The sequence below is a fragment of the Nocardia sp. NBC_01329 genome (assembly GCF_035956715.1).
Classification (GTDB): Bacteria; Actinomycetota; Actinomycetes; order Mycobacteriales; family Mycobacteriaceae; genus Nocardia.
In genome coordinates this window covers 1,321,202-1,436,544 of the sequence record NZ_CP108381.1, presented here as the reverse complement: position 1 = coordinate 1,436,544, position 115,343 = coordinate 1,321,202, and the positions used below count along the sequence as shown (strand labels likewise).

Here is a 115,343-nt window from a genome sequence, read left to right as displayed (position 1 = left end):
CGCCGTTCGACAATATTCCGCTTGTTCCGGCACAGGCTTTCGACGCCGTGCCGGTATTGCTCACCCTGGCGGTGGCGCTGCTGCTGCACGGGGCGGGGACGTTCGGTTTCCGCCGCCGCGATCTGCAAACCAATTGAATCGTGCGCCGGACCGGGGCCGACGCACGATCCGGCGCACCGGCGGGTCAGCGCCCGTTCAGGTACACCGGCAAGCGGTGATGGCCGTTGGAAATGAAGCTGGGTACCACGCCGAGTTCCCCCGGTGCGGCCGCCAGTTCCATATCCGGGAACCGGTGGAAGATCGCGGGCAACGCCACCAGCGCTTCCAGCCGGGCCAGCGGTGCGCCGAGGCAGTGATGGGCGCCGTACCCGAACGCCAGATGGTCTTTCACAGCGCGGGTCGGGTCGAACTCGTCGGCCGTTTCGCCGTGGACCTTCGGATCCCGGCTCGCCCCCGCGTAACCGGCGAGGATCGCATCACCCTGAGCTATCTCGACATCACCGAGGACGAGATCCTCGACCGCGTAGCGCAACGGAACATGTGCGACCGGGGCTTCGAAGCGCAGCGCCTCTTCGACCAGATCCGCCCAGGAGATCCGCTCGGCCGCCAGGTCGGCCCGGTGCTGCGGCCGCGTCAGCAGCAGATATATCGCTTGGTCGAGCAGGTTGACGGTCGTCTCGTGCCCCGCGCTGATCACCAGCAGCAGAGTGTCGACCAGTTCTTGTTCGGTGAACGGGGTTTCGACATCGTCACTATCGGCGATGAGCAGACTCGTCATATCCTCGCCCGGATTCTCCCGGCGGTAGGCCACGAGCCGGAAGAGCAGCGCCGACATTTCCGCGTAATTGGCCTGGGTCTCTTCCGCGGTGAGAGTCGTATCGAAGAACCCGTCCACACCTTTACGCAGCTTCGGATTCAGTTCCGCCGGAACGCCCATCAGTTCGCTGATGACGCGGATGGGCAGTGGATAGGCGAATCCTTCGCGCAGATCGACGATCTCACCGTCGGAGCCGGCGGCGATTGCGTCGAGCAGATCCTGGGTGATCACCTCGATCCGGGGCTTCAACGCCATGGTCCGCCGGTGGGTGAACGCCGGGGCCACGATTCTGCGCAACCGCCGGTGTTCGGGACCGTAAGCAGTGAACATGCTGGTCACCGTCACCCAGGGCAGGAGCGGCCAGTCCGCGGAGATCTCGCCCTTCTGGAAAGCCGGCCAGTGTTGCCGGGGATCTTTGGAGACCTGCGGTCCCGACAGGATCTCTTTCAGCAGGGTCGCGTCGGTCACCGACCAGGCGCGCACACCACCGGGTAATTCCACCTGCGAGACCGGGCCCTGCCGGCGGATACGGGCGATTTCGCCCTGGATATCGGAACCACCGGGATCGAGGACGAACGGGGCGGTGCGGTTCTGCATCGGAAACTCCTGACTGAACTACCGAACTATCGAATACCGGCCAGGCTGATCGGGGGGCTCTTGGGAAAGGTCACCGGGAGCGCGGCCAGGGCTCGGTGGAACGGTCCGGGCCGCCACCGCAGTTCCGAGACCGGCACAGCCAGCTCCAGTTCGGGTATGGCATCCAGCAGCTGATCGATCGCGTCCTGCACGATGAGCACCGCCACCGGACGGGCCGGGCAGCCGTGCGGACCGGTACCGAATGCCAGATGGGATCGATTGTCGGTCACATCGCCGGTACGGATCGCCGGATCGTTGTTGCAGGCGGCCATGCTGATCATCACCGGCTGGTGTGCCGGCAACCAGACATCGTCGATCAGAATCGGCTGGCGCGGATAGCTGATGCAGTAGTTGGCCATGGGCGGATCGTTGAACAGCACCTCGTCCAGCGCGTCTCGGGTCGACAGACTTCCGTCCAGCACGTTCGCCGCGAACCGGTCGTCGGTCAGCATCAGCAGCAGGGTGTTCGCGACGAGGTTCTGCACCGGTTCGATTCCCGCCCCGTACAGCGTCACGAGCTGGTGCAGCATCTCTTCGTCGTCCAACCGCACCGGATGTTCCACCAGCCAGCTGGTGACATCGTCGCTCGGCTCGGCGCGCTTGATCCGGGTCAGTTCGAGTAACGCCTCGGACAGCATCCGACTACCGGCCTCGGCGTCCACCGTATCGAACATCGCTGCCATCCCGGTGGCCGCCCGCCGGCTGATATCGGGCGAGCAGCCGAGCGTGGCGTTCAAAGTGGAGAACATGACGGGTAACGCGTACTGGCTGACCACATCGCAGTGCCCGACCTCGCAGAACGAGTTGATCAGTGGAACCGCGACCTGCTCGACGGTGGCGTGCAGCCGGTGCAGATCGATCTTGCCGAGCGCCGCGGCGGCCGCCGAACGATAGCGCTTGTGGTCACTGCCCGCGCTGCGAATCGGGTTGGGACGCCATTCCATCATCGGCCGAATCGGGCAATCAGCGGGAATGTTGCGCTCCCATACGCGCGGATCGGCCGGAAAATGTTCCGGATCGTGCAGGATCCGTAGCGCGGCGTGATAACCGATCACCAGGGTGGCCGGTACCCCCGGCGCCAGCTCCACCGGAGCCAGTGATCCGAAGCGCTGCCGCATTTCCCGATAGGTCCGGTGCGGATCGGCCGCGTATTCATCCGAGTACAGGGAAACGCGCGGACCGGCGAAGTCTCGGGGCGCTGCGGGTGATACGGAAAGACTGTCGATATTCAAACGCCTGCCGGTTCCTGCGCGGTGGGTCTCGCGGCCGGAGATCCGACCGCAGAGCTGAGCTGGCGACTCTACCTGGAACCTAGCGGGCCGGATCGGATTTCGCAGTACGACCGGATCTCTTGCACATGAATGCCCACCGGATGAGTCGGCCCGGCCCGCGCCCGTGGTGACTATGCCCAAGCTCCCGGACCCGACCCACTCCGGCCGAAGCACTTTCGCAGTTCAGTGCCCGGTCGTCCGAATCGGCGGACACTCGGGAAAGGTGACCGGCAGCGATACCAGCGCCCGATGGAACGGGCCCGGCCGCCACCGCAGCTCAGCGGCCGGCACCGCCAACTCCATCTCGGGTATCACGTCCAGCAGCTGGTCGATGGCGTCCTGCACGACCAGCAGCGCTACCGACCGGGCCGGACAACTGTGCTGGCCCACGCTGAAGGCCAGATGTGAGCGGTTGTCGGTGAGCCCACCGGATTTGATGGCCGGGTCGTTGTTGCACGCGGTCATACTGATGAGCACCGGTTGATGAGCCGGCAACCAGATACCGTCGATCAGCATCGGCTGCCGGGGATAGCTGATGCAGTAATTGGCCATCGGTGGATCGTTGAACAGCACCTCGTCCAGCGCATCCCGGGTCGACAGACTCCCGTCCAGCACATTCGCCGCGAACCGCTCGTCGGTCAACATCAGCAGCAGCGTGTTCACGATCAGGTTCTGCGGTGGTTCGGTACCCGCGCCGTACAGTAGCGCCAGCTGCTGCCGCGTCTCCTCATCGCTCAGCTGCACCGCATGCTGCACCAGCCGGGTGGTGATGTCGTCGCCGGGCTGAACCCGTTTGAGGCGCGCCAATTCCAGCAGCGCGTCGGCCTGGGTGGCATTGCCCTCGGCCGCATGAACCGTATCGAACATCGCGGCCAGGCCGCGGGCCGCGCGATGCCCGAGTTCCGGCGGACAGCCCAGCATGGCGTTCAAGGTGGCGAAGATCAGAGGCGAGGCGTACTGGCCGACCACATCGCAGTAGCCGTCGCGACAGAACGAATTGATCAGTGTGACCGCGATCTTCTCGATGGTGGAATGCAACTCGTGCATATCCACCTCGCCTATCGCCGATACCGCGGCCGAGCGGTAGCGGATCCGGTCGTTGCCGACCGTGCGCAGCGGATTGGGCCGGTACTCCATCATCGGTAGCACCGGGCAGTCCTCGGGTACTCCGCGCTGCCATACCCGCGGGTCTGCGGGAAAGTGCTCCGGATCGTTGAGGATTCGCAAAGCGGTGTGATACCCGATCACCAGGGTGGCCGGTACCCCAGGCGCCAGCTCCACCGGAGCCAGCGATCCGAAGCGCTGCCGCATCTCCCGGTACATCTTGTGCGGGTCGGCGGCGAACTCCTCCGAATACATAGGCATGTAGGGACCGATGGGGTCCATCGGAGAACCGTGGATCACCGGACGCGGATCGGAAACGCGGTACTGATCGTGTTGCGCTGTGGTCAAGACGTCACACTCCGAGGTTCGTATGAATCGGTGAATAGTGCGGTTTCGCAGACCTATCCGCCGACCCATACATCCCGCTCAGCGACGTCCGCGACGAGCCATCAGCATTAAGTTGTAGTAACCGGAACCTTTTACGCTACCGGCTTCGGCCCAGGTACACCGGCAATTCCTGGTGACCGTTTGAAACGAAGCTGACCACCGGACGCAGTTCGCTCACATCCACCGCCAGACGAATGTCCGGGAAGCGCCGGAACAGCGCGGGCAGGGCCAGTTCACCTTCCATCCGCGCCAGCGGCGCCCCGATGCAATGGTGCGCCCCGTGCCCGAACGACACATGATCCTTCACCGCCCGAGTCACGTCGAAGAACTCGGCGGTGGCGCCGTGGACCTTCGGGTCGCGGCCGGCCGCAGCGTAGGAGGCGAGGATCGCCTCGCCCTTGCCGATCCGCAGGTTGTCGATCTCGATATCCTCCACGGCATACCGCAGCGGCAGATGCGCGACCGGGGCTTCGTAGCGCAGCGTCTCCTCCACCACCTCCGACCAGCTCACCTCACCGGCCAGGGCCGCCGCCCGCTGCTGCGGATGGGCGAGCAGCGCGACAATGGCCTGATCGAGCAGGTTGACCGTCGTCTCGTGGCCGGCGTTGATGACCAGCATCAGGGTCTCGACGATCTGCTTCTCGGTGAGCTGCGAACCGTCCTCGTCCCGGCTGGTGATCATCACACTGGTGATGTCGTCGCCGGGAGTATCGCGCCGATAGGCGACCAGTTCGGTGACCAGACCGTACATCTCGACGAAATTCGCCTGCGCCCCGGCCTGATCGATCGTGGTGTCGAAATATCGGTCGACGCAGACCCGCAGACCCGCTTCCAGTGTCTCGGGGACCCCGAGCAGTTCGGTGATCACCTGGATCGGGACCGGATAAGCGTAGCTTTCACGCAGGTCGACGACCTGACCGGCCGGCACGGCGGCCAACTTGTCGAGCAGTTCGCCGATGAGCGCTTCCACACGCGGCCGTAGCGCCGTGGTCCGCCGGTGGGTGAACGCCGGAGAGACCAGCTTGCGCAGCCGGCGATGGTCGGCACCGTAGGCGGTGAACATGTTCTCCACCGCGATCCACGGCAGCAGCGGCCAATCCTGGGTGATCTCGCCGTTCACGAACGCCGTCCAGTGGCGGCGCGGATCCTTGGACACACGTGGGTCGGCCAGCAGACTCTTCAGGACCGCCGCGTCCGTGATCGACCACGCCGGGACGTTACCCGGCAGTTCGATCAGCGCGGCAGGACCCTGGACACGCAACCGTGCGGATTCTCCCTGGGTATCCGCACCGGCCATGTCCAGGACGATGAGTTCGCGTTCCAACGACGGGCTCCTTATACGAGATTCAGCGGCGGAGAAGGCGGAAAGACGACCGGCAGGGCCGCCAGCGCCCGGTGGAAGGGGCCGGGACGCCAGACGAGTTCTTCCGGCGCCACCGCCAGTTCCAGTTCGGGCAACGCATCGAGCAGGAGGTCGATCGCCTCCTGGACCACCACGAACGCCGGGGACTGCGCGGGGCAGGCGTGCGGACCGATACTCCAGGCCAGATGGGACCGGTTGCCCGTATGGTCGGCACCCCGGATGGCCGGATCGTTGTTGCACGCGGACAGGCTGATCACCACCGGCTGGTGGGCCGGCAGCCAGGTGTTCTCCACGAGAATCGGCTGCCGCGGGTAGGTGGTGCAGAAGTTGGCCATCGGGGGGTCGTTGAAAAGCACCTCGTCCAGCGCGTCGCGGGTCGACAACGCACCGCCGAGCATGTTCCCGCCGAACCGGTCGTCGGTCATCATCAGCAGCAGCGTGTTGTTGATCAGGTTCTGCTGGGGTTCCACCCCGGCGCCGTAGAAGCTGATCAGATTGGACAGCATCTCCTCGTCGTCGAGTTTCGCCGAGTGGTGCACCAGCCGGGAGGTCACATCGTTGCCCGGATCGGAACGTTTCTGGAAGATGAGTTCCATCAACGCTTCGCTGAGGTGGGCCATCCCCCATTCGGCGTTGACCGTGTCGAAGAGCGCGGCCATACCGTTGGCGACCCGCTCGCCCAATTCGAGCGAGCAACCGACCATCCGGTTGACCACTTCGAATACGAGCGGGAAAGCGTACTGCGTGACGAGATCGGCTCTACCGGTCTCACAGAAGGAGTTGATCAGCGGAACCGCGATCGTCTCCACCGTCTGATGCAATTCGTGCAGATCGATCCCGTCGATCGCGTGCACGTAGGCCTGGCGGTAGCGCTGGTGCAGATCGCCGCTGTTGCGCAGGGCATTCGGGTACCACTCCATCATCGGCTTGACCGGTGAATCGGGCGGAATACTCGTCTGCCAGGTCCGTGGATCAGCCGGGAACCGGTCGGAATCGTTGAGGATCCGGACAGCCGCGTCGTAACCGATCACCAAGGTGGCGGGGACATCCGGCGCCAGATCGATGGGGACCAGAGATCCGTACCGGCTCCGCATGGCGGCGTAGGCACGATGCGGATCACCGGCGAATTCCTCGGAGAACAGGCTGAATCGGTCGCCGCCGCCTCCGGTGGGGTCTCCATGTACTACCGGACATCCGGCAAATGGAGGTTGTTGCTGTGGAACCGGAGAGAACTGCGTGGTCAAAGACGAGACTCCAATCGGCGGAACAGAAACTCGACGAGCGTGATCAGCGACTTTATGCAGGTTCGCCGATCACGGGCGTCGAGGGCGATCAGCGGAGTGTCGGCAGTCAGATCGAGCGCCTCGCGCACTTCCGACAGCGGGAACCGATTCGAACCCTCGAACTCGTTCACGCCGACCGCGTACGGCACACCGCGTTCCTCGAGTACGGCCAGTACCTCGTCGGCCTTCTCGATGCGCCGGGTGTCCACCAGTACCAGGGCACCGAGCGCGCCCTTGGCCAGTTCCTCCCACAGCGGGATGAACCGCTGCTGGCCCGGTGTACCGAAGAGGTACAGGGCCAATTCGGGGTTGAGCGTGATACGGCCGAAGTCCATGGCGACCGTAGTCTGTGTTTTCGATCCCAGCCCGCCCAGATCGTCGATCCCGACGCTGGCCTCGGTGATGGTCTCCTCGGTACGCAGCGGCTTGATCTCGGAGACACTGCTCACGAAGGTGGTCTTGCCGACGCCGAAATTACCGGCAACCAGCAATTTCACCGATCGGGTCACCGTCTCCGGCACATAGTCGACCGCGCGGCCGTAGTCCGCGGGCCGATCAGGCCGGGAGAGCACGGAGCCCATTGAGTACCTCCTCGAGCAGGGCGATCTCCGGCATTATCTCCGCCGGGGTCGGGATATTGAGATGTCCGCTGTCCAGCAGATCGGACACCACGATGGTCACCACCGACGGCGGGAGGTCGAGATAGGCGGCGACCTCAGCGATCGACAGGGCACCGCGTGCACAGACATCGACCACCCGGCGTGCGTCCGGCGTGGAGCCCGGCGCTGGATCCCCGACGGCGAGGACCAGGGTCACCAGGCCGAGTTCGCGGGTCGGACGGGAGCGTCCGCCGGTCCGCACATAGGCACGGACCAGGTCTGGATCACGCCGCGACCGGCTCATTGCAGATCGCCGCCGTGTGCGCCTCTGCGAGGTTCGCTACCGAGCTCGTGACCCACGCGGCCGGCCAGCTCGTTCATTCGGTGGGCGATCAGGCCCACATCGATATCGGTCATGGTCGCCACACCCAGGAGCGCGCCCTCGCCCGCCGCGGTGATCATGATCATGCCCTGGTCGTATTCGGTCATGTTCTGCCGCACGTCGTTTCCGTTGCTGCCGCAGAACTCGCCGAGCGCCTTACCCAGCGACCGCAGGCCGGAGGCCGCGGCCGCGAATCGCTCGGCATCGTCTTTCGCGATACCCGCCGAATGGGCGATGCGCAGCCCGTCCTCGGACAGCAGAACGGCGAATCGGACGCCGGGAACCTCGAGATCGTCCAGTAACCAGCCCAATTTATTGGTGCTGTCGGATACCACTGTCCTCGGTGAACCCATCAGGATGTCATCCCTTCGGTGTGTTCGGTTGCGGCGGCACGGCCGCTCTTGGAGCCGCTCTGCCAGGCGGCGGCGATATCGGGGCGGGGCTGCCCCGCTTCGGTCCGGTCGTCCTGTCCGGACGCACGATCGTTGATATCGGCGGGGACGGCCGCGGCCCGACGTCGGCGTCGGGGCAGACCGCCGCTGGTGATGTCGTGGACTGTCGTACGCTGCTCGCTCTCGGTCTCGTCGGTCTCGCCTGCCGACGGGGTCCGTTGGGCAGGGCGGGAGATCTCCGGCGTCACCGGTAACGCGGCATGCGCTCCGGTACTCGTCGCCGAATGTGCTCCACCACCGGACGATACGGCGTTACCGACCAAGGCGTTACCCGAGCTTCCCGATACCGACGAGGCCTGCCCTCCGGGCACCGCCGCGAGTTCACGCGGGGCCGGAGCGCTGACGGGCAGCGCGGCGTCGTTGTCCTGGTTGGTCTTCGGTGCGACCAGCAGTGCCTCCGGAATGTAGACCATGGCGCGCATACCGCCGTAGGCATTGGGGCCATCGATGTAGACGGTGAACCCGTAACGGCGAGCAAGTGCGGCGATACCGGGGAAACCGACCTTGGGGGCCGGGCCCAGCTGGTGGATATCGATCGAGCGTTCGTTGGCCAGGACCTGCCGAGCCTCTTCCATCTGCTCGGCGTTCATCCGCACGCCGGCGTCGTCGACGATCACGGTGACACCGTGATGACCTTCCTGGAAGGTCACGTCCACGAAAGAGGTCGGCGGCGAGTAGCGCAGCGCGTTGTCGATGAGCGAGGCCAGGGTGTGCACCAGCGGTTCGACCGCACGACTGATGACGATGCGATCCAGCTGGGAGGGGCGCACCCGCAGGTAGTCACGGACACGACCGGTCGCACCACCGACGACATCGGTGAGCGACTGGGCGGGCCAGCGGCGACCGGGCAGACCACCGCAGACGATCACGTAGGACTGCGCCTGGCGGATCATCTGCTGCACTGTGTGGTCGATGCGGATCAGCGTCTCGTACACGCGGTCGTCGCGGTGTTCACGCAGTGCGGAACTCACGACCTGGGAGACGTCGGCACCCAAGCTCACCACGGAGGTGCCGAACGAGCGGACCGCGGCGCTGGTCGCTTCACGCGCAAGGGTTTCCGCGCGTTCGCGGCCGGCGTCGGCCTCGGTGCGGACATTGCGTTCCGCGGTGGAGACGGAGGTACGGACCTGCTCCTCCATCTCACGGGTGACGGCTTCGCGGGTCTCGGTCTGCACGGTGCGCAGTTCCTCGGAGACGCGGTCGATGATCCAGCGCAAGCATTGCGCGAAGCGCGAATTCTCCAGTCCCGGAGGTACTTCGGGTGCGACAGCAGTCTGGTCGAACCGGCGGTGGGACTCCGAGAGGGCGGGCAAGGTACTGGCCGCGAGATGCTCGAGCGCGTCCTCGCGCACAGCCAGCTCCCGCTCGAGCACATCGAGTCGTTTCTGTTGTTCTCGCACGGCCCGAACGGCGTACCACGCCACGCCGAGCACCAATATGGGGGCGAGTATCCAGGGAAGCAGCACGGCGGTATTCAGATTCATCAGCTTTCTCGTCGTTGACGGGGCTCGAGGTGCGCCACGAGGTGCCGTGGCAGGCCACGGCGCTTCGTCTCGCCTTCCTCGCGACGCCGACCGTGTTCGCCCCTGGCCGGATGAGGTCCGTGCCGGGCACCGCGGTAACGGTCGGTGACATATCCCTTAGTTACTTTCGGCTACTCGAAAGTAACTAAGGGACAAGTCATTCGGCCGATCGCTCACCATCGGAGCACAGCTCCGATGGCCCGGAACCCGACGACTCGCTCACAGTAGCAGCATTGTGGTGAACTCTCTCAATAACGGCCGATAATCGATTGTCACCTTTCCGTGATAGGGCCGCGACCTCGTGGAATGCGGAAGGTATTGCGACGGTGAAGATCACGGCCGCGGACACCGCCGGGCCGGGACGCGCAGCCGGGGCACCCGGGGGCACACCGCGACCGGATCCTCTATCACCAGCGGCGGAGCACCAAAAGCGGACCGACCGGTCGGCGATTGGCGGCAGGCTCGGAAAATTGATATCAAGACAGATCGAATACTGCACCGGGCCGGTCGAATCGAGCCCGGGTCTCCGGCGAAATCCGCTATGCGAACACTCGATCGACCACACGGCGGGAACGTGAAATAGCCGCATTCCAGTGAAAGCACACCATTAGCGGGCGAAATGCAGTCGACCTACCGGAAGGGCCGACCGGGCCGTACCAGCAGCCCGCTCCCCGTCTCCTGTCCGAACCAATTCGGGTACAGACCAGAACGCGACGGCGACCGGTACGGTCGCCGTCGCGAATTATCCGTGTGGGTGAGGGGCCGGTCTCAGACCGTGAAGCCGAGCGCCCGCAACTGTTCGCGGCCGTCCTCGGTGATCTTGTCCGGACCCCACGGCGGTATCCAGACCCAATTGATCTTCAGATCGTCGACCAGGCCACTGCGCACCAGGGCGTTGCGGGACTGATCCTCGATCACATCGGTGAGTGGGCAGGCTGCCGAGGTCAGCGTCATATCCAGGACCGCGGTGGTCTCCTCGACCCGCAACCCGTAGACCAGTCCCAGATCCACGACATTGATGCCCAGTTCGGGATCGACCACATCGCGCATCGCCTCTTCGAGATCGGCGAGCTGCGCCAGATCCTCGGCCGACAGTTCGACTTCGGGAGCGGCCGCGCTCTCCGGCGCGGTCGCCTCGGTGGCAGGAGTGTCGGTCATGCTGTTTCCCCGTTCCGTGATGGGTCGGTATCTGATGCGGCCGCGGCGGAATCGGCCGCGCCGTCGACTCGCAACACAGCGTCCTTGAACGCCATCCAGCCCAGCAGCGCGCATTTCACCCGGGCCGGATATTTCGAGACGCCGACGAAGGCTATTCCGTCGCCGATGACGTCCTCGTCGCCTTCGACAGTCCCCCGGCTGCCGATCATCTCATTGAACGAGTCGACGACCCCCAGCGCCTCGACAACCGGCAGCCCGATCACCTGATCGGTGAGCACCGAGACCGAAGCCTGGCTGATCGAGCACCCCTGGCCGTCGTAGGACACGTCCTCGACAGCACCGTCGGCACCGAGCCGTACCCGCAGCGTCACCTCGTCGCCGCAGGTGGGGTTCACGTGATGCACTTCGGCACCGAACGGCTCCCGCAGTCCGCGATTGTGCGGATGCTTGTAATGATCCAGGATCACTTCCTGGTACATCTGCTCCATACGCATGTTCTAGGCAACCCCGAAGAAGCTCTGAGCCTTCCGCACCGCAGCGACCAGCTTGTCCACCTCGTCCACGGTGTTGTACAGCGCGAACGAGGCGCGGGCGGTCGCGGCGATACCGAAACGACGGTGCAGCGGCCAGGCACAGTGGTGGCCCACCCGGATGGCCACGCCCTCGTCGTCCAGGATCTGCCCCAGATCGTGGGCGTGGATCCCCTCGGCGAGGAAAGCGACCGCGCCACCACGATCGACGTTCTCGGTCGGGCCGATGATCCGCACACCCGGTACGGAACCCAGCCCGGTGAGCGCGGCATCGACGAGAGTGTGCTCGTGGGCGGCCACCGCGTCCATCCCGATCTCGTCCAGATACCGCACCGCGGCACCCAGCCCGATGACCTGCGAGGTCATCGGTACTCCGGCCTCGAATCGCTGCGGCGGCGGCGCATAGGTGGTCTTCTCCATGGTCACTGTTTCGATCATGGAACCACCGGTGATGAAGGGCGGGGTCTCCGCGAGCAGCGCGCGTTTCCCGTAGAGCACACCGACTCCGGACGGCCCGAGCATCTTGTGCCCGGAGAACGCCGCGTAGTCCACATCCAGCGCGTGGAAGTCGACCGGCGCGTGCGGTACCGACTGGCAGGCGTCGAGCACCACCAGCGCACCGACGGCCCGGGCCCGGCGGACGAGTTCCGCGACCGGCGCCACCGCACCGGTGACATTGGACTGGTGGGAGAAGGCGACGACCTTGGTGGCCGGCGACAGCTCGAGCGAATCCAGGTCGATCCGGCCGTCCTCGGTCACGCCGTACCAGCGCAGGGTGGCACCGGTACGACGGGCCAGCTCCTGCCACGGCACCAGGTTCGCGTGATGCTCCAGTTCGGTGATCACGATCTCGTCGCCCGGACCGACGTGATACGGGAACCGGTCGTCGGCGAACGAGTAGGTCACCAGGTTCAGCGATTCGGTCGCGTTCTTGGTGAACACGATCTCATCGGCCGCGGCGCCCACGAACCGCGCGATCTGCGCGCGGGCGTCCTCGTAGGCGTCGGTGGCCTCCTCCGAGAGCTGGTGCGCACCGCGATGGACCGCGGAATTGCTCTCCAGGAGAAAGGCACGTTCGGCGTCCAGTACCGCCAGCGGCCGCTGCGCGGTAGCCCCGGAATCCAGGTACACCAGCGGCTTCCCGTCCCGGACCGTACGGTTCAGAATCGGGAAGTCGGCCCGGATCCGGGCGACGTCGAAGGCGGGAAGGGTCGCGGTCATCTCAGGCTCCGGCTCCTGCGGTCTGGGTGAACTTCACATAGCCGTTCGCATCGAGTTCCTCGGCCAGTTCCGCACCGCCCTCGGCGACGATGCGCCCGCCCACGAACACGTGCACGAACTGCGGCTGGATATAGCGCAGAATGCGGGTGTAGTGGGTGATCAGCAGCACCCCGCCGCTCTCCCGCTCCCGGTAGCGGTTCACGCCCTCGGAGACGATACGCAGTGCGTCCACGTCGAGACCGGAGTCGGTTTCGTCGAGAATGGCGATCTTCGGCTTGAGCAGGCCCAGCTGCAGGATCTCGTGGCGCTTCTTCTCACCACCGGAGAAACCCTCGTTCACACTGCGATCGGCGAAGGCGGCGTCGATATCGAGTTCGTTCATCGACTCCTTCACCTCCTTGACCCAGTGCCGCAGCTTGGGCGCCTCACCGCGCACCGCGGTCGCGGCCGTGCGCAGGAAGTTCGACATCGAGACACCGGGAACCTCGACCGGGTACTGCATGGCCAGGAACAGTCCGGCCCGCGCCCGCTCGTCCACCGACATCTCCAGGACGTCCTCACCGTCGAGGGTGATCGAACCTGAGGTGACGGTGTACTTGGGATGCCCGGCGATGGCATAGGACAGCGTCGACTTACCGGAGCCGTTGGGGCCCATGATGGCGTGTGTCTCGCCGGATTTCACGGTGAGGTTCACACCGTTGAGGATCTTGACGGTGTCCCCGTCCGGGGTGGCGACCTCGGCGTGCAGGTCCTTGATTTCCAGGGTGGTCATAAGGTGTCGAATTCCTTCGGTGGCTGTGGGCTGGGTGGTCAGACGCCGACCGCGGCGAGTTCGGCCTCGATGGCCGCCTCGAGCCGCTCGGCGACCTCGCCGACCCCGATCTTGTGGATGATCTCGTGGAAGAAACCACGCACCACCAGGCGGCGGGCGGCGTCTTCCGGAATACCGCGGGCACGCAGATAGAACAGCTGCTCGTCGTCGAACCGGCCGGTCGCCGACGCGTGGCCCGCGCCGACGATCTCACCGGTCTCGATCTCGAGGTTCGGCACCGAATCGGCGCGGGCACCGTCGGTGAGGACCAGGTTGCGGTTGATCTCGAACGTGTCGGTTCCCTCGGCGGCGGCCCGGATCAGCACATCCCCGACCCAGACCGTGCGAGCGTCGCCCTTGGGCGAATCGGGATCACCCTGGAGCGCGCCCTTGTACAGCACGTTCGATTTGCAGTGCGGCACCGCGTGATCGATCAGCAGACGCTGTTCGAAATGCTGGCCGGCGTCGGCGAAGTACAGGCCGAGCAGTTCGGCGTCACCGCCCGGGCCCGCGTAGCGGACATTGCCGGTGAGCCGGACCAGTTCGCCACCGAGGGTGACCGCGATATGCCGCAGTACCGCGTCGCGACCCACCAGGGCGTGGTGTGCGGTGGCGTGCACGACATCGTCGGCCCAGTCCTGCACCGCCACCACGGTCAGCTTGGCGCTGTCGCCGAGCACGAATTCGATGTTCTCGGCGTAGGTTCCACTACCGCGCTGGTCGATCACTACGGTGGCGACGGCGAATTCGGCCAACCGCACCTGCAGGTGACCGTAGGCGGTCTTCCCTTCACCCGGTCCGGTGATCCGCACGACGACGGGTTCGGCGACCTCGATCTCCGTACCCACCGAGATGACCGTCGCCTGTGCGAAGCCGGAGTACGCCTGGGCGGCGACCCGGTCGGACGGGGTACCGCCCTGCCCCAGGCGGGAATCGTCGCGACCCACGGTCTCCACGGTGACACCGGTGACCTGCCCGATCTCGACGCCGGCTTGCCCATCGGCGGTAGCGGTGCCGTTGTGCAGGCCGCGCAGCCGGCGCAGCGGAGTGAACCGCCACGCCTCGTCCTTACCGGAGGGGATCTCGAAGGCATTCACATCGAAGGAGGTGAACACCTCCCCCTTGTTGATCGCCGGCCGGCGAGCCTCGGCGGCCTCGGAAAGATTCGAAGGCCCACTGGTTGTGTTGATCGGATCGCTCACAAGCTCGCTCATCAGCCGACGGCCCCTTCCATCTGCAGTTCGATCAGCCGGTTGAGTTCCAGGGCGTACTCCATCGGGAGCTCCTTGGCGATGGGCTCGACGAAGCCGCGCACCACCATGGCCATTGCCTCGTCCTCGGTCATCCCGCGGCTCATGAGGTAGAACAGCTGCTCCTCGGACACCTTCGACACCGTCGCCTCGTGCCCCATGGTCACGTCGTCCTCGCGGATATCGACGTAGGGGTAGGTGTCGGAGCGGCTGATCGTGTCGACCAGCAGCGCATCGCATTTCACCGTCGACTTGGATCCGTGCGCGCCCTTGTTGACCTGTACCAGACCGCGGTAGGAGGCGCGGCCACCGCCGCGGGCCACCGATTTGGACACGATGGTCGAGGAGGTGTGCGGGGCCAGGTGCAACATCTTGGCGCCGGTGTCCTGGTGCTGCCCCTCACCGGCGAAGGCGACCGAGAGCACCTCGCCCTTGGCGTGCTCACCGGTCATCCAGACGGCCGGGTACTTCATGGTGACCTTGGAGCCGATATTGCCGTCGATCCATTCCATGGTCGCGCCCGCCTCGGCCTTGGCCCGCTTGGTGACCAGGTTGTAGACGTTGTTCGACCAGTTCTGGATGGTCGTGTAGCGGCAGCGGCCGCCCTTCTTCACGATGATCTCGACGACCGCCGAGTGCAGCGAATCGGATTTGTAGATCGGCGCGGTGCAGCCCTCGACGTAGTGCACGTAGGCATCCTCGTCGACGATGATCAGAGTGCGCTCGAACTGGCCCATGTTCTCGGTGTTGATCCGGAAGTAGGCCTGCAGCGGAATGTCCACGTGCACGCCCGGCGGCACATAGATGAACGAGCCACCCGACCACACCGAGGTGTTCAGCGCGGAGAACTTGTTGTCCCCGGCCGGGATGACCGAGCCGAAGTACTCGCGGAAGATCTCCGGGTGCTCCTTCAGCGCGGTATCGGTGTCGAGGAAGATGACGCCCTGCTGCTCCAGGTCCTCGCGGATCTGGTGGTAGACGACTTCGCTCTCGTACTGAGCGGCGACACCCGAGACCAGCCGCTGCTTCTCCGCCTCCGGGATACCCAGCTTGTCGTAGGTGTTGCGGATGTCCTCGGGCAGGTCCTCCCAGCTCTCGGCCTGCTTCTCGGTCGAGCGCACGAAGTACTTGATGTTGTCGAAGTCGATACCGTCGAGGTTGGAACCCCAGTTCGGCATGGGCTTCCGGTCGAAGATGCGCAGCGCCTTGAGCCGGTTCTCCAGCATCCAGGCCGGCTCGTCCTTCTTGGCCGAGATATCGCGAACGACCTCCTCGGACAGACCACGCTGCGCGCTGGCTCCCGCCGCGTCCGAATCGGCCCAGCCGTACCCGTAATTGCCCAGTGAGGCGATGGCCTCCTCCTGGGTGAGCGGTGGCACCTGGTCGGTGGTGGTCGTCATTCGGCGCTCCTTCCGGAGTCGTTCGGTGCGTCCGTTGCGGGCTGTGCAACGGTTGAGGATGAAGTGTTGTTCGGTCGGTCGGCGACTGCGGTCGGCAGCACCGTCAGCGGCACATGGGTGGTGCAGGCGCAATCACCGTTGGCGATGGTGGCCAGCCGCTGGACGTGCGTGCCCAGAACCTCCCGGAAAGCCTCGAGTTCGGCCTCGCACAACTCCGGGAACTCTTCGGCGACGTGGGCGACCGGGCAGTGGTGCTGGCAGATCTGCACGCCCGCGCCTACCCGGCGGGTACTGGCGGCGAAGCCCGCGTCCGACAGCGCGGTGGCGATCTCCGCGGCCTTCTCTACGGTGCCGGACTGCACCGTAGCGCCCTGGGCGCCGGAGCTGTTCGCGGCGGATTCCGGGAGATGCGCGGGCAGCGGTTCGATCCCGTCGACGAGGGTGCGCGCGCGTTTACGAGCGAACGCGGTGACGGCCTCCCCGCCTCCGATCTCGCGCAGCTGGCGGATGGCCGCACCGGCCAGATCGTCGTAGGCGTGGCCGAGCATGCCACGCCCGGCGGCGGTGAGCTGATATTGCTTGGCCGGGCGGCCGCGACCCTTCTGCTGCCAGGGTGCCGAACGCCCGGCGCGGGCCTGGCCCGATTCGATGAGCGCGTCCAGGTGCCTGCGCACTCCCGCCGGAGCAAGGCCCAGGGCACTACCTATCGCGGTGGCGGTGATCGGCCCTTCCTCCAGCAGCAACCGGACGATAGCGGCGCGGGTATGTCCCTCACCACCGGACGCGGGCACGCCGACGGACCCGGTACCGGCGCGGTGACCAGCCCTTTCGTCCGCATTCGGCAAACCCATAGTTTTCACAACATCAGTGTGGCGGAATTCGTTCCCGAAATCTAATAAGGGTGCCCTGAACAGGAGGGTCGCCCCAGGGCGCCGCATCGGGCCGAAATTCGCGAAATCGCCTGCTCGGGCGAGAAACACCCGCTCGTGACGCTCCCACCGGATCAATGGAGTGATGTGCTTCACTGCACCGGGGATTCACCGCGCTTCCCGGTTCGGCGCCGGTTGATTTGCTGCCCGGACGCACTGCCACGATCTACCCGTCGGCGTCGGCAAGGCCATCGCATACTCACCCGCGAACCCGAGGGGACGTTCACGGAACCCCGGGGCGTCCGGCATCGGATCGCCCACCGACCGTCACGGTAGCTGAAAGGTGTCCGACCCCGTATCCGGCGAGCACGGCCGGGCGAACGTGCGGTGATTCCGCCGGCCTCCCCGACAAGATGCTCCGGGCCGGGGGCGAACAGCGCCTCCGGCGAACTAGTCTCGGTGACCGTGGCAGGACAGGCAGGCGCCCCGGGCGCAGTAGCGTCGCGCGGGCAACGCGCGCCGAACGGGCAGCGCGCGCTGAAACTGGTGCGGCGCGCACTCGGGCTGGATGTACCGCCCCCGGACCACACCATCGCGATTCTGCACAGCGACGAAACCGAGGTCCCGGGCCTCGATCGCCGGGAGCGGGCACAGCTGGACCGGATCCGGTTGATGGGCGCCACCGGCACCGTACTCATGGCGATCAGCGCCCTCGGTATCGGCGCTCAACCGGTCCACCAGAACCCGACCTCGGGAATGCGGGTCCTCGGCATCTTCGCGCGGGCGCATACCGGGTCGCTGGCCATGTGCATGGTCGGCACGGTGACCGTCGTGCTGGCGTGGCTGCTGCTGGGGCGGTTCGCCGTCGGCGGATTCGGCGGGTCGCCATTGCACCGGCTCACCCGGCGCCAGTTCGATCGCACGTTGCTGCTCTGGATCATTCCGCTGTGCGTGGCACCGCCGATGTTCAGCAACGATGTCTACTCCTATCTCGCGCAGAGCGAGATCGCCGCCCGCGGCATCGACCCCTATCAGGAAGGTCCCGTCGCGGGCCTGGGCATCGACAATGTCCTCACCAACAACGTCCCCAATATCTGGCGCGAGACGCCGGCACCGTACGGGCCGTTGTTCCTGTGGATAGGCCACGGGATCGCCGAGCTCACCGGGGAGAACATCCTCGCCGGAGTCTGGGTACACCGGCTGCTGGCGCTGGTGGGGGTGGCGCTCATCGTCTGGGCGCTGCCGCGCCTGTCCGTGCGCTGCGGGGTGGCCCCGGTGAGCGCGCTGTGGCTGGGGGTGGCCAATCCCCTGGTGCTGTTCCATCTCATCGGGGGCGTGCACAACGACGCGCTGATGCTGGGTCTGATGCTGGCCGGTCTCGAATTCGTGCTGCGCGCGATCCACGGGGTCCCCGGCAACGGCGGACCACCACCGCTGGACGGCCGCGGCTGGGCCCTGCTGATCGGCGGGGCGGTCGTCATCAGCCTGTCTTCGTCGGTCAAGGTCACCTCGATCATCGCGCTGGGATTCGCCGGAATGGCCCTGGCCCGCCGGTGGGGCCCGGGGCTGCGGCCGATCCTGGCCGCAGCCGGGTTGCTCGGACTGATCGCGGTGATGGTGACGATGGTGATCAGCACCGTGAGCGGGCTCGGCTTCGGCTGGCTCAATACGTTGAACACGGCCAGTGCGGTGCGCAGCTGGATGTCGCTACCCACGGCGCTGGGTATCGTCACCGGATTCGGCGGCGTACTGCTCGGCTTGGGCGATCACACCACCGCGCTGCTGAGCATCACCCGGCCCATCGCCGCCGTAGTAGCGGGCTTCATCACCGTGCGCATGCTGGTCGCCACCTGGACCGGACGGCTGCATCCGGTCGGCGCGCTGGGGGTTTCGCTGGGCGCGATCGTGCTGCTGTTCCCGGTGGTCCAGCCCTGGTATCTACTCTGGGCCATCGTGCCGATGGCGGCCTGGGCCACCCGTCCGGTCTTCCGGGCGCCGGCGATCGGTATCTCCGCGGTGGTCAGCGTGATCCTGATGCCCCGTGGTGCCGATCTCGAGGTGTTCCAGATCGTGGGGTCGGCCGTGGCTACCGTGATCGTGTCGCTGCTGTTCATCGTGGTCACCCGGAATGCGCTGCCCTGGCGGACGCAGCAGGGGGTGTCGGCCCCGTCACAGCCGGCCGGGGCCTACGGTGGGACCTCGTGACCGCTTCCCTGGTACCCGCCGTTCAGGTGGACCACGTCGCCAAACGCTACGGCGAGACGATCGCGGTGGACGGTATCGGTTTCACCATCGAGCCCGCGCAGGTGTTCGCCCTTCTCGGGCCGAACGGCGCCGGTAAGACCACCACGGTGGAGATGTGCGAGGGCTTCGTCCGCCCGGATTCGGGGCAGGTGCGGGTACTCGGCCTCGACCCGATCGCCGATTCCGAACAGTTGCGGCCCCGGATCGGGGTGATGCTGCAGGGCGGCGGTGCCTATCCCGGCGCGCGGGCCGGGGAAATGCTGGATCTGGTCGCGTCCTATTCGGCGAAACCGCTGGACCCCGACTGGCTGCTCGGCGTCCTGGGCCTGGCCGACCATCGCCGGACTCCGTATCGCCGGTTGTCCGGCGGACAGCAGCAGCGGTTGTCGCTGGCCTGCGCGCTGGTGGGTCGCCCGGAGATCGTCTTCCTGGACGAGCCCACGGCCGGTATGGACGCGCAGGCGCGGATCATGGTGTGGGAGTTGATCGATGCGTTGCGGCGCGACGGTGTGAGCGTGTTGCTCACCACCCATCTCATGGACGAGGCCGAGGAGCTGGCCGATCATCTGGTGATCGTCGATCACGGGCGGATCGTCGCCTCCGGCACTCCGGCCGAGGTCACCGCGCACGGCGCGGCCGGTCAGTTACGTTTCGCGGCCCCACCGAAACTCGACCTCGAACTGTTGCGGATGGCACTCCCGGAGGGATTCGCCCCCAAAGAGACCAGTCCAGGGTCGTATCTGGTGGAGGGCGAAATCAATCCGCAGGTACTGGCCACGGTGACCGCGTGGTGTGCTCGGGTGAACGTGCTGGCCACCGATATCCGGATCGATCAGCGCCGCCTCGAGGACGTCTTCCTGGAATTGACCGGACGGGATCTGCGCGCGTGATTCGATACTGCGACACCTCCGCCGTCGCTACGGCCTGCGCGGACCGCATCCGACAGCTTCGAAACAGGCCGAGTGATGCGATCCTGCGCGGACCGCATCTGTCAGCTACTAGGAGTGCCGGTGACGACGCCTGATCGGACGACCAACCGCTTCGAACCGGGCACCTTCGCCCCGAGCCCGCGACCGGCGCCGCGACTGGCCATGTTGCTGGCGCAGACCCGGCTCGATCTGGTGTTGCTGCTGCGCAACGGCGAGCAGCTGCTGCTCACCATGTTCATTCCGATCACCCTCCTGATCGGGCTGGCGCTGCTCCCGTTCGGCGATATGGGTCCGGACAAGATCGACAAGATCGTGCCGGCGGTGATGATGGTGGCGGTGATGTCGACCGCGTTCACCGGACAGGCCATCGCCATCGGTTTCGACCGGCGTTACGGCGCACTGAAACGACTCGGCGCCACACCGCTGCCGCGCTGGGGGATCGTCGCGGGTAAGAGCGGCGCGGTCCTGCTCGTGGTGATCCTGCAGGCGGTCCTGCTCGGGTCGATCGGGGTGGCGCTGGGCTGGCGACCGACTCCGCTGGGCCTGTTGCTGGGCGCGGTCCTCATCGCGCTGGGCACCGCTACGTTCGCGGCGATGGGGCTGCTGCTGGGTGGCACGCTCAAGGCCGAAGTGGTGCTGGCGCTGGCCAATATCCTCTGGTTCGTCATGCTCGGTATCGCCAGTGTGGTCTTCGCCTCCAACGAACTACCCGCGGCGGTGCACACGCTGGTCCGGCTGGTGCCCTCGGGCGCGCTCGCGGTGGCGCTGGAACTCGCGCTCGCCGGCGGTGTCGACTGGCTGGGTGTCGGGGCGCTGATCGTCTGGGGCACCGTCGCCGGCCTGCTGGCAGCCCGCTGGTTCCGCTTCGAATAGCCGACCACGACAAGTTGTAGTAGTCCGCTCGTCGGCGGCCGCCGGCCGCCCGCTACCATCGTGACGTGCTGTATCGCGCATTCCTGCGACTCGTCGACCGGCTGCCGCTGCCATCGCGGCGCACCCAACTGCTGATCGCGCTCGCCGTCATCGCCTCCCAGGCCGGCATCGCCGTGACCGGGGCGGTCGTGCGGGTCACCGCCTCCGGTCTGGGCTGCCCCACCTGGCCACAGTGCTTCCCGGGAAGTTTCACCCCCGTCGGGGTCTCCGAAGTGGCCGTGATCCATCAGGCGGTGGAGTTCGGCAACCGCATGCTGGTCTTCGCGGTGACGCTGTGCGCCGCCCTCATCGTCCTCGCCGTCACCCGGGCCCGGCGCCGGCGCGAAGTGCTGGTGTATGCCTGGCTGATGCCCGCGGGAACCGTACTGCAGGCGGTCCTGGGCGGGATCACCGTACTGTCCGGCCTGCTGTGGTGGACGGTCGCCTTGCATCTGCTGGTCTCGATGCTGATGGTGTGGGTGGCCGCGGTGATGTACGCGAAGGTCGCCGCCCCCGACGACGGTGTCGAGACCGTGCGCGCACCGGAACCGCTGCGCTGGCTCACCGCACTGAGCGGGGTCGCCCTGGCCGGGGTGCTTGTCGCGGGCACGCTCGTGACCGGCGCCGGCCCCCATGCGGGTGATAAGAGCATCGATCGTCCGGTGGCCCGGCTCGAGGTGGAGATCGTCACGCTGGTGCATCTGCATTCGCAGCTGCTGGTCGGCTACCTCGCCCTGCTCGTCGGCCTCGCGTTCGGCCTCTTCGCGACCGGTATCACCACACCCGTTCGCGACCGCCTGTTCGTCCTGATCGGGCTGGTTCTCGCACAGTCGCTGGTGGGTGTCGTCCAGTACTTCACCGATGTCCCGCCGGCGCTGGTCGCGATCCATGTCGGCGGCGCGGCCCTGTGCACCGCGGCCACCGCCGCGCTGTGGGCTTCCCTGCGAACCCGCGAGCCCCTTCCCGCCGAGGTCACGGAAACGAGCGCCCAACCGGTCTGACACGGGCGTATCGGGAGACCGGCCGCCGCCGTGCCGCGGGCGACGGCCGTTCTCAGGTCGGGCTCGGCCCGTTCTGATAGCTGCGGGCGACCAGTGCGGAAGTGAGATACCACAGCCCGGTGGGGACAGCCGGATCGAATCCGGTCAGCATCCGGACCCTCTTGAGCCGGTAGTCGAGCGTATTGGTGTGCATATGCATGAGGCGGGCCGTGCGCTGTCGGTTGAAATTGTTCGCGATGTGCTGGCGCAGCGTCTCCAGCAGCTCGGGATGGTCGTCCAGCGGGTCGAGGATGGCGCTGAGATGTTCGCGCGCGGGCCCGGGCCGGGTGATCTGGAATTCCAATGCCAGATCGGTGAAGCGGTACAGGCCGCCCCCGTCGGCGATCCGCTGCACGGTGTCGAGGAGTTCGTGGGCGCGGTCGGTGGCGTCGGGAATTTCGGCGGTGGCCGCGGTGACCACGGTGGCGGTGACCGGCACCTGCGCGGCCTGCGCGAGACGCGCGATCAGTTCGTCGAGTGCCGCGTCGGGGAAACCGTCGGCCGGGAGCAGGACCGTGCCGCCGTCGATGCTGAGCAGCGAGAGCGCCTTCTCCCCGCAGCTGCGGGCCAGTTCGGCCTGAACCCGGCGTAGTTTGCGACGCGCCACGATACGGCCGTCGACCTGCTGCGCGGATTCGTCCGGATGTGGCGGCAGGGCCAGGGCCAGCACCTGGTAGGAGCCGGCGATCTCGATCCCGCATTCGCGGGCCATGGTGGCGGTACTGTGTCCGCCGAGCAGTGCCGAGGTGAGCGTATGCACAGCGGTGTGATGCTCGGAGACCACGCCCCGGTATTCGCCGACGTACGCCAGCGCCACTTCCGAGGTGATCGTGTCCAGGATCTCCAGCATCCGGCGGGCGGTGGCGACCAATGTCGCCGAATCCGAAGGTCCCGCGGTGGACATGATGCGGTCGAAACCGAGTTTGAAGCCCTCGTGGATAGCGTGATTGATGGTGTCGATCGGGATACCCTCGCGCGCCCATTCGGCGGCGGCCTCCCGGACCTGTTCGATCTTCTCCGGCAACTCCCGGCCGTCGAGCCGGCTCAGGGTGAGTTCCAGGCAGAGCCGCGTCACCGCGGTGACATCACCCTGGAGCGCGTCACCCGGCAGCGTGCCGCACGGTGCGACGTGCTCGACGAAATGACCGACCATCTGACGTGACAGGGCCGATACATCCCGTAGATGGTTCGAGATCGGACGGCCGGACACCGTGAGTCTGGACCGGGTCGGACTGCTGACCGTCATATCGGCTCCTTCTACCCCGGGGCTGACGCTCGAGGCCCTAACGGTAGCGCGAACCGGTTACTCGTCAGTAGTTTTTGCTCGGGAAACTGTTCGACCTACCTGATGCCCGTCGATGGACCTGTGAGCACCCACAGGTGTCACTTCTCGTTACGAGCCTTCGGAAACCGAGTCTGACCTGCCACCCAGCCGGCCATCTTCGCCCAGTGGCCCGTCCGCGGGGTGGTACGCGAGACCAATTCCCGATCCCAGCCCTCGGCGGCAGTGAGCCCGTCCACCGCGTCGACCACGGCCTGCGCGGTGGCCGCATCGGCGACCATCCGATCCCCGAGCACTCCGTCGGAACCGACCAGCGTTACCCGGACACCGCGGCGGCCGACCGGCTGCGCAACGGCCTCGGCCGAACCCCCGTGCTCGGCGATGAACTTGCGCACCGATTCGACGATCTCCCTCGGAGCGTCGACGGTGGTGGTGGAATCTGCACTCATACAGTGGAGTTTACCGACGAGTAGGACTGCGGCCGGGGCCCGGTCCGGACCACCTGGTCATCTTTCCCGGCAGCGGCCGTGGGCGCAGTTGCCGACCCCTGCATCCGACCCGGGCACACCCGTGTGTAGAACTGGATCCATGCGCGCGATCCAGGTAGACCGGCACGGCGGTCCGGAAGTGCTGACCCTCGCCGAGGTTCCCGATCCGGAGCCCGGACCGAATCAGCTACTGGTCGATATCGATGCCGTCGGTGTGAATTTCATCGACACTTATTTCCGCACCGGTACCTATCCGCGGCCCGTGCCCTACATTCCGGGTTCCGAGGGTACCGGAGTGGTGGCCGAAACAGGTTCCGAGGTCACCGGATTCGCCGTCGGCGACCGGGTGGCCTGGGCGGCCGGTCCGAACAGCTACGCCCCGCGCGGGGTGGTGGACGAAGCGGTCGCGGTGGCGGTGCCCGGCGATATCGATCCGGCAGTGGCGGCCTCGGCCTTGCTGCAGGGTATGACAGCGCACTATCTGATCGAATCGGTCTACCGTCCCGAACCGGGCGAGACGATCCTGGTTCATGCGGGTGCGGGCGGCGTGGGACTGCTGCTCACCCAACTTGCTGTTGCCCGGGATATCCGGGTGATCAGCACGGTGTCCTCCGACGAGAAGGAAGACCTGTCGCGCGGCGCGGGCGCCGGTGAGGTACTGCGCTACGGCGACGACCTCGCCGACCGGGTTCGCGAACTGACCGGCGGCGAGGGCGTCGCGGCGGTCTACGACGGCGTGGGCGCGGCCACCTTCGATGCCAGTCTCGCCTCGTTGCGGGTGCGCGGCACACTCGCGCTGTTCGGTGCGGCCAGCGGCCCGGTGCCGCCGGTGGATCTGCAACGCCTCAACGCGGCGGGTTCGGTGTTCGTGACCCGGCCCAATATCGCCCATTACACCCGCGATCGCGCCGAATTGGACTGGCGGGCCGGCGATATCTTCGAGGCCGTCGCCGACGGCTCGCTCACCGTCCGGATCGGCGCGACCTATCCGCTGGCCGAAGCCGAACAGGCGCACCGCGATCTGGAGAGCCGCCGGACCACCGGCTCGATCGTCCTGCTGCCCTGACTCGGGATATCGCGCTGCCGCCACGGCCGGACGGGTGCCGGTCGTAGTGGGTGCCCGACACGATTACCCCGCCGAGGCCCGGAAGCTCAGCCGAAGAAGACGTCGCCGAGGGTGGTCCAGCCGAGCACCGAGTCGACGGCCAGACCGCAGAACACCACCGCGAGGTAGTTGTTGGACTGCAGGAACAGGCGCAGCGGTTTGACCGATTCGCCCCGCCGGACCCCGGCGTAGAGCTGATGCGCCATCAGCAGGAACCAGGCACCGGCGACCAGCGCGACCGCTGCGTAGATCACCCCGGTAGCAGGTACCAGCGCCAGCGTCGTCAGCACGGTCAGCCAGGTGTAGACGACGATCTGTTTGGTCACGGTCTCTTCGGTGGCCACCACCGGCAGCATCGGCACTCCGGCCGCCCGGTAGTCCTCCTTGTAGCGCATGGCCAGCGCCCAGGTATGCGGCGGGGTCCAGAAGAAGATCACACCGAACAGCGCCAGGGCGGGCCAGCCGATCGTGCCGGTGACCGCCGACCAGCCGACGAGGGCGGGCATACAACCGGCCGCGCCGCCCCACACCACGTTCTGCGAGGTACGCCGCTTGAGACCGAGGGTATAGACGAAGACGTAGAACAGGATGGTCGCGACGACCAGCACACCGCTGAGCAGGTTTGCCTGCCACCACAGCCACGCGAACGAGCCGATACCCAGCACAACACCGAAAACGAAGGCGTGCGAGGTCGGTACCGCGTCACGGGCCAGTGGCCGCTTGGCGGTCCGCTTCATCACCTTGTCGATATCGGCGTCGGCCACGCAGTTGAGGGTGTTGGCGCTGGCCGCGCCCATCCAGCCGCCGAACAGGGTGGCCAGGATCAGCCGGATGTCGACCTGCCCGCGGTCGGCCAGCAGCATCGTGGGAATGGTGGCCACCAGCAACAGTTCGATGACACGTGGTTTGGTGAGCGCGACATAGGCGAGTGGGCGCCGCGCGACGCGGGCGAGCTTCGCACTGCCGAGGACGCGGTCCGCGGGTGCCGGGGCGGAATCGTGGGCGCCGCCGACCCCCGCGTCATGACCGATCCGCACTATCTCTCCTCGCACGCTGTGCTTCGCATCCGGTTTGGGAAGGAGCAGCGCGCGGCTGCGACGCGGCTACTACTACGCACGATGGTAGACCCACACTCGGTGTGCGCTGCCGCTCGCCCCTGTGCGCCCACCCGCGCGCCGGGTTGCCGGGTGCGCCCGTGCCGGCCGGCCACCGGGGCCATGCGGGCGATGACCGGCTCGCGGGACTAGCCGGGGGGCCTGCACGGGGGCGGCCGGGCGCAATTAGGGTATGGGGTGTATGCGGCGCCACAGTCACCGCGCCGTACCGGTTCGCCGCCCTGCCCGCCCCCAATTTCGACGCCTCGAAATGTCAGGAGAAACACGGTCGTGTCAGTGACAGACGACATCCGCGCCCTCACCCAGCCGAACCTTCCGGACGACTGGACGGATCTGGACACCAAAGCTGTCGACACCGTCCGGGTCCTCGCCGCCGACGCGGTGCAGACCGCGGGCAACGGCCACCCGGGTACCGCGATGAGTCTCGCGCCGCTGGCCTACACATTGTTCCAGCGCACCATGCGCCACGACCCAGCCGATCCCGAATGGGTCGGTCGCGACCGGTTCGTGCTGTCGTGCGGACACTCCAGCCTGACCCTCTACATCCAGCTCTATCTGGCGGGTTTCGGTCTGGAACTCGACGATCTGCGCAACCTGCGCAAGTGGGGTTCGCTGACCCCGGGCCACCCGGAGTACCGGCACACCAAGGGCGTGGAGATCACCACCGGGCCGCTGGGCCAGGGCCTGGCCTCCGCGGTGGGTATGGCGATGGCCGCCCGCCGCGAGCGCGGGCTGTTCGATCCCGAGGCCGAGACGGGTGCCAGCCCGTTCGATCACCACATCTACGTGATCGCCTCCGACGGCGATATGGAAGAGGGCGTCACCTCCGAGGCGTCCTCCCTCGCGGGCACCCAGCAGCTGGGCAACCTGGTGGTGATCTACGACGACAACAAGATCTCCATCGAGGACGACACCACCATCGCCTTCACCGAGGACGTGGCAGCCCGCTACGCGGCCTACGGCTGGCATGTCGAGGTGGTGGAGGGCGGCGAGGACGTCGTCGCGATCGAAGCCGCCTTGGCCGCGGCCAAGGCCGAGACCGGCAAACCGTCGATGATCCTGCTGCGCACCATCATCGGCTATCCGGCCCCCAACAAGATGAACACCGGTGCCTCGCACGGCGCCGCACTCGGGGCCGACGAAGTGGCCGGCACCAAACGCGCGCTCGGTTTCGATCCCGAGCAGAGCTTCGAGGTCACCGACGAGGTCATCGCGCACACCCGTAAGGCCGCCGAGCGTGGTGCGAAGGCGCACGCCGACTGGACTGTCGAATTCGACGCCTGGGCCCAGCGCGCGCCGGAGGCCAAGAAGCTGTTCGACCGGCTGTTCAACGGTCAGCTCCCCGCCGGCTGGGCCGACGGCCTGCCCACCTGGGAGCCCGATGCCAAGGGCCTGGCCACCCGTAAGGCCTCCGCCAAGGTGCTGGCCGCCCTGGGACCGGTGCTGCCGGAACTGTGGGGCGGTTCGGCCGACCTCGCCGAATCGAACAACACCACCATCCCGGATTCGCTGAGCTTCGGACCGGAATCCATCTCGACCGGGATGTGGAAGGCGAGCCCCTACGGCCGCACCCTGCATTTCGGGGTCCGTGAGCACGCGATGGGTTCGATCCTCAACGGCATCGCCCTGCACGGTCCCACCCGTCCCTACGGTGGCACCTTCCTGGTGTTCAGCGATTACATGCGTCCGGCCGTGCGGCTGGCCGCGCTCATGCGGGTACCGGTCACCTATGTCTGGACCCACGATTCGATCGGTCTCGGCGAGGACGGCCCGACCCACCAGCCGATCGAGCATCTAGCCGCCCTGCGCGCCATCCCGGGCCTGTCGGTGGTGCGCCCCGGCGATGCCAACGAGACCGCGTACGCCTGGCGCACGGTGATCGAGAAGCACAGCGGCAAACACAACTCGCCGTTCGTCTCGAGCGACGCCGTGGGCACCGGGGGCCCGGCAGCGCTGGCGCTGACCCGTCAGGACCTGCCGGTTCAGGAAGGCACCAGCCTCGAGGGTGTCGCCAAGGGCGGTTACATCCTGGCTGAGGCCTCCACCGGAGTACCGCGGGTGATCATCATCGCCACGGGCTCCGAGCTCCAACTCGCCGTGGCCGCGCGCACTACGCTGGAGGAGCAGGGCATCGGTACCCGGGTGGTCTCGATGCCCTGCGTGGAGTGGTTCGACGCGCAGGACAAGGCGTATCGCGACGAGGTGCTGCCCCCGGCGGTCGCCGCTCGAGTCGTCGTCGAGGCAGGTATCGCGATGCCGTGGTACCGGTTCACCGGCGACGCGGGCGAGATCGTTTCGATCGAGCATTTCGGCGCCTCGGCCGATTACAAGACCTTGTTCCGCGAGTTCGGCTTCACGCCGGAGGCTGTTGTGGCCGCTGCGCAGCGCACGCTCGACAATGTGAAGGGATAAGGGCCCATGGCACAGAACGAGAACATCGCCGCCTTGGCCGCGGCCGGGGTGTCGGTGTGGCTGGACGATCTGTCCCGCGATCGGATCGACTCCGGCAACCTCGCCGAACTGATCGCCACCCGCGGGATCGTCGGAATCACCACCAACCCGACCATCTTCCAGGGCGCCCTCAGCAAGGGGCACGCCTACGACGACCAGGTCCGTGAGCTCGCCGCCCGCGGCGCCGATGTCGACGCCGCGATCCGCACCATCACCACCGATGACGTCCGCGCGGCCTGCGATGTGCTGGCCCCGGTGTTCGAACAGACCGGCGGGGTCGACGGCCGGGTCTCCATCGAGGTCGACCCGCGCCTGGCCTTCGACGCCGACAAGACGGTCGCCCAGGCGGTCGAACTGTGGAAAATCGTCGACCGGCCGAACCTGTTCATCAAGATCCCGGCCACTGAGGCGGGCCTGCCCGCCATCACCGCGGTGATCGAGGAGGGCATCAGCGTGAACGTCACGCTGATCTTCTCGGTGGAGCGATACCGCTCGGTCATGGGCGCCTACCTCGACGGGCTGCGCAAAGCGCGGGTCGGCGGACACGATCTGGCCAAGATCCATTCGGTGGCGTCGTTCTTCGTATCACGGGTGGATACCGAAATCGACAAACGTCTCGAGGCCATCGGCACACCGGAAGCGCTGGCGCTGCGCGGTAAGGCCGGGGTGGCCAATGCCCGCCTGGCCTATGCCGAGTACGAAGACGTCTTCGCACCGGGTGGCGGTCACGTTTCCACCTATGATCACCTGGCCTCGGCCGGCGCCAACCGGCAGCGGCCGCTGTGGGCGTCGACCGGTGTCAAGAACCCCGACTACTCGGACACCCTCTACGTGACCGAACTGGTCGCGGCGAACACCGTGAACACGCTGCCGGAGAAGACGCTCGAGGCCGTCGCCGATCACGGCGAGGTCCGCGGGGACACCGTCTCCGGCACCGGCGCGGAAGCGGCCGAGGTCTTCGAGCAGTTGCGCGCGGCCGGTATCGATCTCGACGATGTGTTCGCGGTCCTCGAACGTGAGGGCGTGGAAAAGTTCGAGAAGTCCTGGGAGGAACTGCTGGAGGCCACCACGGGTGAACTCCGGTCCGCTGCATCGACGGCGTCCTCCGCGGGCCCCTCCGTGGCCACGCAGGCTACCTCCTCCGGGTCCGACGCGGCGGACGCGGGAGGTAACTGACTCAGATGGCCGGCGCTCCGGAGAGCACACAGACGGCATCCGGCACCCCGTGGCGTAATCCGCTGCGGGACAGCCGGGACAAACGGATTCCGCGGATCGCGGGCCCGTGCAGCATGGTGATCTTCGGGGTCACCGGAGATCTGTCCCGGCGCAAGCTCATGCCGGCCATCTACGATCTGGCGAACCGGGGGCTGCTGCCCCCGGGTTTCGCCCTCGTCGGCTTCGCCCGCCGGGAGATGTCGGACCGGGATTTCGGCGAGATCGTGCACGAGGCCGTCCGCGAACACGCGCGCACCCCGTTCCGCCAGGAGGTCTGGGACCACCTGGCCGAGGGGTTCCGTTTCGTCCAAGGCACTTTCGAGGACGGCGACGCGTTCGGCCGGCTCGCCGATACCCTGGCCCGGCTGGACGACGAGCGGGGCACCGGCGGCAATCACGCCTTCTACCTGTCGATTCCGCCGAACACCTTCCCGGTGGTGCTGGACCAACTACACCGCCACCAGTTGACCAGTTCGGCGGCCGCGCTCGGGCGCGCACCCTGGCGGCGGGTCGTGATCGAGAAACCGTTCGGGCACGATCTCGACAGCGCGCGTGAACTGAACGCACTGGTGAACCGGGTGTTCCCCGAGGAGACGGTGTTCCGGATCGACCATTATCTCGGCAAGGAGACGGTGCAGAACATTCTGGCGCTGCGTTTCGCCAACCAGTTGTTCGACCCGATCTGGAACGCCAACTACGTCGACCACGTCCAGATCACCATGGCCGAGGATATCGGCCTGGGCGGCCGAGCCGGCTACTACGACGGTATCGGCGCCGCCCGCGACGTGATCCAGAACCATCTGCTGCAGCTGCTCGCGCTCACCGCCATGGAGGAGCCGATCAGCTTCGAACCGCGGCAGTTGCAGAACGAGAAGATCAAGGTCCTCTCCGCCACCAAACTCGTCGAGCCGCTCGACGAGACCACCGCCCGCGGCCAGTACGCGGCCGGCTGGCAGGGCGGTCGGGAAGTGGTCGGTCTGCTGGACGAGGAAGGTTTCGATCCGCAGTCGCGCACCGAAACGTATGCCGCGCTGACCCTCGAGGTCGATACCCGGCGCTGGGCAGGCGTGCCGTTCTACCTGCGCACCGGTAAACGTCTGGGCCGCCGGGTCACCGAGATCGCGGTGGTGTTCAAACGCGCCCCGCATCTGCCCTTCGATCAGACCATGACGGCGGATCTCGGCGAGAACGCGCTGGTCATCCGGGTGCAGCCGGATGAGGGAATCACCATGCGGTTCGGGTCGAAGGTGCCCGGATCGTCGATGGAAGTGCGCGATGTGAATATGGACTTCAGTTACGGCGAGGCGTTCACCGAATCGTCTCCGGAGGCCTATGAGCGGCTGATCCTGGATGTACTGCTCGGCGAACCCTCGTTGTTCCCGGTCAATGCGGAGGTCGAATTGTCCTGGCGCATCCTGGATCCGGTACTCGCCCACTGGGCCGCCGACGGCAAACCCGAACAGTACGAGGCCGGCACCTGGGGCCCGGACTCCGCCGACGCGATGCTGGCCCGCACCGGCCGGGAATGGCGGCGGCCGTGATCATCGATATTCCCGACACCACCACCGGCGCCGTCACCAAACGACTGGTGCAGCTGCGCGAGAGCAACGGTGTGATCACCATGGGCCGGGTGCTGACCCTGGTGGTGTGCACGCTGGACAGTTCCGAGGCCGAGGAGGCCATCGACGCCGCCAACGATGCCAGTCGCGAACATCCCTGCCGGGTAGTGGTTCTCGCGCGCGGCGATCGGGAGGCGGCGACGCGGCTGGACGCGCAGATCCGCGTCGGCGGCGACGCGGGTGCCGCCGAGGTGATCGTGCTGCGGTTGCAGGGGCAGCTGGCGAACCACGAGAACAGTGTCGTCATCCCGTTTCTGCTGCCGGATACCCCGGTGGTGGCATGGTGGCCGCGCGGCGCCCCTGATTTCCCGTCGAAGGATTCGGTCGGCCGGCTGGCGACTCGGCGTATCACCGACGCGACCTTCGCCCCGGACCCGCAGGCGACCATCAAGAAGCGGCGCGATTCCTACGCGGCCGGGGATTCCGATCTGGCGTGGAGCCGGATCACCTACTGGCGGGCCCTGCTGGCCGCCGCGATGGACGAGCCCCCGTTCGAGCCCGTGCAGTCGGTCTCGGTGTCGGGGCTGCGTGACGAGCCGGCTCTGGACATCCTCGCGGGCTGGCTGGCCCGGCGGCTCGGTTGCCCGGTGTACCGGCGGACCGGAGATCTACGAGTCGAGCTGCGCCGGAAGTCGGTGACCATCGCCATCGCCCGCCCACAGACCGGTGTCACCGCCACCCTGACCCGCACCGGCGATCCCGTGCAGCGGATAGCGCTGCCGCGCCGCGAAACCCGTGACTGCCTGGCCGAGGAACTGCGCCGGCTGGACGCGGACGAGATCTATGCCGAGGCCCTGGCCGGAATCGAAGGGGTGACCTATGACCACTAGCTCCGAAGCAGCCGTCGAAGTGCATGCCGATGGCGACGCACTGACCACGGCCGCTGCCCGCCGGTTCGTCGAGATCCTGGTCGCCGCGCAGGCCGAACGCGGTTCGGCGTCGGTCGTGGTGACCGGCGGCGGCACCGGCATCACGCTGCTGGAGAAGGTCCGGAACGACCCGGGCGGTCTCGACTGGTCGAAACTCGAGGTGTTCTGGGGCGACGAACGTTTCGTCCCGGCCGGTGATCCGGAACGTAACGAACTCCAGGCCCATCAGGCCCTGCTCGACCATGTGCCCGTGGATCCGGCGCGGATCCACACGGTGGCCGCCTCCGACGGCGAGTACCCCGATCCGGTCGAGGCCGCCGCCGAATACGCCACCGCCGTACGCGCTCATCTCGCCGCCCACGGCGCGTTCGACCTGCATCTGCTCGGGATGGGACCGGACGGGCATATCAATTCGTTGTTCCCCGGTCACACCGATGCGATCGGCGAGGAGCGCGAATACGCCGTCGCAGTGACCGATTCCCCCAAACCACCGCCGGTGCGGGTCACGCTGACCTATCCCGCGATCCGCCGCTCCCGGCATGTGCTGCTGGTGGTCTCCGGCTCCGGGAAAGCCGATCCGGTGGCCGCGGCCGTAAAAGGCGCCGACCCACTCGAGATTCCGGCTGCCGGGGCACACGGGCAGGAATCCACCACGTGGCTGCTCGATAAGGACGCCGCCGCCGGTCTACGCTGACTGCCGCTGCAGGATCGACGATCTACGCACCCTGGCCCGGAGCATGGTCGGATGGATCACCGGCTCGGCACGATCGGGCTCATGCCACCGCTACCACCACACACGCGGCGACGAAGAGCACCTGAACCAGGGTGCGCAGCGGTAGCGGCATCGTTTCGATACCGAGATCCGCCCGGGCTGCTCGCATATCGGCCGGGAACATGGCGAGCAGCAGGCCCGCACTCGCCTATATCCGGTTCGCCCTGCGGTATCCGGGCCATTTCGATGTCATGTTTCCGCAGCCGGCTCCTCCGCACCGATGACGCGGATCTCACCGCCGCCCGCGCCCGGTCCGCCACCGCGCTGAACAGATACGCGCGCGACACGATGCGGGCCCGGTACGCCACCGGATCGCCGGGTCCGCGCATAGGCTGGTCGCGGTGAGGACCCGATGAACGTCCAGGACCCCGACCAGCGGTTCCGCGCGGAGGTCGCGTCGTTGCCGACCCCCGCGCCGGTATCACCCGAACATGTTGGGCCACCCGGACTCACCGGACCGGACCTTCTGGAGATGTTCGAAGCGCAGGTGCTGAGCAGGCAGGCCGATCTCGCCGCTCGCCGGCTGGGCGCGAGCGGGCGGGGCTTCTACAGCATCGGGTCGTCCGGACACGAGGGGAACGTAGCACTGTCGGTCGCGACCCGGATCACCGATCCCGTCCTGCCGCACTACCGTTCGGGCGCTTTCTTCGTCCATCGGGCCCGCCGGGCCGGAATCGCGGATCCGGTACGCGACCTCCTGCTCGGTGTGGTGGCCGCCGCGACCGACCCCATCTCCGGCGGCCGGCACAAGGTATTCGGTAGCGCACCGGCGAATATCGTCCCGCAGACCTCCACCATCGCCTCGCAGCTACCGCGCGCGGTGGGTCTCGCGTTCGCCCTCGACCGAGCCGACCGGCTCGGGGTCGACTGTCCGTGGCCGGCGGACGCGGTGGTGCTCTGTAGTTTCGGCGATGCCTCGGCCAATCATTCGACCGCGATCGGCGCGATCAACACAGCCGTCCACACCGCACATCTGGGTGTGCCGCTCCCGGCGCTGTTCGTCTGTGAGGACAACGGGATCGGGATCAGCGTGCCCACCCCACCCGACTGGATCGAACACGCCTACGGCCACCGGCCGGGCCTGCGCTGGTTCGCGGCCGACGGCTGCGACCTGTGCGATGCGGTCACCACCGCGACGGCGGCGGTCGATTGGGTGCGCGCCCACCGCCGGCCGGCCTTCCTGCATCTGCGCACAGTGCGGTTGTTCGGGCATGCCGGTTCCGATGTGGAGAATGCCTACCGCGACACCGCCGCGATCGAGGCCGATCTGGCCCGCGATCCGGTCGCCGCGACAGCGCGGCTCCTGGTCGCCGCCGGTATCCGGACCCCGGGAGAGCTCCTGGACCACTACGACCGACTCGCCGAGCGGGTCGCCGCGACCGCCGAGGAGGTGTGCGGGGAACCGAAACTCACCACCGCCGATTCGGTACTCGCTCCCTTGGCCTCGGCACACCCGGACCGAGTGCGAGACGATACGCCGAGCCACCGGACGCCGGTAGCCACAAGCCGCTCCTCGGAGCCCCCCTCGAAAGCGGCCGGGCCCGGCACTGTCACGCGGAACGAGTCCGGGAGCGGGCCGGACTCGGACTCGGACTCGGACTCGGACTCGGACTCGGAAACGCTGGCGCAGGCGATCAATCGCACGCTCGCCGAATTGCTCGCGCGGGATCCCGATGTCCTGGTCTTCGGCGAGGACGTCGCCCGCAAAGGTGGTGTCTACGGGGTGACCAAAGGACTGCGGAAGCGGTTCGGTGCGCGCCGGGTGTTCGACACCCTGCTCGACGAACAGAGCATCCTCGGTACCGCGCTGGGCACCGGCCTCGCGGGATTCGTACCGATTCCGGAGATCCAGTATCTGGCCTATGTGCACAACGCACTCGACCAGTTGCGGGGCGAGGCGGCGACCCTCTCGTTCTTCTCGGCCGGCCGCTACCGCAACCCGATGGTGGTCCGGATTGCCGGCTACGCCTACCAGCGTGGTTTCGGCGGGCACTTCCACAACGACAACTCCGTTGCCGCACTGCGCGATATTCCCGGCGTGGTCGTGGCGTCGCCGTCACGGCCCGGCGACGCGGCAGCCCTGCTGCGCACCTGTGTCTCCGCGGCCCGTACGGATGGTCGGGTCTGTGTATTCCTCGAGCCCATCGCCCTTTACCACACCCGTGACCTCTACGAACCCGGCGACGGGCGGTGGGCGGCAGTCACCGGGGACCCCGGCCGGGTTCCGATCGGCCGGGCCCGCGTGTACGGCGACGGAACCGATCTGACGATCGTCGCCTTCGCGAATTCCGTACCGATGAGTCTGCGGGTGGCCCGCCGCCTCGGACACCGCGGGTTCGGCGTCCGTGTGCTCGACCTGTGCTGGCTCTCCCCGCTTCCGCGCGCCGACCTCGTCCGGCACGCCGAGGCCACCGGACGGGTCCTGATCGCCGACGAGACCCGGCGCAGCGGGGGCGTTTCCGAATCCGTCTGCGCGGCACTGGTGGACGTCGGCTTCACCGGCGCCCTGGTCCGGGTCACCAGCACGGACTGTTTCGTGCCCCTGGGGCCCGCCGCCACGACCGTCCTGCTGAGCGAGGCCGATATCGAGGCGGCCGCCCGCGAACTGCTCGCCCGGGGCCGGGCGTGATCGGTCGCCGCCGGGTGGGTATCGGCGGTGCGCATCCTGCCCGGCCGGGCAACCGGGACGAGCGAACCCCAGGCGGGGAGTCACCGCGCGCTCACGGAGATCAGAACCGGCTCGCTCCCGGCGCGGGCGCGGGGAAAGCCACGACCCGGCCGGTCGGTCCGGCCGAGTCGCCGCCGTAGTCCTGGCCCACCACGAAGAGCCGGGGCCGCTCCACATCGCTGTCGAGCACGCACGCGAAAGCTCCGCGATCCGATTCGGCGGTGGCCAGTACCGCACCGCCTTCGGCTACCCGCACGCAATGCCGATTGCCGACATCCGCGTACCAGACCGCCCCTTCCGCATCGAGGCAGATACCGTCGGGGTGGTCGCCGGAGGTCGGTGCCCAGACACGGCGACCGGCGAGATCACCTGTGGGAGTGATGTCGTAGGCGGTGAGTTGCTCGGCATAGGATTCGGCGACGATCAACGTGGTGCCGTCCGCGGTGATCGCCATCCCGTTCGGGAATGCGAGATCTTCCGCGACCCGGCGCACCGTACCGTCCGAGGTCACCACCACGATGAAACCGGGCGCGAAATCGCCTCCGGGAAAATCGAATCCGATGCTGTTGACATAGGCGTTACCCCGGGCGTCGACGACGATATCGTTCCACGGTTCATCGCTTTCCACGGCAAGGTCGGCGTGGAGTACCAGGTTTTCGCCGGGTTCACGGCGCAACAGGCGCTGCCTGGCCGAATCGACGATCAGCAGCCGCCCGTCGGGCAGGAAGTCGATGCACATGGGGAACGAGGACACCGATGCGATCACCTCGCTGCGTCCCGGGCCGTCGACGGCGATCACCTGGCCGGCACCCCAATCGGAGAACCACAATCGCCCATCGTGCCAGCGCGGCGATTCACCGAAGACGACTCCTTCGAGCAGTACCTCTGGTGTGTCCACGTGCCCGTTCCCTTCGTTCGACGGTGGTAATGCGGACGGGGCGAACGCGCGGAACTCATCGGCGGGGCGGCCCGTGGCCGACAACTCCGCGAACGAGGACCTTCTGGTCAGCCGATACCGTATGCGGCCGGGCGTCGAGCAGGGCACGCCGACGCTGGGCCACGAACTGGCGGTTGGTGAGCCGGAAGGCCGGAAGCTCCCCTTTCCCGATATGTTCAGTGCTCAATATGCCGGAAGGAGAGATGGATGAGCCGGATAGTCGTCGTCACCGGAGGGACCGCCGGGATCGGCCGCCGGGTCGCGCGGAAATTCGCCGAATCGGGCGACGCCGTGGTGATCACCGGGCGTTCCACCGAGCGGGTCCAGCAGGCGGCCGAGGACCTCGGCGTGCGCGGCATCGTCTGCGACGCCGGGGTGCCGACCGCGGTGGAGCGCTTCGCCGAGCTGCTGGGGCCCGAGTTGGACGTGCTGGTGAACATGGCCGGCGGCAATACCGATCTCACCGCCGGCGAACCCGGCGGGGCAGCACTGGAAGAACTGACCGAGCGCTGGCAGTCGAACCTGACCGCGAACCTGCTGAGCGCGGTACTCACCACCACCGCGCTGCGCGGTCGGTTGCGCGCGGGCGGGTCGGTGATCAATATCGGCTCGATCGGCGCCGAATACGCCGCATCGTCCTACGGGGCCGCGAAAGCTGCGCTCGAAGCATGGTCGGCGGGCCTCTCGGCGCAGCTGGCGCCTACCGGGATCACGGTGAACACGGTCGCGCCGGGCTATATCGAGGACACCGAATTCTTCCAGGGGACGATGACCGAGCAGCGGCGCGCCCAGCTCATCGGGTCCACCCACAACAATCGGGCCGGCACCCCGGACGATGTGGCCGGCGTCATCGAATTCCTGGCCTCGCCGCACGCCCGCCACATCACCGGACAGACCATCCACGTCAACGGCGGCGCTCACACGACGCGCTGAGGCGACCACCGGCACGTACCGCGCCGTGGACGATTCTGCGCCGGACCCCGTGATCAGTCGCGAGCCGAGGTCCGCGAGCGGCCGGATGCGGGACGCAGACGAGACAGGGTTCCGGGAGTCAATCGGCGCGCGAGTGTCTCCAACGAGGCGACGACTCCGGCGACATCATCGGGATCGTCGGTGCCGAGCGCCGCCGCGAGCGCTGGATCGATCGTGGTGGATCGGACGAGATCGACCCGATCCGATGCGTCGGGCGCTTGCCGGATGAGGACGCGACGCCGATCGGCCGGATCAGGTTCACTCGCGATCGCGCCCGCCTCACGTAACCGGGCGACGCAGCCGGAAACTCGGCTCTGCGGGAGACCCGTTCGTGTCGCGATCTCCCCCACCGCACTGCCGGGGTTCTCGACGATATCGCTGGCCACGATCAATACCGAACGCACGCTGGTCGAGTACTCGCGCAGTCCTTCGGTCGGCATCGCCTCCTCACCGATTTTCATCAGGGTGCGCCCCAACAGGAAAAGTTCCACTCCGTTCATTCCCGGCACGCTACCCGAGAAGCATCATCTCAGATGCATCTTTCTTGATGTATCTAAAAAGATGCATTACGGTTCTCGGTATGAGCGACTTCCGAACCGGCCGCCTCCCCGTCCCCGGCGCGTCCCTGCACTACGAGATCCACGGCTCCGGCCCCCTGCTACTGCTGATGCAAGGCGGCGACGGCAATGCCGCCCGCGGCGCCGACCTGGCCGAACGACTCGCGACCGGCGGCTACACGGTGGTCGTCGCCGACCGCCGCGGCCTGTCCGGCAGCACCCTCGACGATCCGGCCGCGCCGGTCACCGTGGCCACCCACGCCGACGACACCCACCGCCTGCTCGCCTCCCTCACCGACGAACCAGCCCGGATCTTCGGTTCCAGCTACGGTGCGCTCATCGCACTCACCCTGGCCGGGGATCATCCGGAGCAGGTGAGCACCCTCGTCGCCCACGACCCGGCCACGATCTGCCTGCTACCCGCTTCGGCCCGCGCCCGCGCCCACGCTGATCTCGCCGCCCTCGCCGAGGTCTACCGTGGCGAGGGCGCGCTCCCCGCGCTCCGAAAACTCGCCGAGCTGATCCATGCTGATTTCTCCGACAGAGAACCCGGCGTCGTCCCGCCCGCACCACGCGGACCGGACGATCTGGACGACCTGCACTTCTTCCTGTCCCGGGATCTGCCGGAGATCCGCTCGTCGGGTCTGGACGCCGAGCGCATCGCCGCACTCGCCGCCACCCCCGTGCACATCGTGCCCGCCGCCGGTCGCGGGTCCCGGGAGATCTGGAACTACGACTGCGCCCGCGCCTTGGCTGCCCTACTGGACAGAGAAGTCACCGAATTCCCGGGCGGTCACAGCCTTTCCACCCATCCGGCCGCTTTCGCCGCCCGGCTGCGCGAGGTCCTCGAACAGTCGCCCGCAGCCGCCGCACACAACGGCTGAACGGCGATCTGGACACCAGTCCGAGCGACCCTCGGGTTCGACGCGCGGGCCGACACCCCCGCACACCGAAATTACCCGGCGCATACCCCGAGGGCTACTACTGCGGGGTCGTGAGCTCGCCGAGCGCCTCCAGCAGGAACCCGTTCACCGCCTCCGTCGCTTCCAACTGCACCAGGTGACCGGCGCCCGGTACTCGCTGTACGGCGCGCAGATCCGGCAACAGGGCGCGCATCGTATCGAGCGGATCGCGGCCGCTGAACCCCTCCATATCGGGATCGTTCTCGCCGTAGACGAAATACACCGGCACGCTGGGGGCAGCCTCGGCGTAATCGGCGGTCAGTTCCCAGTTGCGGTCGATCGCCCGATACCAGTTGAGACCGCCGGTGAAACCGGAGTTCTCGAAATCGGTTGCCAGGATGTCGAACTCGGCCGCAGACAGCCAGCGCCAGGGCAGGTCCGGCGCGTCGGGAAGGGCGTCGATGTACCGAGTTCCCGGTGGGTTCTTCCATACATCGAGATAGTGGAAATCCCCACTCAGTGCGTAATAGACGCGGGAGAGGAACTCCCGCGGCCGCTCGGCCAGATGCGCGTCGGCCACGCCGGGTTCCTGAAAGTACTGCAGGTGCAGGAAATGCCGTTCGGCCATCTTCCCCCAGTAGTACCCCGGTCGCTTCGGGGCCCGCGGCGCGAAGGGATTGTTCAGGATCACCAGCCCCCGCACCCGCTCCGGTGCGCGCAGGGCGAGCTCCCACAGCAGGGCCGCACCGAAATCGACGCCCACGAAAACCGCTCGGTCGGCGTCGATATCGTCGAGTAGCGCGAGCAGATCACCCACCACGGCCTCGTTGGTGTAGTCGTCGATCGACTCCGGCGCTCCGGTTCGGCCGGCGCCACGCAGATCGGGGGCGATCGCCCGGTACCCGGCGGCCCCGGCAGCGGCGAGCTGGCGATGCCAGACGTACCAGGTGTGCGGGAATCCGTGGCAGAAGATCACCGGATGCCCCCGGCCCTGTTCGGCGACATGCATCCGCACCCCGCCGGTGTCGACGAACCGGTGTGTCGGCTCCACCGCACCTCCCGAATACTAGAACGCGTTACAGTTTAACGGTAACGTTCCGGAACTGTGAACGGAACACCACACCCCCTGAAGCACCGGATCGCGGTGGTCACCGGCGCGAGTCGCGGGATCGGCAAAGGTATCGCCCTGGAACTGGGCGCCGCCGGCGCGACCGTCTATGTAACCGGCCGGTCGGACCGGCCGGGCACCCTCCCGGGCACCGTGGCCGAAACCGCCGCCCGGATCGACGAACTCGGCGGCACCGGCGTACCGATCGTCTGCGATCACCGCGACGACGACGCCACCGCCGCACTCCTCGAACGGATCGGCGCCGACCACGACCGGCTCGACATCCTGGTGAACAATGTCTACAACTCCCCCGCCGCGGCCCGCTGGCTCGGCCGAAAGTTCTGGGAGGTTCCGCCGAAGGCCTGGGACGAAACCTTCCAGGTCGGTGTGCGCTCGCACTACACGGCCGCCGTCTACGCCGCGCCACTGTTGTTGAAGGGCGACGGGCTGATCGTCAATATCTCCTCACCCGGCTCCCAGCGGTATATGCACAATGCGGTCTACGGGGTCGCCAAAACCGCGCTCGACCGGATGACCGCGGATTTCGCGCATGACCTGGCCGATACCGAGGTCACCGTGGTCTCGATCTGGCCGGGCATCGTCGATACCGAACTACTGCAGATGGTGCCCGCCGACGCGGACGGCAACCGGGTCGTGACACTGCCCGGCGAGGGCAGCTTCGACCTGAATCTGGCGGAGAGCCCCCGGTTCGCGGGCCGAGCTGTGGTGGCGCTCGCCACCGACCCCGAACGCCGGAAACGGTCCGGGCAGGCCTGGAAGGTCGCCGATCTGGCCGGCGACTACGGTTTCACCGATGTGGATGGGAGAGTCCCCCGCCACGACTGACCCGGCGGGTCAGGCGAATTTGATCTCCAGCCCGATCCCCAGGATCGCGATGAACCAGACCATGCCGGTGAAGATCGTGATGCGGTTGAGGTTCTTCTCGGCCACCGTCGACCCGGACAGACTCGACTGCATCCCACCACCGAACAGGCTGGACAGACCTCCGCCCTTGGCCCGGTGCAACAGCACCAGCAGCACCAGCAGCAGGCTGGTGACGATCAGGAGGATATCCAGGAACATCCGCATGCCGGACAGTCTAGAGGGTGGCCCCGGACGAATCCCATTCGCAGTCCGGCAGCCCCTATGCCTGCGGTTCCACCGAGACCAGGTGGGTGAGTGTCTCGTCGTGCGCGAATTCCGAGACCGCCCGTTCGCGCATCAGGTCCTGGGCGGTCAGCCGCACCTTGTGCTGCTGCATGTGCTCGGACCAGGACCGCACCACGAACGCCTCCACATAGCGGTCGGTACTGCTCACATCGCGGTACAACCGCCATTCCATGGCCCCGGTCCGCTGCCGGGATCGCCCGACGAAGCTCATCGCCGCCAGGAACTCCGGCACTTTGTCCGCAGGCACGTCGTAGTCCTTCAGTACCAATACCGGGCCGTCGTCGGGGTCGGGTTCCACCGCCAGCTGCGGTTCCGGCCAGTACGCGTGTGGTGTCAGATCGAAGCCGGGCGCGAACTCGCGCAGCGGCAGCCAGACGGCGCTCACCGCGCATACGCCGAGCCCCGCTGCCGCCACCAGCAACGCGGTCACCGCCCCGTAGGCGCCCGCGACCAGACCCCACACCACCGAGCCGATCGCCTGCCCGGCCATGAACACCAGCAGGTACACCGACAGTCCGCGGGCCCGCACCCAGCCGGGCAGCAGCAACTGCATGGTCGCGTTCATAGTGGACAGAGTCAGCAGCCACGACGCCCCCGCGAATACCAGCAGCAGCAGTACCAGCGCCTCCACCTGCACCAGGGCAGTCCCGGCGCAGGCGATCCCGAACACCACCGCGGCGACCGCGACCTGCTGAGTGGGCGTGAGCAGCGCCCGCACCCGGGCCAGACCCAGCGCACCGAGCACGGCACCCACGCCGAGCGCTCCCAGCATCACGCCGTACCCGGAGGAACCCAGGCCGAGCTGGTTGCGGGCGATCACCGGCAGCAGCGACCACAGCGCGCTGGCGGGCGCCACGAAAAGAGCCGTACGCAGCAGGACGCGCCGGATCGCGGGCGCGGATTTGATGAAACGGGTCCCTGCCTGCAAGGCCGCGAGCGGGCGTTCGCTGGGGAGATCCCTGGTCACCCGCGGCCGCCGCCAGAACAGCAGCGCCGCGACAATGGCGGCGAACGAGACAGCGTTCAGCGCGAACACCAGCGCCGGACCGGACAGCGCGACGAGCACACCCGCGATGGCCGGCCCCACCGCCCGACCGATATTCATATTCATACTGCCGAGCGCGGCGGCCGAAGGAATCTGCTCCCGGGGCACCAGTTCGGGCTGGATCGCCTGCCAGGCCGGGCCCACCACCGCTTGACCACATCCGAGCAGGAACAGCAGAGTGAGCAATACCGACGGAGTGGTGTGGCCGGCGGCGGTGGACACCGCCAGGGTGATCGCCAGCACCGCCATCGTGGACTGGGCGCCCAGCAACAGACGCCGGCGGTCCAGTAGATCGGCCAGCACACCGGACGGGATGGCCAGGATCATCACCGGCAGCGTCGTCGCCGTCTGGACGAAGGAGACCAGCGCGGCGGCGTTGGGTTCATCGACCAGCACCCACTGGGCCCCGACCATCTGCATCCAGGTGCCGAGATTGGACACCAGCTGCGCGATCCACAACGCACGATAGACCCGCAATCGCAGCGGCGCCCAAGTAGAAACAGGTTTCGATGCGGCTGCGGTCACTCGGGACAGCATAGCGTCGTGCTCTGACCGGCCCGCCGGGTGAAGGACCCCGCGACCGGCCACGACCTCGGGCGGCCGCAACCCCGCGACGCGCGCGGGCCGGTACGCCGCCCAGTAGTGCGCCGATACATCCCACGATCAGGCGGTGAGCCGGTCGTCTTCGCCGATGAAGAATGTGGCGATTACGCTCACCACCGCGGTGGCCACCAGGTAGCCGCAGGCCGGCCATCATGTCGAACCGCCCAGCGCGATCAGGGCTGTGACGATCATCGGCGTCAGGCCCGAGAGGACAACAGCCCAGGTCGGAAGCGTTGGAATCAAGGCGATTCGAGCGGCGGGCGGGTTTCGGCGCAGCGGGCGAGCCGGTGCGCCGGGTAGCATCGCCGTCATGCCGGGACGAGCATTCCGATTCGGTGCGACCCTATCGCTGCTCCTACTTGCCGCGACAGCATGCTCGGACAACGAACCAGCCGCGCCCGAACCCACCCCTATCGGCCATACCTATATTTCCACCGAGGTCACCGGTACGCCCATCCCCGGCGGCGGTCCGCTCACCCTCACCTTCGCCGACGACCGGATCTCGGCGGACGCCGGATGCAACACACACAGCGGTACGGTGGATCTCGGCGACCACGTCCTGCACGTCTCCGGGCTCGCGAGCACCCTGATCGGATGTCCGGGCGACCGGGCCGGTTCCGACACCTGGATCGGCGACCTGTTTCGCGCGGACCCCACCTGGCAGCTCGATCAGGACCGGCTGACGCTGACGGGTAAGGAGACGACAGTCGTCCTCACCGACAAGAAGGTCCTGCAACCGGACCGGCCGATCCGCGGCACCGAATGGGTGGTGACCACCCTGCTCACCCCCGACGCCCAGATCTCCTCGCAGACCGTCGACCAGGTGCAGCCCACCCTCACCGTCGGAGCCGACGATTCGCTCACCGGATTCGCCGGATGCAATCGGCTCACCGGCCGCGCCGTAGTCACCGAGACACCGGCCGGGGCCGATATCGCCTTCACCGCCGCCACCACACGGATGATGTGCACACCCGAGGTCATGGAGGTGGAACAGGCGGTACTGACCACCTTGGACGGCACAGCGCAGGCCACGGTCGACGCCGACACCCTCACCCTGCGCAACCTCAACGGTCACGGCCTGACCCTGCGCGCCCGGTAACGAGGCCCGGCAGATCTCGCAGAGTATCGGCGCGAACGGACGCCGCCCAGCGCTCATGATCTGTGAGCCCTGCGCCCCACGGTCCGTGGCCGGGCCGGCATTCACGACCGCAAGGACGGAAACGATGAGGCCCGCCGGTCGGGAACCGGCGGGCCTCATCGGGTCAACGGCCGATCAGGGCAGTGGCCCGCCCGCCGCGATGGCGGACAGGGTGGCGAATTCATCGCCCTTCAGCGACGCCCCGCCCACCAGAGCCCCGTCGATATCGGTCTGCCGGGTGAGCTCGCCGACGTTCTTCGCGTTCACCGAACCGCCGTAGAGCACTCGGACGGTTTCGGCGACCGGCTCGCCGGCCAGCTGCACCAGTTCGCTACGAATCGCGCCGCAGACTTCCTGGGCGTCGGCGGGGGTCGCGACCTTGCCGGTACCGATCGCCCAGACCGGTTCGTAGGCGATCACCACCTTCGCGATCTCCGCGGCGGTAAGGCCCTTCAGCGAACCTCGCAGCTGTTCGAGGTTGTGCTCGACATGGGTGCCGGCGTCGCGTACGTTCAGTCCCTCACCGATGCAGACGATCGGCGTGATGCCGTGCTTCAGCGCCTGCTTGGCCTTCGCCAGCACTGTGGCGTCGTCCTCGTTGTGGTACTGCCGGCGCTCGGAATGCCCGACCACCGCGAACGCGCAGTTCAGTTTCGCCAGCATCGCCGCGCTGACCTCGCCGGTGTATGCGCCCGATTCGTGCACCGAGACATCCTGCGCGCCGTAGGTGATGCGGAGTTTGTCGCCCTCGACCAGCAGCTGCACGCTGCGGAGATCGACGAACGGCGGAATCACCGTGACATCGACCTTGTCGAAGTACTTGTCGGGCAGCGCGAACGCGATCTTCTGCACCAGAGCGATGGCCTCGAGGTGGTTGAGGTTCATCTTCCAGTTGCCCGCGATCAGCGGTTTCCGGGCCATCTACGCCTCCTCTGAGGCGTTGAGCGCGGCGCCTTCCGCATCGTCGAGCACGCTGATACCGGGCAACGTCTTGCCCTCGAGGTACTCCAGCGACGCACCGCCGCCGGTCGAGATATGCGAGAAATCGCTCTCAGCGATACCCAGTGCACGCACGGCGGCAGCGGAATCCCCGCCGCCGACCACGGTGAACGCACCTTTGCCGGTGGCCGTCGCGATGGCCTCGGCCACTCCGCGGGTCCCTTCCGCGAACTTCTCGAACTCGAACACACCCATCGGCCCGTTCCAGAACACGGTGCGCGCCGCGGTGAGCAACACTGCGAAACGCTGCACCGATTCGGGACCGATGTCCAGACCCAGCCAGCCGTCCGGGATCTCGTGGCACGGCACGACCTTCGACTCCGCGTCCGCGGAGAACGAATCGGCGACGACGATATCGCGCGGCAGATGGATGACGTCGGCGTAGCGATCCAGCAGACCCTTGCAGGTATCGATCATCTCCTCCTGCAACAGCGAGGAGCCGACCGAAAGACCCTCGGCGGCAAGGAAAGTGAAGCACATACCGCCACCGATGACCAGGGTGTCGACCTTGGGGGCCAGCGCCTCGATCACCGCCAGCTTGTCCGACACCTTGGACCCGCCGAGTACCACCGCGTACGGGCGGTCGGTGGATTCGGTGAGCCGGGCCAGCACATCGGCTTCCGCCGCGACGAGCGTGCCCGCGTAATGCGGCAGCAGTTTCGCCACGTCGTACACCGACGCCTGCTTGCGGTGCACCACACCGAACCCGTCGGAGACGAACGCACCGTCGTCGCCGACCAGTTCCACCAGTGCGGCGGCCAGCTTCGCGCGTTCGGCGTCGTCCTTGCTGGTCTCCCGCGGGTCGAAGCGGATGTTCTCCAGCAGCAGCACATCCCCGTCGGTGAGGCCCTCGGAGCGCGCCAGCGCATCCTGGCCCACCACATCACCGGCGAGCTGCACATTACGTCCCAGCTCGGCGGCCAGCCGGGTGGCTACCGGGGCGAGCGACAACGCCGGGTCCGGTGTGCCCTTCGGACGGCCGAGATGCGCGGTGACGACCACCTTGGCGCCGGCTTCCACCAGCGCGCGGATGGTCGGCACCGACGCGACGATGCGGCCCGGATCGGTGATCTGCCCGTTGTCCAGCGGAACGTTGAGGTCGGAGCGCACCAGCACGCCACGCCCCTCGACACCCTCGGCGAGGAGATCTTCCAAAGTTTTGACAGTCACGCCGTTCCTCAGAGAGACTTGCCGACGAGGCCGATGAGGTCGGCGAGGCGGTTGGAATAGCCCCACTCGTTGTCGTACCAGGAGTACACCTTCACCTGATCATCGATGACCTTGGTGAGCGGTGCGTCGAAGATCGACGAGTGCGGGTCGGTGACGATATCGCTGGACACGATCGGGTCGACGTTGTACTTCAGGATGCCCTTCAGCGGTCCCTCGGCAGCAGCCTTGAACGCCGCGTTGATCTCGTCGACAGTGGCCTTCTTGGCCAGGTCGGCGGTCAGGTCGGTGATCGAACCGGTAGGAATCGGCACCCGCAGGGAGTAGCCGTCGAGCTTGCCGTTGAGGTCCGGCAGCACCAGGCCGATCGCCTTGGCCGCACCGGTGCTCGTGGGCACGATGTTCACTGCGGCGGCGCGGGCACGACGCAGATCCTTGTGCGGGCCGTCCTGCAGGTTCTGGTCCTGGGTGTAGGCGTGGATGGTGGTCATCAGACCCTTGACGATGCCGAACTCGTCGTGCAGCACCTTGGCCAGTGGGCCCAGGCAGTTGGTGGTGCACGAGGCATTGGAGATGATGTTCTGGCTACCGTCGTACTTGTCGTCGTTGACACCCATCACGATGGTGATGTCCTCGCCCTTGGCCGGGGCGGAGATGATGACCTTCTTCGCGCCGGCGGCCAGATGCCCCTTCGCCTTGGTGGCGTCGGTGAAGATACCGGTGGACTCGACCACCACGTCCACACCCAGGTCACCCCACGGCAATGCCGACGGGCCCTCCTTGATCGCCAGCGCCTTGATGCGCTGGTCGCCGACCACGATGGTGTCCTCACCGTCGAGCGACACATCCTGGGGCAGCCGACCCAGGATCGAGTCGTACTTCAGCAGCGTGGCGAGGGTCGCGTTGTCGGTGAGGTCGTTGACCGCGACGATCTCGATGTCGGTGGTGCCGAGCGCCTTCTGCGCCTCGACCGCCCTGAAGAAGTTACGGCCGATACGACCGAAGCCGTTGATGCCTACCCGGACAGTCACGATATCGCTCCTCAGCTTTCAAACGGATTCGTTCCGATGTCTGATCACCCTAGTGCCCGGCCGGGGTCGCCCCGACAAGTGCCCGGCGCCGCTGAGAAACCGCACGATCACCGACCCGGCACTGTGAGAAACCCGGCGGGCAAATCCCGTGGTTCCGGGCATACCGCCCAGAACGGAAGAACAATCGAGCGCCCCCTTACCTCAATACTCGCACGATGGCTTCGCCGCTCGGACCCGGCGGGTGCCCGAAGGCCCGGGACGGCCGGTGCGGCGGATGCCAGGCCTGCCGGGCATGCGGAAAGCCGGGAAATTCCGGAACGAGGCGTCGGCACTGGAGGCTGGAACATGCGCGGGTGGGCGCCGAGCAGGTCGGATACCCGACCCCGGCGGCCCGGGCAGTGGGGCACCTCATCGGTTCCCCCTGCCCGGCACCCTCATCTCATGCGTCGTCGAGCAGCTCCGCCGTCACCGCCGACTCCGTATCCGGCACACCCAGTTCCTTGGCTCGCCGGTCCGCCATCGACAGCAGGCGGCGGATCCGGCCCGCTACCGCGTCCTTGGTCATCGGTGGGTCCGCGAGCTGGCCGAGTTCCTCGAGCGACGCCTGCCGGTGCTCGACTCGCAGCTTCCCCGCCGCGGCCAGATGGTCCGGTACGTCGTCACCGAGCAGTTCCAGGGCCCGCTCCACCCGGGCCGCCGCGGCGACTGCGGCGCGGGCCGAGCGCCGCAGGTTGGCGTCGTCGAAGTTGGCGAGCCGGTTGGCGGTAGCGCGGACTTCACGCCGCATGCGGCGTTCTTCCCAGGTCAGCCGCGTGTCCTGAGCGCCCATGCGGGTGAGGAGGGCGCCGATGGCTTCGCCGTCGCGGACCACCACCCGGTCGGTGCCGCGCACTTCACGGGCCTTGGCGGAGATCCCGAGCCGCCGGGCCGCGCCGACCAGAGCCAGGGCGGCCTCGGGTCCGGGGCAACTCACCTCGAGAGCTGAGGAGCGGCCGGGTTCGGTAAGGGATCCGTGAGCCAGGAAGGCACCGCGCCAGGCGGATTCCGCGTCGGCGACGCTGCCGCCGACGACCTGGGCGGGTAGTCCGCGCACCGGCCGGCCGCGCACGTCGAGCAGACCGGTCTGCCGCGCCAGGGCCTCGCCCTCCTTCGCGACACGGACCACGTAACGGGAGGATTTGCGCAGGCCACCGGCGCTGAGCACATGAACGTCCGACCCGTATCCGTAGAGTTCGAAGATCTCCCGCCGTAGCCGCCGTGCGATGGAGAGCATATCGACTTCGGCTTCGACTATCACCCGCCCGCCGACGATATGGAGGCCGCCGGCGAAACGCAGCAGGGCGGACAGTTCGGCTTTGCGCGCACTCACCTGTGTTACGGCGAGCCGGCTCAGCTCGTCTTTCACTTCGGCTGTCATCGCCACGAGACGTGCTCCTTTCCACCCAACCCGGACCGCACATCCTGACCCATGTGCCGTCCCTCGACTCGAAGCCCCGGCAACTGTGGCCGAGGCTCGTGGATCAGTTGATCCAGTGCGGCGGCGAGCTTTCCGGAGTCGTGCCGGTCGGTTCCCGCGTCGGCGACATCGGAAAAAACTACTCGCGCCCGTAATTGACCGGCAGCTCTGGCCACATGCTCACGTTCCCGCCCTTCCGGCACGCACCCGGAGTCGACCAGAACCTCGTCGACCGCGAAATCCGGTGCGTGCTGGGACAATACATGCAGGTGCCGTTCGGCGGAGAACCCCGCGGTCTCACCGGGCTGCGCGGCGAGGTTCAGGATCAGCACTTTACGCGCCCGGGTGCGCACCAGCGCGTCACGCAACTCCGGTACCAGCAGATGCGGTATGACGCTGGTGAACCACGACCCCGGCCCGAGGATCACCGCGTCCGCCTGTTCGATGGCAGCGGTGGCCTCGGCGCAGGACGGCGGATCGGCGGGCAGCAGCCGCACCCGCCGCACCTGCCCCGGTGTCGTCGCGACCGCGACCTGGCCGCGGATACACCGGCTCACCCGCGGATCGGCTTCCAGCCCGGAGACATCGGCTTCGATATCCAGGGGGATATTCGACATGGGCAGCACCCGCCCACTGATGCCGAGCAGTTCACCCACCTGGTCGAGCGCGGCTACCGGATCGCCGAGCACCTCGGTGAGCCCCGCCAGCAGCAGGTTGCCCACGGAATGCCCGGCCAGGGCGCCGGTACCCCCGAACCGGTGCTGCACGGTCCGGGTGAGCACACCGTCGGCGTCGGCGGCCAGCGCCGCCAACGCCATCCGTAGGTCGCCGGGGGGCGGTACACCCAGTTCGGCGCGCAGCCGGCCGGAGGAGCCGCCGTCGTCGGCGACCGTCACGACCGCGCTGATCCGGCGGGTGATCCGCCGGACCGCGGACAGAGTCGCGTACAGCCCGTGGCCGCCACCGAGCGCGACGACCGCGGGATCGGACGGGTCGGCGGATCCGTTCTCCGAGATCGTCATTCGCGCCCCAGATCCCGGTGCAGTACCCGTACCGCGTCCACCGGCCCGTCCGCGTCCTCGTCGATCCGGCTGCCGTTGATCTTGCCGAGGGCCTCGGCGATCGCGACACTGCGATGTCTGCCGCCGGTGCAGCCCACTGCGACCGTCATGTAACGCTTCCCCTCTTGGCGATAACCCTGGGTGGTCAGCTCGATCAGGTGGTCACAGGTCCGCAGGTAATCATCGGCACCCGGACGGGACAGCACATAGTCGCTGACCACCGTTTCCTGACCACTGTGCTGCCGAAGTTCAGGTACCCAGTGCGGGTTGGGCAGGAAACGCACATCCAGCACCATGTCCGCGTCCAGCGGGACACCGTACTTGAATCCGAACGATTGAACGGTCAACTGCAGCGCCACCGGCGTGCCGCCGCCGTAGACCTCCTCCAATTTCCGGTGCAATTGGTGAATGGACAGCTCGGTGGTGTCGATGACCACATCCGCGGCGGCTTTCACTCCCGCGAGCCGGACCCGTTCGGCGGCGATTCCGGCGGACAGGGTCCCCTCGGCGCTGTCGTTCTGCAGCGGGTGGCGGCGCCGGGCGAAACCGAACCGGCGGATCAACACATCGTCGGAAGCCTCCAGGAAAAGAATCCGGGTGGGAACCCCGCGGGCCCGTAGCTGTTCGATGACCGCGGACAGGTCGCCGGTGAAGAACCGGCTGCGCACATCCATCACGATCGCCAGCCGCCGGATGGGTGGATCGGCGGAGGAACCCAGTTCCACCATGCGGACAATCAGTTCCGGCGGCAGATTGTCGGTGACGTACCAGCCCAGATCCTCGAGGACCCGCGCGGCCGTTCCCCGCCCCGCACCGGACAGGCCGGTCACCATCACGACTTCGACCGGGGTGCCCGAGCCGGATTCCGCATCCGGCACCACTTTCGTACTGTTGTTCGATTCGACGCGAGTCATGTACCACCCGGATCTTGTTCGGGAATGCGTTTCGGTCACCTTGCTGTAGGGCCGCGCCCCCGGTCGGTACCGCGGGACGCAGGAACAAACGTACGTGACCGGCGCCGGTCGCCGCGCAGTTGCGGCGGGCGCCGCGCCGGGCGCTATCGCTCGTGCAGTGCGGCCAGTACCGCCTCCGCGGTGGCGCGCCCGATACCGGGCACCTCGATGATCTCCTCGACAGTGGCCTCCTTCAGTCGCGCGACCGAGCCGAAATGGGTCACCAGCGCGGTTCGCCGGGTTTCGCCCAGACCGCGTACGGCGTCCAGCGCGGACGCCGTCATCCGCCGGGTCCGCTTACTGCGATGGAAGGTGATGGCGAAGCGGTGCGCTTCGTCACGCACCCGTTGCAGCAGGTAGAGGGCCTCGCTGGTCCGCGGCAGCACCACGGGGTCGGGCTCGCCGGGGACCCAGACCTCCTCCAGGCGTTTCGCGAGACCGACAACGGCGACATCGGTGATACCGAACTCCTCGAGCACCTCCGCCGCGGCAGCCACCTGCGGGGCGCCGCCGTCGACGACATAGAGATTCGGCGGATAGGCGAACTTTCGCGGCCGGCCGGTCTTCGGGTCGATACCCGGCCGGGTCACGATCTCCGTCTCGCCGTCCACCTCCGCGTGCTCGGCGCCGTGGTAAGGCGCAGGCGTACCGAACACCGCCATCGGGACCGCTCCCGCGAGATCGGCCTGCTCGGCGGCGTCGCGCTCACGCCGCAGCCGCGCGAACCGGCGCCTGGTCACTTCGGCGATACTGGCGACATCGTCGGAGCGCCCGTCACCGGCGGCCTCGCGGATGGCGTAGTGGCGGTAATCGGACTTCTTGGGCAGCCCGTCCTCGAAGACCACCAGCGAGGCCACCACATCGGTGCCCTGTACGTGGCTGATGTCCACACATTCGATCCGCAGCGGTGCGGTGTCGAGGTCGAGGGCCTCCTGGATGTCCTGTAGTGCCACCGAACGCGAGGTCAGGTCACCGGCGCGGCGGAGTTTGTGCTGAACCAGCGCCTCCTCGGCATTACGCGCCACAGTCTCGGCCAGGGCCTTCTTGTCGCCCCGCTGAGGGACCCGCAACCGCACCGACGCACCCCGCAGCGTCGACAACCAGCGCTGTACCTCGTCGACATCGGGGGGTAGTTCGGGGACCAGCACCTCCCGCGGCACCACGGCCGCCGGCTGTTCACCGGGAGTCTGCTCGGCCACCGCGGCCTGTTCCGCATAGAACTGGGTGAGGAACTGTTCCACCAGTGCGGCCAGCTCACCACCGCGTTCGGGGGTGTCGGCGGCGTCACCGGATTTGTCCACCACCCAGCCGCGCTGGCCGCGCACCCGGCCGTCGCGGACGTGGAAGATCTGCACGGCGACCTCGAGGTCGTCTCCGGCGAAGGCGATCACATCGGCATCGGTCCCGTCGCCCAGGACAACGGCCTGTTTCTCCAAGGCCCGGCGCAGCGCCTGCACATCGTCGCGCAGCCGCGCCGCGGTCTCGAAATCGAGGTCCGCGGCGGCGGCCTGCATGCGGCGTTCCAAGTCCTTGACCATCCGGTCGGTGCGACCGGCCAGGAAATCACAGAAATCGTCGACGATCCGCCGGTGCTCGGCGGCGGAGACGCGTCCCACACACGGCGCCGAACATTTGTCGATATAGCCGAGCAGGCACGGTCTGCCCATCTGGTTGTGCCGTTTGAAGACCCCGGCCGAGCAGGTGCGGGCCGGGAAGACCCGCAGCAGCAGATCCAGGGTCTCCCGGATCGCCCAGGCGTGGGCGTAGGGGCCGAAATAACGGACCCCCTTCTTCCGGGCGCCGCGGTAGACGAACAGCCGCGGATACTCCTCGTTCAGGGTGACCGCCAGCACCGGATAGGATTTGTCGTCGCGGTAGCGGACGTTGAATCGCGGATCGAACTCCTTGATCCAGTTGTATTCGAGCTGTAGTGCTTCCACCTCGGTGGACACCACGGTCCATTCGACGCCCGCGGCGGTGGTGACCATCTGGCGGGTCCGCGGATGCAGTGCGGTGATATCGGCGAAGTACGAGTTGAGCCGATTACGCAGGCTTTTCGCCTTGCCGACATAGATGACCCGGCCGTAGGAGTCCCGGAACTTGTAGACACCGGGTTCGAGCGGAATTGAGCCGGGCTGCGGCCGGTACGTCGCGGGATCTGCCACGTATCCAGCGTAGTAGCGGCCTCGGACACACTCCGCCGCCGGCCGCCGGCTGGGGGCTGGGGGCTGGGGGCTGGGGGCTGGGAGGAAGCCGGCTCGTCGCGGGCCGACCGGCGATGTTGCGCCGGCCACACTACACAGTTCCGGTGCCCTACCAGCGGTATGCAGTTCCGCCCCGGGTTCCCCCAGCCGGGGCGAGTTCGGCCGCCACAGTCGCCGCGGCCCGCTAGAGTTCGAATATGCGCCCGATACAACGGATTCGGTACGCGCTGACAGTGACGGCGCTGCTCTTGGCAGGCTCGCTCAGCGGATGTTCGGACGATACCGGGTCGGCGGGCCCGTGCACCCCGGTACCGAACGGTACCCCGGTGACCACCGCACCGTCGGCGGGCTCGATCGCCCCCACTTCCCGGGATCTCGCAACGAACCCGGAGATCGCGTCCGGCTACCGCAGTGAGATGACTGCGGTCCGGACCAGCGGCTACGCCGTATCCACCGCGAACTCCCACGCGACCCGCGCCGCCTGCGAGGTGCTGCGGGCCGGCGGGACCGCGGCGGACGCGCTGATCACCGCACAGACGGTGTTGGGTCTCACCGAACCGCAGGCCTCGGGGCTCGGCGGGGGCGCGTTCCTGCTCTACTACGACGCCGAGCACGAGACCCTGGATGCCTACGACGGCCGGGAGACGGCCCCGGCCGGGGCCACCGAGAACTATCTACGCTGGACCAGCGATACCGACCGCACCGAACCGAAACCGGATACCCGGGCCAGCGGCCGCTCCATCGGAGTGCCCGGGGTGGTCCGCATGCTCGAACTCGCCCATTCCGAGCACGGCCACATCCCGTGGCGGGAACTGTTCGATCCTGCGGTGTCGATGGCGGATCAGGGTTTCGAGATCAGTCCACGGCTGGCCGGGCAGATCGCGGACTCCGCCGCCGAACTGGCCCGCGATCCGGCCGCGGCCGAATACTTCCTGAACCCGGACGGCTCCCCCAAGGCGGCGGGCACCGTCCTGACCAATCCGGGCCTGTCGAAGACTTTGAACACCGTGGCCACCGAGGGCGCGGACGGTTTCTACACCGGCCCGATCGCCCAGGACATCGTCGTCGCGGCCGGTTCACGGGCGGGCGGGCGCACCCCGAGCCTCCTCGAAGCCGCGGACCTCGACTCCTACCGAGCGGTGAAACGCACCCCGCTGTGCACCGGCTACCGCGAGCACGAGGTCTGCGGAATGCCGGGGCCGTCCTCGGGTGGTATCACGGTGGCGGCCACGCTCGGCATCCTGGCGAACTTCGACCTGCCTGCCATGCCGCCGGAGCGGGTGGATCGTAACGGTGGTGTCCCGCAAGCCGAGGCGGTACATCTCATCGCCGAAGCCGAACGGCTCGCCTACGCGGACCGGGACAAGTTCGTCGCCGACCCGGATTACGTTCCGCTGCCCGGAAATTCACCGGAGACGCTGGTTAACCCGGAGTACCTGGACAAGCGGGCCGAGCTCATCGACCCGCACAAGACGATGGGCACCGCGAAACCCGGTGAGTTCGGGGCGGCGCCGGTGGGTATCGGACCCCAGCCGCCCGAGCACGGCACCAGCCATATCTCGGTGGTCGATTCCTATGGAAACGCGGCAGCCATGACCACGACAGTGGAATCGGCCTTCGGCTCGTTCCACATGGTCGACGGTTTCCTGTTGAACAACCAGCTCACCGATTTCGCCACCGACCCGCTCGGTACCGACGGCAAACCGGTCGCCAACCGGATCGAACCGGGTAAACGCCCGCGTAGCTCCATGAGCCCGACCCTGGTGTTCGAAGCCGGAACCGATTCCGAACGAGGTGCGCTCACCCATGTCGTCGGCTCGCCCGGCGGTTCGGTGATCATCCAATTCGTGGTGAAAGCCCTTGTCGGCATGTTGGACTGGGGGCTGGATCCGCAGCAGGCAGTCTCCGCGGTGGCCTTCGGCGCCGCGAACACGCCCGTCACGAATGTCGGCGGCGAGCATCCGGCGATCGATGCCGATGCCGACGGCACCCGCGATCCCCTGGTCACCCGGCTGCGCGAACGAGGCCATCAGGTATCGGTGGCCCCGCAGACCAGCGGGCTCAGTGTGCTCGGCCGCGATGGTGACAGCGGCTGGGTCGGCGGCGCGGATCCCCGGCGCGAAGGCGAGGTACTCGGAGACGCCCGCTGACACTCGCGGTGGGCGGGTCACCCGCTCCGGGTGATCCACCGCCCCGCGGCTCCGTGATCCGCTGAGGTCATGCCGAGCACCGATACCACCGGGCTGTCCCGAAGCGAACTGACCGCGCTGGCGGCAGAGGCGTTCGTCTACGGCTTCCCGCTCGTCTTCGATCTCCGGCAGGTGGCACGATTCACCGGCGCCGGGATGGGCAGCCTGCCTCCGGCACCGTTGAACGAATTCAGCCACGCCACCACTCTCGCCGGGCCGCAGGACACGTTCGTCTCCATCAACAACGACACCGTCTACTCGATCGCGAATATCGATACCGGCGGCGGACCGGTTCGCTTCGATGTACCGGATGCGGCGGGCCGCTATTACGTGATGCAGTTCGTCGACGCCTGGACGAACAACTTCGCCTATATCGGTCATCGGTCCACCGGCACCCTCGCAGGGGCTTACCTGCTGGTGTCGGCCGGCTGGGACGGTATGCCGCCCGAGGATGTCACTGTGATCGAATCCCCCACCCCGGTCGCGACCATCATCGGCCGGTGGGCGGTGGACGGGGATGCGGATCTCCCCGCGGTTCGCGCACTGCAGAAGGAGCTGCGGCTGACGGCCACGGCGCCCGGGCGAGGCCTGCCGGGTCCGTCCCCCGGAGTTCCCGAGGACCTCGTTTTCTTCGAACAGCTCCGAGTGTGGATGCGCGCCTACCCGCCCGCCGACCGCGATCACCGCTACCAGCAGCGTTTCCGGCCGCTGGGTTTACTGGACGCCGAAACGCCGTACGCCGATCTCGACCCGGATCGGGCGGTGATCCTGCGCGAAGGTGCGGCGGCCGGGAAACAGCGACTCGAAACGGCACTGACCCGCAGCGGCGCCCCCCAGCAGAACGGCTGGAATCTGAGCTATCACGCCTTCGACTACAACCTGGATTTCTTCCAGGTCGGCGCTCTCGACGATCCGCACTGGAAACTTCCCGACGATCCGGACCGCTATCTACTGCGCGCCGCGGCGGCCCGCGGCGCGCTCTGGGGCAACCACGGCTACGAGGCCGCCTATGCGATGGTCTACACCGACAGCGACGGCCGGCCGCTGGACGGCGCCCATCGCTACGAGCTGCGCTTCGCCGAGCCGCCACCGTGCGCTGCGTTCTGGTCGGTGACCATGTACGACACACCGGATTTCTACCTCGTGGCCAATCCGATCGGCCGCTACTCGCTGGGCGATCGCACACCCGGATTGCGAACGGCCCCGGACGGTTCGCTCACCATGGTTCTGCAGCACCACGAACCCACCGATCCGCAAGAGCGGGCCAACTGGCTGCCCGCACCGGCCGGGACGTTCCGGCCGGTGCTACGGGTCTACGAACCACACGCGGCCGTGTTCGACGGCAGCTACGAACTTCCCCCGATCATCCGCGTCGAGTAGCAGGCCCACTACGGCCACGAGCAGCGCGAACTCATCGGCCCGATGACGTAGGCCCGGGGTGGAGCACCGGCCGACGCCGGGCCGGTCGGGTTCGGTCCGCGATCGGACGTCAGCTGGACGTGATGTACTTCGCACCCAGTTCACGGAGCCGGTCCAGGGCCGCCGCGGCATGTTCGCCGTCATTCGACCGCACTGCCAGCATGGGCACGTAATCGTCGTTCACCAGTTCCAGCCGAGCCCATGCCTTGCGATCGGGGAACGAGACACCGCGAATATGTTTCCACTCGAACTCGTTGTCCCCGAGCACATTCCGAACCGCTACGCCGTGTCGGCCGGCGCGCACGCGGGGCCGGGTGAGCAGCAGGACGGCCGCCGCGCCGAAGAAACCGATGGCCGCCATCGCGAACTGGTCCACCACCCGAAAGTTCACCCCGGTGTAGCCGGACCGCAGGAAGATCCCGAGCAGCGCGAACGCCACCACCAGGACCCCCGCGACGATCACCGCCGTACGCCGCGACCTGCGCGGGCGCACCTCCAGCTCCCATGCGGCGGTAGTCCCCGCTGCGGCGGCTTCACCCCGGCGCCAGATCCGAACCACGGGCACGACTCAGCCTGCCGTGCGGAGTGCGCGGAGGGTGAGGGCGGCATCCAGTGCGGCCGCGGCCGCCTGCTCCCCTTTGTTCTCCGCCGAATCCGGAAGTCCGGCCCGGTCGAGGGCTTGATGCTCGTTGTCGGTGGTGAGTACGCCGTTGGCCACCGGGGTGCTCTCGTCCAGCGACACCCGTGTCAGACCAGCGGTCACCGAATCACAGACGTAGTCGAAATGTGGGGTATCACCCCGGATCACGACACCCAGCGCGACCACGGCGTCGTGGGTGCGAGCCAGTTCCTGGGCCAGGACCGGCAACTCCATCGCTCCGGCGCAGCGCGCCACCGTCGTGTGATGTACTCCGGCCTCGGCGGCCACGCGTTCGGCGTTGGCGACCAGGGTGTCGCAGATCTCGGTATGCCAGCGGGACGCCACGATCGCCAACCGCAGATCCTTGGCATCCGCGAGCGCGAAGCTCGGTACCCCGGTGCCGCTCATCGGTTTCCGCCTTTCGATCCGACCATCGTCACTGCGCCGTCTCCCCGAGGTCCAGATCGTCGAGACCCACCAGGTCGTGGCCCATCCGGTCGCGTTTGGTGCGCAGGTAACGCAGGTTCTCGGCATTGGCCCGCACCGGCATGGGCACCCGCTCGGTGATCCGTAGCCCGTACCCGTCGAGCCCGACCCGTTTGGCCGGATTGTTGGTCAGCAGCCGCATCGACCGCAGGCCGAGGTCGACCAAGATCTGCGCGCCGGTCCCGTAGTCGCGGGCGTCGGCGGGCAGGCCGAGTTCGATATTGGCGTCGACCGTGTCGTGCCCGGAATCCTGCAGCTGATAGGCCTGGAGTTTGTGCATGAGTCCGATGCCACGGCCCTCGTGTCCGCGCATGTACAGCACCACGCCGCGCCCCTCGGCGGCCACCATCTCCAGAGCCGCGTCCAGCTGCGGCCCGCAGTCGCAGCGCAGCGAACCGAAGACATCGCCGGTCAGGCATTCCGAATGCACCCGGACCAGGACGTCCTCGCCGTCGCCGACATCCCCGCGGACCAGCGCGACATGTTCGACATCGTCGTAGATGCTCTGGTAGCCGACGGCGGTGAACTCCCCGTGCACGGTGGGAATTCGCGCCTGCGCGACCCGCACGACATGCTTCTCGTGCTTACGCCGCCACGCGATCATCTCGGCGATCGAGATCAACGCCAGTTCGTGTTCGTCGGCGAAGACCCGCAGCTCGTCGGTGCGGGCCATATGCCCGTCTTCCTTCTGACTGACGATCTCGCAGATCACCCCGGCCGCGCGCAGCCCGGCCATCCTGGCCAGATCCACGGCGGCTTCGGTGTGGCCGGGCCGGCGCAGCACGCCGCCGTCCTTGGCCCGCAGCGGCACCACATGGCCGGGCCGGGTGAAATCGTTCGGTTTGGCATCGCCGTCGGCCAGCAGCCGGATGGTGGTGGCCCGGTCGGCGCCGGAGATACCGGTGGTCACGCCCTCTTTGGCATCGACCGACACGGTGTAGGCGGTGCCGTGCTTGTCCTGGTTCACCGCGTACATCGGAGGCAGGCCCAGCCGATCGCAGTCGTCGCCGGTGAGCGGTACGCAGATGTAGCCCGAGGTGTAGCGGATCATGAACGCCACGAGTTCCGGGGTGGCCTTCTCCGCGGCGAAGATGAGGTCGCCCTCGTTCTCCCGGTCCTCGTCGTCGACCACGACGACCGGTTTACCGGCCGCGATATCGGCGACCGCGCGCTCGATGCTGTCGAACCTGGTCACGTCTGCACTGCTCCATCTCGATAGGTCCCGATCACACTACTGGGTCTGTTCGGCCGGTCCGGGCGCGGCCGGAGTCGTCAGCCGCGCTGGTGGAGGCGCTCGACGTACTTGGCGATCACATCGACCTCGAGGTTCACGACCGTCCCGGAGGTGGATGTACCGAGGTCGGTGAGGCTCAGCGTGGTCGGAATCAGCGAGACCTCGAACCAGTCCCGGGTTCCGTCGGCGGCCGGGTCATCGGTCCGGCCGAGCCCGGACACGGTGAGCGAGATGCCGTTCACGGTGATGGAGCCCTTCTCCACCACATACTTGGCGATCGCGTCGGGCAGTGAGACCCGGACCAATTCCCAGTTGTCTTCCGGTGTCCGGGCCAGGATGGTGCCGGTAGCGTCCACATGCCCCTGCACGATATGGCCGCCGAGACGGCTGTTCACCGCGGCCGCACGCTCCAAATTGACCCGGGATCCGGGCTCGAGTCCGCCGATACTCGACCGCCGCAGCGTTTCACCCATCACATCGACGGTGAACGCACCGTCGAGTACATCGACGACGGTGAGACAGACGCCGTTGACGGCGATCGAATCACCGTGCCCGGCATCGGAGGTGACCAGCTTCCCGCGGATCGTCAGCCGTGCCGCGTCGGTCAGTTGTTCGCGGGCGACGATCTCGCCCAGTTCCTCGACGATGCCCGTGAACATGCAATCTCCCGTTTTCTGCGTCGGTGTTCCGCATACGGAACGGTGGGAGGGATACCGAGTATTCCCAGTTCGCCGTCCACGACCAGACTAGTGGCCCGCCCGAGGGCCCGGCCATGACGTCGGCCACCCACCGGACACTCCGATCCACGGGCCACGGGGCCGACGGCCCAATCCGGAAAATTTACTGTTCAGAGACCGCGGTCACATTTTCCCGGCAACCACCGATACCGCTTCCGACGGGCCGCGATCCGGTCCAGACCGGACTGACTGCCCGGCACTTTTCCCGAACGAGACCGCATCGAAACCCGAAATGTTTCTCGATTTGCACGCTCACAGCGGCTGGCGCAATATTGTGAGGTGACCGGTTCACCCGCCTCGACCACCCCGCGGCGCGGCCGGACGCAGTACTCGTACGAGGACGGCCACCGCCGCGGAACACCGTGCGCCACAAGCCTTCATCACGACAACTGGATCCGCCCGAAGCCAGGCCCGGCCGGTACACCCGGCCCCGCCGCGCATCCAGCGTCTCTCGGCCCAGAGACAGGTTGTCCGAGCATCGGGTCCCCGCGACACCGAGCGGATCCGTCCGATATCCACACCGGCGGATGCCGTCGCCCCAGCCAGGCACGCCACCACTCGAGGAAGCCGAACCGTTATGACCGCTTTCACCGAAACCGCTCTGGAACGACACTGCCGGCGGTACCGGGAGAAGGATCTGCTGCCCGCGGTGGTCGATCCGGCATCGATGCGCATCCTGCTGCACGTGGGCGCCACGTACGGCGCGGTCACCATGCCGACCGAACTCGGCGAACAGGTGCTGACGCAGCTGCGGACGGCGGAGATCGCCGGCCCGGTCTTCGCCCACCCACGGTCCCGGCGCTGGACCTTCCTCACCGGCCCCACGCGACACGACGAATTCACCGCTACCGCGGCCGCCGAACTCTTTCGCCTCTACACCACCGTCGCCGGCACCGGCAGCCAGATCGTGCTGCCCTCGGCCGAGGACGAGGTCAGCGGCTATCGCCTGTGGGTCGCGGGACCGGACGCGCTGGGCACCCGGCCGCCGCAACACGCGGTGATCGACGCCGCCCGTGAGAGCGCCCGCAGCCCCCGATAGCCCGACGATCGCCTGGTCTCCACGACCGGCAGCTCGGACCGCAGCCGGCACAGGAACCTCGGTATGAGGACCTCAGCGCATTACGTGATGCGCCGACCTGCTGGACTCGGCCTGCCGGCGCAATTTCTCCACGGTGGCGCCCGGATCCTCGGTGTTGTAGATGGCCGACCCCGCCACGAAGCAATCGATCCCCGCGGCCGCGGCCTGCTCGATGGTGTCGGCATTGATCCCACCGTCGATCTCCACCACCAGCCGCAACTCCCCCGCGTCGACCAGGCGCCGGACGATCCGAGCCTTCTCCAGCACCTCCGGCATGAACGACTGCCCACCGAAACCGGGTTCGACACTCATCACCAACAGGGTGTCGAAATCGCGCAGGATCTCCAGATAGGGCTCGATCGGGGTATTCGGCTTCACCGACAGACCCGCTTTCGCCCCGGCGGCCCGGATATCGCGCGCCACGGCCACCGGATCCTCGGTCGCCTCGGCATGGAAGGTCACGTTGTAGGCGCCCGCCTCTGCGTACGGCGGCGCCCACCGGCCCGGATCCTCGATCATCAAATGACAGTCCAGCGGAATATCGGTCGCTTTCAGAAGGCTCTCGACCACCGGTAGTCCCAGGGTCAGGTTCGGGACGAAATGCGCATCCATCACATCGACGTGCAACCAGTCGGCAGTCGACACCGCATCGGCTTCATCGGCCAACCGGGCGAAATCCGCGGACAGAATGGATGGGGCGATCATCGGGGCCGCAGGACGGGTGAACGTGGGCTCGGACGCAGTCACAGGCGGAGTTTATGGCGGCGCCTGTGGCACCGTGGGGTCGGGGCTGTGTTTGATTGCCCCGCCTTCGGCGGGGCGGTCGGGGCCCTCGTGACCCCGGTTCTTCACTCCGGCGCTCAGTCGCTGCGCTCCTTCGCTCTGTCGCTCCAGAACCGGGGCGGGCCCCGACCACGGATGTTGACCATCTGGAATGGACGAAAGAGGGATGGGGGCGGGTCACCTGGCTGGTCGACGGTTCGGTAGGTGCTCGGTGGGTGCCGATCTCCGGATGGGTGGGCCGAAGTGCACGCGGTCGGGCGCGGCGGAGCGGCTGCCCGACTCCGGTCGCACGCGGATGGGGTGGCCGAGGTCCTGCTGCGCCTGGTGCGGGGCGAGATCCATCCACGAACCCGGCCGCGAGTGCCATCGAGCCGGTGTGGACCTGCTACGAGTACCGGGCGCGGTCGGCGGTCGCCCATCGCGGTCGGCGGTGCTCCCCGGGCGGATTCCGTTCGGGTGCGTGCCCCGGCCCCCTCTATGTGGCAGCTCGCCCATACACTCGGCTGCGTGATCAATACTTCGGCGGAACAAGGGCTCCACGGTGCCCCGGTGGAGATTCGGGTGGCGGCATCGGCGACACAGCTGCCGATCGTGCGCGGTCTCGCCGAGACCCTGGTCCTGCTCAGTGATTTCACCTTGGACGAGGTCGCCGATATCCGGCTGGCGGTGGACGAGGCATGCTCGACCCTGATCGGCCTGGCTGCCCCGGATACGAGTCTGCAGTGTGTCTTCAGCATCGGCGATACCGAACTGCGAGTGCTGGTCGCCGGGGTGGCGTCGCGGGAGGGGCTGCCCGATGCGCGGAGTTTCGGCTGGCATGTACTGCGTACCTTGACCGATGCGGTCGACGCCCGGCAGGACCCCTTCGATCAGCAGGTTTCCGGATATCCGACAGCGGTCGAATTCCGTCGGGCCCGGGGGAAAGCGTAGTGACCGAGCAGGAGAAGCCGCTCGAATCCCCCGGGGGCGAGCACGAAAAAGCTTCGGCGAACGAGGCCGGCACCCCTGCGGCCGGCACCGCTGCGGCCGGCACCGCTGAGACAGGCACCGCTGAGACCGATACCACTGAAGCCGATACCGCTGAAGCCGACGCCGAGGCAGATACCGAAACCCGCACCGAGCTGGAGAATTCGTCCTCGGCGGGCGGGTACGACGATGTCGCGGACCTGTTCGTCCGGTTGGCCGGAACCGAACCGGATTCGGCGGAGCAGGCGGCGCTGCGCAACGAGTTGATCGCCCGGTGCATTCCGCTGGCCGACCATATCGCTCGCAAGTTCAGCGGCCGCGGCGAACCGTTCGATGATCTCACCCAGGTCGCCCGGGTCGGCCTGGTGCACGCGGTGGATCGTTTCGATATCTCGCGCGGCTCGAACTTCCTGTCTTTCGCGGTGCCCACGATCATGGGCGAGGTCCGCCGATACTTCCGCGACAACACCTGGGCGATGCGGGTGCCACGCCGGGTCAAGGAGACCCATCTGCGGATCGGTGCCGCCGTGGACTCGCTGTCGCAATCGCTGGGGCGCTCGCCGACGGCCAAGGAGATCGCGGCCGAACTGGATGTCGACCCGGACGAGGTGACCCAGGCCGTGATCGCCGGTAATGCCTACCAGCCGACCTCGATCGACGCGGCCTCGGTGGGCCGCGATACCGATGCCTCGCTGCTGGATACCCTCGGCGAGGAAGAAGCGCAGTTCGACCGGGTCGAGGAATACGTGGCGATCCGACCGCTGCTGGCCGGGCTCCCCGAGCGGGAGCGCCGGATTCTGACCATGCGGTTCTTCGAGTCGATGACCCAGACCCAGATCGCGCAGCAGATGGGTATTTCACAGATGCACGTCTCGCGAATTCTCGCGAAGACGCTGGCGAGGTTGCGCGAACAATCGTCGCGGGAGTAGCCGGCGCGACTGTTGTGCCCACTTCGCCGGTCGGTCTACTCTCACATGAGAGCATGAGTGGGAATTCATCTCAATCGGCCATCACCTGAGAGCCCGCTTTTCTCACCCGAGCAACCGATCAGCCGGATCAGCCCGTAATCCGGCGTTCCTGCGGATCGCGCGTCGGCGACGACGCTGCGGAAGGTGATGTGAGTTATGACCGCTGAGACCATCGCCCGGCAGTGCACCCTGTGCGAGGCGCACTGCGGCATCCTGGTGACCGTCGAGGACACGAAAGTCGTCGAAATCGAGGGCAATCCCGACGATGTCCTGTCCAAGGGTTACATCTGCCCCAAGGCCACCGCCATGGCCGGCCTGCACGACGATCCGGACCGGCTCCGCACCCCGGTGCGCCGGGTCGGCGACACGTTCGAACCCATCGGCTGGGATGAGGCTTTCCGCGAGATCGGTACCCGACTGCGGCAGGTTCGCCGCGACCACGGGCCGCATTCGGTCGGTATGTACCTGGGTAACCCGGCCGCGCACAATTCGGCGATCATGTACGCCTTCGCGTTGCGGATAGCCCTGATGACCCGCAATTTCTACACGGCCTCCTCGATCGACCAGTTCCCGCAGGAATTCGTGGCCTGGCAGATGTACGGGTCGAATTTCCTGATGCCGATCGCCGATATCGACCGCACCGACCGAATGGTGATCATCGGCGCCAATCCCGCGGTGTCCAACGGATCGGTCACCACTATGCCCGGCGCCCGGAACCGGATCAAGAATGTGCGCGCCCGCGGCGGCAAGGTCGTCGTGATCGACCCGCGGCGCACCGAGACCGCCCGCCTGGCAGACGAACACGTGTCCGTCCTGCCCGGCGGCGACCCGTACCTGCTGCTCGCAATGCTGCACGTGCTGATCACCGAGGATCTGTGCGACCGGACCGCCGTCCGCACCCAGTGCGCCGGTCTGGACGAGTTGCGGGATCTGGTCGCCGATTTCACGCCCGAGGACGCCGCCCCCTGCGCCGGTGTGGACGCCGAGACGATCCGGCGTCTGGCCCGCGAGCACGCGGCCGCGAAATCGGCGGTGATGTACGCACGGATCGGGGTGTGCCAGACCTTGACCGGCACCGTCACCCATTGGCTCGTCAACACCATCAACGCGATCACCGGAAACCTGGACCGGCCGGGCGGCCAGATGTATGCCACCCCGGCGGTGGATCTGATGCCACTGGCGCGCCGGATATCGCCGTATTACGGCGCCTGGACTGACCGCTCCGGGAAATACAAATCGTTCCGGTTCGAATTGCCGGTCGCGGCACTGGCCCCGGAGATCCTCGACGACGGACCGGACCGGATCCGCGCCATGATCACTTACGCGGGCAACCCGGTCCTGTCCACCCCGCAACGCGGACAACTCGACAAGGCGCTGGGATCGCTGGATTTCTATGTGGCCGTGGATATGTACATCACCGAGACAACCCGGCACGCCGACATCATCCTGCCGCCCCTCTCGCCGCTGGAACGCGAGGACCTCGACATCCTGCTCACCATGTTCAGCGTCCATAACAACATCCGGTTCAATACGCGGGCGGTCGAACCGGAGAACGACGGTCTCGAGGATTGGGAGATCATGGCGCGGTTGACCACCGAGATCCTGCCGCTCCCGCTGCGTTCGCTCACCGGCCGAGCACTCAACGCCGTATTCGCCCGGTTCAGCCCGCTGCGGGCGGCAGCGCTGGGGATAGCGGCCGGTCCGCACGGTGTGCTGCGGCGCGGGCGTAGCGGCGTCACGCTGAAGAAGGTGCGGGCGGCACGCGGCGGTATCGACCTGGGCCCGCTGCAACCGCGCCTGCGCTCGCTCATCGCCACCGCCGACCGCAAGGTCCAGCTGGCGCCCCGGCGGTTCGTCCTCGAGGCACGCCGGCTGCTCGACGAGGCACGTGCGGGCGGCGCCGACCGCGACCAGGGTTTCGATCTGCGGCTCATCGGCCGCCGCCATCTGCGCAGCAATAATTCCTGGTTGCACAACGTGCCGGCGATGGTGAAGGGTCGCGACCGTTGCACCGCGCTCATGCACCCGCAGGACGCGGCCGCTCGCGGGTTGGCCGACGGTGGCCGGGCAACGGTGAGCTCCCCTATCGGCTCCATCGTGGTTCCGGTGGAGATAAGCGACGAGATCCGGCCGGGCACGGTCGCCATCCCGCACGGCTGGGGTCACGGCGAACCTGGTGTCGGCTGGAGGGTGGCGGCCGGAGTGCCCGGCGCGAACGTCAACCTGCTGCACGATCCGGAACAGGTGGACCGCATCTCCGGCAACGCCGCCGTCAACAGCACCTGGGTGAAAGTCCACGCTGTGTAGTCGGCTGCGCGGGCCCTCGCGCCGGCAACCCGTTCAGGGCCGGGCCGGCGGCTGATCGCTGTCGCCCGCGCTCTCCCGGGCCCGGCGCAGCCCAGCGGGGGCTGCCAGCCACCAGGCGGCGTCCGGCAGGTCCGCGGCCAGTCGTACCACGTTCGCTTAGGTGATACCCACGGATCAAGTGTGCCGGGCGCGAGCGCGGCGGACTCGGAAATCCGTCGACACCCACGCCCGGTGACTACACGGGTTTGCGCAGCGCGGCCGCGAACATGGCGTCGGTGCCGTGCCGATGCGGCCACAGCTGAACCGCGGGCCCGGCACCGAGGCCGGTGACGCCGGGGAGCAGCGGTCGCACGTCCAGTTGTTCGGCGCCGGTGCGCCGGACCGCATCCGCGACCACAGCAACGGTTTCCGGCAAATGCGGCGAGCAGGTCGAATACACCACGACGCCGCCGGGGCGCAGCAGGTCCCAGGCCGCGGTCAGCAGTTCACGCTGCAGAGTGACCAGAGCGGCGACATCGCCGGGGGTGCGTCGCCAGCGGGCCTCCGGACGGCGGCGCAGCGCGCCGAGACCGGTACACGGGGCGTCGACCAGGATCCGGTCGTAGCCGGGGGCCAGGCCGGTGTCGCGGCCGTCGACGATATGCACCTCGACCGGCAGGCCCTTGGTCGCGGCGCGGACGAGTTCGGCGCGGTGCTTCGCCGGTTCCACCGCGTCCACCCGGTAGCCGTCGATATCGGCCAGTGCGCCGAGCAGCGCGGTCTTACCGCCCGGACCCGCACACAGGTCCAGCCAGCGGCCGCCGTCATCGCCGTGCAGCTCCGCTCGGGTCAGCGCGAGGGCCACGAGCTGGCTGCCCTCGTCCTGGACCGCGGCCATTCCCTCCCGCACCGGTTCCAGGGCGCCGGGATCGCCGCCCTCCAGATACACCGCATACGGCGACCAGCGGCCTTCCGCACCGCCGGTGACCAGCGCGAGTTCCTCGGCGGTGATATCCCCCGGGCGGGCCACCAGATGCACCAGCGGGCGGGCATCGTCGGCGGCCAGCAGGTCGGGCAGTTCGCCCGCGTCGCCGCCCAGCGCGTCGGCGAACGCCCGCGCGATCCACACCGGGTGAGCGTGTTCGAAAGCGAGCCGAGCGACAGGGTCGCCGGGGGCGAGCCGGGCGACCCATTCCTCCGGGCTCCGCTCGCTGACCCGGCGCAGTACCGCATTGACGAATCCGGCACGGCCCGAACCTGATTCGATGCGCGCGAATTCGACCGAGGTGTGCACGGCAGCGTGCGGTTCGACCCGGGTGCGCAGCAACTGGTACGTACCGAGTCGCAGAATGTCCAGCAGTGAGCCGTCGATCTCGTCGATCTCACGACCGGCGCAATCGGCGATCACCGCGTCGAGCACACCCAGGGCACGGCAGGCACCGTAACCGAGTTCGGTGGCCAGGGCGGCGTCACGTCCTTCCACGCGGTACTCGCGCAGCAGTCCGGGCAGGACCAGATTCGCGTAGGCATCCCGGTCGCGTACAGCACGCAGGGTCTCCAGCGCGACGGTGCGTGCCGGATCCGCAGGCTTGGGTACCGGCCGGTCCGCACGCGCGGAGGTACTGCCACGTTCGGCCCGCTTCCGGTCCGCTCCGGCCCCCTCGGCCCGCTTCCCGCCGCCATGGCGCTTCGCGCCCGCCGGCCCCCGAGACTCACCACGCCGGTCGTCCCGGCCCTCCCCGCCTCGGCGACGACCGGTCTGCGTGTTCTCGACGCCGGTTCTCTTCCGGTCTCCCGGGCCGTCGGCCCTACGTTCCGGGGCCGCACCCGCATCCCGCCCGGGACGGCGGGCGTCGCCTGCCTCGTCACCGGAGCCGGAACCGCGATTCCGCTGCGACCGGGGATCGCCACCGGTGGTGCCGGGCTCGGGCCTGTTCCGCCGCTGCCGCTCTCCTCCTGCGGTATTCGCGTTGTCCGGCGGTGTCCCGGCCGATCGGTCCGGGCGGCGCGGCGCGGCCGCGCGATCGCTCTGCCGGGAACCACCCGGCCGGTCATCGCGTCGAGAGTCACCCGGGCGCCCATCCTGCCGGGAATTCGGCGAACGCTCCTGCGATTCGCTGCGCGAGGTGTCGGACTCCGGCCCGCGGGGTGCGGTGTGCCGGCGGAATCCCCGCGACCGGTCGCCGCCCGAGCCGTTCATTCGACCACCGCGCCGGGCGCCGGACGCGCACCGCGCGCCCAATCGAGAGCTGCCATCATCCGTTTACCCGGCGGCTGCACCTGGCCCAGCCGCACCGCCGTGGTGGCGGTCCCGATGAAGACACCGGTCTTCCGTACCTCGATCTGCCGTTCCGGCAGTACCTCTTCGACCAGTTCCACCGGCCCGAGTTTCAGCCGTGTCCCGGCCACCACGGTCCAGGCTCCCGGAAACGGGGTGACCGCCCGAATCGCGCGACCCACTGCCAGAGCGGGCTGGTCCCAGCGCACCTGCGCCGCCTCGACGGTGATCTTCGGCGCATAGGAGACCCCGTCCGCCGGTTGCGGAACCGCCTGCAGAGTCGCGTCCTCGACACCGTCGAGGGTCTGCTCGAGCAGCGCCGCACCGCTGTCCGAAAGCCGGGCCAGCAGGTCCGCGGCGGTATCGGTGACCGCGATCCGCTCGGTTACCACTCCGTAGACCGGTCCGGTATCCAGACCGCTTTCGATCAGGAACGTCGACGCCCCGGTGATCTCGTCGCCGGCCGCGATCGCGGCCTGAACCGGTGCCGCGCCACGCCAGGCCGGCAGCAACGAGAAATGCAGGTTGATCCAGCCGTGCTTCGGGATATCGAGGACCCGGGCCGGCAACAGCGCGCCATAGGCCACCACCGGGCAGCAGTCGGGCGCCAGCTCGGTGAGCGCCTCGACGAATTCCGGCTCACCGGGTTTTCCGGGAGTGAGGACCGGAATGCCGTGTTCGTCGGCGAGCAGACCGACCGGTGAACGCTGCAGTTTGCGGCCGCGTCCGGCGACGGCATCGGGGCGGGTGACCACGGCGACCAACTCGTGCCGGGAATCCAGCAGCCGGCGCAGCGCCGGAACCGCGGGCTCGGGCGTCCCGGCGAAGACGATCCGCATCAGCGGTCCCGCTCGCTGAGTGCGCGGCTGGGCCGGACCGTCAGCCCGGCGATGAACCAATCGGATTCGCGGATGGTGCGCATGGCCTGCTTCCGGTCGGGCGGATCCAGCCGGTCGATGAACAGCGTGCCGTCCAGATGATCGGTTTCGTGCTGAACACACCGTGCCAGCAGGCCCGCGGCCTCGAACTCGACCGCGTTACCGTCCACATCCACCCCGGTCGCCCGCACCCGCATGGCACGCCGCGTGTCGTGATTGACCCCGGGAATGGACAGGCAGCCCTCGGGACCGATCTGCTCCTCCTCGTCGAGCGCGGTCCAGCTCGGGTTGATCAGATGCCCGCGGGCATCACGGGTGTCGTAGACGAAGACCCGCAACCCGACACCGATCTGTGGGGCCGCCATCCCGACCCCGCCGTCGTCGTACATGGTGTCGGTCAGATCGGTCACCAGCTGCCGCAGTTCGGGCCCGAATTCGGTGACCTCTGCCGCGCGGGCTCGCAGGATGGGATCGCCGAAGAGGCGGACGGACTGGACGGTCACGGTAGCTCCCGAAGAGAGGTGGCAGGGCGGAAAGCTCTCATTCTAGGTAGGCGGCCGCGGCCACTTTCAGTGCCTCACCCGCGCACGGTTCGCCCGACCCCTGCGTCGCGCCCGAGCGGTGGCTACGGCAGGCTCCTTTCGCCGGACGCGCCGCCGGACACAGCAATCAGATATTGCCACCGATGACCACCTGAGGGATCCCGGTGCCCAGTGCGACAGGGACGCAGACCGGTTCGGGTGCACGGCCGGGGTCGAGGACCTCCAGCAGCAGCTGGTATACGTACGGGTCGTAGACCATGTGGAAGTGGCCGGTGAGATCGACCGGGCAACGGTCCTGCAGGACGATGTTGTCGGCACCGGGCCCACGCAGGGCGATGTTCTCGAAGGGCTGGATCACTTCGTCGGCCCGGCTGCCGACGGTGGTGTAACGGACCCCGGGCACGGTATCGCCGCCCGCGTTGAGTTCCAGCATGAATGGCGACCCCTGCGCCTGCTGGACCGCCGCCACCGAGACCGCCCGGGCCGCCAGATCCAGCGCACCCGGGATCTGCTGGGCCGGCGGCACCAGCCCGTACATGACGCCGCCGTAGGTGGGTGAGGCGAGACCGACCCAGTTGCCGACCTTCGGGGCGCCACCGAGTTTGTTGATGTAGTAGCGGGTCACATTGGCGCCTTGGGAGAATCCCACGAGATCGACCTTCGGGGCGCCGGTGGCGGCGCGGACGTCGTCGACGAACTGCGCGATCTGATAGCCGCTGAGCACGATGTCCTCGGTGCCGAAGGTTCCGGCGCCGGGTTTCCCGCCGTAATTCAGCGCGTATACGCAGAATCCCTGATCCACGAGCTGCGGCCCGATGACCGACCAGTCGGTATAGGCACTCGCGTCCGTGCCGTGTGCCAGGATCACCGGACGGGGGTGTGCGGCGTCCGGGACACACCCGAAATCATTGACACCGCGGGGCACCGCGTTCGGGTGGGATTTCATGTACAGCACTGCGCCCAGATGGTCGGGCTGCGGTGGGCCGGAGTCGGTGGGGACCATCGGCGCCAGGTAACCCGTTGGCTGGGCGGTGCTCTCGACGCTCGCGAGCAACACCGACCCAGCCAGTGCGACGGCCACGGTCACCGCCCGCCGGATGAACCTGCCGCGTGGTGATCCGTCCCGCCCCGTCGGCCATCGATACTGTTTCACCACCTGATCTTCTACCCTGCCGGCTCCCCGGAAAACCGGTGCCCGAGGTTTTGACCACCCCGTTACTTTCCGGTTTCCTCGTCTCCGGCGAGGATGCGATACAACGCTTTACGCGCGTCGGTGAGCACCGCGGCCGCTTTGCCGGCCTGTTCCGGGGTACCTGCGGCAGCTACCTGCGCGACCGCACCCAGGAGTGGCGGGATCAGGGCCCGCAGGTCGCTGGCCTGTTCGCCGACCCCCTGCTTGACTTCGGCCCACGGATCGCCGAGCTCCGCACGATGCTCGGCGACATGGGCGGTGCCTGTCTCGGTCAGTTGCGCGGTTTTGCGGCCGGCCACCTTCTCGATGGTGATGAGACCTTCGTCCTCCAGCTGGGACAGCGCCGGGTAGATGGAGCCCGGGCTGGGCCGCCAGAGGTCGTCACTGCGTTCGCGAATCTGCTGGATCAGCTCGTAGCCGTGCATGGGACGCTCGGTGAGCAGCAGCAGAATCGCCGCTCGGACGTCACCGCGCCGGCCGCGACCACCGCGACCCCGCCCACGGCCGAATCCCGGCCCGAAACCAGGGCCGAAACCGGGTCCGAAGCCCCCGCCGAAGCCAGGTCCGAAGCCGGGCGGTCCCCCGTGCCGGAACTGCGGTCCGCCCGGTCCGAATCCGCCGGGCCGAGGTCCACGGCCGCGACGCCCACGACCCATTCGAAATTCTGCGTTCTCGATGTTCTCCATAGCAGCCTCCTGAGCTACTCGATCGGTTTGCGTAGCATCGACGATATATCGACAATCTATCCAACACAACCCTGGGTCCGGAAATTCCCAACCGGTTCGGACGTCGCGAGATCAGTGAGCGCAGAAGACGTGGAGCGCCGCTCGTTGCGGTCCGCCGACAGTGGGGCCTTCTCCCGCCCGACTGCACGGAGCCAGAACCCTCGTCCGGCACATTCGCCGAACGGCCTCGGCCCACCTCGGCCGATCGAGTGGGCGCCGAGACGATCAGGCGGCAGCCGCGAACGTGTCAGCCCGTCAGGAGCGACCCACCGCTCCGGGCCGAGAAGCGAATGGACGGCGGCAGCCACCGCGCTCGCCGAAGGCCCCCGCGGTCAGCCGATATCCAAGGGATCGATCTGAACGCGCGGCGGTGAATCCGCCCGCTGACTGCTGCGGATCGACTGAGCCGCGATGAGCGCCCGCGCCAGGGCCGCGCCGCGCCGCCGCGGCACACGCAGCAGTATCCGTTCGACCTCGGCCCCCGCGTCGTCGCCGGCGTTGCGGGCACTCGACGGCGGTCGCGCACCGGGCGGTAACGGCACCGGGCCCAGCACCTCCACCTCCACCGGTAGGTCGGCGGCGGCCAGCAGACCGGAGATCCCCGCCGAGGTGCCGTCGACCGCCGCCATCCGCACCGCCGGGGGAAACCCGACCTCGGTCCGCTGGGCGAGTTCGGCGGCCGCGTGACCCGCCGGATCCCAGCGCAGCAGGGCCTGCACGGTCGGCACAGCGGGGTCGGCCATCACCAGCACCTGACCCTCCGGCCGCACCAGGGCCGCGGCGCTCAACCAACGCCGCAACGTGTCCTCGGTGGCGCGCAGATCGGCGCGGCCGAGCAGCGCCCAGCCGTCCAGCAGCAGCCCCACACCGTAGCCCCCGTCGAGCAGCGGTTCGGCGCCCACGGTGGCCACCACCACCTGGGGACCCGGCGGCACCGTATCCAGCAGGGCCGCGCCGCTGGACCCGCGTATCGGCACCCCGGGAAACGCTCTGCCCAGTTCCTCGGCGGTCCGCGCGGCACCGATCACCACGGCGCGCAGTATCCGCCCGCCGCAGACCGGACAGCGGAACGCCGCTTCGGTGCGGCCGCACCACCTGCAGACCGGGCTGTGCGCGGCACCCGAATCGGTAGCGGGCCGGTCGACCCCGGGCAACGACAGCGGCCCCACGCACCGGCGACAGCGCGCGGGTGTGCGGCATTTCGTGCAGGCCAGCGCCGGAACGTAGCCGCGGCGCGGCACCTGTACGAGCACCCCGGCCCCAGCGGCGAGTGCCTGCCGGGCGGCAGCGAAGGCAGCGGCCGGAATGCGGATCGCGCGCGCCATCGGGTCCCGCTCCAGCGCAGCGTCGGTATCACCGGGGGCGCTGATCCGCGGTGCGGCCGCCCGCAGGGTCGCCCGGTCGGCGAGCAGATCGTGGGCCCAACCGGATTCCACGATCGCCTGGACCTCGGCGGTCCGGGCGAATCCCGCCGCTACGAAGGCGGCCCCGGTGTCGTGGGCCCGGAGCATGGCGACTTCGCGCGCGTGCGGATACGGGGAACGCGGTTCGGCGTAGGTATCGTCGCCGTCGTCCCAGATCGCGATGAGGCCGAGATCCGCCGCCGGCGCGAAAACCGCGCTGCGGGTACCCACCACTACGCGCGCGGTGCCCCGCAGTACGGCCAGCCAGCGTCGGTATCGGGCCGCCGGTCCCAGCCCGGCCGACAGTCCGACAGCCGAATCACCCACCAGCCGTTCGCATTCGCACAGCACGCGATCGAGATCACGCTGATCGGGCACCATCAGGACGGCACTGCGCCCACCCGCGACCACCACCGCCGCGAGTTCGGCCAGCCGCCGCGCCCAGTCCTCCCCCGGCAACGCCTGCCAGGCAGCCCGCGGACCCCGGCCGTTCGCCAGCGCGGCGAGGAAGGCATCTCCGTGCCGGTAGCGATGCCAAGCCGGGGCGTCGACTTCCGGCACGGGTTCACCGGGGTGAGCCGGTTCGTGCTGCGCCGTACCGCCGGCCGGCCCGCCCGCTCCGACAGGTAGGTTCTGCCGATCGTCCACGGACACCGGCGCGAGCTCCGGCCCTACGCCCTTCTCGACGGGCCCGCCGTTCTCCACCCGGGCATGCCGCGGTGGGACCGCCAGCCGCAGTACATCGGCACGGGTTCCGGCGTACCGGGCCGCCACAGTCGTCGCGAGTCGCAGGATCTCCGGGGTGAGCACCTGTTCGGCGGATACCACCCGTTCCAGCCGGACGAGTTTGCCCCGGTGCTCGGATTCCGCGTGCCGGGACAACAGGTAGCCGTCCACCAGCCGTCCCGCGAATCGGACCCGGACCCGGACACCGGGCCGGGCGATCTCGTCGAGTTCCGGCGGCACCAGATAGTCGAAATCGCGGTCCAGATGCGCCGGGGTGAGCAGCGGGAGCACCCGGGCAATCGGGTACTCGATCGGCCCGGTCTCCGGTATCGCGGGCTTTTTCGCGCGAGCGGCCCGGCGGCGCGGCGGCCCCGACTCGGCCGACACCCCCGCGGACGCGGAGTCGGCGGGGGTGTCGGTCGGTGGTCGATCCACGCGGGACGTGGAACTTACAGTCCGGCGGCGGCGCGCAGCTTTTCCGCGCGGTCGGTGCGCTCCCAGGGCAGATCGATATCGGTGCGGCCGAAATGCCCGTAGGCGGCGGTGGGCGCGTAGATCGGGCGCAGCAGATCCAGATCGCGGATGATCGCCCCCGGCCGCAGATCGAATACCTCGGTGATGGCGGCCGAGATCTTGGCCGGATCGGCATTCTCGGTACCGAAGGTCTCCACGAACAGGCCGACCGGCGCGGATTTGCCGATCGCGTAGGCCACCTGTACCTCGACACGGTCGGCCAGACCGGCGGCGACCACGTTCTTGGCGACCCAGCGCATCGCGTAGGCGGCCGAACGGTCGACCTTCGAGGGGTCTTTACCGGAGAATGCGCCGCCACCGTGGCGGGCCATCCCGCCGTAGGTGTCGACGATGATCTTGCGGCCGGTCAGGCCCGCGTCGCCCATCGGGCCGCCGAGTACGAACTTCCCGGTCGGGTTCACCAGCAGGCGGATATCGGAGATATCCAGATCGGGGATCGCGATCTCGGACAGGACGGCGTCGACGACCTTCTCCCGGATATCCGGGGCCAGCAGATTGTCCAGGTCGATATCGGCGGCATGCTGGGTGGACAGCACCACGGTATCCAGCCGCACGGCCTTGTCGCCCTCGTATTCGATGGTGACCTGCGTTTTGCCGTCGGGGCGCAGATACGGCAGCACACCGGTCTTGCGCACTTCGGTGAGCTTGCGCGACAGGCGGTGGGCCAGCGCGATCGGCAACGGCATGAGTTCGGGGGTGTCGGTGTTCGCGTAACCGAACATCAGGCCCTGATCACCGGCGCCCTGCTGTTCGATCTCGTCGTCGGAGCCACCGACCCGCGCTTCGTGCGAGGTGTCGACACCCTGCGCGATATCGGGCGACTGGGCACCGATCGCGATATTGACACCGCAGGAGTTGCCGTCGAATCCCTTTGCCGAGGAGTCGTATCCGATCTCCAGGATCTTCTCCCGCACGATATGCGGGATATCCGCATAGGCCTCGGTGGTGACCTCACCCGCGACATGCACCTGGCCGGTGGTCACCATGGTTTCCACGGCGACCCGGCTGCGGGGGTCCTGGGCGAGCAAGGAGTCGAGGATGGAATCGCTGATGGCGTCACAGATCTTGTCCGGATGACCCTCGGTCACGGACTCACTGGTGAATAGCCGGCTACCGGACGTGCGCACAGTTTCCTTCTTCCTCAACGGTTACTCGTGTCCGGGAGGGACCGTAGCGTACGGCTGCGGTCGCGACCCTGAACTCTCAGACTATTGGAACGGGCGGCCTGATCGGGGTTTCGGACACCAACCCGTATGGGTTTCCGATCGAGTAGTGCCCGGTCGTACCCGCGCAGCGGCCCGCCGACCCCGAAGCGGCTGGATCGTATCGCGTTCGAGCGGTACGCGGGACCGCTCGATGTGGAATCCATCCGACCGCCAGTCCAGGACTACCGGCGCAGTGCGGCGGCGCGAGCCCCGCCGGTTTTCAACTCAGCAGGGGGCCCAGCGCGTCCAGGACACGACTGGCCAGCAGCGCCTTCGATCCGTGATCGAGCGCCTGCTCACTACCGTCCGCGCGCAGCAGCCAGCCGTCGTTGGTGTCGACCTCGAACGCCTTACCGTCGCCCACCGCGTTCACCACCAGCAGATCACAGCCCTTACGGGCCAGTTTGGCCCGCGCGTGGGTGATCACATCGCCGTCCGCGTCGCCGGTTTCGGCGGCGAATCCGACGATGGCCGTTCCGGGCAGCCTGCCCTCCCGACGCTCCTGGACCAGGCCGGCGAGGATGTCCTCGTTCTTGGCCAGGGCGATGGTGGCGGGCTCGTCCTTGCCCTTCTTGATCTTGTCGGCAGCCACCGAGGCGGGCCGGAAATCGGCGACCGCAGCGGCCATGATCACCGCGTCCGCGCCGACCGCGTGCTTGTCGACGGCGGTTTTCAGCTGCTCGGCGGTGGTGATGTGGACCAGCTCGACCGCCGCCGGCGGCGCCATCTCGATGGTGTTCCCGGCGATGAGCGTGACCTGGGCACCGCGCTGGGCGGCGACTCTGGCGAGCGCATACCCCTGCTTACCGGAACTGCGGTTACCGAGGAAACGGACCGGATCCAGCGGTTCCCTGGTGCCACCCGCGGTGATCACCACCCGCTTGCCCACCAGATCGCGCGGTACCGCGTCGGTGCGTTCGAGGAGCAGCGACGCGAGCCCGAAGATCTCCTCGGGTTCGGGTAGCCGCCCCGGACCGGTATCGGTGCCGGTGAGCCGACCGGACGCGGGTTCCATCACGGTGGCGCCGTGCGCGCGCAGGGCCGCCACATTGGCGACGGTCGCCGCGTGCTCCCACATCTCGGTGTGCATGGCGGGCGCGAACAGCACGGGACATCGGGCCGTGAGCAGGGTCGCGGTGAGTAGATCGTCGGCGCGGCCGTGCGCCGCTCGCGCCATGAGATCCGCGGTGGCGGGCGCGACGACGAGGAGTTCCGCCTCCTGGCCCAGTCGCACATGCGGTACCTCCGGCACATCGGAGAAGACTCCGGTGTGCACCGGATGGCCGGACAGCGCCTCGAAGGTCGCCTTACCCACGAACTGCAATGCCGCGTCGGTGGGGATCACCCGGACGGTATGGCCGGTCTCGGTGAACCGTCGTACCAGCGCGCATGCCTTGTACGCGGCGATCCCGCCGCCCACCCCGACAACTACCCGCGCCATAGCGCGCCTCCTGCCCTATCGGCCTGCCGCCCGGCTAGCGGGTCATTCGCCTTCGGTGTGCTCGAGCAGATCGCTGTGGATCTCGCGCATCGCCACCGACAGCGGCTTCTCCTGCGGCAGCGGCTCCACCAGCGGGCCGACGTATTCGAGGATGCCGTCACCCAGCTGGTTGTAGTAGTCGTTGATCTGACGGGCGCGCTTGGCCGCGTAGATCACCAGGCTGTACTTGGACGAGGTGCGGTCGAGCAACTCGTCGATCGGCGGGTTGGTGAGGCCGATCGGGGTGTCGTAGGCGGGCGTAACGGTGTCCGAACTGCTCACTGAGGAAGCTCCTGCGGGTCTGGGCTCGGCTACACGACGGCTCTCGGCCGCGCAGCGGGCTACGAATTGGAATTCGTGCTGACGAACAACGATACCAACTGCGTACAGGCGCTGGTCACGGTGTCGTTCACGATCACGGTGTCGAACTCGTCACGTGCGGCCAATTCCACCCGTGCGGTCTCCAGTCGGCGTTCGATGACCTCCGGCGATTCGGTGCCGCGACTGCGCAGCCGATCCACCAGCTCCTCCCAGCTGGGCGGCGCGAGGAATACCAGCACGGCCTCCGGCATCGCCTGCCGGATCGAGCGTGCTCCTTCGAGGTCGACCTCGATGAGTACCGGCAGGCCCTCCGACAATGCGGCGCGCACCGGCGCGGCCGGAGTACCCGACCGCTGTAGCCCGCCGTGGATATCCGCCCATTCGAGCAGATCACCGGCTTCGATCATCGTGTCGAACTCGGCCCGGCCGACGAACCGGTAGTCGCGCCCGTCGACTTCACCGGGACGCGGGTCCCGTGTCGTCGCCGAGACGCTGAAAACCAGTTCCGGCAGCCGTTCGCGGACGCATCGCACCACGGTGGACTTGCCCACGGCCGAGGGGCCGACCAGTACAACCAGCCGACCCTTCGTCATGTTCTCGACCACCGAGGTTGTCAGGCGCCGAGATCGAATTTGGCGAGCAGCGCTTTGCGCTGCCGGTCACCGAGACCACGCAGCCGTCGGGTCGGCGCGATCTCGAGCTCGTTCATGATCTCCTCGGCCTTTACCTTGCCGACCTTGGGCAGGGCTTCCAGCAGTGCGCGCACCTTCATCTTGCCGATGATCTCATTGGTCTCGGCCTGGCCGAGGACCTCTTTCAGATCGGTGCCGCCACGCTTCAGGCGATCCTTGAGCTCTGCCCGCTCACGGCGAGCGGCAGCCGCCTTCTCCAGAGCAGCAGCGCGCTGCTCATCAGTCAGCTGGGGAAGGGCCACGGTTCCTCCGTCTCATCATTCATTTCATACTCAACTACCGAACTACCCGGCAGTCTCAGCGACCGTACCCACGAAGCCCCCGGATTGCGAACCCACCCCCCAGGTCAGGGCATGAATCGGACCCCCTACCACCCCTGTTCGCACCTGCCCGCATCCCTGCTTGCCGTAACCGCAGGTCCCACCCCGCCGATCACGAAATAGCCTGTCATCAGCAGGTTTTCGAGCACAGATCGGAGTTGCGGCGTGATAACCACACTCCCTTCCGACCCGCTGGCTACCTCCCAGCCGCCCTACCAGGAATTTTCTGGGAAATTTTCGCTCGAGTGCCTGCCGGCCGGCTCCAGAAGGATGATGCGGGCCGGATCCGGGTTCGCCGAGGGCCGGAAGAACGCTTCGAAAGCGCCCGTATCGTCCGGATATTTACAGCGTACAGGGGCCAGGCGTCGGAGGTACGAGAGTCCGAGGGAGGTTGATTCGAGACCAGCCAGGCGGGAAGCGAGCTCACTCGCCGAAGCGTGCGGTGGCACCCGCCGGCGCGAGAGGTGGACTTGCTGTGTTTTCGGCGCCGCCTGCAGCGGGCCGGGCTTCGACCTTTGTGCGCCTCGTAGAACTCGGCGCCGAGGGGCGGGCCTGTTCGTAGACGCGACGGATGCTTGCGAAGTCCACCTGGCATACGGGAACCGAGGGTCCCGGCGCAACGGTTGTGAACCGTGCGTGGTCGATAAGCGGCTGGGGCCGCTGACGCGAGCAGTGACGTGAGGGCCCCGGTTCAGCATGTTGCGGCGATCCCGGATGGAAATCACCAGTGACCCACGCAAGATGCACGAAGTCGCCGACGGACAACAACACCCGCATCGATCCGACCACATCCCAGTCCTCACGCCGGGTCTGCACAGACGAACTCTCCGCATACCGAGAAAGACCTCGAACGCCGACGCAACCCCATGAGTCGAGTTCTACGAGACACCCCGAAGAGTTGAGGCCGTCTCGCCGTTCAGGCCTCGAAGCGCATGCGCCGCAGGCGCGAGCCTCGAGGCCTGAACGGCGAGACCTCAGGGCCTCAACCCCCGCGCCGCCGCAGGCGGCGCCAAAAACACAGCACCTTCACGAACAAGCCCACATTCTCCCGCTTGTCGGCAGGCTCACAAACCACCCGACACGCCCACGCCCCAGCAGGCTCGCACCCCACCCCTCACCGACAAAACCACACTCGGCCCGCACCGGCGACCCCACTCACCCCACAACCAGGCTTGGACGGCCACGTAGATGGTCTGTTTACCGACTCCGGCGCGGACCCGAGGCAGCCTCGACGGTGAGCTCGACGTAGGGGATCTCACCGATGAGGTCGGTGGTTGCGGTGAGGGCCCCCACCCCTCGCCGTCAGGGTTGCGCCGCGCTCGCACCGTCGGGAGCCTCCCGCCGCCTCACGATCAGGGGGCGCCCCACCCCTCACTCTCACCAGCACTCACTTCTCTCACATTCGCACGCAAACCCGGCCGACCTCCATGAGCAGGCCCACCCTTTTGTCAGCGAGCGGACCGGCCCCCGGCCCTCTCACACGTACGAGCCCCGATGTCTGCGAACGCAGGCCGGCTCGTTCTCGAGGAACACAGCCAAGACCTGCTCGAGCGACTTCAGCAATCATGTGGGCCGAGTTACCTTCGTAGCCTTCCCGATCCGGTGCGATCAGCGCAGAAAAGCGAACTCCTCCTGGAACTCCGCCAACCGGCTGCGCAGAGCCGTGACCGAGGGGCCGGCCCGGAGCACGTCCCGGGAGACATTCGGTAGCGCTGCCCGCCACAGCGGTTCCGGAAGCAGTGTGCGGACCTTGTCCCCGGTACCGCCTTGCGCCCCGACTCCCGGCAGCAGGATCGGGCCGTTGAGCATGGTGAGGTCCGGGGTCTCGGTGAGGGTGGCACCGACCACCACGCCCACCGAACCCGGTTGTCCGGCGGGGTTGAGTTGGGCTGCGTCGTCGACCACGCTCTGCGCGATGCTGCGCCCGCCGACCGTCGCCTGCTGGATCTGGGCGGCTTCCGGGTTGGAGGTGGCGGCCAGGACGAAGACACCGCGGTGGTTGGCGTGGGCCAGTTCGAGGGCGGGGCGGAGGGCACCGAAGCCCAGGTAGGGCGAGACGGTGACCGCGTCCGCGGCCAGCGGGCCGTCGGCGAGCCAGGTGCGGGCGTAGGCGTCCATGGTGGAGCCGATATCGCCGCGTTTGGCGTCGGCGAGGACCAGCGTGCCGGAGGCGCGCAGCACCTCGATGGTGCGTTCGAGCACCCCGATCCCCGCCGACCCGTGGGCCTCGAAGAAGGCGACCTGAGGTTTGACCACGGCCACCGTGCCGTCGAAGGCTTCGACGCATATTTCGGCGAACGCCTCGAGCCCGTCGGCATCGTCGGACAGGCTCCAGGCGTCGAGCAGGGCTGGGTGTGGGTCGATCCCGACGCAGATCGGCCCGTGGGTGCTCGTGGCTGCGGCGAGCCGCTCGCCGAAGGTCGCCATCTCCGGTGTCCTCGTCATCTCCGGTGCCCTCAGCCGCGCAGCGCCGAATGCAGCTCCTGCAGGGACCGCACGCCGAGACCGCCGTTGATACTGGCCTCGATGCCCTGGACGGCCGCCGCAGCGCCCTGGACCGTGGTGATGCAGGGAATGTTCACCCCGACCGCCGCGCTGCGGATCTCGTAGCCGTCTACGCGGGGACCCGAGTTGCCGTAGGGCGTGTTGAAGACCATATCGACTTCGCCGTCGCGGATCTGGTCCACGATGGACGGCTGCGGGGGTGTGTTGCCGCCGGACGAGGAGACCGGGTCGGAATGTTTGCGCACCTGTTCGCAGGGGATTCCGTTGCGGCGCAGCATTTCCGCGGTGCCGGCGGTGGCCAGGATGCGGAACCCGAGGTCGTGCAGGCGTTTCACCGGGAACACCATGGCGCGTTTGTCGCGGTTGGCGATGGAGACGAAGACGGTGCCCTCGGTGGGTAGCGAACCATAGGCCGCGGACTGGCTCTTGGCGAACGCGGTGCCGAAGTCGGCGTCGATTCCCATGACCTCACCGGTGGATTTCATCTCCGGCGAGAGCAGCGAATCCACCTGGCTGCCGTCGGCGCTGCGGAAGCGGTGGAAGGGCAGTACCGCTTCCTTGACCGCCACCGGCGCGTCCAGCGGGACGTGCCCGCCGTCGCCCTCGGGCAGCATGCCCTCCTTGCGCAGTTCGGCGATGGTGGTCCCGAGCATGATCCGGGCGGCTGCCTTGGCCAGGGGTACGGCGGTGGCCTTGGAAACGAACGGCACGGTGCGGCTGGCGCGCGGGTTGGCCTCGAGGACGTAGAGGACATCGTCTTTGAGCGCGTACTGCACATTCAGCAGACCCTTGACACCGATCCCCTTGGCCAGTGCGATGGTGGAGCGGCGCACCGCCTCGATATCGCTGCGGCCCAGGGTGATCGGCGGCAGCGCGCACGCCGAGTCGCCGGAGTGGATACCGGCTTCCTCGATATGTTCCATGACACCGCCGAGGAATACCTCGTCACCGTCGCAGAGCGCGTCGACATCGATTTCGATGGCGTCTTCCAGGAACCGGTCCACCAGCACCGGGTGTTCGGGGCTGAGTTCGGTGGCGCGGGAGATGTAACCCTCGAGGGACTGTTCGTCGTAGACGATCTCCATGCCGCGTCCACCCAGCACGTAGGACGGGCGCACCAGCACCGGGTAACCGATCTCGGCCGCGATCTTGCGGGCTTGTTCGAAGGTGGTGGCGGTGCCGTACTTGGGTGCGGGCAACCCGGCGGCGACCAGGACGTCACCGAATTCGCCGCGGTCCTCGGCGAGGTCGATGGCGGCGGCACTGGTGCCGACCACCGGGACCCCGGCAGCGGTGAGTCGCTCCGCGAGCCCGAGCGGAGTCTGGCCGCCCAACTGCACGATCACCCCGGCGACCGTGCCGGATTCGGATTCGGCGTGGTAGACCTCGAGCACGTCTTCGAAGGTGAGGGGTTCGAAGTAGAGGCGGTCGGCGGTGTCGTAGTCGGTGGATACCGTTTCCGGATTGCAGTTCACCATGACCGTCTCGTAGCCGGCGGCCGACAGTGTCTGCGCGGCGTGCACACACGAGTAGTCGAATTCGATGCCCTGGCCGATGCGGTTGGGGCCCGAACCCAGAATGATCACCTTGTCGCGATCGGGTTGCGGGGCGACCTCGGATTCGGCCGCGGGATCGAGTTCGTAGGCCGAATAGTGGTACGGGGTCTTGGCCTCGAATTCGGCGGCACAGGTATCGACGGTTTTGAACACCGGCCGCACCCCGAGACGGTGTCGCAGCGACCGTACGCCGCTCTCCCCGGCCAGTTCCGGCCGTAGCGCGGCGATCTGACGATCCGACAGCCCGTGGTACTTCGCCCGGCGTAGCAGCACTTCGTCCAGGACGGGGGTTTCCAGTAGTTCGGCCCGCAATTCGACCAGTCCGGCGACTTCGGCGACGAACCACGGATCGATCCCGGACGCGGCGGCGACGTCTTCGATACTCGCCCCGAACCGCAGGGCCCGTTCCACCTGGTAGATACGCCCCTCGGTGGGGGTCCGCAGATCTTCGAGGATCTCCGCGATCGCGGCGTCGATATCGGCCCGGTCGGCAGAGGCCGGGGCCCACTTCCCGTCCACGGCGGTCCAGAAACCGGCGGCCTTGGTTTCCAGCGACCGCAGCACCTTGCCGAGGGCCTCGGCGAAATTACGGCCCAGCGACATGGCCTCGCCCACCGATTTCATGGTGGTGGTCAGGGTGGGATCGGCGCCCGGGAACTTCTCGAACGCGAACCGCGGGGCCTTCACCACGACATAGTCGAGGGTGGGTTCGAAACAGGCCGGTGTTTCCTTGGTGATGTCGTTGACGATCTCGTCGAGGGTGTAACCGATGGCCAGTTTGGCCGCGATCTTGGCGATCGGGAACCCGGTGGCCTTCGATGCCAGCGCAGAGGACCGCGAGACACGGGGATTCATCTCGATGACGACGAGCCGGCCGTCGGTGGGGTCCACCGCGAACTGGATATTGCAGCCGCCGGTGTCTACGCCGACCTCGCGCAGGATCGCGATACCGAGATCGCGCATCTTCTGGTATTCGCGGTCGGTGAGGGTGAGCGCGGGCGCGACGGTCATGGAATCGCCGGTGTGCACGCCCATCGGGTCCACGTTCTCGATCGAACAGACGATCACGACATTGTCGCGGCCGTCGCGCATCAGCTCGAGTTCGTATTCCTTCCAGCCGAGAATGGACTCCTCGATCAGCACGTTCGCGGTGGGCGAGGCGGCCAGGCCGCCGCCGGCGATCCGGTCCAGATCCGTATCGTCGTAGGCCATCCCGGATCCGAGCCCACCCATGGTGAACGAAGGCCGCACCACGACCGGGAAGCCCAGTTCGTTCACGGTATCGCGGACTTCGTCCATGGTGTAGCAGACCCGGGAGCGGGCGCTCTCGCCGCCGACGCTCGCCACGATGTCCTTGAACTTCTGCCTGTCCTCGCCGCGCTGGATCGCCTCGAAATCGGCGCCGATCAGCTCGACCCCGTACTTCTCCAGCACTCCGCGCTCGTGCAGGGCGACAGCGGTGTTGAGCGCGGTCTGCCCACCCAGGGTGGCCAGCAGCGCGTCGGGTCGTTCCCTCTCGATGACCTTTTCGACGAATTCCGGGGTGATCGGCTCCACATAGGTGGAATCGGCGAACTCCGGATCGGTCATGATGGTCGCCGGGTTGGAGTTGACCAGCGAGACCCGCAGGCCCTCCGACCGCAGCACCCGGCAGGCTTGAGTGCCCGAGTAGTCGAACTCGCACGCCTGACCGATGACGATCGGGCCCGAACCGATGACCAGGATATGTTCGAGGTCGGTGCGGCGTGGCATCAGGCTCCCTTCATCAGACCGGCGAACCGGTCGAACAAGTACGCGGCGTCATGGGGACCGGCGGCCGCTTCCGGGTGGTATTGCACGGAGAAGGCGCGGCCGTCGATCAGGCGCACCCCCTCCACGACGCCGTCGTTGGCGCAGACATGGCTGACTTCGGCTTTGCCGAACGGGGTGTCGAACTGCTCGCCCTTCTCCCCTTCCAGCGCGAACCCGTGGTTCTGCGCGGTGATGGAGATGCGGCCGGTTTCGTGTTCGATCACCGGGATATTGATGCCCCGGTGCCCGAATTTCATCTTGTAGGTACCGCGGCCCAGCGCCCGGCCCAGGATCTGGTTGCCGAAGCAGATACCGAAGAGCGGCAGTCCCTTGTCCAGCAGACCCTGGGTCAGCGCGACGGCACCGTCGGCGGTGGCCGGGTCGCCCGGGCCGTTGGACAGGAACGCGCCGTCGGGTTTCAGTTCCAGGATCTGGTCCAGGCTCGCCGACGACGGCACCACGTGCACTCGCATACCGCGCTCGGCAAACATTCGCGGGGTGTTGGATTTGATACCGAGATCGACCGCGACCACCGTGAATCGCGGAGTGCCCGCGGGGTCGATCGTGTACACCTGCTCGGTACTCACCTCGCCGGCGAGATCGGCGCCCAGCATGGACTGCTGACCGGTCACCCGCCCGACCAGCTCCTCGGTTTCCGCGAGTGCCGCGCCGGAGAAGATCCCGGCCTTCATCGAACCGCGGCTGCGCAGATGCCGGACCACCGCGCGGGTGTCGATCCCGGCGATCCCGACGATGTTCTGCTGTTCCAACCGGCCCGGCAGGGTGCCGGTGGCCCGCCAGTTCGAGGCGCGGCGCGCGGGATCGCGGACCGCGTACCCGGCGACCCAGATCCGCTGCGATTCGTCGTCCTCGTCGTTCCAGCCGGTATTACCGATCTGCGGGGCTGTGGCCACCACGATCTGCCGGTGATAGCTCGGATCGGTGAGAGTTTCCTGATACCCGGTCATGGCGGTGCAGAACACCGCTTCGCCGAGGGTCTGGCCCACCGCGCCGTAGGCGGCACCGCGGAAAACCCGTCCGTCTTCCAGAACCAGGGCTGCGGCCGTTGTCGTCGTCATTTCTCGTCGTCTCCCGTCGTTGCCCGAGCCCAGGCCGGATACACCGTTTTGTCGTCGCCGCGGAACCCGGTGTCGATCTCGGTCCCGGTCGGCAGCGTCCAGCGGATCACCAGCACGCCGCCCTCGCTCATCACCTTGCCCGCGTGCCCGCGTTCGGTCCGGATCACGGAGATGGACTCCTCCGGTATCCAGATCGCGGACGCGCCCTGTCGTTCCAGCAGGATCCCGTGTTCGAAGCGGGTGAGCTCCGCGGTGGCGCGGAAACCCAGATCCCCGACCGCGATCCGGTCCTGCCAGCTCGGGGCGATCGTGCTGCCGAGGTAGAGGCCGCTGGTCGGTTCCAGGACCTGTGCCCCGGTCTCATCCGGCACCGGCGGCAGTTCGCCGATGCGTTCGGCTTGCCGGGTCCCGCGATTGCGCCAGCCCCGGTACATCAGGTAGACGAACAGCGCCCAGAGCAGAACGCAGCCGACAACCCACAGTGTTCGTTCCATCAGCGCTCTCCCACTCTTACGCCGGCGGGTGCGGCAGCGACACCGTCGCGGGCGGTGATCCGGCCGCGCAGCAATGTGGTGGTGACCCGCCCCGGCAATGTCATCGCCTGGTACGGGGTGTTGCTCGCGATACTCGCGAGTTCGTACCCCTCGACCGTCCAGGTGGCTTCCGGGTCGACCAGCACCAGGTTGGCCGGTTCGCCCGCGGCGATCGGGCGGCCGTGGTCGTCGAGCCCGACGATTTCGGCCGGTCGTTCGCTCATCACCCGCGCCACTCCGCGCCAATCCAGCAGGCCGGGCCGCACCATGGTTTCCACCACGACCGACAGCGCGGTCTCCAGCCCCAGCATTCCGGGCCTGGCCGCGGCGAATTCGCAGCATTTGTCCTGTTCGGCGTGCGGTGCGTGATCGGTGGCGACACAGTCCACGGTCCCCTCGGCCAGTGCCCGCCGCAGCGCCTGTGTATCGGAACCCTCGCGCAACGGCGGGTTCACCTTGTTGACCGCGTCATAGGTTTCGAGGCGGGCGTCCGTCAACAGCAGATGATGCGGTGTGACCTCGGCCGTGATCGAAATACCTTGCGCTTTGGCCCATTTCACCAATTCCACGGTTCCGGCTGTGGAAGCGTGGCAGATGTGGACCCGGGCGCCCGCGTCCCTTGCCAGCAGCGCATCACGGGCCACGATGGATTCCTCCGCGGCCCGGGGCCAGCCCGCCAGACCCAGCCGGGCCGCGACCGGCCCCTCGTGCGCGACCGCGCCGGCGGTCAACCGGGGCTCCTCGGCGTGCTGCGCGATGAGCACACCCAGCGAGCGGGCGTACTCCAGCGCGCGCCGCATGATCAGCGGGTCGTGCACGCAGTGGCCGTCGTCGGAGAACATCCGCACCGCACCGGCGCCGGTGGCCATGGTGCCCATCTCGGCGAGCTGCGCGCCGGCCAGCCCCACGGTCACCGCGCCCACCGGGTACACGTCGACCAGACCGACCTCCTGGCCGCGCCGCCACACGTGATCGGTGACCACGTGGGTATCGGCGACCGGTGAGGTATTGGCCATCGCGAAGACCGCGGTGTAACCGCCGAGCGCGGCGGCGGCGGATCCGGACTCGATGGTCTCGGTGTCCTCGCGGCCGGGTTCCCGCAGGTGGGTGTGCAGATCCACGAATCCGGGCAGCAGTACCTGCCCGGTGCCGTCGACGAGCTCGGCGTCGTCGGCCTGCAGGCCGGTCCCGATCTGCCGGATCACACCACCGGCGATCAGCACATCGACCGGGTCGCCCTCCCCGTAGGGACGCACCCCGGTGATCAGCACGGTATCGCTCACGCTGTGTTGTCCGGGCGTGCGCGAGGACCCTCCGCGGTTACGCTCCGCTGCCGCCTCCGGGCCCGACTCGCTCACGCTGTGTTGCCCGGGCGTGCGCGAAGGCCCTCCGCGGTTACGCTCCGCTGCCGCCTCCGGGCCCGACTCGCTCACGCCGCGGCCTCCTGCACTCCGACCAGGAGGCGGAACAGCACCGCCATCCGCATATGGACTCCGTTCGTCACCTGTTGCAATACCGCGGCCCGGGGTGAATCGGCCACCGCGGACGCGATCTCCATACCGCGCAGCATCGGGCCCGGGTGCAGTACCACCGCATGCTCGTCGAGCAGCGCCAGCCGTCGTTCCGAGAGGCCGTAGTGGATCGAGTACTCGCGGGCCGACGGGAAGAATCCGCCGTTCATCCGTTCCGCCTGGACCCGCAGCATGAGTACCGCGTCTGCGCCGGGCAGTTCGGAATCCAGATTTACCGAGACCCGCACCGGCCAGTCCTCGACACCCACCGGCAACAGCGTCCGCGGTGCCACGAGCACTACCTCCGCGCCGAGCGTGGACAGCAGGAAGGCGTTGGACCGGGCCACCCGGCTGTGCAGGATATCCCCGACGATCACCACCCGCTTCCCGGCGATATCGCCCAGCCGCTGCCGTAGCGTCAACGCGTCCAGCAATGCCTGGGTGGGGTGCTGATGTGTGCCGTCACCGGCGTTGATCACCGCGGGCACCGCACTACCCGAGCGCCTCGACCAGTCCTCGAACCAGCGGGTGATCTGATGGGGCGCCCCCGAGGCGGGATGGCGCACGATGAGCGCGTCGGCCCCGGCGGCGTGCAGCGTGAGCGCGGTATCGCGCAGCGATTCCCCCTTGGCGACCGAAGAGCTGCTCGCGCTCACATTGATCACATCGGCACTCATCCATTTGCCCGCGACTTCGAAGGAGACCCGGGTGCGGGTGGAGTTCTCGAAGAAAACGGTCATTACGGTGCGGCCGCGCAGCGTGGGTAGTTTGTGCACCTCACGGCCCAGCAATGCCTGTTCGAAACGTTCGGCCTCGTCGAGCAGCCCGGTGGCAGTGTCGTGATCCAGATCGGTCACGGTCAGCAGATGTCTCACTGTCCCTCCCCTTGGTGCAGGAAAACACCGTCGCGACTGTCGTGTTCGGTCAGCAGAACCGAAACGTCCTCGGTCCGCGCGGTGGGCACGTTCTTACCGACGAAATCGGCGCGGATCGGCAGTTCGCGGTGACCTCGATCGACGAGCACCGCGAGCTGGACCGTGCGCGGGCGGCCCAGGTCCCGCAAGGCGTCGAGGGCAGAGCGCACGGTGCGGCCGGAGAAGAGCACATCGTCGACGAGCACGACCAGAGCGTCCTCGATCCCGCCTTCCGGCACCGAGGTGCGTTCCAGCGGACGGTGCGGTTTGCTGCGCAGATCGTCGCGATAGAGCGTGATGTCGAGCGAACCGAGGGCGGGCCGGACCCCGGAGAATTCCTCGATCTTGTCGGTTAGGCGATGTGCGAGGGTGGTGCCGCGGGTCGGGATACCGATCAGAACCACCCGTGGCGTACCGAGGTCACCCGAATCGAGAGCGGTCCGTTCGATGATCTGGTGCGCGATCCGCGCGATCGTGCGGCCGACATCGGAGGCGGACAGCAGTTCGCGCCCTGCCCCCACCCATTCCGGCGTATGCCGCTCGGGGGGTGGCGTTGCCTCGGCAGCACCAGGTGTCCGTTCTTCGGGCACGGCCATACCGACCTCCTTCCCCGCCTCACTGGACGGTCCGTTAAAGGATGTCTTACGCCGAGCAGCGTATCAGCCGCCGAAAGGGCTCTTTCACCAGGTGGGGACCAGGGTTCGGATGTGAGGCCCGCCACCGGCCGCCCCGATCGCCGGGGGTGTGAGCGCCGTTACCGGACGTGGTGATCGGTATCCCCGGACACCAACTCGCGAAGCGCTCGATATCGCTGCGCCGCAGCATCGACCTGGAACCGGCCGATTCCGAATCGGCTGCCCGGCGCCGACAACTCCGTCACGACCGCCGTCACCGCGTGCGCATCCGCCCTGGGGAGATAGTCGAGCACCCCTTCGTCCACCCACAGCGCGGGAAGTCCGGAACGGAACCCGCGCGCCGCCAGCGTCCGCGCCCAGTCGGAGTTCGGCGCAGGTACCGCGGTAGCGCGGAATCCGACCCGGCCCGGACATCATTCGGCCGTATGCGCGAGGACGGCGGCGGCCAGTTCCTCGTGGACCTCCGGCGGCAGCGTATGTCCCATACCCGCCACGATCGTCAGCCGTGCACCTGCAATGCGCTCGGCGATGAGCGCGCCGTGGCCCGGCTTGACAAGCTCGTGGCTGCCCTCGACGACAAGCGTGGGCGCTTGTACCCGGTGCAACACTTCCACCGGCTCGAAGTCCGGATCAGCGGCAGCCGCCAGCCGGTGGTTGGCGACCGCCGACAAGTCCCGGGCCCGGTCATGGATCCGCTCTTGTAAGCGGCGCGCGGCTTCCTCGTCGAACGGCAGCCCGGTGCCGTGTAGTACGCGCTGTTCGGCGATCATGCCGTCGATCCGGGCACGGCGGTCCTCCGGTGGCGGGGCGGCCATCAGCGCACGATAGAAGGATAGGAACTCCGGCGCCGGCTCGGGCAGACTCCCGGCGGGCTGCGGCTGACCTGTCAGGGCACGCATGAGCACTCGACCTTCCCCGCCGCCGAGCGGCGAAGAACCGACGACGGTCAGCGAGCGCACCCGTTCCGGCCGCTCCACCGCGACGAATTGGGCGAGCAGTCCGCCGGCCGAATGTCCCACCAGGTGCGCACTCTCCAGACCGTGGGCATCCAGTACGCGGTACACGTCGTTCTTGACGGCCTCCCAGGTGTACGGCTCTACCGCGAAATCGACGGTGCCCGACAGCCCGGTGTCCCGGTGGTCGTACCGGATCACCCGGCGGCCGCCGACCACGAGGCGGCCGATGAACTCGTCCGGCCACAGGATGCCCTGCGACATCGACCCCATGATCAACAGGATCGGCGTATCCGCGACGGCGCCGAACTCTTCACTCCAGATCTTTACATCACGCATGAGTCGAACGTTTCCTCTTCTGTAGATCTGTGGGCAGCGGCGGTTCCGCTTCCGGTGCGGGTCATCGGCCTCCGGTCGCCGGAAAGCGGAACCTTTCCGGGCGGTCGCTACCGGGCGCCGCGCCGGACGTGCCGAGGCCATCCGTTCTTGGCGGTGGCAGTCGACCGCGGCGGCACGGGATAATCCGTGAATCGCTGCCGGTTGTTCCGAATCGGGAAGGTGCCGTGCTTCTTTCGCATATCGGTATGCCTTTCGTGAAACCGGCGGAGGCCGGGCCTTCGACGGGGTGGCGAATCGACTTCCATACCCTCACCACATCAGATGTAGTACTCTGTCCGAAGTGGTTTGAACCGTAGTACTACAGATGGAGTGGTGTCAAGTGGTCCGCACGAATCCTGAACGCCGGCAGGCATTACTGGATGCATCGATCGAGGTTCTGGCGCGCGAAGGAGCCCGCGGATTGACCTTCCGCGCAGTGGACCGGGAGGCCGAGGTTCCCGCCGGGACCGCCTCCAACTACTTCACCAATCGCGACGACCTACTCGTCCAGACCGGCCACCGGTACTACGAGCGATTGATTCCCGACGAAACGACCATGGCGAAACTGCACGGACCGCGCACCCGCGAGACCGTCGCCGCGTTGATGACCGAGGTCGTCGGTCGCGTCACCCACTTCCGCACCGGATATCTCGCCCTCCTCGAACTCCGGCTGGAAGCCACCCGGCGACCCGAACTCCAGACCCTGCTCACCGAGCGGGTACGTGCCGACCTCGACTTCAATATCCACAATCATCTGGAGAACGAGATGCCGGGCGACGAGAACACCGTCCTCCTACTGTTCCTCGCCCTGAACTGGCTCACCCTCGAACGGCTCACCCTGCCCGGGGTTTTCACCGAGGCCCGCGCCGACGAACTGGTCCGAATCGCAGTGGAACGCGCGATCCCCGCCAGCGAACCGGTTACCGAAGGCCGCTGAAGCGGGGGTAGAGGGACCACATACTCGGTTCATCCGTCCGGAGACAGCGCGGCCCCGGAACGGCGGGATCCGCGGACTTCGCATCGGCGAGAACCGGGCGAGCCGCCCAGGCCGGGTGGGTCCACTCTCCGACCGGCATCCCATCGCCCCGATGGGAACATACGTTCGAATTCGCGGTAGTCTGACGGCATGGCCTTGCAGGGATCACTGTTCGACGGATTCGGTGAGGCAGGACTCGCCCCACTCACCGGCGTCGAACGCACCCGCCTCGAACACGGCGCCTGGGTCGATCTCCGCCCGGGCTGGCTGCGCGGCGCCGATGATCTGTTCGACCGGCTGGCCGCGACCGTCCCTTGGCATGCCGAGAGGCGACCCATGTACGACCGGATCGTCGATGTTCCGCGCTTGCTCTGCTTCTACGGCGAAGCCGAACCGCTACCCGACCCGGTCCTGGCCGAGGCCCGCGAATCCCTCAGCGAGCACTACGGACCTGAACTCGGCGAGCCGTTGCGCACCGCAGGGCTCTGCTACTACCGCGACGGCCGCGACAGCGTGGCCTGGCACGGCGACACCATCGGACGCGGCGCCACGCACGATACTGTGGTCGCCATTCTCACGCTGGGTGCGCCACGTCCGCTCCTGCTGCGGCCCCGGACCGGCGGGCCGAGCTTGCGCTTTCACCCGGGCCACGGTGATCTCTTCGTCATGGGTGGATCCTGCCAGCGCACCTGGGAGCACGCCGTGCCCAAGAGCCGCCGGGCGACCGGCCCGCGGATCAGCATCCAGTTCCGGCCGCGCAATGTGCGCTGAGCAGAGCTACGGTGCGTTCAGCACCGCACGCACCTGCTGATCGACCGCCGCCAGCAACCGTTCGGTCGATCCCGATCGGACCATATCGGGAACGGTCCGACCGGCCAGACTGTCGAGCAGTAGGCGGCCGACCGTCTCCGCGTCGAGATCGGGGCGCGCTTCACGGAGCAGTGCGGTGATGTGCGCACGCCAGAAAATGTGGAATTCCCCGGTGCGTGGGTGCGGTGGAACCGATCGGTAGACCTCCATCAGCGCCAGGTTGTCGATCACCAGTCGAGCCATGGCGGCGAAGAAGGCGGGTAACCGGTCCGCAGCCGGCGCACCGGGTCCCAACGGCGGCGGACCCTCTGCAACAGCCGTCATCAAGGCGACCGCACTCTCGGCCACCAGTTCGTGCAGGAGACCGGCCCGGCTCCCGAAGCGATGGAAGATCGTCCCCTTTCCCACTCCCGCCGCCGCGGCGACGCGGTCCATCGTGACGGCGTCGGCGCCGTGCTCGGCAAGCAGCGCCGCGGTCGCATCCAGGATGGCGCGCCGGTTGCGCGCGGCGTCCGCACGTTCTTTCGGAGCCATCACACCACTTTCGTTGACAACTTGACCGCCGGTCCATATCTTGAGAAAGGTAAATGGACCAGCAGTCAACTTATGGAGTACCAATGCAGGCAATCGTAATGACGGGTATCGGCGGACCCGAGGTACTGGTCCCGCGAGAGGTCCCGGCGCCCCGACCGGGCGCGGGTGAAGTGCTGATCCGAGTGGAAGCGATCCCTGTCCTCTATCCCGAGACCCAGTTGCGATCCGGCGCCTTCCCGATGGCCTCGCCACCACCGGTGGTGTTCGGCTTCCAAGCCGCCGGGGAAGTGATCGCTGTGGGCGAAGGCGTGGGCGCCGAATACCTGGGCCGCCGAGTGGTGGCCGACACCGCCGGGGTGGGTGCGTATGCCGAATCGGTCTGCGTGCGAGCGGAATCGACGACACCGATACCGGCGGACGTATCGGCCGCCGACGCGGCAGCAGTCGCGATGAGCGGTTCGGTCGCGCTGGCGTTGCTGGAAGCCGCGGCACTGACCGGCACCGAGACAGTCCTGATCGAGGCGGGCGCCACCGGGGTGGGCAGCTATCTGGTCCAGCTGGCCCGGGAATTCGGCGCCGCGCGGGTGATCGCCACGACAGGCGGCCCGGACAAGGCTCGACACGCGATGGAACTGGGCGCCGACGAGGTGGTCGACCACCGCCCGGAGCACTGGTCCGGGGAATTGAAAACCGGCCCGGACGGTGCTGTCGATATCGTCTTCGACTCCCTCGGCGGTGCCTCGGCATACGCGCTGCTCGACGTCATGACCCCCGGATCCGGGCGAATGCTCAGCTACGGCTGGCTCTCCGGAGAGCCAGCCCGAGTCTCGGCAGCGGACCTGATCCCACGCGGGCTCACGCTGACCGGATGCGCGGGCCCGGCCTTCCACGCACGGGTGGGCCGGGCACGCGACGCGATACTCGACCGGATACCGACGCTGGCGCCGCCGGTGGAGGCGATCCTGCCGCTCGCCCGGGCCGCCGAGGCACACGAGCGGGTGGAATCCCGGGTACCACTGGGCAAAATCATCCTGCGGCCCGACCACACACAGCAGTGATCAGCGGCGCGATCAGCGCTTCAGGACGAAAAAATACGGCTCGGCCAGCCCGCGCATATCCATGACACCGAGCAGGGTGTCCTCGTCGAGGCGGCGGAAATGGTCGATGATCGGCAGATGGTCGTAGACCATGGCAGCGCTCACCACTCCGCGATACTCGATATCGCGCAACCGCGCCGTTGCCTTGCGGGTTCGCAGCAGCGGAGCGAGCGCCCGCAAATTGCTGCGGACCGGACGTAACCAGTGCGCCGGGATCTTTCCGGCCAGCGACAGCGGGACCCGGCGCGGATCCACCGCGAACACCGTGCCCCGCGCGTCGGTGAACAGCAGCGGATGCACCTGGTCCGGGGCATCGAACTGTTTGCCGTACCAACCGGATTCGGACAGCACGCCGTCCATCGGATGACCGGTGAGCAGTTCCTCCCCGCGCCAGCGCCCGGTGGTCACCTCCGCCACCGGCGCGGCCGGCAGCCGGTCGAAGATTTCCCAGGCCTCCGCGGCGGTGCACCCACCCTCGGGTAGGGCGACGCCCGTGTTCTCGGTCATTCGTCCGCACTCCTCGAAATCAGGGGATACTGCGATAGATAGCCTATCGTCCTCTCATTCGAGCGCGGTATGCGAGGAGTTCCGGAGATCGAGACCGGCTCAGCCGGTGATCTCCCATTCGTGGACCGTGATCTTCGAGGAACCGGTGGTGTGCAGCGGATCGGTGTACACCACCGTCTCGGCGGCCTCCAGCGAATCGGCCAGCACCAGATAGGCGCCGCCGCTTCCGTCGGTGAACGGACCGGATTCCTGCAGCATGTCCCGGGCGCGCAACTCGGCGAGGAAGCGGCGATGCGGTTCGACCACCGCCTGATCGTAGGCCGGGGTGCGGATCGCCAGCACCAAATACTTACGCATCTCAGTCCCCCGGATCGGTTTCGGCGGGCCGACCGGCGGCCGCTGCGGCTGCGCGGATCTGCGGGGCCACCTGCACGACCTGACCCAGCACCCCGTTCACGAACCCCGGGGAATCATCGGTGGACAACTCCTTGGCCAGCTCCACCGCCTCGTCCACCGCGACGATCGGCGGAACGTCGGGGGCGTACAGCAGTTCCCATACCGCGACCCGCAGGATGGCGCGATCGACCGCGGGCAACCGGGGCAGTGTCCAATCGTGCAGATAGGACTCGATCGTCCCGTCGACCCGGTCGAGTTCCTCGGCGATACCGTCCACCAGAGTGCGGGTGTAGGTGTGTACCGGAGCCACGCCCTGGTCGCGGGCGGCGAGCTCGATCCGCTCGTCGGCAAGGTCCGCGGGATCGACATCGCGGGCCTCGGCCTCGAAGAGCAGGTCCACCGCCCGGCGGCGCGCCTTGTGGCGAGCGCCGAGCTTCTTGTAGGCGGATTTCTTGTCCGCGGGCTGGTCTGCCACGTCAGGAGTTGACGCGGCCCAGGTACCCGCCGTCGCGGGTATCGATGCGGAGTTTATCGCCGGTGTTGATGAACAGCGGGACCTGGACCTCGGCACCGGTCTCCAGGGTCGCGGGCTTGGTGCCGCCGGTGGAGCGGTCACCCTGCAAACCGATATCGGTGTGGGTGACCGCCAGCTCGGCGGTGACCGGCAGCTCCACATACAGCGGCGCACCCTCGTGGGTGGCGACCTGCACGGTCATGTTCTCCAGCAGGAAGCGGGCCTGCTCACCGATGACACTCTCCGCGATGGCGATCTGGTCGAAGGTCTCGCCGTCCATGAAGACGTAATCGGAGCCGTCGTGGTAGAGGTAGGTCATATCCCGGCGGTCGACGGTGGCGGTCTCCACCTTCACACCGGCGTTGAAAGTCTTGTCGACGGTCTTACCCGACAGCACGTTCTTCAGCTTCGTCCGCACGAACGCGGGACCCTTACCCGGCTTCACGTGCTGGAATTCGACGATCTGCTGGAGATTACCGTCGATCTTCAGCACGAGGCCGTTCTTGAAGTCGCTGGTGTCCGCCACTGTGTTCGGGTCTCCTCGGTTCTCGGGCGACCGTCGTCATCCGACGACGATCAGGTCTTTGCTGGTGTTGGTGAGCAATTCCGGGCCCCCTTCGCGCACCACGAGCGTGTCCTCGATCCGGACCCCGCCGCGGCCGGGAAAGTACACACCTGGTTCGACGGTCACCGCCACGCCAGTCAGGAGTGTACCCGTGCCCGTTTTGGCGATTCCGGGTGCTTCGTGGATGCGCAGCCCCACCCCGTGCCCCAGGCCGTGCACGAACAGGGGGCCGTGACCGGCGGCGGCGATGACCGCACGGGCGGCGGCGTCCACATCGGCGCAGGGCACCCCGGGCCGCAGCGCTTCGCGACCGGCCCGCTGCGCGGCGTATACCAGGTCGTACACCTCACGCTGCCACTGCATGGGTTCACCGAGTACGAAGGTCCGGGTCATATCGGAGTGGTAGCCGTCCACGACGGCACCGAAGTCGATCTTGACGAAATCACCGATGGCCAACTCTGCCTCGGTGGGCCGGTGATGCGGAACGGCCGAATTGGCACCGGCGGCGACGATGGTCTCGAACGCGACCCCGGCGGCGCCGCGCTCGAACATTGCCCATTCCAGATCCCGGGCGACCTGACGCTCGGTCCGTCCCGGCCGCAGCGCTCCGGCCTCCAGTAATGCGGCCAGCGCCCCGTCCCCGACCGCGCACGCACTGCGCAATCGGTCTACCTCGTACTCGTCCTTGACCATGCGCAGTTGCTCGATCAGCCCCGGGGTAGCCACGAACTCCAGGCCCGAACCGAGTTCGAGCAGCGCTCGATGCTGGTCGACGGTGACGATATGACTCTCGTAACCCAGCCGTCCGAACTGCCACTCCCCCGCCAGTTCCACCACCCGGCGCGTGACCGCGCGGGCGATCGCGGCCCGCAGATCGGGCACCTGTTCGGCGACCTGGGTGTCGTAGCGGCCATCGGTCGAGATCACCGTGCGATCCTCGGCACCTGCGGTGTCCCACGAGTGCACCAGCAACGCGGCGTTCGAGCCGGTGAACCCGGTGAGGTAGCGGATGTTGACCAGATCGGTGACCAGTAGGCCGTCGATCTCGTTCTCCACCAGCAGATTGCGCAGCGCACCGCGCCGGGCAGCGAAATCGGGCCGGACCCGCAGGCCACGGCCGGCATCAGCAGACATGGGACAAAAGTACCGCCGACCCGGCCCGGGCACACGCGCTGTCCGGCCGACGGGCCCCGGCGGAGATCCGGAGCAGCGGCTGTTCACATCCCGGCGCGTTAGCCCCGGTTGTCCACATATTGCCTTCGACGACCCCGGAAGGACCGGGCGCTCGCGATCGTGGAGAGGTGACGACCATCTGTTTCCTCGCCTTCACCGCTTGGTGTGCGGCACTGAGCATCAGCGATATCCGCTCCCGGCGGCTGCCCAACTCACTCACTCTCACCGGTGCCGCCGCAGTGCTCGCCTATGCGGCATCTACCGGGCACTTCCTCGCCGCCGGTCGTGGTGCAGCGCTGCTGGCGGCGCCGTATCTGGTGATCCACCTGGTGCGCCCGGCGGCGTTGGGCGCCGGCGATGTGAAGCTGGCGCTGGGGCTGGGCGCGGCCGCGGGACTGGGTGGCGTTCAGGCCTGGGTATGGTCGGCGCTCGCGGCACCGTTGCTGACCGTCGCCGCCGGCGTCGGCGCACTACTCGGGCACCGGGCGGGGCGCTGCATACACGGGAGCTCTCGGCGTACCGCCGACTCGCGGGCACGGGGGCCGGGGCCACCCGAGCCGACGATCCCGCACGGTCTGTCGATGTGTGCCGCGACACTTCTGGGGCTCGCGCTGTGGTGACCACGTGGCAATCCCGGGCACAGCGGGCGTCCCGGGCCGATGAGCACGCCCGACCGCGTCCCCCGTCCGTCGCGCCGACATGGGAAGATAGTCGGCGTGCTGCGCTGGATAACTGCTGGAGAATCCCACGGACCCGCTCTCGTCGCCATCCTCGAAGGAATGGTCGCCGGTGTCGAGGTGACCTCGGAGGAGATCTCCGCACAGCTGGCGCGCCGACGGCTGGGCTACGGTCGCGGCGCCCGGATGAAGTTCGAGGCCGACAAGGTCACCGTGATCGGCGGCGTCCGCCACGGCCGCACCATGGGTGGGCCCGTCGCCATCGAGATCGCCAATTCCGAATGGCCCAAATGGACCACGGTGATGTCCGCCGATCCGGTCGACGAGGCCGAACTGGCCGAACTGGCCCGCAATGCTCCGCTCACCCGCCCCCGCCCCGGTCACGCCGACTACTCGGGCATGCTCAAATACGGTTTCGACGATGCTCGCCCGGTTCTGGAACGCGCGAGTGCCCGCGAGACCGCGGCCCGGGTCGCGGCCGGCACCGTGGCGCGCGCATTCCTCCGCGAGGCTCTCGGCGTGGAGGTCGTCTCCCATGTGGTGTCCATCGGTACGGCCGCCAATACGACCGGCGTGGTGCCCACCGGTGCCGATCTGGCGGCGATCGACAACAGTCCGGTCCGGGCTTTCGACTCCGATGCCGAGGCGGCCATGATCGCCGAGATAGAGGCGGCCAAGAAGGACGGCGACACCCTGGGCGGTGTGGTCGAGGTGGTCGTCACCGGGCTCCCGATCGGACTGGGCTCGTTCACCAGTGGCGAGAACCGGTTGGACTCGCGGCTCGCGGCAGCGCTCATGGGGATCCAGGCCATCAAGGGCGTCGAGGTCGGCGACGGCTTCGAGACGGCGCGGCGACGCGGCAGCCGGGCTCACGACGAGATGCGCCCCGGCAGCGACGGCGTCCTGCGATCCTCCAACCGCGCCGGTGGTCTCGAAGGCGGGATGACCAACGGGGAGCCGCTGCGGGTGCGGGCGGCGATGAAGCCCATCTCCACGGTTCCACGCGCGTTGGCCACAGTCGATATGTCCACCGGCGAGGAAGCCGTAGCGATCCACCAGCGCTCCGATGTGTGCGCGGTCCCGGCCGCCGGGGTGGTCGCCGAATCGATGGTCGCACTGGTGGTGGCGCAGGCCGCACTGGAGAAATTCGGCGGCGATTCGCTCGCCGAGACCGTGAGCAACCTCGACGGCTACGTGAAGCGGATCAGCGGCCGCCCGCATCTGAACCCGGGCGATACCGTCGCCGACCCGGCGTAATGACCGAGCAGACCGATCCGCACAGCCCACTGGTGGTGCTGATCGGCCCGCCCGGAGCAGGCAAGACCACGATCGGTCGCAAGCTGGCCCGGGAGCTCGGCGTAGAGCTCTACGACACCGATGCCGGGATCGAGGAGGTGGCCGGTCGTACCATCCCGGAGATCTTCGCAACCGGTGGTGAGACCGAATTCCGTCGCATCGAAGAAGAAGTGGTCGGGGAGGCGCTCGAGACCCGAAGTGGTGTCGTCTCTCTCGGCGGCGGCGCGGTGCTGTCCGAACGCACCCGCGCCCTGCTCCGCGACCGGACCGTGGTGTACCTGGAGATCAGCATCGCCGAAGGGCTGCGCCGCACGGGTGCCGGTACCGACCGGCCGCTGCTGGGCGGGGCCGACCCGGGCGCCAGATACCGCGAACTGATGCGGACCCGCCGGCCCCTCTATCGTGAAGTGACGTCGGTGCGCGTACGCACCGACGGCCGCAGTCCGGGCCGCGTGGTCCGGTCGATTCTCGGCAAACTCTCGCTGGAATCGGTTCGGGTCACCGCCGATACCCCGGTCATGGAGGGCACCGAGGGATCCACCGGCCAGCGCACCAGCAGATCTCGCGCCCGCCGGCGTGCCCGGGCCCGGGCACGCCGGGCCGCGGCACAAAGCGCCACGTCCGCCGGCACTTCCGCAGGAGGAGCCGCCGCGGAACAGAGCACGACCGCAACGGGTGAGAACAGCACGCAACCCGCCACTCAGGACGACCGGTCCACCGAGAGCGGTATGCGCACACCCGGGCGATCCCGGCGGGCGCGCGCCAGACGGGCCCGCGCCCGCCGACAGCAACGAGACCAGGGCGAGCAGCCACAGACAGGATCGGAGCAGCACACGTGACAGAACCGACGCGTATCGAGGTCCGCACCGCCCAGCCCTATCCGGTGATCATCGGCCGCGGTTTGCTCGGAGACCTCGTCGAGGTGATAACCGGTTCGGGCGGCGTACGGACTGTCGCCCTGTTCCATCAACCTTCGCTGGTCGAGACCGCTGAGGTCGTGCGGGCCACGCTGGCCGAGGCGGGCCTCGACGCCCACCGCGTCGAGATCCCGGACGCCGAAGCCGGCAAGGAACTCGCGGTTGCCGGTTTCTGCTGGGAGGTGCTGGGCCGTATCGGCCTGACCCGCAACGATGTGGTGGTCAGCCTCGGCGGAGGGGCGGCCACCGACCTCGCCGGATTCGTGGCCGCGACCTGGATGCGGGGCGTGAAGATCGTGCACGTCCCCACCACACTGCTGGCCATGGTGGACGCCGCTGTCGGCGGTAAGACCGGGATCAATACCGAGGCCGGTAAGAACCTCGTCGGATGCTTCCACGAACCCTCCGCGGTGCTCGTCGATCTGGTGACCCTGGAAACCGTGCCGCGCAACGAGATCGTCGCGGGAATGGCGGAGATCATCAAGGCCGGTTTCATCGCCGACCCGGTGATTCTCGATCTGGTCGAACGCGACCCGCAGGCCGCATTGGATCCGACCGGCGAGGTGCTGCCGGAACTGATCCGCCGGGCAGTGGCGGTCAAAGCGGAGGTGGTCGCAGCCGATCTCAAGGAGTCCGCGCTGCGCGAGATTCTCAACTACGGCCATACGCTGGGCCACGCGATCGAACGCCGGGAGCGCTACCGCTGGCGGCACGGCGCGGCGGTGTCGGTGGGTCTGGTCTTCGCGGCCGAACTGGGCCGGCTGGCCGGCCGTCTCGACGATGCCACCGCCGACCGGCACCGCAGCGTCCTGGAGAGTGTCGGTCTGCCCACCACCTACGATCCGGATGCGCTTCCACAGCTGCTGGAAAGCATGCAGACCGATAAGAAGACCCGTTCCGGTGTGCTGCGTTTCGTGGTGTTGGACGGACTCGCCAAACCGGGCCGATTGGAAGGCCCCGACCCGGCCTTGCTCGCCGCCGCGTACTCGGCGGTCGCGCGCGCCGGATCAAGTGGAGGCAGTGCGATCCTGCTCTGAGGCGGGAGGCCCTACCGTGAGGCGAGAACAGAGGTCCGCGATCGCTACTACGATCGCGGACCTCGAAACCTGTGGTGCGGCCGAGTTCCCCTCTACACAGCCGTCAGGCGGGTGCACCGAGTGCGGGCGAGACCGGCCCCGCCGAACGCTCGTTGTCGCGACTCCCGAGCTTCCGCCCCACGGCCACGCCGATGAGCCCGGGGATGAACACCAACAGGACGATGAACGCCGACGCGGCCGTGGCCTCGAAGAGCAGCCCGCCGTCACCGAGGTCGATCGTCGGCAGGAAATCCAGCAGCCAGGACACCAGCCCACAGCCCACACCGGCGACCACCGCAGTCTGCAGCCACCGGATCGTCAGATCTGTTCCGTGCTCAGGGTTCGGATGCCGGTGGCGGTCGGCCCGGCCGTCGCGCAGGCCCCACGCCACCGCGACGCCGATCAGTACTACCAGGCACAACAGCCGCAACCACACCCCGTAGGTCGGGATGTATCCCATCGCGAATCCCAGGAGTACCCGCAGCACGACGGCCAGTCCACCGAGCGCCAGTGCCCGCAACAACCACGCAGTCATGCCGATCACCATAACGCTCCGCGCAGCGAACTAGAACCCGTTACAGATTTTCGCCGGGCTACGGTGGTCGGTCGTTCACCCGAGGTCGCCGAGCGCGGCGGCCATCGCCTCCCGGGGCGCGGGCCGGCCGGTGAACTGTTCGACCTGTCCGTATGCCTGTTCGAGCAACATCTGCAGACCACCGATCACGGTGTGCCCGGCGGCAACCACTGCTTCGGCCAGTGGGGTGGGCCACGGGCTGTACAGCGCATCGAGCACCACGGGCGCGGCGGCCACCGCACCGGCTACCGTCGCGGCCGCCGGATACGGAACGGTGCTGACCACGGCCCCCGCGCTGCTACAGACTGCGGCCAGCTCCGGGGCGGCAAATCCGATCACCCGGGCCGACAGGCCGAGCTGCTCGGCGAGTTCCCGGGCCCCGGCCGCCCGGCCGGCGTCGCGGGCGACGATGGTGACCGTCTGCGCACCGAGTTCGGTCAAGGCCAGGAGCGCGGGTCGTGCGGTGCCTCCGGCACCGAGCACCACCGCCTCGGACAGTTCCCGTACGCCGCCGCCGCGTAACGCGCCCAGCACCCCGTCCACATCCGTACAGTCCGCGCGCCAGCCGCTCGCGGTGCGGACCAGGGTATTGGCCGAACCGACGAGTACAGCACGCTCGGTGCGGATCTGCGCATACGCGAGCGCGGCTTCCTTGCCCGGCATGGTCACCGACAATCCGGCCCACTCCGGGCCGAGCCCGGCCACCAGTCCGGGCAATTGCGCGGCGGTGCACTCGATCCGCTCGTAGGTCCAGTCCAGCCCCAGCGCACGATAGGCGGCCAGATGCAGCTGTGGAGACTTCGAATGGGTGATGGGGCTGCCGAGCACAGCGGCGCGGCGCGGGCCCGCGGGGTCAGCGTCCACTATCCAGAATCCCGCTCTCCATCGCCAATTCGATGTTCTGCAAGTGTTCGGTATAGCTCTCCGTGAACAGCGTCGTCCCCTCTTTGTCTACCGTCACGAAGTACAGCCAGATACCGGGTTCGGGTTCCTCCATCGCCTCCAGGGCCGCGATCGACGGCGAGGAGATCGGGGTCGCGGGCAGCCCGGGCATGGCGTAGGTGTTCCACGCCGTGGTCTGGTTGCGGTCGGCGTCGGTGGTCGCGACCTCGGTCTTGTCGAGTGCGTAGTTGACCGTCGAGTCGAACTGCAACGGCTGATCGATTTCCAGCCGGTTCACGATCACCCGGGCGACCTTGCTCATATCCTGGGGCAGCGCTTCACGTTCCACGAGGGAGGCGCCGATCAGCGTTTCGTACGGGCTGAGCCCGTTCACCCGGCCCGATTCCAGCAGCCCGGTGGCCTCGTAATTGTCGGCGCTCTCGGTGACCAGCTGACGCAGGATGTCCAGCGCGGATCCGCTCGGGTCGAAATCCCAGCTGCCGGCCGCGATCAACCCCTCGAGCTGGCGTGCGCGATCCGGAACCGTGCGAACCGATTCCACGGCCCACTCCGGGACGCCGAGCGAGGCCAGATCGGTGGTCGCGCCGGCCTGTTCGAGTTGTTCGTAGGTGACGCAGCGGCGTTCGGGTTCGGCGCCCACACAGCTCGCCGCGGCGATCTTGGTGTAGATGCCCTCCTTACGCGCGCCGGTGTTCACATCGTGCTGATCGTGCAGTTGCCGGCCCTCGGACACGACCACATTGCCGACCCGCGAGCTGGGCGTCACCAGTGCCGCGACCGCGTCCGCGGCCGGGCTGTGTACCGGGATCGCGTAGTAGCCGGGCTGCAGCGCGTTCATCCCTTCGTTCTGCACGGCGGCTTCGTAGAAGGCAGCGGAACTGGCGACGATTCCCGCCTCCGCCATCGTCGAGGCGACCTCGCTGGCGGTATCGCCCGATCGCACCTGAACCACCACGGGCGCGCCCGCCGGTCCGGCGAAATCCTCGGCCGGGGTGTAGCGGTTGACCAGCTTGTACACTCCCGCGCCGACGACCAGCACCAGCAGCACCGCCGCCGCCACCCAGATCAGCCGGCGACGACCACCCTCCTGTTCGCGGGCGGCTTTCCGGGCCGCTGCGCGGCCACCGCGAGCGGGTGCGGTCCGAGCTCCCGCGCGGCGACGCGACCGGGGCCGCGGCTCGGGTTCGGGCTCGTCGTCGAAATCGTCGTCGTACTCGCCTTCGTCGTCGTCGACATAGCGGGGGATGACGGCGGTGTCGTCATCTTCGAGAGGGTCCCAGCCCTCCTCGGGTTCGTCGTACCGGTCCGGCTCGTCGGCGACCGGCATGGCGGATGCCCGGCGGGACCGTTCCCAGGCCCTGTCGTCGCGGCGGTACCGCCGTTCGGCCTCACGCTGCCGGAATCGCGCCTCCGCTTGCGCCCATCGATCCGTCATTCATCGTCTCCGGACAACGCGGTCCGTGCCGCGTCCTCGGCCGACCTCATCACAGAACTCCGTTCGTCCAACCAGCTCTGCAGGATCGATACAGCAGCCGCCTGATCGATCACCTGCCGCTGTCCGCGCGCTCGAACACCGCTGTCCCGCAGAGCGCGTGCAGCAGACACCGTAGTCAAACGTTCGTCGGAAAGCCGGATCGGCACTTCGGGCAGCGAGTCGCGCAACCTTCCGGCGAACTCCGTCGCCATCCGCGCCGAAGTCCCCTTCTCGCCGCGCAGGGTGCGGGGCAGACCGACGATGACCTCCACCACCTCGTACTCGTGTGCGATCGCCACGATTCGCGCGATATCGGCTCCCGGACCGGGGCCGGAGCGGGTGTCGCGTACGCTACCGGCCGGGCGACGCCCGGCCCGGCGGGCGCCGGTATCGCGCGGTACGGTCTCCACTGGCGTCGCCAGTATCCCGTCGGGATCACTCGCCGCGACCCCGATCCGGACGCTGCCCACGTCGATTCCCAGCCGCCGGCCCCGCCCCGGATCGGAGACAGGATCGGGCCGGTCGACGGGAGGGTCGTCCTGCGAGCCCACCGCCATCAGCCGGCGTGTGTGCCGATGTGATCGCGCACTGCCGCCAGACCCGCCTCGATCCCCGTGGGATCCGAGCCCGCGCCCTGCGCCATTTCCGGCTTGCCGCCGCCGCGGCCCGCGATCCGCGGCCCGAAGACGCCCACGAGATCGCCTGCGGCGAATCCCAGCGCCTGGGCGGGCTTGTTCACGGTCACCACGAAGGGCACCTTGCCCTCGTTATTTCCGAGCAACACCACGATTGCGGGGGTGGTGCCCAGCCGCCCGCGGATATCGGTGGCCAGGGTGCGCAGATCGCCGGCCGAGACTCCCGCGGGCGCGGCGGCTGCCACGAGCAGCACCTCGCCGATCCGTTCGGCAGCGTCGGCGAACGTGCCGGCCGAGGACAGCACTGCGGCGATCTTGGTCCGCTCGAGTTCTTTCTCGGCGACCCGGAGCCGGTCCACCAACTGCTCGACCCGGCCCGGCACCTCGTCGGAGGGAACCTTCAACATGGACGCGACACCCGCGAGCAGCGCCCGCTCCTTGGCCAGATGCCGGTAGGAGTCCAGGCCGACGAAGGCCTCCACACGCCGCACGCCCGAACCCACCGACGACTCCCCGAGCAAGGTGATGGGGCCGATCTGCGACGAGTGGCCCACATGGGTGCCACCGCAGAGTTCCATCGAGAACGGCCCACCCATCTCGACCACACGAACCCGGTCACCGTAGTTCTCCCCGAACAGCGCCAGAGCGCCCATCTCCTTGGCCTTGGGCAGATCGGTGACGAAGGTGTTCACCGGGAAGTCCGCGCCCACACCGTCGTTGGACACCGCTTCGATATCGGCCCGCTGCTGTTCGGTGAGCTGACCCTGCCAACTGAAATCGAATCGCAGGTAGCCCGGCTTGTTCAACGAACCCGCCTGGACCGCGTTCGGGCCCAGCACCTGGCGCAGCGCCGCGTGCACCATATGGGTACCGGAATGCCCCTGGGTGGCACCGCGCCGCCAACCCGGGTCGACCTGAGCCAGCACCACATCACCCTCGGTGATCTGGCCCTGCTCGACGGTACAACGGTGCACCCACAGTTTCTTCGCGATCTTCTGCACATCGTTGACGACGAGCTTTGTGCCCGCCGCGGTGATGGTGCCGCGGTCGGCGATCTGCCCGCCGGATTCGGCGTAGAGCGGGCTGCGATCCAGGATCACCTCGATATCGGTGCCGGCCTGCGCGGTGGGCACCCGAACCCCGTCGGAGATCAGGGCCAGCACATGCGCCTCGGAGGTCAGTTCGTCGAAGCCGGTGAACTCGGTATCGCCGCGGTCGACCAGGTCCTTGTACACCGAGAGGTCGGCGTGCGCGTGCTTGCGCGCGTGCGCGTCTTCCTTGGCTCGCCGGCGTTGTTCGGCCATCAGCGTGCGGAACCCGTCCTCGTCCACCGACAATCCGGCCTCCGCGGCCATCTCCAGGGTGAGATCGATCGGGAACCCGTAGGTGTCGTGCAGGGTGAAGGCATCGGCACCGGAGATGGTGCCGGTACCACCGCGCGGAGCCGTCGCCTTGACCTGCTCGGCGGTTTCGTCGAACAGCTTCGAACCCGTGCTGAGCGTCTTGCGGAATGCCGTCTCCTCGCCGACGGCGACGGTTTCGATACGCGAGTAGTCGGTGGCCAGTTCCGGATACGACGGTGCCATCAGATCGCGCACGACCCGCATGAATTCGCTCATCACCGGCTGTTCGGCGCCGAGCAGCCGGGCCGAGCGCACGATCCGGCGCAGCAACCGGCGCAACACATAGCCGCGGCCGTCGTTACCGGGGTTGACGCCGTCGGCGATCAGCATGGCCGAGGTGCGCGCGTGATCGGCGATGACCCGGAACCGCACATCGTCGGCGTGTTCCACACCGTAGGAGCGGCCGGTCAGTTCCTCGGCCTTGTCGATGATGGGACGCAGCAGATCGGTTTCGTAGACGTTGTCGACGCCCTGGAGCAGCAATGCGATGCGCTCGACGCCCATACCGGTATCGATGTTCTTCTTGGGTAGCACTCCGATCGGGGGGAAACCCAGCTTCGGGCTGTCCTCGCCGCGGATGTCCTGCATGAAGACCAGGTTCCAGATCTCCAGGTAGCGGTCCTCGTCGGCAACGGGCCCGCCGTCGCGACCGTATTCCGGTCCGCGGTCGTAATAGATCTCCGAACAGGGCCCGCCGGGGCCGGGTACGCCCATATCCCAGTAGTTGTCCTTACCGTCGCGGAACTGGATCCGCTCGTCGGGGATACCGGCCACTCGGCGCCAGATCTCGGCGGCCTCGGGATCGTCCTGGTAGGCGGTGACCCAGATCCGCTCCGGATCGAACCCGTATCCGCCGTCCTCTTGCGGGTTGGTGATCAGCTCCCAGGCGAAGCGGATGGCGCCTTCCTTGAAGTAGTCGCCGAACGAGAAATTACCCGCCATCTGGAAGAACGTATTGTGTCGCGTGGTGACGCCGACTTCCTCGATATCACCGGTACGCACGCATTTCTGCACGCTGGTCGCGCGCGGGAACGGCGGGGTCTGCTGACCGAGGAAATACGGCTTGAACTGCACCATGCCCGCGTTCACGAACAGCAGGTTCGGGTCGTCGAGAATCAGCGATGCGCTGGACACCTCTGTATGCCCGGCACTTACGAAATGGTCCAGGAACCGCCGTCTGATCTCGTGGGTCTGCACGAATATCCAGCCTACCGGTGCCGTGCACCCGAATTATCACCGAGCCGTGTTTCCGGGACGCAGACCGCGCACGATCCTGCGCAGCGTGCCGACCCTGGGCCCGACCGCCCGTTCGTGACCGTGGTCGGTGGGGTGATAGTAGTCCACCCCCACGAGTTCGTCCGGTGGGTACTGCTGGGCGAGTACACCGTCCGGGGCGTCGTGCGGGTAGCGATAACCCTGAGCATTGCCGAGCCGCTCCGCGCCCGAATAGTGACCGTCCCGCAGATGTGCGGGTACCGTCCCCGCTTTCCCGGCGGCCACATCGGCCATGGCCGCACCGATGGCCGCGACCACCGCACCCGATTTCGGCGCGGTCGCCAGATGGATGGTGGCCTGCGCCAGCGCCAGCCTGCCCTCCGGCAACCCGACCAGCTGCACCACCTGAGCCGCCGCCGCGGCGGTCTGCAGCGCGGTCGGATCGGCCATCCCGATGTCCTCGCTGGCGTGGATCAACAGGCGGCGAGCGATGAAACGTGGATCCTCGCCCGCTGTCAGCATCCGCGCCAGATAGTGCAGGGCCGCGTCGACGTCGGACCCGCGGATGGATTTGATGAAGGCGCTGATCACGTCGTAATGCTGGTCACCGGCGCGGTCGTAGCGAACCGCCGCCTTGTCGATACTCGCGGCCACCAGGTCCAGGCCCACCGTCCCGTCCAACGAGGATTCCGCCGAGGCCTCGAGCGCGGTGAGCGCGCGTCGCGCATCACCGCCGGCGATCCGGACGATGTGGTCGAGGGCTTCCTCGGTGACCGCGTATTGCCCGTCCAGACCACGGGGATCGGCAACAGCTCGGGTGAGCACGGCACGGATATCGTCCGGCTCGAGCGAATGCAGTTGCAGTACCAGCGACCGGGACAGCAGCGGCGAAACCACGGAGAACGACGGGTTCTCCGTGGTCGCGCCGACCAGGAGCACGATGCGGTTCTCGACCGCGGCCAGCAGCGCATCCTGTTGCGTTTTGGAGAAGCGGTGCACCTCGTCGATGAACAGCACAGTCTGTTCACCTGCCGTCAACCGCCGCCGCGAGATATCGATGACCGCACGTACCTCCTTGACCCCCGCCGACAGCGCGGAGAGCGCCTCGAACCGGCGGCCGGTGGCATGGGAGATCAGCGAGGCGAGGGTCGTCTTTCCGGTTCCGGGCGGACCGTAGAGCAGTACCGAGGCGGCACCCGACCCTTCGACCAGCCGCCGCAGCGGCGACCCGGGCCCGAGCAGATGCTGCTGCCCGACGACCTCGTCGAGCGAGGCGGGCCGCATCCGCACCGCGAGCGGCGCGTACGCCCCACCGTCCCGTGCGGCCTCGCCCGCGAAGGCGATATCCGGTGCGCCCGCCGCCGCACCGGGCATATCGAACAGACCGTCACTCATGACAGCGACCGTACCGTCCACCGCCGACACCCTGTCCGGTGCGCACACCGGGCATCCGGCCCCGTGCAGTGCGGACTCCCTCGCTCATACCGCGGCCTCCACGAACTCCTCACAGCACACGACGACAGTCCCCGCCCTACCCGTAGACCCGGACGCAGCGCCGCCGATGAGCCCCCAGGACAACCAGCGCACGCACCTCCCCTCCCCTCCGAACGGTCGGCGCCATCAACACAGTCGGGGCCCGCCCCGGTTCTGGAGCGCATCAGAGCGACCGAGCACAGCGACCGAGCGCCGGAGCGAACACCCGGGCTCACGAGGCCCCCGAAGCGACGCCGAAGGCGAGAACCATCCACACAGTCGGGGCCCGCCCCGGTTCTGGAGCGACGAAGCGAAGGAGCGCAGCGACTGAGCGTAGGAGTGAAGAACCGGGGTTAATAGGGCCCCGACCCGCCCCGCCGAAGGCGGGGCAAATAAACACAGCTCAGCTGAAGTGCTCGTCGAGGACGGCGCAGACCGCCTCGGCGAAATCGCCGACGGCATCGTTACCGAGGCATCGCGCGTCCTCCGCCAGGCCTGCCCACCGGTTGAGCAATGCGTCCGAGCGTGGGACCGACAGTCCGTGTTCGCGGGCCGAGGCGATTCGGGCGTGGTCGGCCGGCAGGAACCAGTAGGTGCTGAGCCATACCCAGATCAGCCGTGCTTCGAGGATCTTGTCCGCGAGCAGCGTGTCGTCGGCGAGAGCTGGCCAGACACCGACCACTTCGGCACGCCAGGCTTCCACCATCTGCAGGGCGCGCTCGCGAGAGAGTTCGATATCGCAGAGGCATCCGGGGAAGGAGACCAGTGCATAGGCGATATCGAGGGTTGCGTCCCGGAATCCGCCCCATTCGTAGTCGAGGATGCGGGCGCCCTCTTCGTTGAGGATCACATTGTCCGGGCACAGGTCCGAGGGGCTGAAGGCGCGGAACCGGCCACCGGTGAACAGTCGCGCGCCGTGCGCGACCTGTTCACTCACCTCGTCGGGGACGTCGATACCGAGTTCGCGGCGCAGCAGGGCCGGCATTTCCGCGACGGCGGCTTCGGCCTGCTGGGCGATCCCGTCGACCCGGTGCACGACGTCGACGCGGCGCAGCAGCGCCACGAAATCGGGCTCGCGTCCCACAGTCGCTGCGTGCATCCGGCCGAGTGCCTGCGCGAACGCCATCATGGCGTTGCGGGTGGCGGGTTCGACGCCGGTGCGCAGAACATCGGTGAGTTTGGTGTTCTCACCCAGATCGCTGAGGATCAGCAACCGGTCGGGCAGGCTGTGTGCGATCAGGTAGGCGCCGGGGCGTTCACCACGGCTCAGCGCAGTCGTGAACTGGTAGGAGACCGCTTCCCGTAGGAACGCCGAATCGACGCTGGCGACGCCCGGGGTGACGGTGACGTTCTTCGGGTCGGATACAGACCCGCGCACCTGCTTGATGATCAGGGTGCGGGGTAGTGAGAACGCGTTCTCGGCGACCCGGACACGTAGGACGGTCGTCCGCCCGCTGCCGCTCAGTTCGGTGGGATCGCTCAGCTTCACCGGAGCACCCATTCGCTTTGTGAGCAACTGTTGTGCTGCGGATACGACTTCGGTGGCTCGTTCTGCCAATAGTGCAGTCATCGCATCTCAAGTTACTCGCATTCGGTCACTTCTAGCGAGCGGTTGAACAACCTTTCCGTGTCGTTCGGCGTGTCCGCTGGGTTCTCCGCCGCGTGACCGGCCTGCTTGACAGCGGTGTGCGGGTCGGGTTTTCTCGATCTGAACTGCTGTGCGCCACACCGGAAACCAGCTGCGTCGAAAGGTATGCCAGCGTGACCGACACACCGCGTTCCGCCCCGGCCTCTCCCGGTGATCCGGCCACGGCAGGTGAACACCCCCCGACAAAGGGCGTGACTCACCCCATCTCGACGGCCGAGTCCGGCAGCGCCGTGGTGAGTAGCAACACTCCCCTTCCGGGTGCCCCGCCACCGGCCGGCGAACCCGGAGCCGCGCAGCGGCCCACCGTGGAGGAGAGCTCGGGCGCGCCACGCTATACCCCACCGCCTGATTCCGCTGGGACCGGCGCGGCGTCGCCCGGCGCCCGGGGCACCACGCCGCACGGAAGCACGGAAACGGATGCGCCCCCCGCGCAGCCGGTGTACGGCCCGCCCGGCACCGGCCCGGACCCGAACACACAGGTCTACGGGTACCAGGCGTACGGGACGGGGATTCCCGGCCGGCTCGACGTCGGGCATGCTCTCAGTTACGGCCTGGAGAAGTTCAAACTCAATCCGGGCCCGTGGGTCGCGGTCACCTCGCTCGGCGTAATCATCTACCTGGTGTTCTATCTGATCGTCCGCGTCGTGGAGCCGAGTTCGGCGCTGGGTCTGCTCGTGCTCTTCGCCGCGGTCATGGCCGGATTGTGGCTGCTGCAGGCCGCTATGGTTCGCGGCGCCCTCTACGAGACCGACGGCTACCGTCCGGGTTTCGGCTCGTATTTCTACCTGGGCAGTATGGCGAACGCGTTCCTGACCGCGCTGCTGGCCTTTCTCGCCACCACTCTCGCCTCGGCGCTGTGCCTGATCCCCGGGATCGCGGTGGGGATCGGTTGTATGTTCTCGCTGCACTTCGCGATCGAACAGGGGCAGAGCCCGGTGGAGGCGATCAAGTCCAGCTTTCTGCTGGTGTTGCGCGATCCGTGGCGGGTGCTGCTGCTGGTGCTGACCGTTATCGCGGTGACAGCCCTGGGCCTGCTGGCGTGCGGCTTCGGCCTGCTGGCCGCGGGCCCGGTGGCGGTGATCGCGGTGACCTACGCGTATCGCACGCTCACCGGAGGCCCGGTCTCGCCCGTGTAGCCGGGGGGTCAGGCGCCGGCCGCCTCGGCCGGCGTCTGCGCCACGCCGTTACCCTCGGGCGGCTTCCCTTTCGGCTGGGGTACGGCGTCCAGACCGGCTTCTTTGCGCTGCTGCGCGGTGATCGGCGCCGGGGCGTCGGTGAGCGGGTCGACACCGCCACCGGTCTTCGGGAACGCGATCACCTCGCGAATGGAGTCCAGCCCGGCCAGCAGTGCCACGATCCGGTCCCAGCCGAAGGCGATACCGCCGTGTGGCGGGGCGCCGAAGGCGAACGCGTCGAGCAGGAAGCCGAATTTCTCCTGCGCCTCGTCCTCGCTGATTCCCATCACCTTGAATACGCGTTCCTGCACATCCTTACGATGGATACGGATACTGCCGCCGCCGATCTCGTTACCGTTGCAAACGATGTCGTAGGCGTAGGCGAGCGCCTCGCCGGGATCGGTGTCGAAGGTGTCCAGCGATTCCGGTTTCGGCGAGGTGAACGCGTGATGCACCGCCGTCCACGCCGAATGCCCCAGCGCCACATCGCCGCTGGCGGTCGCGTCGGCAGCCGGTTCGAACAACGGGGCGTCCACGATCCACACGAACGACCACGCGTTCTCGTCGATCAGCCCGACCCGGTGCGCGATCTCCGAACGTGCCGCACCCAGGAGCGCGCGCTGAGCCTTGACCGGGCCCGCAGCAAAGAACACGCAATCACCCGGCACTGCGCCGACGTGCGCGGCCAGGCCCGCGCGTTCGTCCTCGGTGAGGTTCTTGGCCACCGGGCCGGTGAGCGTGCCGTCCTCGCCGACCAGCACGTACGCCAAGCCCTTGGCACCGCGTTGTTTGGCCCAGTCCTGCCAGGCGTCGAGCTGGCGCCGCGGCTGGCTCGCGCCGCCCGGCATGACAACCGCGCCCACATACGGGGCCTGGAAGACCCGGAACGGCGTGTTCGCGAAGTATTCGGTGCATTCGGTGATCTCCACCCCGAAGCGGAGATCGGGTTTATCGCTGCCGAACCGCCGCATCGCCTCGGCATAGGTCATATGCGGGATAGGCGTGGGGATCCGGTAGCCGATGAGCTCCCACAGCGCCAGCAGGATGTCCTCGGCCAGCAGGATGACATCCTCCTGGCGTACGAAGCTCATCTCCAGGTCGAGCTGGGTGAACTCGGGCTGCCGGTCGGCGCGGAAGTCCTCGTCGCGGTAGCAGCGCGCGATCTGGAAGTACCGTTCGATACCGCCCACCATGAGCAGCTGTTTGAACAGCTGCGGGCTCTGCGGCAGTGCGTAGAAGCTACCGGGCTGCAACCGCGCCGGCACCAGGAAGTCGCGGGCACCCTCCGGCGTCGAGCGGGTCAGGGTCGGGGTTTCGACCTCGATGAACTCGTGCCGCGCGAGCACGGTGCGGGCCGCGGCGTTGACCTTGGACCGCAGCCGGATGGCATGGGCGGGAGCCTCGCGACGCAGGTCCAGGTAGCGGTACCGGAGCCTGGCTTCCTCACCGGGCTGTTCGTCGAGCTGGAAGGGCAACGGAGCGCTCTCGTTGAGCACCTCGAGTTCCTTGACGTCGACTTCGATCGCGCCGGTCGGCAACTCCGGGTTCTCGTTGCCCTCGGGCCGCTGTTCGACCACGCCGACGATCCGCACACAGTATTCCGCGCGCAGCCGGTGCGACTGCTCGGCCGCCGGACCTTCGCGGAACACCGCCTGCGCCACGCCGGAAGCGTCACGCAGATCGATGAAGATCACGCCACCGTGGTCACGCCGCCGGGCCACCCAACCGGAGAGGGTAACGGTCTGACCGGCCTGTTCACTTCGCAATGAACCGGCCAAGTGGGTGCGCAGCACGGTATTCCTTTCGACGGGCGGAGTACACCGGGACGGCCTCCGGATGCGGTTGCCATCGTAGTGGGCCACGCCGAGCGGACGTAAACGGATATATTGCGAGCACCCGAGCATGCCGCGGCGGACGCGTTCACAGACGGGATCAGCCATGACCTTCGACGAGGGATCGCAGATCGACCCGGGCCGTGCTTCCTCGGGCGGCGGACCCGGCAGGGGCGGAAAACTCGCTCTGGGCGGTGGCGCCGGAGGGTTGATCGTGCTGGTGCTCGCCTTGCTGCTCGGTGGTGACCCCGGTTCGGTACTCGGCCAGTTCACGGGCGTCGAGGACCTGGACCAGCGGATGGGGGAAACGGCGGGCACTCCCGAACACTGCCGCACCGGCGCGGATGCCAACAGGTATGCGGACTGCCGGGTGGTGCTCACCGCGCAGAGCCTGGACGCGGTCTGGTCGCAGGAACTTCCCGGGCAGACCGGCGCCGTCTACGAGGCCCCGGGCATCCGCCTGTTCACCGGCGGGGTCTCCACCGGCTGCGGCTATGCGAGCAGCGAGGTGGGGCCCTTCTACTGTCCCACCGACCGGACCGCCTATTTCGATATCGGTTTCTTCCAGGAGTTGGTGGACCGCTTCGGGGCCGGCGGCGGGCCGCTGTCCCAGGAGTATGTCGTGGCTCATGAGGTCGGTCACCACATCCAGAATCTGCTCGGCGATATCGGCCGGGCCCAGCAGGATCCTCGGGGCCCGGAATCCGGCGCGGTGCGTACCGAACTCCAAGCCGACTGCTACGCGGGTATCTGGGCCCACTATGCGGACAAAACCCCCGCGCCCGGTTCGAATACGCCGTTTCTGCTGCCACTGACCGATCCCGATATCCAGGACGCATTGTCCGCGGCAGCCGCGGTCGGTGACGACCGGATCCAGGGGGCCGCGCACGGCCGGGTGAACCAGGAGGTCTGGACGCACGGCGCCTCCGAGCAGCGGCAGAAATGGTTCCTCACCGGGTATCGAACCGGTGAGGTGTCGGCTTGCGACACCTATTCGCAGGCCGACCTGAACGACCCGGCGGGCCTGCGCTGACCCGCCGGTTCCGCCGCCTCAGAACTGGTTGTCGTACCCGGCGTCCTCGTCGGCGTCCACCGCGCCGATAACCTCGGGAGCGGATTCGCCGAGTGGCCCGGTGAGATCGTCGTTACCGGTGGCGCTGCGGTACGGGTCGACTGTTCGAGAGTGTTCCTCGTCGTTGTTGCGCTGCTGCCCGGCCGCACCGCCGGGTGGACCACCCATGAAGGAACTCGACGCGGGTGTGGTGGCGGCCGGCATCCCGGTGGCCAGCGCGCCCGGGCGGAGGACATTCGCCAGCGGCGGCTGGGCGGCGGCGCCGGGCACGCCGGGCACCGACGGGGAGCCGGGCGTTCCCGGCGAACCGCTCGACAGTCCCGGACTGCCCGTGGTGAGGCCGGGGCTACCGGAGGTGGTACTCGGGCTACCGGAGTGCAGGCCGGCGAGGGTGGTGGACGCCGGGTCGTCCGCCGTGGCGCCCAGGATCGATTCCAGACCCGAGGTATCGGAGGCCATACTCTGCGCCTGCTGCATGATCGGCTCACCGACACTCTGGGCCACGTTCTGGGCGGCCTCGGCGGCTTGCTGGCCGTCGACGCCCACCAGGCTCTGCACCATCCCGCCCAGTTCGGTGGTTTTGCCGGCGAGATCACCACGGGTGGCGTTGGCCACGATCACGGCCTGGCCCAGATGTTCGGTGGCGGTGGCGATGAGCGCGGTCTGCGCGGGCGGGGTCATCACCACCGGGGCGAGTGCGACGGCCTGACCGATGAACGAGGTGGCGATGGTACTGAGCTGCGCGTTGCCCTGTTGGACGACCGATGCGGCGGCCTGGGTGAGGGCCGCGATATCGATACCGCGCTCGCTGGTCTGCAATCCGGAGTTGTTGGCCTCCTGCCCGGCGGTCTGCGCGGTCTGCGCGGTGTCGCTCTCCCAGACCTGTCCCATGGTGGTCAGGCTGCTCTTGCCCACGCTCATGGCGGTCTCGATGACCGCCGAGGACCGACTCAAGATCGCGGTCGGATCCAGCGCGCCGATGACTCCGGTGCCGAAACTGCTCAGCAGATCGCGGATCGGCTGGAACAGCACGTCTATACCGGGCAGGGCGGGCAGCGCGGCGCCGCCGAGCAGCGCCGCTACCGGGTCGGACGGTAGCGCCGGGGCGGCTGCCGCCGGAGCACCACCGGCGGCCGCCGCGGCGGGAGCGCCGGTGCTCGCAGCGGCGGTGTTCAGAACCTGGCCGAGTACGCCCTGTGCCGTATCCACCACCGGCGCCGCGGCCTGGTTGACGGCGCCGAGCAGCTGGTTCGCCTGACCGGAAGCTTCCTCGGCCACACCGGACAGGATGTCCTGCGCATCGGCCGCGCCCCCGCCGAGCCCGGACAACCCCGGCAGACCCGCCGCAGGCGCCCCGGGAGCATCGTCGGAGATCCGCTGGGACAGGACGAATTCC

Annotated in this window: 103 protein-coding genes and 2 pseudogenes (2 of these 105 running past the window's edge); 32 read left to right on the top strand and 73 right to left on the bottom strand. The window is 67.9% G+C overall.

Translation table 11 applies throughout. The features are described from left to right. Positions 1-137, top strand: partial view of an ABC transporter permease gene (locus OG405_RS06705; RefSeq protein WP_327150747.1) — the final stretch only. It extends 1,474 nt beyond the left edge of the window; only the last 137 of its 1,611 coding nucleotides appear in the window; its start codon lies beyond the left edge, outside the window; it ends in the stop codon at positions 135-137. 47 nt (positions 138-184) lie between these two features. Here the strand turns inward: OG405_RS06705 and OG405_RS06700 are convergent, their stop codons facing one another. The 16 genes from OG405_RS06700 to OG405_RS06625 all read right to left on the bottom strand — a co-directional run bounded on the left by OG405_RS06700 (position 185) and on the right by OG405_RS06625 (position 17,038). Then, on the bottom strand, positions 185-1,414 hold the full coding sequence (locus OG405_RS06700; protein ID WP_327150746.1) for a cytochrome P450 family protein: 1,230 nt from the start codon (positions 1,412-1,414) through the stop codon (positions 185-187). A 26-nt stretch (positions 1,415-1,440) separates the two neighbouring features. After that, on the bottom strand, positions 1,441-2,685 hold the full coding sequence (locus OG405_RS06695) for a cytochrome P450 (RefSeq protein WP_442790669.1): 1,245 nt from the start codon (positions 2,683-2,685) through the stop codon (positions 1,441-1,443). Positions 2,686-2,907: 222 nt separating this feature from the next. Then, on the bottom strand, positions 2,908-4,089 hold the full coding sequence (locus OG405_RS06690; protein ID WP_442790731.1) for a cytochrome P450: 1,182 nt from the start codon (positions 4,087-4,089) through the stop codon (positions 2,908-2,910). Between the two features lie 223 nt (positions 4,090-4,312). Then, positions 4,313-5,539: a cytochrome P450 family protein gene (locus OG405_RS06685; protein ID WP_327150745.1), complete on the bottom strand. Its 1,227-nt coding sequence runs from the start codon at positions 5,537-5,539 to the stop codon at positions 4,313-4,315. An 11-nt stretch (positions 5,540-5,550) separates the two neighbouring features. Beyond that, complete coding sequence (locus OG405_RS06680; protein WP_327150744.1) at positions 5,551-6,822, bottom strand: cytochrome P450; 1,272 nt, start codon at positions 6,820-6,822, stop codon at positions 5,551-5,553. After that, entirely contained in the window at positions 6,819-7,442 is a 624-nt protein-coding gene (locus tag OG405_RS06675) for a GTP-binding protein (RefSeq protein ID WP_327150743.1), read from the bottom strand. Before OG405_RS06675 ends, OG405_RS06680 begins: the two co-directional genes overlap by 4 nt. Beyond that, positions 7,417-7,764, bottom strand: a complete 348-nt coding sequence (locus OG405_RS06670; protein WP_327150742.1) for a DUF742 domain-containing protein — start codon at positions 7,762-7,764, stop codon at positions 7,417-7,419. Before OG405_RS06670 ends, OG405_RS06675 begins: the two co-directional genes overlap by 26 nt. Then, entirely contained in the window at positions 7,761-8,195 is a 435-nt protein-coding gene (locus OG405_RS06665) for a roadblock/LC7 domain-containing protein (RefSeq protein ID WP_030521402.1), read from the bottom strand. The genes OG405_RS06670 and OG405_RS06665 overlap by 4 nt, the downstream gene beginning before the upstream one ends. Next, entirely contained in the window at positions 8,195-9,778 is a 1,584-nt protein-coding gene (locus OG405_RS06660; RefSeq protein ID WP_327150741.1) for an ATP-binding protein, read from the bottom strand. Before OG405_RS06660 ends, OG405_RS06665 begins: the two co-directional genes overlap by 1 nt. A gap of 807 nt (positions 9,779-10,585) precedes the next feature. Further along, positions 10,586-10,975 carry a metal-sulfur cluster assembly factor gene (locus tag OG405_RS06655; protein WP_327150740.1) on the bottom strand — a complete coding sequence of 130 codons (390 nt, stop codon included), beginning with the start codon at positions 10,973-10,975 and terminating at the stop codon, positions 10,586-10,588. After that, entirely contained in the window at positions 10,972-11,469 is a 498-nt protein-coding gene (gene sufU / locus OG405_RS06650; protein ID WP_327150739.1) for a Fe-S cluster assembly sulfur transfer protein SufU, read from the bottom strand. The genes OG405_RS06655 and sufU overlap by 4 nt, the downstream gene beginning before the upstream one ends. Positions 11,470-11,472: 3 nt before the next feature. After that, entirely contained in the window at positions 11,473-12,726 is a 1,254-nt protein-coding gene (locus OG405_RS06645; RefSeq protein ID WP_327150738.1) for a cysteine desulfurase, read from the bottom strand. A 1-nt stretch (position 12,727) separates the two neighbouring features. Then, a complete protein-coding gene (gene sufC, locus OG405_RS06640; RefSeq protein ID WP_327150737.1) occupies positions 12,728-13,498 on the bottom strand; it encodes a Fe-S cluster assembly ATPase SufC in 771 nt (256 codons plus the stop codon). Between the two features lie 38 nt (positions 13,499-13,536). Next, positions 13,537-14,739: a Fe-S cluster assembly protein SufD gene (gene sufD / locus OG405_RS06635; protein WP_327152247.1), complete on the bottom strand. Its 1,203-nt coding sequence runs from the start codon at positions 14,737-14,739 to the stop codon at positions 13,537-13,539. An 11-nt stretch (positions 14,740-14,750) separates the two neighbouring features. Continuing rightward, positions 14,751-16,187, bottom strand: coding sequence for a Fe-S cluster assembly protein SufB (gene sufB, locus OG405_RS06630; protein WP_327150736.1), 1,437 nt, complete (start codon positions 16,185-16,187; stop codon positions 14,751-14,753). Continuing rightward, positions 16,184-17,038 (bottom strand): helix-turn-helix transcriptional regulator, encoded by an 855-nt coding sequence (locus OG405_RS06625; RefSeq protein WP_442790730.1) that lies wholly within the window; start codon positions 17,036-17,038, stop codon positions 16,184-16,186. The genes sufB and OG405_RS06625 overlap by 4 nt, the downstream gene beginning before the upstream one ends. A gap of 564 nt (positions 17,039-17,602) precedes the next feature. Between OG405_RS06625 and mptB the strand changes: the two genes are divergently transcribed. The 4 genes from mptB (at position 17,603) to OG405_RS06605 (ending at position 22,142) form a co-directional block, all read left to right on the top strand. Then, positions 17,603-19,261: a polyprenol phosphomannose-dependent alpha 1,6 mannosyltransferase MptB gene (gene mptB / locus OG405_RS06620; RefSeq protein ID WP_327152245.1), complete on the top strand. Its 1,659-nt coding sequence runs from the start codon at positions 17,603-17,605 to the stop codon at positions 19,259-19,261. Next, positions 19,258-20,190, top strand: a complete 933-nt coding sequence (locus tag OG405_RS06615; RefSeq protein WP_327150735.1) for an ABC transporter ATP-binding protein — start codon at positions 19,258-19,260, stop codon at positions 20,188-20,190. The genes mptB and OG405_RS06615 overlap by 4 nt, the downstream gene beginning before the upstream one ends. Positions 20,191-20,310: 120 nt before the next feature. Continuing rightward, positions 20,311-21,102, top strand: a complete 792-nt coding sequence (locus tag OG405_RS06610; protein WP_327150734.1) for an ABC transporter permease — start codon at positions 20,311-20,313, stop codon at positions 21,100-21,102. 65 nt (positions 21,103-21,167) lie between these two features. After that, on the top strand, positions 21,168-22,142 hold the full coding sequence (locus OG405_RS06605) for a COX15/CtaA family protein (RefSeq protein ID WP_327150733.1): 975 nt from the start codon (positions 21,168-21,170) through the stop codon (positions 22,140-22,142). A 52-nt stretch (positions 22,143-22,194) separates the two neighbouring features. Here OG405_RS06605 and OG405_RS06600 read toward each other — a convergent pair whose 3' ends face one another. Both OG405_RS06600 and OG405_RS06595 read right to left on the bottom strand, forming a co-directional pair. Further along, positions 22,195-23,427, bottom strand: coding sequence for a PucR family transcriptional regulator (locus OG405_RS06600; protein WP_327150732.1), 1,233 nt, complete (start codon positions 23,425-23,427; stop codon positions 22,195-22,197). A 137-nt stretch (positions 23,428-23,564) separates the two neighbouring features. Further along, a complete protein-coding gene (locus tag OG405_RS06595; protein ID WP_327150731.1) occupies positions 23,565-23,912 on the bottom strand; it encodes a hypothetical protein in 348 nt (115 codons plus the stop codon). Between the two features lie 139 nt (positions 23,913-24,051). Here OG405_RS06595 and OG405_RS06590 point away from each other — a divergent pair, with 139 nt between their 5' ends. Then, a complete protein-coding gene (locus OG405_RS06590; protein ID WP_327150730.1) occupies positions 24,052-25,017 on the top strand; it encodes a quinone oxidoreductase family protein in 966 nt (321 codons plus the stop codon). 86 nt (positions 25,018-25,103) lie between these two features. Here OG405_RS06590 and OG405_RS06585 read toward each other — a convergent pair whose 3' ends face one another. Beyond that, complete coding sequence (locus tag OG405_RS06585) at positions 25,104-26,093, bottom strand: heme o synthase (protein ID WP_327150729.1); 990 nt, start codon at positions 26,091-26,093, stop codon at positions 25,104-25,106. A gap of 348 nt (positions 26,094-26,441) precedes the next feature. Here OG405_RS06585 and tkt point away from each other — a divergent pair, with 348 nt between their 5' ends. The 5 genes from tkt to pgl are packed head-to-tail and all read left to right on the top strand — an operon-like array spanning position 26,442 to position 33,019. After that, positions 26,442-28,583: a transketolase gene (tkt, locus tag OG405_RS06580; protein WP_327150728.1), complete on the top strand. Its 2,142-nt coding sequence runs from the start codon at positions 26,442-26,444 to the stop codon at positions 28,581-28,583. Between the two features lie 6 nt (positions 28,584-28,589). Further along, a complete protein-coding gene (tal, locus tag OG405_RS06575; protein WP_327150727.1) occupies positions 28,590-29,798 on the top strand; it encodes a transaldolase in 1,209 nt (402 codons plus the stop codon). A 5-nt stretch (positions 29,799-29,803) separates the two neighbouring features. After that, positions 29,804-31,378, top strand: a complete 1,575-nt coding sequence (gene zwf, locus OG405_RS06570; RefSeq protein WP_327150726.1) for a glucose-6-phosphate dehydrogenase — start codon at positions 29,804-29,806, stop codon at positions 31,376-31,378. Further along, complete coding sequence (opcA, locus tag OG405_RS06565; protein ID WP_327150725.1) at positions 31,375-32,286, top strand: glucose-6-phosphate dehydrogenase assembly protein OpcA; 912 nt, start codon at positions 31,375-31,377, stop codon at positions 32,284-32,286. Before zwf ends, opcA begins: the two co-directional genes overlap by 4 nt. Continuing rightward, positions 32,276-33,019, top strand: a complete 744-nt coding sequence (pgl, locus tag OG405_RS06560; protein ID WP_327150724.1) for a 6-phosphogluconolactonase — start codon at positions 32,276-32,278, stop codon at positions 33,017-33,019. The genes opcA and pgl overlap by 11 nt, the downstream gene beginning before the upstream one ends. A gap of 79 nt (positions 33,020-33,098) precedes the next feature. Here pgl and OG405_RS06555 read toward each other — a convergent pair whose 3' ends face one another. Continuing rightward, complete coding sequence (locus OG405_RS06555) at positions 33,099-33,221, bottom strand: hypothetical protein (RefSeq protein WP_327150723.1); 123 nt, start codon at positions 33,219-33,221, stop codon at positions 33,099-33,101. A 228-nt stretch (positions 33,222-33,449) separates the two neighbouring features. Here OG405_RS06555 and OG405_RS06550 point away from each other — a divergent pair, with 228 nt between their 5' ends. Beyond that, the gene (locus tag OG405_RS06550; RefSeq protein ID WP_327150722.1) at positions 33,450-35,726 is read left to right on the top strand and encodes a thiamine pyrophosphate-dependent enzyme; all 2,277 of its coding nucleotides are present in this window, start codon (positions 33,450-33,452) and stop codon (positions 35,724-35,726) included. A gap of 100 nt (positions 35,727-35,826) precedes the next feature. Here OG405_RS06550 and OG405_RS06545 read toward each other — a convergent pair whose 3' ends face one another. Then, entirely contained in the window at positions 35,827-36,663 is an 837-nt protein-coding gene (locus OG405_RS06545) for an SMP-30/gluconolactonase/LRE family protein (RefSeq protein ID WP_327150721.1), read from the bottom strand. Between the two features lie 73 nt (positions 36,664-36,736). Here OG405_RS06545 and OG405_RS06540 point away from each other — a divergent pair, with 73 nt between their 5' ends. Together OG405_RS06540 and OG405_RS06535 are read left to right on the top strand one after the other, a co-directional pair. Further along, positions 36,737-36,913: a hypothetical protein gene (locus tag OG405_RS06540; RefSeq protein WP_327150720.1), complete on the top strand. Its 177-nt coding sequence runs from the start codon at positions 36,737-36,739 to the stop codon at positions 36,911-36,913. Next, positions 36,910-37,635 carry an SDR family NAD(P)-dependent oxidoreductase gene (locus OG405_RS06535; RefSeq protein WP_327150719.1) on the top strand — a complete coding sequence of 242 codons (726 nt, stop codon included), beginning with the start codon at positions 36,910-36,912 and terminating at the stop codon, positions 37,633-37,635. Before OG405_RS06540 ends, OG405_RS06535 begins: the two co-directional genes overlap by 4 nt. A 53-nt stretch (positions 37,636-37,688) precedes the next feature. Here the strand turns inward: OG405_RS06535 and OG405_RS06530 are convergent, their stop codons facing one another. Beyond that, positions 37,689-38,174 (bottom strand): MarR family winged helix-turn-helix transcriptional regulator, encoded by a 486-nt coding sequence (locus tag OG405_RS06530; protein WP_327150718.1) that lies wholly within the window; start codon positions 38,172-38,174, stop codon positions 37,689-37,691. 80 nt (positions 38,175-38,254) lie between these two features. Between OG405_RS06530 and OG405_RS06525 the strand changes: the two genes are divergently transcribed. After that, the gene (locus OG405_RS06525) at positions 38,255-39,115 is read left to right on the top strand and encodes an alpha/beta fold hydrolase (RefSeq protein WP_327150717.1); all 861 of its coding nucleotides are present in this window, start codon (positions 38,255-38,257) and stop codon (positions 39,113-39,115) included. 97 nt (positions 39,116-39,212) lie between these two features. Here OG405_RS06525 and OG405_RS06520 read toward each other — a convergent pair whose 3' ends face one another. Further along, positions 39,213-40,184: an alpha/beta fold hydrolase gene (locus OG405_RS06520; RefSeq protein ID WP_327150716.1), complete on the bottom strand. Its 972-nt coding sequence runs from the start codon at positions 40,182-40,184 to the stop codon at positions 39,213-39,215. Positions 40,185-40,238: 54 nt separating this feature from the next. Between OG405_RS06520 and OG405_RS06515 the strand changes: the two genes are divergently transcribed. Continuing rightward, entirely contained in the window at positions 40,239-41,087 is an 849-nt protein-coding gene (locus tag OG405_RS06515; protein ID WP_327150715.1) for an SDR family NAD(P)-dependent oxidoreductase, read from the top strand. Between the two features lie 9 nt (positions 41,088-41,096). Here OG405_RS06515 and secG read toward each other — a convergent pair whose 3' ends face one another. From secG to OG405_RS29125, 3 genes and pseudogenes are all read right to left on the bottom strand, one after another. Continuing rightward, positions 41,097-41,330: a preprotein translocase subunit SecG gene (secG, locus tag OG405_RS06510; RefSeq protein ID WP_030521441.1), complete on the bottom strand. Its 234-nt coding sequence runs from the start codon at positions 41,328-41,330 to the stop codon at positions 41,097-41,099. Positions 41,331-41,385: 55 nt separating this feature from the next. Beyond that, positions 41,386-42,993: an MFS transporter gene (locus OG405_RS06505; protein WP_327150714.1), complete on the bottom strand. Its 1,608-nt coding sequence runs from the start codon at positions 42,991-42,993 to the stop codon at positions 41,386-41,388. A 126-nt stretch (positions 42,994-43,119) separates the two neighbouring features. After that, positions 43,120-43,275 (bottom strand): annotated as a pseudogene (locus tag OG405_RS29125) (MFS transporter); the annotation flags it as partial. Positions 43,276-43,369: 94 nt separating this feature from the next. Between OG405_RS29125 and OG405_RS06500 the strand changes: the two are divergent. After that, a complete protein-coding gene (locus OG405_RS06500) occupies positions 43,370-44,158 on the top strand; it encodes an META domain-containing protein (RefSeq protein WP_327150713.1) in 789 nt (262 codons plus the stop codon). 174 nt (positions 44,159-44,332) lie between these two features. On the opposite strand, the gene tpiA is transcribed toward OG405_RS06500, so the two are convergent. From tpiA to uvrC, 7 genes are all read right to left on the bottom strand, one after another. After that, positions 44,333-45,118 (bottom strand): triose-phosphate isomerase, encoded by a 786-nt coding sequence (gene tpiA / locus OG405_RS06495; RefSeq protein WP_327150712.1) that lies wholly within the window; start codon positions 45,116-45,118, stop codon positions 44,333-44,335. Beyond that, complete coding sequence (locus OG405_RS06490) at positions 45,119-46,366, bottom strand: phosphoglycerate kinase (RefSeq protein ID WP_327150711.1); 1,248 nt, start codon at positions 46,364-46,366, stop codon at positions 45,119-45,121. An 8-nt stretch (positions 46,367-46,374) separates the two neighbouring features. Next, positions 46,375-47,394, bottom strand: a complete 1,020-nt coding sequence (gene gap / locus OG405_RS06485; RefSeq protein WP_327150710.1) for a type I glyceraldehyde-3-phosphate dehydrogenase — start codon at positions 47,392-47,394, stop codon at positions 46,375-46,377. 439 nt (positions 47,395-47,833) lie between these two features. After that, positions 47,834-48,811, bottom strand: a complete 978-nt coding sequence (gene whiA, locus OG405_RS06480; RefSeq protein ID WP_327150709.1) for a DNA-binding protein WhiA — start codon at positions 48,809-48,811, stop codon at positions 47,834-47,836. Then, entirely contained in the window at positions 48,808-49,872 is a 1,065-nt protein-coding gene (locus OG405_RS06475) for a gluconeogenesis factor YvcK family protein (protein WP_327150708.1), read from the bottom strand. Before OG405_RS06475 ends, whiA begins: the two co-directional genes overlap by 4 nt. Beyond that, entirely contained in the window at positions 49,869-50,792 is a 924-nt protein-coding gene (rapZ, locus tag OG405_RS06470) for an RNase adapter RapZ (RefSeq protein ID WP_442790729.1), read from the bottom strand. The genes OG405_RS06475 and rapZ overlap by 4 nt, the downstream gene beginning before the upstream one ends. 176 nt (positions 50,793-50,968) lie before the next feature. Continuing rightward, positions 50,969-53,029, bottom strand: a complete 2,061-nt coding sequence (gene uvrC / locus OG405_RS06465; RefSeq protein ID WP_327150706.1) for an excinuclease ABC subunit UvrC — start codon at positions 53,027-53,029, stop codon at positions 50,969-50,971. Between the two features lie 236 nt (positions 53,030-53,265). Between uvrC and OG405_RS06460 the strand changes: the two genes are divergently transcribed. Both OG405_RS06460 and OG405_RS06455 read left to right on the top strand, forming a co-directional pair. Continuing rightward, complete coding sequence (locus tag OG405_RS06460; protein ID WP_327150705.1) at positions 53,266-55,218, top strand: gamma-glutamyltransferase family protein; 1,953 nt, start codon at positions 53,266-53,268, stop codon at positions 55,216-55,218. Positions 55,219-55,287: 69 nt separating this feature from the next. Then, entirely contained in the window at positions 55,288-56,637 is a 1,350-nt protein-coding gene (locus OG405_RS06455; RefSeq protein ID WP_327150704.1) for a DUF1254 domain-containing protein, read from the top strand. 109 nt (positions 56,638-56,746) lie between these two features. On the opposite strand, the gene OG405_RS06450 is transcribed toward OG405_RS06455, so the two are convergent. The 4 genes from OG405_RS06450 to OG405_RS06435 form a co-directional block, all read right to left on the bottom strand. Further along, the gene (locus OG405_RS06450; RefSeq protein WP_327150703.1) at positions 56,747-57,241 is read right to left on the bottom strand and encodes a PH domain-containing protein; all 495 of its coding nucleotides are present in this window, start codon (positions 57,239-57,241) and stop codon (positions 56,747-56,749) included. A 3-nt stretch (positions 57,242-57,244) separates the two neighbouring features. Next, positions 57,245-57,724: a 6,7-dimethyl-8-ribityllumazine synthase gene (gene ribH / locus OG405_RS06445; RefSeq protein ID WP_327150702.1), complete on the bottom strand. Its 480-nt coding sequence runs from the start codon at positions 57,722-57,724 to the stop codon at positions 57,245-57,247. Positions 57,725-57,752: 28 nt separating this feature from the next. Next, positions 57,753-58,997 carry a bifunctional 3,4-dihydroxy-2-butanone-4-phosphate synthase/GTP cyclohydrolase II gene (locus tag OG405_RS06440; RefSeq protein ID WP_327150701.1) on the bottom strand — a complete coding sequence of 415 codons (1,245 nt, stop codon included), beginning with the start codon at positions 58,995-58,997 and terminating at the stop codon, positions 57,753-57,755. A 77-nt stretch (positions 58,998-59,074) separates the two neighbouring features. Continuing rightward, on the bottom strand, positions 59,075-59,695 hold the full coding sequence (locus OG405_RS06435; protein ID WP_327150700.1) for a riboflavin synthase: 621 nt from the start codon (positions 59,693-59,695) through the stop codon (positions 59,075-59,077). 655 nt (positions 59,696-60,350) lie between these two features. Between OG405_RS06435 and OG405_RS06430 the strand changes: the two genes are divergently transcribed. After that, the gene (locus OG405_RS06430; RefSeq protein ID WP_327150699.1) at positions 60,351-60,812 is read left to right on the top strand and encodes a hypothetical protein; all 462 of its coding nucleotides are present in this window, start codon (positions 60,351-60,353) and stop codon (positions 60,810-60,812) included. A gap of 72 nt (positions 60,813-60,884) precedes the next feature. Here OG405_RS06430 and rpe read toward each other — a convergent pair whose 3' ends face one another. Beyond that, complete coding sequence (gene rpe, locus OG405_RS06425) at positions 60,885-61,556, bottom strand: ribulose-phosphate 3-epimerase (RefSeq protein WP_327152244.1); 672 nt, start codon at positions 61,554-61,556, stop codon at positions 60,885-60,887. A 585-nt stretch (positions 61,557-62,141) separates the two neighbouring features. On the opposite strand from rpe, the gene OG405_RS06420 reads away from it, so the two are divergent. The 3 genes from OG405_RS06420 to OG405_RS06410 all read left to right on the top strand — a co-directional run bounded on the left by OG405_RS06420 (position 62,142) and on the right by OG405_RS06410 (position 65,875). Then, positions 62,142-62,564 carry an ATP-binding protein gene (locus OG405_RS06420; RefSeq protein ID WP_327150698.1) on the top strand — a complete coding sequence of 141 codons (423 nt, stop codon included), beginning with the start codon at positions 62,142-62,144 and terminating at the stop codon, positions 62,562-62,564. A gap of 191 nt (positions 62,565-62,755) precedes the next feature. Next, positions 62,756-63,529: a SigB/SigF/SigG family RNA polymerase sigma factor gene (locus OG405_RS06415; RefSeq protein WP_327152243.1), complete on the top strand. Its 774-nt coding sequence runs from the start codon at positions 62,756-62,758 to the stop codon at positions 63,527-63,529. A 195-nt stretch (positions 63,530-63,724) separates the two neighbouring features. Further along, positions 63,725-65,875: a molybdopterin oxidoreductase family protein gene (locus tag OG405_RS06410; RefSeq protein ID WP_327150697.1), complete on the top strand. Its 2,151-nt coding sequence runs from the start codon at positions 63,725-63,727 to the stop codon at positions 65,873-65,875. Between the two features lie 235 nt (positions 65,876-66,110). On the opposite strand, the gene OG405_RS06405 is transcribed toward OG405_RS06410, so the two are convergent. The 20 genes from OG405_RS06405 to OG405_RS06310 form a co-directional block, all read right to left on the bottom strand. Beyond that, on the bottom strand, positions 66,111-67,415 hold the full coding sequence (locus tag OG405_RS06405; RefSeq protein WP_327152242.1) for an RsmB/NOP family class I SAM-dependent RNA methyltransferase: 1,305 nt from the start codon (positions 67,413-67,415) through the stop codon (positions 66,111-66,113). Positions 67,416-68,050: 635 nt separating this feature from the next. Beyond that, entirely contained in the window at positions 68,051-68,971 is a 921-nt protein-coding gene (gene fmt / locus OG405_RS06400; protein ID WP_327150696.1) for a methionyl-tRNA formyltransferase, read from the bottom strand. After that, entirely contained in the window at positions 68,971-69,513 is a 543-nt protein-coding gene (gene def, locus OG405_RS06395) for a peptide deformylase (RefSeq protein WP_327150695.1), read from the bottom strand. Before def ends, fmt begins: the two co-directional genes overlap by 1 nt. Before the next feature lie 166 nt (positions 69,514-69,679). Then, on the bottom strand, positions 69,680-70,555 hold the full coding sequence (locus tag OG405_RS06390; protein WP_327152241.1) for an esterase/lipase family protein: 876 nt from the start codon (positions 70,553-70,555) through the stop codon (positions 69,680-69,682). Positions 70,556-70,767: 212 nt separating this feature from the next. Beyond that, positions 70,768-71,430 carry a PadR family transcriptional regulator gene (locus OG405_RS06385; RefSeq protein WP_327150694.1) on the bottom strand — a complete coding sequence of 221 codons (663 nt, stop codon included), beginning with the start codon at positions 71,428-71,430 and terminating at the stop codon, positions 70,768-70,770. 371 nt (positions 71,431-71,801) lie between these two features. Then, positions 71,802-73,928, bottom strand: coding sequence for a primosomal protein N' (locus OG405_RS06380; protein ID WP_327152240.1), 2,127 nt, complete (start codon positions 73,926-73,928; stop codon positions 71,802-71,804). A 119-nt stretch (positions 73,929-74,047) separates the two neighbouring features. Continuing rightward, positions 74,048-75,259: a methionine adenosyltransferase gene (gene metK / locus OG405_RS06375; protein ID WP_327150693.1), complete on the bottom strand. Its 1,212-nt coding sequence runs from the start codon at positions 75,257-75,259 to the stop codon at positions 74,048-74,050. A gap of 298 nt (positions 75,260-75,557) precedes the next feature. Then, the gene (gene coaBC, locus OG405_RS06370) at positions 75,558-76,778 is read right to left on the bottom strand and encodes a bifunctional phosphopantothenoylcysteine decarboxylase/phosphopantothenate--cysteine ligase CoaBC (RefSeq protein ID WP_327150692.1); all 1,221 of its coding nucleotides are present in this window, start codon (positions 76,776-76,778) and stop codon (positions 75,558-75,560) included. 42 nt (positions 76,779-76,820) lie between these two features. Next, entirely contained in the window at positions 76,821-77,099 is a 279-nt protein-coding gene (gene rpoZ, locus OG405_RS06365; RefSeq protein ID WP_062995869.1) for a DNA-directed RNA polymerase subunit omega, read from the bottom strand. Between the two features lie 59 nt (positions 77,100-77,158). Then, the gene (gmk, locus tag OG405_RS06360; protein WP_327150691.1) at positions 77,159-77,731 is read right to left on the bottom strand and encodes a guanylate kinase; all 573 of its coding nucleotides are present in this window, start codon (positions 77,729-77,731) and stop codon (positions 77,159-77,161) included. Between the two features lie 20 nt (positions 77,732-77,751). Beyond that, complete coding sequence (gene mihF, locus OG405_RS06355) at positions 77,752-78,072, bottom strand: integration host factor, actinobacterial type (protein ID WP_039825551.1); 321 nt, start codon at positions 78,070-78,072, stop codon at positions 77,752-77,754. Positions 78,073-79,758: 1,686 nt separating this feature from the next. After that, entirely contained in the window at positions 79,759-80,577 is an 819-nt protein-coding gene (gene pyrF, locus OG405_RS06350) for an orotidine-5'-phosphate decarboxylase (protein WP_327152239.1), read from the bottom strand. Between the two features lie 29 nt (positions 80,578-80,606). After that, entirely contained in the window at positions 80,607-83,963 is a 3,357-nt protein-coding gene (gene carB / locus OG405_RS06345; RefSeq protein WP_327150690.1) for a carbamoyl-phosphate synthase large subunit, read from the bottom strand. After that, positions 83,963-85,081 (bottom strand): glutamine-hydrolyzing carbamoyl-phosphate synthase small subunit, encoded by a 1,119-nt coding sequence (gene carA, locus OG405_RS06340; protein ID WP_327150689.1) that lies wholly within the window; start codon positions 85,079-85,081, stop codon positions 83,963-83,965. The genes carB and carA overlap by 1 nt, the downstream gene beginning before the upstream one ends. Beyond that, the gene (locus OG405_RS06335; protein ID WP_327150688.1) at positions 85,078-85,575 is read right to left on the bottom strand and encodes a PH-like domain-containing protein; all 498 of its coding nucleotides are present in this window, start codon (positions 85,573-85,575) and stop codon (positions 85,078-85,080) included. The genes carA and OG405_RS06335 overlap by 4 nt, the downstream gene beginning before the upstream one ends. Further along, positions 85,575-86,897 (bottom strand): dihydroorotase, encoded by a 1,323-nt coding sequence (locus OG405_RS06330; protein ID WP_327150687.1) that lies wholly within the window; start codon positions 86,895-86,897, stop codon positions 85,575-85,577. Before OG405_RS06330 ends, OG405_RS06335 begins: the two co-directional genes overlap by 1 nt. Before the next feature lie 146 nt (positions 86,898-87,043). Continuing rightward, positions 87,044-88,000 carry an aspartate carbamoyltransferase catalytic subunit gene (locus OG405_RS06325; RefSeq protein WP_327150686.1) on the bottom strand — a complete coding sequence of 319 codons (957 nt, stop codon included), beginning with the start codon at positions 87,998-88,000 and terminating at the stop codon, positions 87,044-87,046. Beyond that, entirely contained in the window at positions 87,997-88,635 is a 639-nt protein-coding gene (gene pyrR, locus OG405_RS06320) for a bifunctional pyr operon transcriptional regulator/uracil phosphoribosyltransferase PyrR (protein ID WP_327150685.1), read from the bottom strand. The genes OG405_RS06325 and pyrR overlap by 4 nt, the downstream gene beginning before the upstream one ends. 158 nt (positions 88,636-88,793) lie before the next feature. Then, a complete protein-coding gene (locus OG405_RS06315; RefSeq protein WP_327152238.1) occupies positions 88,794-88,985 on the bottom strand; it encodes a hypothetical protein in 192 nt (63 codons plus the stop codon). A 102-nt stretch (positions 88,986-89,087) separates the two neighbouring features. Further along, the gene (locus tag OG405_RS06310) at positions 89,088-89,966 is read right to left on the bottom strand and encodes an alpha/beta hydrolase (protein WP_327150684.1); all 879 of its coding nucleotides are present in this window, start codon (positions 89,964-89,966) and stop codon (positions 89,088-89,090) included. A 364-nt stretch (positions 89,967-90,330) separates the two neighbouring features. On the opposite strand from OG405_RS06310, the gene OG405_RS06305 reads away from it, so the two are divergent. Together OG405_RS06305 and OG405_RS06300 are read left to right on the top strand one after the other, a co-directional pair. Next, a complete protein-coding gene (locus OG405_RS06305) occupies positions 90,331-90,942 on the top strand; it encodes a TetR/AcrR family transcriptional regulator (protein ID WP_327150683.1) in 612 nt (203 codons plus the stop codon). A gap of 189 nt (positions 90,943-91,131) precedes the next feature. Next, complete coding sequence (locus OG405_RS06300) at positions 91,132-91,752, top strand: alpha-ketoglutarate-dependent dioxygenase AlkB (protein ID WP_327150682.1); 621 nt, start codon at positions 91,132-91,134, stop codon at positions 91,750-91,752. A 6-nt stretch (positions 91,753-91,758) separates the two neighbouring features. Here OG405_RS06300 and OG405_RS06295 read toward each other — a convergent pair whose 3' ends face one another. Further along, entirely contained in the window at positions 91,759-92,325 is a 567-nt protein-coding gene (locus OG405_RS06295; protein WP_327150681.1) for a TetR/AcrR family transcriptional regulator, read from the bottom strand. 83 nt (positions 92,326-92,408) lie between these two features. Between OG405_RS06295 and OG405_RS06290 the strand changes: the two genes are divergently transcribed. Then, on the top strand, positions 92,409-93,383 hold the full coding sequence (locus OG405_RS06290; protein ID WP_327150680.1) for a quinone oxidoreductase family protein: 975 nt from the start codon (positions 92,409-92,411) through the stop codon (positions 93,381-93,383). Between the two features lie 12 nt (positions 93,384-93,395). Here the strand turns inward: OG405_RS06290 and OG405_RS06285 are convergent, their stop codons facing one another. The 5 genes from OG405_RS06285 to OG405_RS06265 all read right to left on the bottom strand — a co-directional run bounded on the left by OG405_RS06285 (position 93,396) and on the right by OG405_RS06265 (position 96,538). After that, positions 93,396-93,929 (bottom strand): DUF4334 domain-containing protein, encoded by a 534-nt coding sequence (locus tag OG405_RS06285; protein WP_327150679.1) that lies wholly within the window; start codon positions 93,927-93,929, stop codon positions 93,396-93,398. 99 nt (positions 93,930-94,028) lie between these two features. Further along, complete coding sequence (locus OG405_RS06280; protein ID WP_327150678.1) at positions 94,029-94,286, bottom strand: YciI family protein; 258 nt, start codon at positions 94,284-94,286, stop codon at positions 94,029-94,031. 1 nt (position 94,287) lies between these two features. Further along, positions 94,288-94,800, bottom strand: a complete 513-nt coding sequence (gene nusB / locus OG405_RS06275; protein WP_327150677.1) for a transcription antitermination factor NusB — start codon at positions 94,798-94,800, stop codon at positions 94,288-94,290. Position 94,801: 1 nt separating this feature from the next. Beyond that, positions 94,802-95,365 (bottom strand): elongation factor P, encoded by a 564-nt coding sequence (efp, locus tag OG405_RS06270; protein ID WP_327150676.1) that lies wholly within the window; start codon positions 95,363-95,365, stop codon positions 94,802-94,804. A gap of 36 nt (positions 95,366-95,401) precedes the next feature. Further along, complete coding sequence (locus tag OG405_RS06265; RefSeq protein WP_327150675.1) at positions 95,402-96,538, bottom strand: M24 family metallopeptidase; 1,137 nt, start codon at positions 96,536-96,538, stop codon at positions 95,402-95,404. Positions 96,539-96,705: 167 nt separating this feature from the next. On the opposite strand from OG405_RS06265, the gene OG405_RS06260 reads away from it, so the two are divergent. The 4 genes and pseudogenes from OG405_RS06260 to aroB all read left to right on the top strand — a co-directional run bounded on the left by OG405_RS06260 (position 96,706) and on the right by aroB (position 100,504). After that, on the top strand, positions 96,706-97,197 hold the full coding sequence (locus OG405_RS06260; protein ID WP_327150674.1) for an A24 family peptidase: 492 nt from the start codon (positions 96,706-96,708) through the stop codon (positions 97,195-97,197). Between the two features lie 96 nt (positions 97,198-97,293). After that, positions 97,294-98,511: a chorismate synthase gene (gene aroC / locus OG405_RS06255; RefSeq protein WP_327150673.1), complete on the top strand. Its 1,218-nt coding sequence runs from the start codon at positions 97,294-97,296 to the stop codon at positions 98,509-98,511. Next, a pseudogene (locus OG405_RS06250) lies at positions 98,511-99,032 on the top strand (shikimate kinase); the annotation flags it as partial. The gene aroC and the pseudogene OG405_RS06250, both read left to right, overlap by 1 nt. Positions 99,033-99,385: 353 nt before the next feature. Next, entirely contained in the window at positions 99,386-100,504 is a 1,119-nt protein-coding gene (gene aroB, locus OG405_RS06245) for a 3-dehydroquinate synthase (protein ID WP_327150672.1), read from the top strand. A 103-nt stretch (positions 100,505-100,607) separates the two neighbouring features. Here aroB and OG405_RS06240 read toward each other — a convergent pair whose 3' ends face one another. The 7 genes from OG405_RS06240 to OG405_RS06210 form a co-directional block, all read right to left on the bottom strand. Beyond that, positions 100,608-101,078, bottom strand: coding sequence for a B-4DMT family transporter (locus OG405_RS06240; RefSeq protein WP_327150671.1), 471 nt, complete (start codon positions 101,076-101,078; stop codon positions 100,608-100,610). Between the two features lie 75 nt (positions 101,079-101,153). Continuing rightward, positions 101,154-101,984 carry a shikimate dehydrogenase gene (locus OG405_RS06235; RefSeq protein WP_442790728.1) on the bottom strand — a complete coding sequence of 277 codons (831 nt, stop codon included), beginning with the start codon at positions 101,982-101,984 and terminating at the stop codon, positions 101,154-101,156. Beyond that, positions 101,971-103,455, bottom strand: coding sequence for an endolytic transglycosylase MltG (locus OG405_RS06230; protein WP_327150669.1), 1,485 nt, complete (start codon positions 103,453-103,455; stop codon positions 101,971-101,973). The genes OG405_RS06235 and OG405_RS06230 overlap by 14 nt, the downstream gene beginning before the upstream one ends. Beyond that, on the bottom strand, positions 103,452-104,051 hold the full coding sequence (ruvX, locus tag OG405_RS06225) for a Holliday junction resolvase RuvX (protein WP_327150668.1): 600 nt from the start codon (positions 104,049-104,051) through the stop codon (positions 103,452-103,454). The genes OG405_RS06230 and ruvX overlap by 4 nt, the downstream gene beginning before the upstream one ends. Further along, a complete protein-coding gene (gene alaS, locus OG405_RS06220; RefSeq protein ID WP_327150667.1) occupies positions 104,051-106,729 on the bottom strand; it encodes an alanine--tRNA ligase in 2,679 nt (892 codons plus the stop codon). The genes ruvX and alaS overlap by 1 nt, the downstream gene beginning before the upstream one ends. A 36-nt stretch (positions 106,730-106,765) precedes the next feature. Continuing rightward, positions 106,766-108,142, bottom strand: coding sequence for a replication-associated recombination protein A (locus tag OG405_RS06215; protein ID WP_327150666.1), 1,377 nt, complete (start codon positions 108,140-108,142; stop codon positions 106,766-106,768). A 481-nt stretch (positions 108,143-108,623) separates the two neighbouring features. After that, positions 108,624-109,790, bottom strand: a complete 1,167-nt coding sequence (locus tag OG405_RS06210; protein ID WP_327150665.1) for a phosphotransferase family protein — start codon at positions 109,788-109,790, stop codon at positions 108,624-108,626. Positions 109,791-109,981: 191 nt separating this feature from the next. Between OG405_RS06210 and OG405_RS06205 the strand changes: the two genes are divergently transcribed. Further along, a complete protein-coding gene (locus tag OG405_RS06205) occupies positions 109,982-111,004 on the top strand; it encodes a hypothetical protein (protein ID WP_327150664.1) in 1,023 nt (340 codons plus the stop codon). Positions 111,005-111,012: 8 nt separating this feature from the next. Here OG405_RS06205 and aspS read toward each other — a convergent pair whose 3' ends face one another. Then, the gene (gene aspS, locus OG405_RS06200; RefSeq protein ID WP_327150663.1) at positions 111,013-112,836 is read right to left on the bottom strand and encodes an aspartate--tRNA ligase; all 1,824 of its coding nucleotides are present in this window, start codon (positions 112,834-112,836) and stop codon (positions 111,013-111,015) included. A gap of 145 nt (positions 112,837-112,981) precedes the next feature. On the opposite strand from aspS, the gene ypfJ reads away from it, so the two are divergent. Further along, on the top strand, positions 112,982-113,908 hold the full coding sequence (gene ypfJ / locus OG405_RS06195; protein WP_327150662.1) for a KPN_02809 family neutral zinc metallopeptidase: 927 nt from the start codon (positions 112,982-112,984) through the stop codon (positions 113,906-113,908). Positions 113,909-113,926: 18 nt separating this feature from the next. On the opposite strand, the gene OG405_RS06190 is transcribed toward ypfJ, so the two are convergent. Then, positions 113,927-115,343 carry the 3' portion of a hypothetical protein gene (locus tag OG405_RS06190; RefSeq protein WP_327150661.1) on the bottom strand. 185 nt of this gene lie beyond the right edge of the window, so only the last 1,417 of its 1,602 coding nucleotides appear in the window; its start codon lies beyond the right edge, outside the window; its stop codon occupies positions 113,927-113,929.

Bases quoted from the DNA above. Each gene is read 5' to 3' on its own strand.
- OG405_RS06700 (WP_327150746.1), bottom strand. From the start codon at position 1,414: ATGCAGAACCGCACCGCCCCGTTCGTCCTCGATCCCGGTGGTTCCGAT.
- OG405_RS06690 (WP_442790731.1), bottom strand. From the start codon at position 4,089: ATGCCTATGTATTCGGAGGAGTTCGCCGCCGACCCGCACAAGATGTAC.
- OG405_RS06675 (WP_327150743.1), bottom strand. From the start codon at position 7,442: ATGGGCTCCGTGCTCTCCCGGCCTGATCGGCCCGCGGACTACGGCCGC.
- OG405_RS06670 (WP_327150742.1), bottom strand. From the start codon at position 7,764: ATGAGCCGGTCGCGGCGTGATCCAGACCTGGTCCGTGCCTATGTGCGG.
- OG405_RS06665 (WP_030521402.1), bottom strand. From the start codon at position 8,195: ATGGGTTCACCGAGGACAGTGGTATCCGACAGCACCAATAAATTGGGC.
- OG405_RS06660 (WP_327150741.1), bottom strand. From the start codon at position 9,778: ATGAATCTGAATACCGCCGTGCTGCTTCCCTGGATACTCGCCCCCATA.
- OG405_RS06655 (WP_327150740.1), bottom strand. From the start codon at position 10,975: ATGACCGACACTCCTGCCACCGAGGCGACCGCGCCGGAGAGCGCGGCC.
- sufU (WP_327150739.1), bottom strand. From the start codon at position 11,469: ATGCGTATGGAGCAGATGTACCAGGAAGTGATCCTGGATCATTACAAG.
- OG405_RS06645 (WP_327150738.1), bottom strand. From the start codon at position 12,726: ATGACCGCGACCCTTCCCGCCTTCGACGTCGCCCGGATCCGGGCCGAC.
- sufC (WP_327150737.1), bottom strand. From the start codon at position 13,498: ATGACCACCCTGGAAATCAAGGACCTGCACGCCGAGGTCGCCACCCCG.
- sufB (WP_327150736.1), bottom strand. From the start codon at position 16,187: ATGACGACCACCACCGACCAGGTGCCACCGCTCACCCAGGAGGAGGCC.
- OG405_RS06625 (WP_442790730.1), bottom strand. From the start codon at position 17,038: ATGGGTTTGCCGAATGCGGACGAAAGGGCTGGTCACCGCGCCGGTACC.
- OG405_RS06600 (WP_327150732.1), bottom strand. From the start codon at position 23,427: ATGACGGTCAGCAGTCCGACCCGGTCCAGACTCACGGTGTCCGGCCGT.
- OG405_RS06595 (WP_327150731.1), bottom strand. From the start codon at position 23,912: ATGAGTGCAGATTCCACCACCACCGTCGACGCTCCGAGGGAGATCGTC.
- OG405_RS06590 (WP_327150730.1), top strand. From the start codon at position 24,052: ATGCGCGCGATCCAGGTAGACCGGCACGGCGGTCCGGAAGTGCTGACC.
- tal (WP_327150727.1), top strand. From the start codon at position 28,590: ATGGCACAGAACGAGAACATCGCCGCCTTGGCCGCGGCCGGGGTGTCG.
- zwf (WP_327150726.1), top strand. From the start codon at position 29,804: ATGGCCGGCGCTCCGGAGAGCACACAGACGGCATCCGGCACCCCGTGG.
- pgl (WP_327150724.1), top strand. From the start codon at position 32,276: ATGACCACTAGCTCCGAAGCAGCCGTCGAAGTGCATGCCGATGGCGAC.
- OG405_RS06555 (WP_327150723.1), bottom strand. From the start codon at position 33,221: ATGTTCCCGGCCGATATGCGAGCAGCCCGGGCGGATCTCGGTATCGAA.
- OG405_RS06550 (WP_327150722.1), top strand. From the start codon at position 33,450: ATGAACGTCCAGGACCCCGACCAGCGGTTCCGCGCGGAGGTCGCGTCG.
- OG405_RS06535 (WP_327150719.1), top strand. From the start codon at position 36,910: ATGAGCCGGATAGTCGTCGTCACCGGAGGGACCGCCGGGATCGGCCGC.
- OG405_RS06530 (WP_327150718.1), bottom strand. From the start codon at position 38,174: ATGAACGGAGTGGAACTTTTCCTGTTGGGGCGCACCCTGATGAAAATC.
- OG405_RS06525 (WP_327150717.1), top strand. From the start codon at position 38,255: ATGAGCGACTTCCGAACCGGCCGCCTCCCCGTCCCCGGCGCGTCCCTG.
- secG (WP_030521441.1), bottom strand. From the start codon at position 41,330: ATGCGGATGTTCCTGGATATCCTCCTGATCGTCACCAGCCTGCTGCTG.
- OG405_RS06505 (WP_327150714.1), bottom strand. From the start codon at position 42,993: ATGCTGTCCCGAGTGACCGCAGCCGCATCGAAACCTGTTTCTACTTGG.
- OG405_RS06500 (WP_327150713.1), top strand. From the start codon at position 43,370: ATGCCGGGACGAGCATTCCGATTCGGTGCGACCCTATCGCTGCTCCTA.
- tpiA (WP_327150712.1), bottom strand. From the start codon at position 45,118: ATGGCCCGGAAACCGCTGATCGCGGGCAACTGGAAGATGAACCTCAAC.
- whiA (WP_327150709.1), bottom strand. From the start codon at position 48,811: ATGACAGCCGAAGTGAAAGACGAGCTGAGCCGGCTCGCCGTAACACAG.
- OG405_RS06475 (WP_327150708.1), bottom strand. From the start codon at position 49,872: ATGACGATCTCGGAGAACGGATCCGCCGACCCGTCCGATCCCGCGGTC.
- OG405_RS06460 (WP_327150705.1), top strand. From the start codon at position 53,266: ATGCGCCCGATACAACGGATTCGGTACGCGCTGACAGTGACGGCGCTG.
- OG405_RS06455 (WP_327150704.1), top strand. From the start codon at position 55,288: ATGCCGAGCACCGATACCACCGGGCTGTCCCGAAGCGAACTGACCGCG.
- ribH (WP_327150702.1), bottom strand. From the start codon at position 57,724: ATGAGCGGCACCGGGGTACCGAGCTTCGCGCTCGCGGATGCCAAGGAT.
- OG405_RS06435 (WP_327150700.1), bottom strand. From the start codon at position 59,695: ATGTTCACGGGCATCGTCGAGGAACTGGGCGAGATCGTCGCCCGCGAA.
- OG405_RS06430 (WP_327150699.1), top strand. From the start codon at position 60,351: ATGACCGCTTTCACCGAAACCGCTCTGGAACGACACTGCCGGCGGTAC.
- rpe (WP_327152244.1), bottom strand. From the start codon at position 61,556: ATGATCGCCCCATCCATTCTGTCCGCGGATTTCGCCCGGTTGGCCGAT.
- OG405_RS06410 (WP_327150697.1), top strand. From the start codon at position 63,725: ATGACCGCTGAGACCATCGCCCGGCAGTGCACCCTGTGCGAGGCGCAC.
- fmt (WP_327150696.1), bottom strand. From the start codon at position 68,971: ATGCGGATCGTCTTCGCCGGGACGCCCGAGCCCGCGGTTCCGGCGCTG.
- OG405_RS06390 (WP_327152241.1), bottom strand. From the start codon at position 70,555: ATGGTCCCCACCGACTCCGGCCCACCGCAGCCCGACCATCTGGGCGCA.
- OG405_RS06385 (WP_327150694.1), bottom strand. From the start codon at position 71,430: ATGGAGAACATCGAGAACGCAGAATTTCGAATGGGTCGTGGGCGTCGC.
- coaBC (WP_327150692.1), bottom strand. From the start codon at position 76,778: ATGGCGCGGGTAGTTGTCGGGGTGGGCGGCGGGATCGCCGCGTACAAG.
- gmk (WP_327150691.1), bottom strand. From the start codon at position 77,731: ATGACGAAGGGTCGGCTGGTTGTACTGGTCGGCCCCTCGGCCGTGGGC.
- pyrF (WP_327152239.1), bottom strand. From the start codon at position 80,577: ATGGCGACCTTCGGCGAGCGGCTCGCCGCAGCCACGAGCACCCACGGG.
- carB (WP_327150690.1), bottom strand. From the start codon at position 83,963: ATGCCACGCCGCACCGACCTCGAACATATCCTGGTCATCGGTTCGGGC.
- carA (WP_327150689.1), bottom strand. From the start codon at position 85,081: ATGACGACGACAACGGCCGCAGCCCTGGTTCTGGAAGACGGACGGGTT.
- OG405_RS06335 (WP_327150688.1), bottom strand. From the start codon at position 85,575: ATGGAACGAACACTGTGGGTTGTCGGCTGCGTTCTGCTCTGGGCGCTG.
- pyrR (WP_327150685.1), bottom strand. From the start codon at position 88,635: ATGGCCGTGCCCGAAGAACGGACACCTGGTGCTGCCGAGGCAACGCCA.
- OG405_RS06310 (WP_327150684.1), bottom strand. From the start codon at position 89,966: ATGCGTGATGTAAAGATCTGGAGTGAAGAGTTCGGCGCCGTCGCGGAT.
- OG405_RS06305 (WP_327150683.1), top strand. From the start codon at position 90,331: ATGGAGTGGTGTCAAGTGGTCCGCACGAATCCTGAACGCCGGCAGGCA.
- OG405_RS06300 (WP_327150682.1), top strand. From the start codon at position 91,132: ATGGCCTTGCAGGGATCACTGTTCGACGGATTCGGTGAGGCAGGACTC.
- OG405_RS06295 (WP_327150681.1), bottom strand. From the start codon at position 92,325: ATGGCTCCGAAAGAACGTGCGGACGCCGCGCGCAACCGGCGCGCCATC.
- OG405_RS06290 (WP_327150680.1), top strand. From the start codon at position 92,409: ATGCAGGCAATCGTAATGACGGGTATCGGCGGACCCGAGGTACTGGTC.
- OG405_RS06285 (WP_327150679.1), bottom strand. From the start codon at position 93,929: ATGACCGAGAACACGGGCGTCGCCCTACCCGAGGGTGGGTGCACCGCC.
- OG405_RS06280 (WP_327150678.1), bottom strand. From the start codon at position 94,286: ATGCGTAAGTATTTGGTGCTGGCGATCCGCACCCCGGCCTACGATCAG.
- OG405_RS06265 (WP_327150675.1), bottom strand. From the start codon at position 96,538: ATGTCTGCTGATGCCGGCCGTGGCCTGCGGGTCCGGCCCGATTTCGCT.
- OG405_RS06240 (WP_327150671.1), bottom strand. From the start codon at position 101,078: ATGACTGCGTGGTTGTTGCGGGCACTGGCGCTCGGTGGACTGGCCGTC.
- OG405_RS06230 (WP_327150669.1), bottom strand. From the start codon at position 103,455: ATGACGGATCGATGGGCGCAAGCGGAGGCGCGATTCCGGCAGCGTGAG.
- ruvX (WP_327150668.1), bottom strand. From the start codon at position 104,051: ATGGCGGTGGGCTCGCAGGACGACCCTCCCGTCGACCGGCCCGATCCT.
- OG405_RS06215 (WP_327150666.1), bottom strand. From the start codon at position 108,142: ATGAGTGACGGTCTGTTCGATATGCCCGGTGCGGCGGCGGGCGCACCG.
- OG405_RS06210 (WP_327150665.1), bottom strand. From the start codon at position 109,790: ATGACTGCACTATTGGCAGAACGAGCCACCGAAGTCGTATCCGCAGCA.
- ypfJ (WP_327150662.1), top strand. From the start codon at position 112,982: ATGACCTTCGACGAGGGATCGCAGATCGACCCGGGCCGTGCTTCCTCG.